Here is a 115,343-nt window from a genome sequence, read left to right as displayed (position 1 = left end):
GGACCCGGGCGGGCGAGGGGGCGTGGACCCGGGCGGGCGAGGGGGCGCGCGGGTGCGAGAGGATGGGCGGGCACCGCCACCTGGCCCGCCCGTGGGGAGACGTACCAGCCATGCGCACTGTCGCCGTCGTCGGCACCGGACTGATCGGCACCTCCGCCGCGCTCGCCCTCACCGGCCGCGGGCTCACCGTCCACCTGGAGGACGCCGACCCGGACGCCGCCCGCACCGCCGCCTCGCTGGGGGCCGGGACCACCGAGCCGGCGGACGGCCCGGTCGACCTGGCGATCATCGCGGTGCCGCCCGCACTGGTCGGCAAGGTCCTCGCCGACTGCCAGCGCCGCGGCCTGGCCCGCTGGTACACGGACGTCGCCAGCGTCAAGGACGGGCCGCGCGCCGAGGTGGCCGCGCTGGGGCTCGACACCGTCCACTACATCGGCAGCCATCCGATGGCCGGCCGCGAGCGCTCCGGCCCGCTGGCCGCCCGCGCCGACCTCTTCGAGGGCCGGCCCTGGGTGCTCACCCCGACCCCCGACACCGACACCGGGACGCTCAACGCGGTGCTGGAGGTGATCGCGCTCTGCGGCGCGATGCCGATCGTGATGGACGCCGCCGCGCACGACCGGGCCGTCGCCCTGGTCTCGCACGCCCCGCAGCTGCTGTCCTCGCTGGTCGCCGCCCGGTTGGAGCACGCCGACGAGACCGCCGTCCGGCTCTCCGGCCAGGGCGTCCGGGACGTCACCCGGATCGCCGCCTCCAGCCCCGCCCTCTGGGTCGACATCCTGTCCGCCAACGCCGGCATGGTCGCGGACGTCCTGGAGGACCTCGCCAGCGACCTCGGCGAGACCGTCACCGCGCTGCGGGCGATGCAGGCCGCCGACGAGGGCGAGCGGCTGGCCGGCGCGGCCGGTATCGAGGCGGTGATGCGGCGCGGCAACCACGGCCAGGCCCGGATCCCCGGCAAGCACGGGGCGCCGCCCACCCGCTACGAGACGGTCGCCGTCGTGCTGGGCGACCAGCCCGGCGAGCTGGGCCGGCTGTTCGGCGAGGTCGGCGCGGCCGGGGTCAACATCGAGGACGTGGTGATCGAGCACTCCACCGGGCAGCAGGTCGGCTTCGTCCAGCTCTCGGTGGCCCCGGGCGCGGTCAAGCCGCTGACGGCGGCGCTGCGCGAGCGCGGCTGGAGCGTCCGGGACTGACGGGCGTCCGGGACTGACGGGCGTACGGGACGGGCGGTCGTACGGGACGGGCGGTCGTACGGGACGGCGGGCGTCCGGGGTGAGGCGCCGGGGTCGGATGGGTGCAGCCGGCCTGATCGGGGTCGTTCCGGGGCCGGGTGCGGGCCGGGTGCGGGCCGGATGCGGCGGCCGGCGTGGACGGCGGACGGGGCGCGACCGGGGCGCGCGATCGCTTCCGGGCGCCCCGTCCGGAGCCCCTGGGACGCTGGGCCGGGCGGGTGACGGCCGCAGCGGGCGGGGGTACGGCGCCGGTCGTCTAACCTTGAGGGAGACATCCCCAGGTTTAGAGAGAGGTTCGCCCCGTGGACACTGCCGACCGAGCGCACGCCCCGGTCGTCGTCGCCATCGACGGACCCTCCGGCTCCGGCAAGTCGACCGTCTCCCGCGCGGTCGCCGCCCGGCTCGGACTGAGCTTCCTGGACACCGGCGCGATGTACCGCGCGATGACCTGGTGGATGCTGGCCAACGACGTGGACGTGGACGACGCCGAGGCCGTCGCGGTCGCCTGCGCCAAGCCGGTGATCGTCTCCGGTACCGACGCGGCCGGCCCGACCATCACCGTCGACGGCAAGGACGTCTCCGGCCCGATCCGCGGCCCGGAGGTCACCGCCCAGGTCAGCGCCGTCGCCGCCGTCCCGCAGGTGCGGGCGAGGCTGGTGGAGCTGCAGCAGGGCTGCGCCCGGGTCGCCGAGCGCGGCATCGTCGCCGAGGGCCGGGACATGGGCAGCGTGGTGTTCCCGGACGCCACCGTCAAGATCTTCCTCACCGCCTCCGAGGCGGCCCGCGCCGGGCGCCGGGCCGCCGAACTGCGGGCCAAGGGCGTCGACGAGGCCACCATCACCACGATGGCGGCCGACCTCGCCCGCCGGGACGCCGCCGACTCCTCCCGGGAGACGGCACCGCTCGCCCAGGCGGCCGACGCCGTCCTGGTCGACACCAGCGAGCTGACCCTCGACCAGGTGATCGCCACGATCGCCGCGCTGGTCGAGGAGCGGGCCGGCCTGTCGGCGGTCTGACCCCCGCCGGGACCACCCGCCCGCACCGGCGCGCCCGTCCGACCCGGACGGCCCCGCCGGCAGGACCCTGAACGCACCACCCCTGATTTTTCGCGCTGCCCCGCATCGAGGGCAGGTACGCACGGCACGTCCCTGGGAAGGGCTGTGCCGGGAAATGGAAAAACGAACATGACCGAAGACACCGCCACCGGCTCCGGTGAGCTGGACGCCGCCGACTACGCCGAGTTCATGGCCCTCGCGGCCGAGGAGGGCTTCGACGGCGAGGAGCTGGACGGCGAGGGCGCACACGCCCCGCTGCCGGTGCTGGCCGTCGTCGGCCGCCCGAACGTCGGCAAGTCGACCCTGGTGAACCGCATCATCGGCCGCCGCGAGGCCGTCGTCGAGGACAAGCCCGGCGTCACCCGCGACCGCGTCTCCTACGAGGCGACCTGGAACGGCCGCCGCTTCAAGCTGGTCGACACCGGCGGCTGGGAGCTGGACGTCCTCGGCATCGACGCCATGGTCGCGGCCCAGGCCGAGCTCGGCATCGAGAGCGCCGACGCGGTGCTCTTCGTGGTGGACGCCACCGTCGGCGCGACCGACACCGACGAGGCCCTGATCAAGCTCATCCGGCGGGCCGGCAAGCCCACCGTGCTCTGCGCCAACAAGGTGGACGGCCAGTCCACCGAGGCCGAGGCGGCGTACCTCTGGTCGCTCGGCCTCGGCGAGCCGTACCCCGTCTCCGCCCTGCACGGCCGCGGCTCCGGCGACCTGCTGGACGCCGTGATGGCCGCGCTGCCCGACGCCCCGCCGCAGACCTTCGGCGTCGCCCCCGGCGGCCCGCGCCGCGTCGCGCTGATCGGCCGCCCCAACGTCGGCAAGTCCAGCCTGCTGAACAAGGTCGCGGGCGAGGACCGGGTGGTCGTCAACGAGCTGGCCGGCACCACCCGCGACCCGGTCGACGAGCTGATCGAGCTCGGCGGCAAGACCTGGAAGTTCATCGACACCGCCGGCATCCGCCGCCGGGTCCACCTCACCGCCGGCGCCGACTTCTACGCCTCGCTGCGCACCTCGTCGGCGCTGGAGAAGGCCGAGGTCGCCGTCGTCCTGGTGGACGCCAGCGAGACCCTCGCCGAGCAGGACACCCGGATCATCTCGATGGCCGTCGAGGCCGGCCGCGCAGTCGTCATCGCCTACAACAAGTGGGACCAGATGGACGAGGAGCGCCGCTTCTACCTGGAGCGCGAGATCGAGAAGGATCTCGTCCAGGTGCAGTGGGCGCCCCGGGTCAACGTCTCGGCGCTGACCGGCCGCCACATGGAGAAGCTCGTCCCGGCGATCGAGACGGCGCTGGCCGGCTGGGAGACCCGGATCACCACCGCGCGTCTCAACGCCTTCCTCGGCGAGCTGGTCGCCGCCCACCCGCACCCGATCCGGGGCGGCAAGCAGCCGCGCATCCTGTTCGGTACGCAGGCCGGCATCCGCCCGCCGCGGTTCGTCCTCTTCGCCTCCGGGTTCCTGGAGGCGGGCTACCGCCGCTTCGTGGAGCGCCGCCTGCGCGAGGAGTTCGGCTTCGTCGGCACGCCGATCTCGATCTCCGTGCGGGTGCGCGAGAAGCGCCGCCGCAAGTGACACCCGGGTGAGCGGCGGGCGGTGCGTCCGCCCCCGCTCACCAGGCAGGAGGCCCTGGCACCTTCGGGTGCCAGGGCCTCCTGCCGTTCGGTGCCCGGTGCCGAGCGGGTGTTCCTCGCCCGGTGGGCCCGGCGCGGTGGTCTTCTCCCGGCGCCCGTTCCCCGGTGGCCGTTTCCGCCGTGCCCGTTCCCCGGTGCCCCTTCCCCGGCGCTCAGGACTCGCTGGCGCTCCGGCCCGGCGGCAGCGACAGCCGGTTGCGGTGCCGCCCGCCCGCCCCGGCGCCCGCGGCCTGCACCGGGCCGAGGTAGCCGGCGGCCACCCAGCCCTGCCCGTTGCCGAGCTGGCCGCCGTGCGAACCCGGCTGGGACCCGGCGCGCAGGCCGGTCGGCTGCCCGCTCCGGTCGTCCGTCCGGTCCTCCGGCTGCCCGCCGGTGGAACCGCCCGGCTGGCCGCTCTGCTGTCCGTGCTGGCCGTTCTGCTGGCCCGGCATGAACTGCGGCGCCCCGAGGGCCTGCCCCGCGTACGTCAGAAAGGTCTGCTGCTGCGCCGAGTACGACCGGGCCTCGGACCGGCTCGGGTACGGGTCCCGGACGGCGAAGCCGGCGAAGCGGAGGTCCTCCTCGCCCGAACGGTCCCCGGGCAGTGCCCGGAACAGCCGCCGGTACTCGGAGTACAGCTCGTCGTAGATCGGCGTCGTGGAGTGGGGGTGCTCCGCGTCGTACGACGGGCGCATGCCCGGGATCGGGCGGCTGGTGACGGTGGTGGGCTGACGGTGGGCTGCGGCGACGTCGTAGCTGTACACGTAGGAGCCAACGAGCGAGAACGGCAGGGGATGCGGGTCCGGACCGCTCGCCCCGGGCGGTCCGGCGGAGGGCTCCCCGCGGGCGCCGGGCGGGCGGGCTGACCTGCTCAGCCACCCCGCGGGCCCGGCCGGCTGCCGGCCGGGCCCGCGGGGTGTCCGCCCGGCCGGGCCGGCCCGCCGAGCGCGTCCTGCTGTTCGCCGGGCCCGCTCAGGTACCCGCCAGCGGGAGCGAGGCGGCCACCACCTGGCCCTGGGCGGCGGCCCGCTCCAGGGCCAGCCGCAGCAGGTCCTCGCGCGGCTGGCGGCCGACCGTACCGGCCGGCACCGCGTACATGGTGACCTCGGCCTGCTTGCCGGCCGCCACCCGCCAGGCGTCCGTGACCTGCAGCGGCTGGTGGGCCTGCCACCACCCGGTGCTGCCGCCGGCCGCCGCGGGCTGCAGGATCGCGTGCAGCTGCCCCATCACCATCAGCACCGACCAGCCGGACAGCTGGCCGGGCGTCACGTCCACGTCCGGCAGCGGCTGGAACCCGGCGTCCTGGAGCAGGCTGAGGAACTCGTCCGTCCCCGAGGTGTTGCCGGGGCGGCCGACCGGTCCGGTGGGCTCGACGACCAGGGCGGCGTGGCCGGTGCCGCCGTGCATCACCAGCCCGCAGGTGATGCCGAGCACGGCGGCCTGCCCGGCGGCGGCCGGGGCGGGGACCGGCGCCTCCTGGGCCGGGGCGGCCGCCTGGGGCACCGCCTGGGCCGGGACGGGGTAGGCGGCCCGCTGAGGCGCGGCGACGGCCTGCGCGGCCGCCGGCTCCTGGGCCTGGCTGATGCTCCGGACCGCGCCGAGCAGCTGCTCCTCGGACACCGGCACCACCTGCGACGGGATGCAGCGGGAGTGCGCGAAGGCGAGCACGGCCGTCTCGTCGCCGATGAAGAGCACGGTGCTGGTGGGCTCCATCAGGGTGTCGCCCGGTGTCCGGCAGGACGTGCATTCGTAGGTGTCGGGCGCGTGGGCCCCGCCGAGCAGGCGGTCGGCCTCGTCGTCGCCGATCTCGGATCGAACCTCGTCGCTGACATCGAGCATGTGCGGCACTAAGACTCCTCGGGTTGTTGCGGGGGTGACGGGGGCGCCCCCGGCCGCCATTACCAACGGACCCCTGTGTCAGGGGTCACGGGTGGGTTCGGGACCTGACGAGAATTGCCGCATATCCGATGACGGAGAGTGTTTCCGTGGTCGCAATATGTCGATCCCGAGTGCGAATCGGGTTCGTCCGACCTATGAGCTGAGTCACGGTCGGCCGAGGTTTGATCTAGGAAATAATGGCTAAAAGGTGCATTCGGGACATGAATCCGAGATCATTACCGCTGGTAACACTCCGCTGAGCTGGGAAGTCCTCGAACTGTTTGGTTTCCCGGGTTGCCGACTCGTAGCTTCATTCCCGGTGCAACGAGCACCACCCGGGTTCACCCCCCGCCGTACGGCCCGCCGGCTCACCCCGGCCCGGGACGTGCCCGCCGCAGCGACCGGCTCGAACAGGTCCGCGGTGCGACGGAGGGCTGCCGGGGCGGCGCGGCACGTCCCATACGTGCCCGGCCGCTCATCGAGTGAGGCGAGTGAGACACGGCCCGTCGAGGGTCTGGTTCCGCATGCCCGCCCGGGGCTGTCGAGAGGAACCTCATGACCTTCCGTAACGAGACCGCCGCTGCCACCACCACCTCCGCCAAGCGCAACCGCGTGCGGATGGTCGTCATGGCCGGCGCCGTCGCCGCCCTGCCGGTGGCCGGCCTCGTCACGGCCCACTCGGCCTCCGCCGCGTCGGTGGCCACCTGGGATGCCGTCGCCCAGTGCGAGAGCACCGGCAACTGGAGCATCAACACCGGTAACGGCTTCTACGGCGGCCTGCAGTTCACCTCCAGCACCTGGGCCGCCTTCGGTGGCACCGCCTACGCCCCGCAGGCCAACCTGGCGACCAAGGCGCAGCAGATCGCCATCGCCGAGAAGGTCCTCGCCGAGCAGGGCCCCGGCGCCTGGCCGGTCTGCTCGGTCAAGGCCGGCCTGACGAAGGGTGGCGCCCCCGCCGCCGTCGACACCGCCGCCCCGGCCGCCGCCAAGCCCGCCGCCCCGGCCCCCGCCGCCCCGGCGAAGCCCGCCGCCCCCGCCAAGCCGGCCACCTCCTCGGACGCGGTCGCCGCCCCGGCGAAGCCCGCCGCCCCGGCCCCGAAGGCGTCGGAGCCGGCCAAGTCCTGGAACTCCGACGCCGCGAAGTCGTGGAAGTCGGCCCCGGCCAAGAAGAGCACCGACGGCAACTACACCGTCAAGAGCGGCGACACCCTGAGCAGCATCGCCGCCGCCAAGGGCCTCGACTGGCACGCCCTGTACACCAACAACGCCCAGGTCATCGGCGGCAACGCCGACCTGATCTTCCCCGGCCAGACCCTCACCGTCTGATCCGGTCCGGGCAACCGGTCCGGTCCCGGTCCGGGCACCTGCTTCGCTGCCGGCCGTGGACACCCACTCGGGTTCCGGTCCGCTGCAGGGCAGAACCCGTCCGATCCTGCGGGGCCGACCGAGCATTTCCGGCGCGTACCGAACGGCCGCTTCCCTGCGGGGGAGCGGTCGTCCGGCATGTCCGGCGGGGCTTGGGCGGGGCGTGGGGGCGTTCGGTGGAGCGGTGCGCCCGGCGGGGGAGGGAGCGGTGCCGGGCGCTGCCGAGCGGGCGCCGCAGCGGCGCCCTCCGGGCCCCGCGGCCCCGTACCCCGGATGGCAGGCACCGGCGGCGTGTCACGGTCGGTGTCGGTGGTGGCCGCCTACGCTCGGCTGCTGTGCCTTCCTGGGACTAAGCGACAAGCATTCTTAATCGGCGCCGTGGCGCTGTGGCTGGCCGTTCCGGTGTCGGGCGCCGTGCTGCGCCCGGCCGCCGCGGCCCCGCTCCTCGACGGGCCCGGCCCGCGTGCCCCCGTCGCCCTGGCCGTCCCGTACCCGGCCGAACTCCCCGGTGCCCCGGCCGGTACGCCTGCCGGCGCGCCGACGCCGGGGGCGCAGGGCCCGCCCCCAAGGCCCGGACCGCCCGGCGACCCGCGCCCGGACCATGTCGCACGCCGGCACCCGGGCCGGCCCGGCGCCCCCGGTACGCAGCGACCGCCGGCCGGGCACCTGCCGCCGGGCCCTCAGCTGCCGCCGGACGCGCACCTGCCGTCCGTCGAGCCCAGGGTGCCCGGAACTCCCATGCGGCCGGCCGTCCACGACACGGTCTGGGACGAACTCGCCCAGTGCGAGAGCAGCGGGGACTGGCGGGCCAACACCGGCAACGGCTACTACGGCGGCCTGCAGATCTGGCTGCCCACCTGGGCGGAGGCCGGCGGCCCCGCCTTCGCCGACCGCCCGGACCACGCGTCCCGTCGTGAGCAGATCGTCGTCGCGGAGGAGATCCTCCGACTGCAGGGATGGGGGGCCTGGCCCGTCTGCTCCCGCGAGATCGGTGCCACGGACATCGAGCCGGGTCCGGGACCGGTGCCGGACCCCGACCCGGGTCCTGAGCCTGACTCTGATCCGGGCCCCGATCCGGGCCCCGATCCGGGCCCCGACGCCGGTCAGGAACCGGTCCAGGACCCAACTTCGGTCCCGGTCCCGGTCCCGGTCCCGGTTCCGGACCCGAGCCCGGGGCCGACTCCCGACCCGCCCTCGGGTACCGAACCTGCGCCCGAACCATGGAGCGAACCGGCGGGCGAAGCGGCTCCCGGCCCGGACCTGGGCCCCGCCCCGGGGTCCGACCCAGCCTCGGAGCCCGGCCACGAGCGGGCGCGCGGACAGGACCGTACGCGGGCGCACGGACGCGACCGCACGCCGCACCGGGACCGACTTCCCCCGGCAGGCGCGCCCGCGCCCGTACGGTCGGCGCCCTCCCCGTGACCGGACAGGGGCGGCGGCGGTCGCCTCCGCGCCCCGGGCCGAGGTCGCCGCGCTGCGGAACCGCCGGCGCCGAGCCGCGCCCACCGTCACCGCCACCCCGGGCGCGGGAATGTGCCGGACCGCAGGAGAATTCGACTGGACGAAGGCGGTAGCCGGGCGGGGACCTCCCCCGGGCCGTCCGGGAGAGGAAGCACACCCATGGGAACCCCCGTCGACCAACTGGTCGAACTGCTCGACCTGGAGCAGATCGAACTGAACATCTTCCGCGGCCGCAGCCCCGAGGAGGAGTTGCAACGCACCTTCGGCGGTCAGGTCGCCGGGCAGGCGCTGGTCGCGGCGGGGCGCACGGTGGAGGGCGACCGCCCCGTGCACTCCCTGCACGCCTACTTCCTGCGCCCCGGCGTTCCAGGAGTGCCCATCGTCTACCAGGTCGACCGGATCCGGGACGGCCGCTCCTTCACCACCCGCCGGGTGCTCGGCATCCAGCAGGGCCGCTCGATCTTCGCCCTCACCGCCGACTTCCACGTCCCCGAGCAGGGCGGGATCGAGCACCAGAACACGATGCCGGAGGTGCCCGCCCCCGAGGACCTGCCCAGCGCCCTGGAGGAGGTCGGCGCCAGACTCGGCGAGCTGCCGCCCTTCATCAGCCGCCGCCAGCCGTTCGACATCCGCTACGTCGACCGGCTGCGCTGGTCGAAGGAGGAACTGGCCGGGGTCGAGCCGCGCAGCGGTGTCTGGCTGCGCACCAACGGCGCCCTGCCGGACGCACCGCTGATCCACGTCTGCGCCCTCACGTACGCGAGCGACATGACCCTGCTGGACGCCGTCCGCGCGCCCGTCGAGCCCCTGTGGGGGCGGCGGCACTTCGACATGGCCTCGCTCGACCACGCGATGTGGTTCCACCGCCCCTTCCGCGCCGACGAGTGGCTGCTCTACCAGCAGGAGTCGCCCGTCGCACACGGCGCTCGGGGCCTCGCCCGCGGGCAGATCTACGACCGCAGCGGGCAACTGGTGGTCTCGGTGGTGCAGGAGGGACTCTTCCGGCCGCTGCCGGAGTAGCCGCCGCCGTCCACGGCGGGCCGCCGCCGCTCCAGGGGCCGGCCCGCCGCTGAGGGCGGGCTGACCTGCGGGGAATGTTCCGCCCCCGGAGCGAGCGTTGAGGCTGTTGAGACCGGTTGAGCCGGTGCCTGTCGGACTGGAGCGTTTCGATGACCGAGACTGCCGCAGAGGTGTGGAAGCACTGGAGTGACGGCCGAGCGGCAACGGTGAGTTCGCCGCACGGCCAGCTCGCGCTCACCGGGACGCACTGGCTGGAGCCGGATCCCGGCCAGGTGCCCGGCCTGCCCGGCCTCTGGTGGAGCGACAGCGAGGGCGTCCGGCTGCGCGCCACGGCCCAGGACGCCATCGTGCTCGACGGCCACGGCAGCCCGGACCTCCCCGTGGACGGCGAGGTGCTGCTCCGCCCCGACACCGACCCGGCAGCCGACACCGCCGCCTTCGGCGACCTGCGCCTCGTCCCGATCGAGCGCGAGGGCGAGATCGCCCTGCGGGTGTTCGACCCGGCCGCGCCGGCCCGCCTGGCGTTCGCGGGCATCGCCGCCTACCCGTACTCGCCGGAGTGGGCCGTCCCGGCGGTCTTCACCCCGTTCGAGGCCGAGCGCCCGCTGGTCGTGCCCAACGCCGACGGCCGGGAGCGGCCGCTGAACGTCACCGGCCAGATCACCTTCACCCTCGCCGGCGAGCAGCACACCCTGACGGTCAGCCGCTCGGGCGCCGGCCTCAGCGGGGTGATCGCCGACGCGACGAGCGGCAAGGACACCTACCGCTTCCGCTTCATCACGCTCCCCGCGCCGGACGCGGACGGCCGCACCGTACTCGACCTCAACCGGGCCCACCTGCCGCCCTGCGCCTTCGCGGACCACTTCATCTGCCCCTTCCCGCCGCCGGGCAACCGCTTCGCCCTCGCGGTCGAAGCGGGGGAGAAGCACGTCCTGACCCGGTAGCTGTCACCGTCCTCGCCCCCCCGCTCCGGGTGCGGTCCCTGGACCGCCGCCCGGTCCGGTCGCTGACCTCACCGTCCCGGTCCGGTCGGTCGCGGTCCGGCTGACGGGGCCGTCGACCGTCCGTTCGCACCGCCACCCACCCCGGTGGACGGCGGTTCGAACGGGCAGTCGACGATGTATTGCTGTGTCGACGAATCAATCTTCAGCGAGCGAGTCCCCGAGCCGATCTCCGCGATCCCCCAGCCGATCCCTGCCCGATGCCTTGGGCGAGGACCCGGCCCCCGACCACCCCGACCACCCCGCCACCGCCGGCTCCGCCCTTCCCGAGCCGGCCCACGCCGGTCTCGCCACCTCCGGGTCCGCCACCGCGACGTCCGCCGAAACCGCCGGCGCCGCGCCCTGGTACCGCCGCGCCGCGCGCGGCGCCTTCGCCGACCTGAGCCCGCTGCGGGAGAACGCCGACTACCGACGACTCTGGTTCGGGCAGGCCGTCTCCTCGATCGGCCAGCAGATGACGGCCGTCGCGGTGTCCGTCCAGGTCTACGACCTCACCGGATCCAGCTTCGCCACCGGCCTGGTCGGACTGTGCTCGCTGCTCCCCCTGGTCGCCTTCGGCCTGTACGGCGGGGCGATCGCCGACACCGTGGACCGCCGCCGCCTCGGCCTGATCGGCGCGGCCGGCCTGGCCCTGGTCTCCGCCGTCCTGGCCGGTCAGGCGCTCGCCGACCTCGGCCAGGTCCTGGTCCTGTACGCGGCGGTGGCCGTCCAGGCCGGATTCTTCGCGATCAGCTCACCCGCCCGCTCCGCGATGGTCCCCCGGCTGGTGCCGACCCATCAGCTGCCGGCGGCCAACGCCCTCAACACGGTGAGCATGAACCTCGGCCTCACCGTGGGCCCGATGATCGGCGGCGTCCTGATCGGCGCCTACGGCGCGCAGGCCGCCTACCTGGTCGACACCGTCGCCTTCGCCGCCACCCTCTACGCGATGTGGCGACTGCCCGCGATGCGCCCCCTCGGCGAACGCAAGGGCCGGGCCTCGGTCCTGGACGGGCTGCGCTTCCTGCGGGAGCAGCCCAACCTGCGCACCAGCTTCCTGGCCGACCTGGCCGCCATGATCTTCGGCATGCCGCGCGCCCTCTTCCCCGCCATCGCCGTCGGCTTCTACGGCGGCGACGCCCGTACGGTCGGACTACTGGTCTCCGCCCCGGCGGTCGGCGCCCTGATCGGCGCCCTGTTCTCAGGCTGGATCAGCCGGGTCCACCGCCAGGGCGCCGCCGTCCTGGCCGCCGTCGCCGCCTGGGGCCTGGCCATCGCGGCCTTCGGCCTGCTCCACAACCTGTGGCTCGGCCTCTTCATGCTGGCCCTGGCAGGCTGCGCCGACACCGTCAGCATGATCTTCCGCAACACGATGATGCAGGTCGCCGCCCCGGACGAGATGCGCGGCCGCCTCCAGGGCATCTTCATCGTGGTCGTCGCCGGCGGCCCACGCCTGGGCGACTTCGAGTCCGGCGCCGTCGCCTCCCTGACCTCACCCGCCGTCTCCGTCGTCACCGGCGGCCTCGCCTGCGTGGCCGCCATCCTCCTGCTCGCCGCCCGCCGCCCGGCCTTCCTCCGCTACGACGCCCGCCATCCCACCCCCTGACCTGCACCCCTGACCTGCACCGCCCCGCCACCCGCCCCCATCACGCCCCCGCTCCCACCAGCCACGCCGCCCCCGGAAACCTGGCAGCGAGCACCCCTCCACGTGCTGTATTGTTTTCCACGTCACCGGGTCACCGGGGACAAGGTCGAGAAACCGAAGAGCAGAGCCGCAAGGCCCTCCTCCGAGGATCCGAGACCACGGGACGTGGCGCAGCTTGGTAGCGCACTTGACTGGGGGTCAAGGGGTCGCAGGTTCAAATCCTGTCGTCCCGACTGGGGTTCTCCCCATTGTCGCAGGTCAGAGGCCGTTTTCTCGTTCGCGAGGAAGCGGCCTTTGGCGTTTTCTGAAGCCTGCCTCTCACATTCGCCTCACGGTTTTCACGGTTCGACGGCGGGGGCTTGGGATTACTCGGCGCCACGAGCCGTGGCTATATACGCTTCTTCTCCTTATGTCGGATTTGTCGATCGCCGCAATGGGCTGGATGGTTGCTCGCCGTGATTGACGATTCTGGCCAGAGGGTTCGCACTTGACGCATCTGCCGTCGATCAAGTGCGCGCTGACCGTGTCGAGCGTGAGGGAGCTGGGGCTTCTCCCAACCGATTCGTGTTCTCCGGGGGCAGGTCTGGAAGCCGCTGCCGAGATATCGGGGGATGATTCGAGTGGCGGTCAGATGCCGGCGGCGGTGCGGACGGCCCGTACGGTGCCGTCGGGGTCAGGGTCGGTGACGGCCAAGCGGGCGTACGGCGAGTAGCGCCACAGGTCGACGCAGACGGCGGGCCGGCGGGCCCGGACCCGCACGGCCGAAAAGTCCTCCCCCAGGGGATGCGGACGGACGCCGTAGGACAGGACGCCGGGAATCCAGGTGCCCCGTCCCCGCACGCCGCGCAGAGCACGCCACCAGTCGGGCTCGACGCTCACCTGACGGATCGCGGACACGGGCACGCGGACCTCACGGCGACGCGCCGCTGCCCTCTCCCACCACGACAGGTCGACGATCAGGTCATCGCCCTTCACCACGAGTCGCGCCATCGCTCGTCCGTACCGCCTTCCGGCATCACGCCGGTCGTCGGTCTCGGGACCGTCACCCGGCTGCGGGTCGACACCGATGCCGTCCCCGCCCTGGCGATCCGGTACGGTCCTCGCCCGCGCCAATCATCTCCTTCCCGACCTGGCTACCACCAGGCCCGTCGGCTGCGCCCACCTTCGCGTCGACCTGGCGGGCCGGTAGGACAGGGTGATCGATGCGGGGCACCCTCCGCCGCTGCTCCGGACTCCGGACGGCCGCTGTCGAGGTGGCCTGCGGGGCGGTGCTCAAACGCCGTCCCGCAGGCCCAGTACCGGGCCTCGGCGCTGCACTCGCCCACCACGGTGGCGAGCCGCTCGATGACGCGGCGACGTTCTGACTCGCTCGCGCCGAGTCGGCAAGCAACGGGCCGAAGTGGCGTGGTTGCTGGTCCGGTCGGTGCGGACCTGCACGGATCGCGGCGGGAGCCAGGCCCGCGACCCCTACCCGTCGGGCTGGAGAGTGCGACGACCGGTCGGAGTACGGTGGGGACACCGGGGTGGTTCGAATGCCCGGTGTCCGCCTGCGCCGTCCCCCCTGGTGAGTGGGCTCTTCCCGGGCCTGCAGATGGGTGGCGGGCCATGGCGGAGGACTGCGACACGTCGTTCCCGGCGTTCCTGCCGGACCGGTTCCGCGAGTCGGCAAGACGGGTTTCGGTTCTGCTGAGTCCGGAGACGACGCGGTCGCGCGCGGGGACGCTCGATGGCGCGTGGTGGCCTCGTTCCCGTGACGTCGATGCCGAGCCGCCCGGCCTGGTCCCTGAGCTGACCGACCAGCTGAGCACTGTCACGAGCATCGGCCTGGATGCGGACGCGTGGGACGACATCCCCGCCCCTCTGGTCGTCGACGGCCGGTCCGTGTACAGCAACTGGTACCCGTTCGATGACGACACGATGATCATCCCGCGGGTGATCGCGTCCATTCACGCTGCTTGTCGTCCCTCCGCGGGCAAGCCTCGACGCGGACCGTGCCGCCATGGTGCGGGCGGTCGAGGCCGGCGGCACCGACTCGGCGCAGCGGATCCCCGTCGCCACCGGCATCAGCTCCGGGCCTTCCGGCGAAATCGTTCTGACCGATGCGCCACCCGTCGTATGAGGTGTACGGGTGGCAGGAAGCACGGTGGAGACATGTCCGTCTACGTGAAACTCTCGGTCGAGGCCAGGTCACCGTCCGAGCCGTCCAAGGGGCCGTTGGACATGCAGTACCAGGACGTCCCCGGCGGGCTCACCTACGAGTACGACCTGCATCCGAGCGGAGCGCTGCGGATCCTGCGCGTCTTCGAAGACACACCGCACGCGGTCGAGGTTTGCTTCAGCCCTGGGGCGTGGCTTGAAGTCGCGGGCACCTATCTGCGAAGTGGTTCCGCATACTGATCCGCGGGTCCGGTCGGCGCACCCCCACCGAGGGCCACCCGGCGGTGCCGGGGTCTCAGCGGAGTCGGTTCGGCTGGACCCGTCGGGCTGTCGGCCGCACGGCCGGCGTCTGTCCCGGGCGGCTCGATCGGACCGACAGCTACGGTGGTGAACTGACGCGACGGTATTCGTTCACCCGGCGGGCCCGAATGCGCGCTTTACCGGAGTATCCTGGAAAGCAGCCGGAGAACTAATCGGCAGGACGATCGCGAGGAGGTGCATATGCAGATCAGAGAAGCAGGAGCCCTGATTCTGTGGCTCGTGATCGCGAAATCCCAACCCAGCCCTTCGGCTGGGAGATAGCGGGACCACTTGGGTGCCGGGGGCACAGGTACAAATCCTGTTGTTCAGATCAGCGTTTATGCAGGGCATGGGCCGTTTCCGCAGTGATGCGGGGCGGCCTTATTTGTTGGTTCCGCCAGGTGGCGGTCGCAATGTGATCCCGGCGCGCTGCCGTAAGCGCTCGGGCCGATTCTTGCCCCCGCGATCTAGCACTTGCCCCCGCGATCTAGCAGGTGTCCGAGCGGCTCGGGAATACCGTAGAAGTACGTCCGTTTCCTCGCCCGGTGACCGTCCGGCGCCGCAATCGCCGGGAGCCAGCTGATCGGGTGCGGATTTGTTGCAGGCGGCCCCGACGGCTCCGGCGGGCTACCTGCGGTGCGGCGCGCAATCGGCGTGCCGACGGGTCCGCTCCCTGTCCACGGGAGGAGACGTGATGAGTCCCGACGGGCAGCGTCCCGTAGCGGTCGGAGTCGATCCCGACCCTGCAGGTGTCAGCCCGGCTCGTCGACGGGGACCCGGCCGAGGTGCTGAGCAGGCAGGCCGAGCGGGCCGTGGTCTGGTCCTGGGCTCGCGACCGTTCTCCGGCGTTCGGGAGCTGTTCCACTCGGGTGCGGTGACTCCGCCGCTGATCGCGCACGCGAGCTGCCCGGTAGTGGTCGTCCGGGATCCGGAGCACATCACCCAGCAGCCGGCCTGCGTCGTCGTCGGCGTGGACGGCAGCCGAACGTCACAGGACGCCGTGGAGGACGCCGTGGACTACGCCCTTCGAAGCGGCGGCGAGCCGAAGCAGCACCTCGTCCCGGTGGGTTGCGTCGCGAAGGACAACGGTGTGGTCCGACCGCGGGACGGACCGGTGAACAGCCTGGCCATCGGGTCGTGTCCGACGGCGTCGAGGCGTTGTCCCACCAGTGCGCGGATCTCGGGGACGAGCGGAAAACGCTCCGGCGCTTGCCCTTGGTGTCCTCGTCCAGCAGGCCGCCGGGGCCCGGTGTGGTGTGCCGGCAGAGGTGCCACATCCAGGTCGGGCCGCATCCACCCCAGCGTTGCCCCGGGCCTACCCCGCTGGCCGGGGTGGGGCAGGCGGTGGACGACGTCCGCGGGAACCGGCGCTCCAGCACGGTCGGCGGGGTAGGCCCGGCCCCCACCGAGGGTCGGGGGATCGACGATCCCGGGTTCCGCGCCCGCCATGGGCCGGCCGTGAACCGCTTCCGGCTCGGCTGAACGGCAGGCGGGGCCGGCTGGTCCACGGGCCGTTGGTGACGCCCCGCCACTTCGCAGTGGTGGGGCGTCGGACGCTGGTCGGGCGGGAGGGGTCAGGCGCCCGCGATGAGCATGCTCAGGTCGAGGGCCGGGGCGCTGTGGGTGAGGGCGCCGATCGAGACGGCGTCGATGCCGGTCTCGGCGATGGCGCGGATGCGGTCGAGGGTGATGGTGCCGGAGGCTTCGAGGGTGATGTCCTGGCCGGCGGCGAGTTCGGCGCGGAGCCGGACCACGCTCCGGATCTCGTCGTTGGTCATGTTGTCGAGCATGATCCAGGACGCCCCCGCGCGCAGCGCCTCCTCGGCCTCGGCCACCGACTGGACCTCGACGTCGATCAGCACCTCGCGCCCTTCGGCCGCGCGGCCCGCCTGGACGGCGCGGACCGCCGCGGTGACCCCGCCGGCCGCCGCGACGTGGTTCTCCTTGAGCAGGACCATCGCCGCCAGGTCGAGCCGGTGGTTGGTGCCGCCGCCGGCGGTGACCGCGTACTTGTCGAGGGCGCGCAGACCGGGGGCGGTCTTGCGGGTGTCGAGCACCCGGACCGGCAGGTCCTGGACGGCGTCGGCGAAGTGGCTGGTGAAGGTCGCGATGCCGGACATCCGCTGGAGCAGGTTGAGCACCGTCCGCTCGCCGGTGATCAGGCTCCGGGCGGGGCCGGAGAGCTCCACCAGGACGTCGTTCGGCGCGAGCCGGGCGCCGTCCTCGACCACGGGCACGACCTTCACCTCCGGGTCGACCCGGGCGAAGACCTCGGCCACGATCGGTAGGCCGGCCGCCACGCCGGGCTGCCGGGTGATGATCACGGCCTCGGTGCGCAGTTCGGCCGGGACGCTCCACCGGGTGGTGATGTCGTCCCCGGCGGCGTCCTCGGCGAGGGCCAGTTCGGCGATGCGGCGGGCGGCCTCGATGGGAAATGTCATGATGCTGCGTCAACTCCTCGTTCGTGACGTGACTACGGCATTCTCCATCCGATCCGATCAGGTCAGGTCAGGTCAGGTCGTGGACCCGGGCCCGCCGGCCCCAGCGGACGGCCAGGGACCAGGCCAGTGCCAGCCAGCCGAGACCCACCGCGATCTCGGCGGCCACGGCGCCGGCGTACGGCTGACCGGCGAGGGAGAGCCGGAGGGCCTCGATGCCGTGGGTGAGGGGCAGCACCGTGCCGAGGTGCCCCAGGGCGCCGAGCCGGTCGGCGGGCACGACGGCGCCGCTCAGCACCAGGACCAGGTAGGAGGAGGCGTTGCCCAGCAGGAACTCCGACCTGCCCATGATCGCCAGGACTCCGACGGCGATCCCCAGGCAGGTGCTGGTCACCGCCATGAGCACGTACAGGCCGAGGTTCGCGAGCAGATCCACGCTGGTGCCGCCGATCCCCAGGACCGGCCCCGCGACCGCCAGCACCGCCAGCGAGACCAGCATGGCCTCACCGGTGTAGGGCAGGTACTTGAGGACGAAGAACCGGAACGGCGGCACGGCTCCGGTGAGCACCCGGTACAGCGTCCCCTCGTCGCGGTCGAGGGCCGGCGAGCTGGCCGCCGCAATGATCGACGACAGGCACATCAGGTACGCCGAGATCCCCACGAAGGCGCTCTGGCCGCTCTCCTGCTCCCCGCCGGTCACCCTGGCGAGCAGGACGTAGAAGACGGCCTGGAGCACCGCGCGCGGCACCTTGGAGAGGAAAAGGACCTGCGGCGGGTCCTCCACGAGGTAGAGCCGCCAGCCGAGGCGCAGCTGCTCCACCGCCCGGGCCACGGCGTCAGGAGAAGTCGAGGGTGCCGAGCGCGCGAGCACGGTTCACCACCTTCCGGAACAGGACGAGCCCGGCGAACAGGTAGACCAGCGTCAGCCCGCAGGCGACCAGGAGCGCCCGCCAGTCCTGGCTCCCGGCGGCGGCGGAGACGAGGTACTCCTTGGCCCAGCGCAGTGGGATCAGCCGGGAGATCCACCGCAGGGCCACCGGCAGCATCCGGTCGGGGATGAGCAGGCCGCCGAGGATGAACACCGGGTACAGCAGGGTGTTCCCGATGTGCAACCCGTGCCTGGACAGCACGAACAAGCAGCTCAGCAGCGACCCGAGGGCCACCGCCGAGGCCATCGTCACCAGCACCCCGAGCAGGAACCAGCCGGGTTGGACGAGGTGCGGGCGGACCCCCCGCAGCAGGCCGGCCAGCAGGCCGGTGACCAGCATGGCCCCCGAGGTGAACAGCACCGAGCCGGCGCACTTGCCGATCAGCACGACCCATGGGTTCCACACGCTCACCACGTTGCGGGACATCGTGCCCTGGACGATGTCCCGCCGGATGATCCCGCCCGCCATCCACACCAGGGACGCCCACAGGCTGGCGGCCAGGACGGAGATGAGTGTCCGGGTGGCCTCCAACTGCGAGCCGCCGGCGGACGGCAGCGCGATCACCAGCAGTACGGCGGGCTGGACCCCGCCGAGCAGGAGCACCATCGGGCCGCTGCGGACCATCACCATCTGGATGCGCGCGGACTCGTAGAGCACGGCCAGGCCCGAGGTGAACCGGCCGGTCACGGCTGCCGGCCCGCGTAGAGCCGACGGAAGGAGTCCTCCAGCCGGGCCGGTGTGACGTCGAAGGACTCCACGGCCCGGCCGTCCAGCAGGGCTCCGACCTCCTGCAGCGCGCCCGCGCTCCACTCCTTGATGCTGAGCGTCAGCCGCCACCGCCCCGCCTCCGGTTCGCCGGGGGTGGCGGAGACCGTGGGGCTGTTCACCGCGGTCGGTGGCTCTCCCCGGCCGGTGACGGTGATGGTGGCCGCGAACCCGGCGTGCCGGGCGAAGTCGGCCAGCGGCATGTCCTCGACCAGGCGCCCCTTGTCGAGCACCACCACGCGGTCCGCGAGCTCCTCCACGTCGAGCAGGTAGTGGCTGGTGAGCAGGATCGAGATGCCCCGCTCACGCATCGCCGAGATGTCGGACCGCAGCCGGGCCGCCTCGATGGGGTCGAGGCCGACGGTCGGCTCGTCCAGCAGCATCACCCGGGGGGAGGTGGAGAACCCGACGGCGAGGTGGAGCCGTTGCCGCATGCCTTTGGAGAACGTCTCCAGCCGGCGGCCGGCGACCTCGGCGAGACCGACGCTCTCCAGCGCGGACCGGACGGTCGCGTCGAGCCGCCTCGGGTCCGCGCCGTTGAGCATGGCGAAGAACCGGAGGTTGTCCCGGGCGCTCAGCCGGCTGTAGAAGCCCTTGTCGCCGCCGAAGACCACCGACTGCACCCGGCGGACCAGCTCGGGCTCCCGGGCCACGTCGTGGCCCATCACCCGCGCGGTGCCGGACGTGGGCAGCAGCAGCGTCGCCAGGATCTTCGTCAGGGTGGTCTTGCCGGCCCCGTTCTCGCCCAGCAGCGCGACGATCTCACCCTCGGCCACGCTGAACTCGATGTCGGACAGTGCCGTGGTCCGTCGGCCGGACCGGTCGAACTCGCGACTCAGCCCGGAGACCTCGATGGCGGGCGTCACCGCTTCCTCCTAGTTGCCATGAAAACTGATGACTCCCATGCCGTGGAGAGCCGCGAGGGCGCCCTCGAGGACCTCGACGGTCACGTCCGGATCGATGTCCCGGACGAATTCCGCGTGCAGCTGCGCGAGGTCGGCCCCGTTGCACCTGGACCAGAGCAGGGCCATCGCGTCGGTCAGCTCGTAGGCGATGTTGGGGCCCGCCAGGATGAAGCCGTCGGTGAACCGCATCAGCCCATGGAAGGGGTCGCGCAGGGGCGCGCCCGGCCGGGCGGGGGAGAAGAAGTCCGGCAGGGCGGGGCCGCCCGTGGTGCCGTCCCAGCCGGTGGTGGCCGCGAACGCGATCAGGCCGGCGGCCAGGAAGAGCCGCTCCGGGGCCAGCCGGGCGGCCGACGCCGCCAGCCCGTCCAGCGGCACCTGCCCGTACCGGAGCGCCCAGACGGACTCGAACATCGGTGCCAGCAGCGGTGATCGGGCGGCGCGGCGCAGCAGGAACTTGGGGCCGACGTACAGGGAGCGCTCCGCGGTCAGCACGGCCTCGATCCCGGCTTTGACGGCCTCGTCCGCCGCGGCCAGCGCGGTGTAGTGGTCGTCGACCGCCAGCGCGCCGTAAGCGTCCTCGGCGAAGGAGGAGGCCTGCTGGGAGTGGTGGTAGATCATCACCCGGGCCACGGTGTCGAGGTCCGGCCCGGCGAGCTCGGGGGTGCGGCCGATGCCGAGCCGGGTGGCCACGGCGTACCGCACCACCTTGATCATTTCCTTGTGGTCCAGATTGCCCTGGGTGCGGTCGCCGGTCGAGATCCGGTAGGAGCTCATGAGCTCCGTGCGCCGGGTCCACTCGGCCGTGCTGACGGTCAGCAGGTCGAACCGCCGCCCGTCGACCACGTGCTGCCGGGTTCGGTCCGCGGTGGCGTCGCCGCGCACGGCGACGATGTCCACGTCGGACTCCGCGTGGCCCAGCCCGACGGAGAGGCTGCCCACGATGAACGCGGCCTCGCAGTCGTCCGCCAGCACGTCCGTCACGACCCGGACCGCCTCGGCCCGCTCGGCGGCGGTCACCTGGCGGTCCGGAATCCTGTGTTCGAAATTGTCAGCCATCGACGAATGCTCCCGGGAGGAAGGGCGCGGCGGATGCCCGGGACTCTCATCCGGTGCCCCGGACATCCGCCGCGTCGTTCATGCGGACCTACCGGCCCTTGGTCAGGCCACGGCCTTCGAGTTGTTGGTCTTCTCGGACTTCTTGATGTCGAAGTTCATCCGGATTCACCTCCCGGTCGATGGGCGGGGGCGGGGCTCCCGCCCCCGAAGCTGCAGGCCGTGGGTCAGAGGGCCTTGGAGTTGTTGGTCTTCTCGGACTTCTTGATGTCGAAGTTCATCTGGATTCACCTCCCCGTCGGTGGGCGAGGGCGGCGTCTCCGCCCCCAAATCTGTGTGCCGTCACGGCAGTCGAGCGGTCAGCCGCGGCGTGAGGAGCCGGAACGTCTCGCGGACCCCGAGCGAGGTGTCCAGCAGGACCCCCTCGTTCGACTCCGCCAGCGCACGGAACGCGGCCACCCGGCGCACGTAGACCTCCGGGGGCAGCGCGTCGTCCGCCTCGGCCGGCCGGCTGCGCACCCGGGCCATCGCCTGGTCCGCCGTCACGTCGGTGAACACCGCCAGGTCGGGCCGGGGGAAGCAGCTGACCAGCGGCTCCACCACGGAGCGCTCCCGCGGGGTGAGGCCGTGCACCAGCAGCTCGCCCAGCGGGGTGAACAGGTACCGGTCGGCCACCACGGTGTGCCCGGCCCGCAGCAGCGGCAGGATGGTCCGGCGGACCGTCAGCAGCCGGTCGCCCAGCACCATGCTGCACATCGCCACCGGGTCGACGTCCCCGGTTCGGCCCGCCCCCAGCGGGTCCGCGTTGTACCGCACGAACCACGCCGTCCGCTTCAGCTCCCGCGAGGGCAGTTTGAAGCCGCGGACCACCGCCCCTCGGGAGCGCAGGAACGCCCTGGTCAGCCTGGTCGTGGTGGTCTTGCCGCTGCCGTCCACCCCGTCGAAGGCGATCAGGCGTCCCGGCAGCCCGTGCGGGGTCAGCGCCAACCGCCACTCCTGCCCGCTCACGGCCGTCGCTCCCGGTACTCGGCCGTGGTGCGGTGCAGCAGCCGGCGCTGACCGGCGGGCACCTGGTGACCGCGGTGCAGCAGCGAGGGGTTGTCCCACACCAGGACGTCGCCGACCTGCCACCGGTGCCTGTACTGCCACTGCGGTCGCAGGGTCCGCTCGTACAGCTCGGCGAGCAGCCGCCCGCTCTCGTCCGGTGCCAGGCCCTCGACGTGGTCCAGGCAGAGTTCGTTGAGGTACAGCGCCGGCTCTCCGGTCACCGGGTGCTCCCGGACCAGCGGATGGCGTACGGGCGGGAACCCGGCGCGCTCGCGGACGGCCCCCTCGGTGCTGACCCGGGCCGCCTTCTCGCGCAGCGCGGAGAACCGGCTGCCGAAGTCGTGCACCGCTGTGAGCCGTTCCACCCGGGCCCGCAGCGCCGCCGGCAGCCCGGCCAGGGCCGCCCTGGTGTCGGTGAACGCCGTCTGACCGCCCTGCTCGGGCACGGTGAGCGCGTGCAACACCGTGGCATCGGTGGGCAGTTCGAGGAACGATGCGTCGGAGTGCCAGTGCTCCGAGGGTCGGCGGTGGGCGCGCGGCGGCGACTCCTGGAAGACCTCGATCCGCGGGTCCGCCGGGTGCGCGTGGCTGGTGGTCCAGGGCGGGGCCACCCGTCCGAACAGTTCGGTGATCCGGAGCTGTTCGTCCGGCCCCGAGCACCCCCCGCGGAAGAGCAGTACCTGGTGCCGGTGCAGCGCGGCGCGCAGTTCGGCGGCCTGCCCGGCGACGGCGTCCGAACCCAGGTCGACGCCCAGGACTTCGGCGCCGAAGGTCGCGGCCAGCTGCTTCGTCCCGATCACGCCACCCGCTCCTTCGGCTCGGTCGCGGTCCGCGGCGCGTGGGACACGGCGGCCGCACAGTGCCGGGCCGCCTCGGCCGCGCCCCGCCGGGCGGCGGCCGCGAGGTCCAGCCCCGACAGGTGGGCGGCGAGGAGGCCGGCGTGGTAGGCGTCCCCGGCGCCCACCGTGGTGACGACCCCGCCCGTCGGGGTCACCGCGGGGGTGTGCGCCGGCAGGCCACGGCTCGGCGCCGTCCAGCTCCCGCCGGCTCCGGCGGTCACCGACACCAGGCGGGCCCCGGTGGTGGCCGCCAGGGCGCGGCAGGCCTCGGCGGGGGCGGACAGCCCGGTGCGGGCGCGGGCCCACTCGTCCGACACGACCAGCACGTCGGCGTACCGGACGAGCGCGTCCGCGCCCTGCGCGACGTCACCGCGCCCGATGTTGAGCGACACCGTCCGGTCGGCGGCGCGGGCCGCGGCGCACAGGCGCGCCGCGGCCTCGGGGAAGCGTCCGTTGACGTGGACGGCGCCGGCCCCCGCGACCAACTCGTCCAGCGCGCGCCGGTCCAGGACCAAGGCGTCCTCCAGCCCCTCGGGCAGGTGCCAGAGCAGGGTGCGGGCGGGCGACCGCACCCCGGCCGTCGGCGTCTCCAGGACCATGCAGGTGGGGCTGGAGGACCTGGCCACCGTGACGTACCGGGTGTCCACGCCGGCCTCGGCGAGTGCGTCCAGCAGGAAGCGCCCCAGCTGGTCGTCGCCCACGGCACCGGCCAGCGACACCTCGTGGCCGAGGCGCCGCAGGCCGGTCAGCACGTTCGCGGTGGCCCCGCCGACCCGCAGGTCCACCGAGCCGACCCGCGGGTCGGTCTCGGGGCCGGGCAGCTCGGAGCAGCGGACCAGCAGGTCGGCCATCACCAGGCCCAGACCCACGACCCGGCGGGAGGTCACTTGTCCACCTCGACGATCGGCAGGCCCCGGCGGGACAGCCCGAGGGACTGCCGGTCCTCGGGGGCCTCGTAGAAGAGCTTGCCGATGTTGTTGATCCGCCGGACCCCGGCGGCGGTGAGGCGCAGCAGCGTGCCGTCGCGCCGGATCAGGCCTTGGTCCAGCAGCTGCGCGAGCTCCGGGCCGAAGACGGTGTCGACCCCGACGCCGTACTGACGGCGGAACCGCTCGGTGTCGAACGGGTCCATCCGGAGCCCGAACATCATGGTGCGGCGCATCCGGGCCGCGACGTCGAGCACCGCTCCGGCCGCGGTCGCCGCCCCGGTGGCGTTCGCCTGCTTGATGTAGTCGCCGATGGAGTACGAGTTGATGGTGTGCCGGCCGTCCACGTACGTCACCGCGCTCGGGCCGAGCCCGACCCACTCGCCGTCCTCCCACTGGAGTTCGGTGTAGCGGCACCTCGGGGTGCCGCGCCGGACGAAGTCGAAGACGTTGTAGTGCTCGAAGCCGTGCTCCTCGAAGATCTCGCACGCGGCGGCGAACATCTCCTCCTCGACGGCCTCGGAGGGCAGTTCCAGCTCCCCGGCCTGCAGGCGCGACCAGAGCACGGTGGCCTCGCGGATCCACAGCGGGTACACGCTGACGTGGGCGGGGCCGCACGCGAGCGCCTGCCGGACGGACTCGCGGACGTCCTCCACCGTCTGCCCCGGAAGGCGGTAGATCAGATCGAGGTTGATGTTGTCGAAGCCCGCCTCCCGCGCGAGGCGCAGGGCCTCCCGCGCCTCGGCGGCGGTGTGGTCGCGGCCGATCTCCTTGAGGACGTCGTCGTTGAAGGACTGGACGCCGATGCTCAGCCGGTTGCCGCCCGCCGCCCGGAACATCGCCAGCTTCTCCGCGCTGAGCGACGCCGGGCTCCACTCCATGCTGAACTCGCAGTCCGCGGTCAGCTCGAAGGAGTCGTTGATCAGGTCGAGCAGCCGCTGCAGCTGACGGGGTTCGAGCAGCGACGGGGTGCCGCCGCCGATGAAGACCACGTCCAGCTTCCGGTCGGCGACCTGCGGCCGCCCCCGGACCGTCCCGATCTCGCGCTCCATGGCGTCGAGGAAGTCGTCCATCTCGTCGCGCAGGTCGTCGCCGACCCGCACCTTGTACTTGCAGAAGTGGCAGCGGTGGGCGCAGTACGGGATGTGCGCGTACAGCCCCATGGTCGGGCGCGACCAGGCCTGTTCGGCTCCCAGGGAGCCGATCCGGGCCGGGTACCAGCGGACGTAGTCGCGCTCGATCTCTTCAAGTTCGGTCTCGTTCATCGTGCCACGCCTGTTCCTCCGAGAGTTTCAACGGTCGCCGGTGTGCCGAACCGGGTGGTGCGGACCGACTCCAGCGGGAGCCCCGCCCGGCCCGCGGCGGTGGCGATCCGCTCCTGCAGGGCCCGGTCGTCGTGCCGGGTCCGGTCGTACAGCCCGTAGACCAGCGGGCCGGTCGAGCTCAGGCCGCCGCCGACCGCCCCGGCGGCGGTGAGGATGTCCACCAGCCGCCGCCAGGGCCGCAGTTCGGGCCGGTCCCAGTGCCGCCGCTTCCAGCCGACGTCCTGCAGGGCGGTCAGGGCGCTTCCGAACGCGGGGAGGTCCTGCTCCACCAGCGCGGGGAGCAGCCCCATCAGCACGGTGTGGCTGACCTCGTGCACCTCGGGGAGCGGCACCGGGGTGTTCGCGGCCATGAACTCCCGCTCCGCCGCGCCCTCCAGCCCCGACAGCCCCTTCGGCACGGCCAGCACGACGCCCCAGTGCTCCGGCGGGTGGCCGGCGTACAGCACCGGCGGGAGCGAGGCCCCCGTGGTGGCCGTCGCCTCGGCGAACCGGCTGGGTGCGAAGGCCGCCTTGTGCCGGCGCAGGTGCCCGCCGTCGACCAGCAGGCCGCCGTGCCGGAACGCGTGCACCCCGATGCCCGAGGTGCCGCCGCGCCCGGACAGTGCCACCAGCTCGGGGTGCGCGAGCACGCGTCCGTTCACGTGGGCCAGGCCCTCGAGCACGGCCAGCCTCAGCTGTGTGCCCGAGCCGAAGCCCTGGTGCGCCGGGATGCCGGAGAGCAGGTGCACGCGCACCGTGTCCTTCACCCCGAGCGCGACTGCCGCCCGGGTGACCTCGGCGGCCAGCGCGGCGTGCTCGGCGGCGGTGCCGCCGGTGCAGTCGAGCAGGTCGGCCCGGACGAGCCGCAGCCGCAGCCGCGGCTCGTCCAGCGCGAATCCCACGCTCCCGTCGAGGCGTTCACCGGAGCCGTTCATCTCGATCAGGGTGACGTGCACCCGGGCCGGGGCCGAGATCTCGACCGCTGCCGGATGCGCGTCCTCAGCCCAGGTCGAGGACATCCGCGTACCCCTGGAGGTCCAGGTAGCCGTGCCCGCTCAGGCAGATCGCGATGTTCTTCGGCCGGTCGCCCGCCGGGGTGTTGCGCACCTCCTTGATCGCGGCGAGGATCGCGTGCGAGCTCTCGGGAGCGGGCAGCACGCCCTCCGTCCGCAGGAAGAGCCGGCCGGCCTCGAAGACGTCCTGCTGGTCGAACGAGCGGGGCGTGACGAGTCCGTTCTTGACCAGGCTCGACAGGATCGGCGTCTTGCCGTGGTAGCGCAGGCCGCCCGAGTGGATCGGCGGCGGCACGAAGTCGCTGCCCAGGGTGTACATCGGGATGCGCGGGGTCTGGCGCTCGTAGTCGGCCCAGTCGTACCGGAACTCGCCCTTGGTGAGGGTGGGCACGGACGACGGCTCGGCGGCGATGCAGAGCGGGACGTCGTCGCCGGTGACGAACGGTGCCACGAAGCCGGTGAAGTTGCTGCCGCCGCCCACGCAGCCGACCAGCACGTCCGCGGAGACGCCCGCCTGCGCCAGCTGGGCCTGGGTCTCCAGGCCGATGACGGTCTGGTGCAGCGCCGCGTAGTACGACATGCAGCCCAGCGCCAGCCGGTGGGTCGGGTCGGTGCGGACCAGCTCGACCGCTTCGGCCATGCCGATGCCCAGGCTGCCGGGGCTGTTCGGGTCGCGTTCGAGGACGCCGCGCCCGGTGGACGTCATCGTGCTGGGCGAGGAGATCACCTCGGCGCCCAGCATCCGCATCAGGTTCCGCCGGTAGGGCTTCTCATCGAAGCTCTTGCGGACCATGAAGACCTTCAGCTTCAGCCCGAAGGTGGCGCAGGCGAGGGCCAGTGCCGTGCCCCACTGACCGGCCCCGGTGTCGGTGACCAGCGTCTCCACGCCGTCCTGTGCCGCGTAGTAGGCCTGCGCGAGCGCGGTGTTGAACTTGTGGCTGCCGCCCGGGTTGAGGTCCTCGCGCTTGTAGAAGATCCGGTGCGGGGTGTCGAGGTACTCCTCCAGGCCCCGGGCGCGGACCAGCGGCGAGGGACGGAACCGCGCGTAGGCCGCGAGCACCGGCTCCGGCACGTCGATCCACGAGTCGGTGGCGTAGTGCCCCTTGAGGAGCTCGATCTTCAGGCACTCGGTGGGCCACAGCCAGTCGAAGTCCGCCTCCTCGGCGACCCGGTCCTCCTTCGGGTGGAGGTGCGGCTCGATGTCGTAGGGCAGATCGACGGCCAGGTTGTACCAGCGCTTCGGCAGCTCCTCCTCGGAGAGGTAGTAACGGTGCTGCGTCAGCTTGTTGGTGGTGGTTGTCACCGGTGTTCCCCTCAAGTTCTCCGACCGGCGCCAGCGCGCAAGGTCGACGTGAAACCTGCTCGGATCGCGGCAGTGCACGTGCGGACGCCGCATGGGGGCACTGTCGGAGAGCGAGATGCTGCGGCAACGGCGCAGCTGTTCGGAGCGGACGAGCCCGACGGCCCCGGCGGTCGGCGTAGTTCGAGTCCTGGTGGCGTGCACCGGTCGGCCGGGGTTCCGTGTCAGGGCTAGGTTCTGATCTCCGCTGAGCTCATGGTCGAGAAGCCTGCCACCCGCACCGACCGCCCAACAATAGGACCTAGGTCCTGCCGGAACGGGGAACCCCGAGGGCGGTGAGCACCTCGTCGGTGCCTACGGCGCGGTACTGCGGCGGCTGGTCCCCGGGCCGAGCGGAGGGCGGTCACCAGGCAGTCCCGGCAGGTCCACCGGAGTCGCAGCCCTCGCCCCGGGCCGCCGGTCAACCGCACCCCGGGCGGCCGTCGGGGTGCTGGCGCGGCGGACCCGCTCGGCCCGTCCGAGCCCGGACAGTTGGGCCGAGCGGGCAAGTTCGCGTGGACCGGACGGGCAAGTTTCGCGCGGGCCGAGCGGTACGGCGGGGCGCGCGCCGTCCGGTCCACCCGCAGGTGACCACCAGGACGGGGGGCGCCCCCGCTCACCGCGTGCCCGTCCTCACCGGATGCGCCGGATGCCCTGGACGAACGCGCCGAGCTCCTCGACGCCGGCTTCGCCCGGGGTGTCGACGAAGCCGCGGACCAGGCGCACCGCGGCGTCGTACGCCTCGGTGCGGTCGTAGGGGGTGTCGTCGGCGAACTTCAGTGACCAGCGCCAGTACGCAGGGCCGGAAGACCTCGGGCGGCAGTTCGTAGTGCTCGCCGGTGGCGCGCCGGGCCTCCTCGAGGGCGGGGGCGGGGGCGAGGTCACCGTCACGTCCGGTGTACAGCGCCGCGTCGGCGGCATCGGGGGTCCGGGAGCTCAAGTCGGCCCTCCGCGCCGGCCCGGGCGGCGAGGACGAGACCGGCGAACTGACGGAGCGTCCGGACGCCGAAGACGTCCTCGTCCTCGAACTCGACCTCGTGGACGCGCCCGATCCTCCGGGTGTCCTCCACCACGGGGCTTTCCCAGCCGCCGCGGTGCTCGGCCCACCGCCGGTCCCGGTGGAATTCACTGGTGAGGGGCGGATCGTGGAGAACTCTTGACCCGGAGATTACCCGGAAGCCGAACGGTGTCAGGTGGACCGGCTCGGCCTCGCGCAGCCGTGCGTAGAACGGACAGGGGTCGCCGCGCATCCGGGGACCGCGCGAATTGCAGAATGCTCCTGACCTGTCGTCAGAAGATTTGTCACGCCCCGGTGTCCAGGGCCACCGTCCGTTTGCGGGTGCGGTCGGACCAGGTCACGACGGACGGCATCAGCAGTCCGACGAGGAGGAAGACGAGCCCCATGGCCAGCCAGCCGGGCCAGCCGAGGCCGATGCACACCATGCCGAGCAGCGGTGGTCCCACGGCGCTCGACAGGCCCTGGCCGATGCCGTACAGGCCGGAGTACTGCCCCTGGGCGTGTGCCGGGGCGAGACCGAAGGACAGCTCGAACGAGGCGGCGGTGTGCCAGAGTTCGCCGACCGTGTAGACGATCACGCCGGCCGCGATGACAGTCATCGCGACCCAGCGCGGCACCCCGCCGGAGGCCGCGAAGAGGGCGAGCGCGACCAGGAACGCCACTCCCGCCCGCCGCACCGTGCGGCCGGCCGCCATGTTGCCGTCGATGCCCCGGCTGGCCCGCACCTGGAGGCACACCACGAGGACGGTGTTGACGGCGACTCCGGCACCGACGAACCACCTCGGCGCCGTGGTGTGCCCGATGATCCACAGCGGCAGGGCGAAGATCAGCACCTGGGTCTGGATCGACATGATCCCGTCCAGCCCGGTCAGCAGCAGGTACGGCTTGTCCCTGAGGGCGATCCAAGGTCCGCTGCCCGTCGCCGTCTCGCCCGTCGCCGTCTCGCCCGTCGCCGTCTCGCCCGTCGCAGCCTCGCCCGGCGCCGCCTCGACCGGCGCCGCCTCGACCGGCGCCGCCTCGACCGGCGCCGCCTCGACCGGCGCCGCCTCGACCGGCGCCGCCTCGACCGGCGCCGCCTCGACCGGCGCCAGCGCGGGCAGGCGGGAGGCGAGAGCCGCGCAGATCAGGAACGAAGCGGCGTTGCCCAGGATCAGTGCCACGTACGCCGCCCGGGTGTCGAGCTGGACGACGACGCCGGCCGTGAGGGCTCCGATCCCCGCGGCGATGTTGTTGAGGGCGCGCAGGTACGAGCGGAAGTGGGTCGGGTTGGGGGCGCCGAGGGCGCGGGTGAGCGGCCCCCGGGCCGCCGTGCCCGCCGAGTTGGCGAGCTCCACCAGAGACATGCACACCACGAGCCACCGGAAGTCGTGGACGAGGAGCAGCGCCGCCAGTGCGAACGCCTGGACGACAAGCGCGATCCGGTAGACCCCGCGCGGGCCACGGCGGTCCGCCAGGTGGCCGACCGGAATGCCGGCGACCAGGCCGATCAGTGCGGCGATGCCAAGCCCGAGTCCGACCTGGGTGACCGGTATGCCCACCGAGCGGGTGAAGAAGAGCGCCGCCCCGGTCATGAACAGGCCCTTGCCGATCATGTTCACGAACGTCGCCGCCGCGAGGACGCGCTTGGGGCCCGCCACGGGTATCAGGCCTCTGGCCACCAGCCACCCGGGTGCCACCTCGGCCCGCTCCGCCGTGGCCCCGCCGGCCTGTTCCGTCTGTCCCCGGACGCTCACTGGATCCCCCTCCAACTACCGCATCACCAACGTCGCCTGACGATACGGCAACTCACTGCGGCTGCCGCCGCAGGAGCCGGGTCAGGCGACGAGGCCCACGCGCTGGGCGTGGAGGGCGGCCTGCGTGCGGTCGGTGGCGCCGAGCTTCAGGTAGATGCTGCTGAGGTGGTTCTTGACCGTCTTCTCGGAGATGGTGAGGTGACGCGCGATGAGCCGGTTGCTCAGCCCCTGGGCCAGCAGGCGCAGGATGTGCCGTTCGCGCTCGCTGAGCACCGGGGTGGCCGATCCGGCGGCGCGGCCGCCGGCCCGCTCGGTCTCCGGGGCGGCGCCGGGGGCCACCGGGGCTTCTTCGGTCAGGCCTTGGCGTTGGGCGTGGAGGGCGGCCTGGGTGCGGTCGGTGGCGCCGATCTTCAGGTAGATGCTGCTGAGGTGGTTCTTGACCGTCTTCTCGGAGATGTCGAGATTCCGGGCGATAAGCCGGTTGCTCAGTCCGAGCGTCAGCTGTCGCAATATGCAGTATTCGCGGGAAGTGAGTGCCGTGAATGACAATTCGGCCATGCCCTGCCTCTTTCCGTCCTCTTGTGAAGGCTGTGAGAAACAAGCATTCGGAAGATCATCGTGGGGGAAGAACGGTTCTTCGGCATGAGGCGGCTGCAGCGAGGGGGTCGGCGGGGCAGAAACGGCCCGGCGCGCGACGTATTGCAGCTGGAACCCCCATGGATCTGGACAGTACGTCCTTGACGCATGATCGTCAAATGGCATTTTCGCTGGTCGGCCGCACTTCCGTGCGTAGCCGACCCGAAGCGGAGAGTGATCGAGGGAGTGGGTGGCCGGCCGTACGAGTGCATATGACGCAGTTCTCCGGTGAATTCCTCGCGCCGTGAAGGGAAGCCGGCGACCGGTGGCGCCCCCCCGGTCGGTGGTGTCGACCGGCATCATGAAACGGAATCAAGTGCTCCGGTTCTCAATATGTGGGCACGGAGTTGGGCTGCGAACTGGAAGCTTACCTTCCGATTCGCCGGGGGTGGGACCTTGGTCCTATTCAGGCGGTGGCGGGCGGCTGTCAGGATGAGCAGCGAGCGACCGGGTAGGCCGGGCGGCCGCCGAGGCCCCGCGAGTGGCGAAGGACGGGATTCCTCATGTTGGGCAAGATCCTCTTCTTGAACCGCTGGCCCCGGCCCACCGACGGCCGACGCTGGGAGAACCGGCTCGCCGGCCCCGAGGACCTCTTCCGGGCGGAGCGGGACCACGTCACCTACGTCTGCGACGAGGGCGGCCGCAGCGGCGTGCCCGAAGGAGCCGAACGCGTCCACGTCGTACCGGACTTCGCGGATGTCGACGACTTCCTGGGCCGCCTGGACGAGGTGGTCCGTGCGGAGGGCCCGTTCGACCACGTCATCGGCTTCTCGGAGCTGCTGCTGGACCTTGCGGCCATGGTACGCGAGCGCTACGGCATACCGGGTGCCACTCGCGCGGAGACCGCGCGGTTCCGCGACAAGACCGTCATGAAGGACGTGGTGGCGCGCGCCGGGCTGCGGGTGCCGCGGTGGGCAACCTGCGAGTCCCCCGAGCAAGTGATCCGGAAGGCAGAGGAGTTCGGCTATCCGGTGATCGTCAAGCCGGTGAGCGGAGCGTCCAGTCAGGGCGTGCGCGAGATCGGCTCGGAGGGCGAGCTCCAGGCCTGGTGTGCCGACCGGGACCTGCGCGGTCATGAGATCGAGGAGTACGTGCAGGGCGAGATCCTGCACGTGGACGGCGTTTTGGACGAGCGGGGCGAACCGCTGTTCCGGTGCACCTCGCGCTACGTGGCCAGCTGCCTGGACTTCGAACTCCGGGGCACACCGCTCGGATCGGTGCTCCAGACCGACGCCGCGCTGCGCGAGCGCTGCGAGAGCTTCGCTCTGCAATGCCTGGCCGCCCTGGGCCTGAAGAGCTCGGCATTCCACCTCGAACTCTTCGACACCGGGGACGAGTTGGTGTTCCTCGAGGTCGGTGCACGGGTGGCGGGGGCCGATGTCCCGGACGTGATCCACGACGTCCACGGGGTGAACCTGTTCCGGTTGTGGGTCGACGTCCTGCTCGGCCGGCCGGTGGGCCGGCCCGTGGCCGAGACGGGCCTGAGCGGTGGTTGGCTGACCATCCAGGGGCCGAGGCCGATGCCCCAGAAGGTGCTCTCCGCCACCCCCTTGCTCGGCGAAGTCCCCTTCCTCTACCGCGAACTGGTGCCCCGGCCGGAGGAAGTGCTGGTCCTGCGGCCCGGGTCGTACGCCACGCTCCAGGGCGGGCGCTTCCTCTTCCGCGGCGGGACCCCGGCACAGATCGAAGAGGCCATGCAGCAGGTGCGCGCCCGGTACCGGCTGACGGCCGTGCCCGTCCATTGACGCACCCGTACCCCGAACCGTCGATTCTGTGGAGGAACCGTGGATCAGTTGAACCATGCGGAGCTGGTCAACCGGAAGTTCGTTCTGTTCGCCGAAGGCTGCTTCGGCCTCTTCTCCAGCAAGATCGCGGCCTCCCTGCTCCGCTACCGGGCCGACTCCTGCGTCGCCGTCATCGACGGCAGCCAGGCAGGCCGGACCGTGCAGGACGTCCTCGGCTACGGCGGATCGATTCCGGTCGTCGCCGGCCTCGACGAGGTGCTTCACCTGCGCCCCGAGGTCCTGATCATCGGCAAGGGGCTCCACTCCGCGGAGCTGCCCGCCGACTGGAAGCCGCACCTGCTCTCGGCCGTCCGGAACGGGCTGCACCTCGTCAACTCGATCCACTTCCGGCTGACCGGTGACCCGGACATCGCCCGGGCCGTCGCCGAGAAGGGCGTCACCGTCTGGGAGACCAAGGACGCCCCGGAGGTGCCGCTCAACAAGGCACGGGTGCTGGACCTGGACAGCTGGATCATCCACACCTGCGGCAGTGACTCCAACATCGGCAAGAAGACCGCGGCGCTGCAGATCTACCAGGAGGCCAACCGGCGCGGCATCCCGACCGGCTTCGCGGCCACCGGCCAGAGCGGCATGATGATCTCCGGGCACGGTGTCGCCGTCGACGGGGTGCCGGGCGACTTCATGGGCGGCAGCGTCGAGCAGGTGGTCCTGGAGGCCGCCGTCGGGAACGACTGGGTGGTCGTCGAGGGGCAGGGGTCGCTCAACCACATCGCGGCCAGCGGCGTCGCCCTCGCGATCCTGCACGGCGCGCTGCCGAACGCCCTGGTCTTCTGCCACCGACTGGGTGCCGAGCGCACCAAGGTCTGGGACACGCCCATCATCCCGATCCCCGAGCTCATCCGGATGAACGAGGAACTGACCGTCTTCGAGCGGCCTGCCAAGGTCGCCGCCGTCAGCGTTAACAGCGCGGGCTTCACCGAGGAGGAGTACCGGCGGGAGGCCGACAAGCTGGCGGCCGAGACGGGGCTGCCCGTCGTCGACCCCGTCCGTCCGGGCGGAGCGGCGCGGCTGGTGGACATCCTCCGTGACCACCAGCGGGCGAACGCGGACGTCGCGGCGATCCGGCGGCGAGGCTGAGCGCGGACCAGGTCCGCAGGGGGGAGGCGTACGGATGAAGAAGGCAGTTCTGCTCCTGATGCACCAGGGCAAGTCGTTCACCGAGGAGGCTGCCGCGGCGGCCGCCGGGCTCGGGCTCGACCTGATCGCGCTCAGCTCTCGGCCGGAGAAGCCGGAGGTGCTGGAGGCCACCCGCCGCCACCTCTCCGACCTCGTGGTGACCGAGGAACCGGAGCTGCGGTCCGGTGACGTGGACAAGGCCGTGCGCGAGTTCGCGGCCCGCGGCTACCAGGTCGAGGCGGCGCTGGCCACCTTCGAGGGCTACCGGCTCCTGATGGCCGAACTCAACGAGCAGCTGGGCGCCCGCGATTCCTCGGAGGCCGCCCTGCGGCTGTGCCTCGACAAGTACGAGCTGCGCCGGTTCCTCCGTGACCGTGGCCTGAGCGACGTCCGGGTCCGGCGGCTGACGCCCGGTGTGGTGCCCGAGCTCGACCCGGCCGCCCGGTGGTTCGTCAAACCGGTGCGCGGGGCCTCGTCCTTCGCGGCCTTCGTCCTGGAGGACGTCCGGGACCTGGCGGATCTCCCGCAGCTGCAGCAGCAGATGCGCAGTGACGCCAGGATGAAGGCGATCTTCATGGAGCGCTACGACTTCCTGGTCGAGGAGTACGTCGAGGGCCCGGAGTTCAGCTTCGAGACCGTCGTGGCCGACGGACGGGTGCACCACCTGTGCATCCACGAGAAGGCGCGGGTCGAACGGCTGGAGCGGACCACCCTGGAGGGGATGTCGGTCAGCCCGCCGGTCGGCATCGACCGTCAACTCGTGCTGGAGGGAGCCGAGTACGTCTCCAGCTGCTTCGCGGAGCTCGATGCGCGCGGGCTGACCGCAGGTGTCTTCCACGTCGAGGTCAAGTACTGGCCGGCGAAGCGGCGTTGGGAGATCATCGAGATCAACCCCCGGATGGGCGGCAGTCTGATCGACGCCAGTGTCCGGGCGGTGACCGGGTACTCCCTGCTCGACCTGTGGGCCGAGTCACTGGTGCTGCCGGCCGAGGAGCTGGCGGCGTTCCACGACCGCCTGGCCGCCGCGGCCCAGCTGGAGGCGCTCCGGGACGGCCGGCCGACCCGGGCGACGGTGTTCCTGAGCAAGTACGGGGAGAAGGGACGGACCGTCGAGTCGGTCCGGTTCGACCCGCCCGCCCGACCGCCCCGGATCCTGCGGCTGCACGTCACCGAGGGCACCCGGCTCGACGACTCCGACCGGGCGATCTGCCTCATGGACGCGCTGTGGGACGTGGCGGCCGACGACCTGGAAGCCGAGATCGACTTCCTCGACAAACACGCTACGGAGCACTTCCATGTCCGCTACCGCTGAGCCCGACGACCCGGTTCTCGACCTCCACCTCGGCGGCAAGCTGGAGGTCCGCGCGACCGTCCCGCTGCGCAACCGGGAGGACCTCGCCCGGGTCTACACCCCGGGGTTCACCCGGGTCGCCCGGGAGATCGCCCGCGACAGCGCCGCCGCCGACCGCTGGACCATCAGGCGCAACACGGTGGCCGTCGTCACCGACGGCAGCGCCGTGTCGGGCCTGGGCGACCTCGGCCCGCTGGCGGCGCTGCCGGTCATGGAGGGCAAGGCGCTGCTCTTCAAGGAGTTCGCCGGCATCGACGCCTTCCCGATCTGTCTCGCGACCAAGGACGTCGACGAGATCGTCCGGACGGTCACGCACCTGGAGCCCACCTTCGGCGGCATCATGCTGGAGGACATCTCCGCCCCGAGGTGCTTCGAGATCGAGGACCGGCTGCGCGAGCGGCTCTCGATCCCCGTCCTCCACGACGACCAGCACGCCACGGCGGTGGCGGCCGCCGCGGCGCTGGTCAACGCCGCCAAGCTGGTGGGCAAGCAGGTCGGCGAGCTCAAGGTCGTCGTGGCCGGGGTCGGTGCCGCCGGCACCTCGACGGCCCGGCTCTTCATGAGCGTCGGCGTCCGCCACATCGTCGTCTGCGACCGGCAGGGCGCCCTGCACCGGGGCCGGACGGGCCTCACCGGGGCCAAGGCGTGGTTTGCCGAGCACACCAACCCCGGCCAGGAGCGCGGGCCGCTGCGCGCCGTCCTGGCCGGCGCGGACGTCTTCGTCGGCTTCGCCGGCCGGGGCGTCCTCGATCCCGAGGACCTGCGCACCATGGCCGCGCGGCCGGTGGTCTTCGCCCTGTCCAACCCGTACCCCGAGTTCATGCCCGAGGAGGTCCGCGACATCGTCGCGGTGCTGGCCACGGGCCGCAGCGACCTGCCGAACCAGATCGACTGCGGGCTCTGCTACCCCGGGATCTTCCGGGGCGCCTTCGACGCGGGAGCCCGCAGCATCACCGAGGAGATGAAGGCCGCCGCGGCCCTGGCGATCGCGGGCCTCGTCGACGACGAGGCGCTCGACCGGGGCCGGATCGTCCCCGACATCTTCGACGGCGTGGCCCGGCACGTGGCCAAGGCGGTGGCCGAGGCCGCCACCGCGCCGGGCACCGCCCCCCGAGTCCTTTCACTGTGAGCCGCCCGCCCGAGGCGGATTCCGACACCCCAAGGAGAGCGCGATGAACCGTGTGCACAACACCGGTATCACCCACCCGAAGCCGTTCTTCACCGAGCAGCAGGGGCTGGAGAAGAAGGCCGAGCTCGACCGGTACATGGACAAGAAGATGGCTGAGTGGAAGGCCACCGTTCCGTTCGCCTCCCACATGAGCGACCCGGAGCTCCACCAGGCGTACTACCGTCGCACCCTGATCGAGCACGTGTGGCGCATCCGGCTCTCGCGGGTGAGCCAGTCCAAGGCCATCTACAAGATCGCCCAGATCTCGCCCAGGGCCGCCCAGGACTACGCCCACTACCAGGCCGACGAGATGCTGCACGACAAGCTCTACGTCAGCGACTGCGAGGCGGTGGGCGTCTCGCTGAAGGAGATCGAGGAGACCGAGCCCTACCTGTCGACCAAGCTGTTCGAGGGCTTCTTCTACTACGCCCTGGAGCACGAGTCGGCGATCGCCCCGGTCGTCTCGAACTACCTGGTCGAGTACACCCAGGCCAAGCTGCAGCCGACCATCGTCAAGTCGCTCCAGGAGAAGCTGGGCAAGGAGAAGGTCAAGGGCCAGGCCGCCCACCTCCACGTGGACACCACCGAGGACCACTCGATGGAGATGTGGAACGTCCTCGTCCAGCTGATCTTCAGCGAGGAGGACTTCCAGTCGGTGTTCAAGTACATCGACGACGTCCAGGAGATCCTCGCCATGTTCTTCCGCGAGATCTACGAGGACACCGTGGCCAAGCACACCCGGAACGCCGCGTGACCGGGGCGCCGACGCCGGGACCAGGGGGCGCGGACGACAGGTTGCTCAGAGCCGAACCCATCCGGAGCTTCGCGGGGACCTTCCGCATCCCCTCCTCGAAGCCCGAGACCCAGCGCGCGATCCTGGCGGGCACCCTGGCCCAGGGCCGCTCCCGCGTGGTCAACGACCTCCGCTGCGCCGAGACCGAGACCATGAAGCGCGCCTGCCGCGCCCTGGGTGCCGAGATCGTCGAGAGCGACGGCCACCTCGACATCACCGGTGTCGGCGGGACGCTGCGGGACCGCGGGCCGATGATGATCCAGTCCGACGGGTCGGGCCTGGTCTTCCGCACCATGACGGCGCTGAGCTCGGTGCTGCGGTCGCCGGTGCTGGTGACCGGCGACGCGACCCTGTGCCGACGGGTGATGTCTCCGCTGCTCGACGCGCTGCACGAGCTCGGCGCCGACATCGACTCCATCTGCGGGGAGGGCACCGCACCCGTCGTCAGCTGGTGCGAACGCCTCGCGGGCGGAGTCTGCCGGCTGCCCGGCGACGTCAGCTCGCAGTTCATCACCGCCATCCTGTTCGCCGCCCCGTTCGCCGAGCGTCCGGTGGAGATCGAGGTGGCCGGCCGGGTCCACTCCAAGTCGTACATCGACCAGACGCTGCACACCCTGCGGCAGGCGGGGATCGAGGTGACCGTCTCCGCCGACCACCGGCGCTTCCGGGTGGAGCCGGGGGCGTACTCGGCCCGGGACACCGCCGTCCACGAGGACTGGACCTCGGCCTCGTACCTGCTCGCGGCCGCCGCGCTCTACCCCGGCCGGACGGTCTTCACCGGGGTCCACGGCAGCACCACCCAGGGCGAGTCGGCGATGATCCCCATCCTGGAGCGCCTCGGGGTGCGGACCACGCTCGACCGCACCACCTCCCGGCTGACGGTCGACACGCCGGCGGACAGTCTGGGCGGCACCTTCGACATCGACGCCACCGACTGCCCCAACATCGTGCCCACGCTCGCGGCGATCGGCGCCTACGTCGACGGCGTGATGCGGGTCACGGGCGCCCGGGTCACGCACTTCCACAAGGCCTCGCGGGTCGAGGCGATGGTCAGCGAGCTGTCCAAGGCGGGCGTCGCGATCAAGCCGCTGTACGAGCGCGGGGTCTGCGACGGGTTCGAGGTCCGCGGCGCGTCGAGCTACCCCGGCGGGGTCACCTTCTCGCACTGGGGCGACCACCGGATCTTCATGTCGCTGTTCGTGGCCGGCCTGCGGATGGAATCGGCCAACCGGTACTCCGGTTCCGAGGAGGTCCGGCTCTCCTTCCCCGGGTTCTTCGAGGAGTTCGCCAAGGCGGGCGTGGTCACGGAGACCGTCGGCGCTGCCGCCGCGGTGCCGGCCGGCACCGCGGGCTGACCGGCGACGGGGTGCGCCGCCGCCCGGTGCGGCGCACCCCGTCGGACCAGGACCGGGCACCGTCCCACTCCACCCGGAAAGGAAACCCGACATGTCCGGACCCGACATGGCCAAGTTCGTGCAGGACTACCGCGAGAACGGTTTCGCGGTGGTGGAACGGCTCTTCGACCCGAGCGAGGTGGCCGAACTCACCGCCGCCGTCACGGAGGTCCTCGACGTCCCCGACCTCGGCTCGGTGGCCGAGGTGGAGCCCGGCAGCCCCGGCCTGGCCCGCCGGATCTGGTCGCCCACCAAGCAGCACGTTGCGTTCGAACGGGCGGCGGCCCACCCGCGTCTGCTCGACCACGTCGAGGCACTCATCGGCCCCGACGTCCTGTTCCACTACAGCAAGCTCCACCTCAAGGCCCCGAAGGTCGGCAGCGAGGTGGACTGGCACCAGGACTTCGCCTACTACCCGCACACCAACACCGACCTGGTGACGGCCCTGGTCTACTTCGACGACGCCTCCGTCGAGAACTCCTGCCTCCAGGCCGTCCCCGGCTCGCACCGGAACGGTCTGGTCAACCATTACGTCGACGGGTACTTCCGCGGCAAGGCGGCGGGTGACGGGGTGCCGGACCCGGCGCTCGCCGTGCCGATCGAGGCGCCCGCCGGGAGCGTGGTCTTCATCCACTGCCTGCTCCTGCACTACTCCTCCCCGAACCGGTCCGACCGGTTCCGCCGCACCTTCCTCCCGGCCTACCGGGCCGCCGACGCCTACCCCGTCCACTTCGGCGCGCACGCCGGCCACAACGAGCCCGGAGTGACCCTGCTGCGCGGTAAGGTCTCCGACACGGCGCGGGTGGAGGCGGGCAGTTGGCGGCTCCCCCTGGCGGAGCGGCCCTTCGGCTCGCTCTTCCAGCTGCAGGAGGGCGCGCACGTCACGGACACCGCCACGACCACCGGGTACGCGACCGTGGAGGAATCGAAGTGACCTCAGCCGCACGGCAGTCGAAGGCAGGGCTGTGGTGAGCACACCGTCCGTCACCCTCGTCGACGCCTGCCTGCGGGGCGACACGGGTGGCAGCCCCACGGCGATCGTCCTTCTCGACGAGCCGCTGTCGGACGAGCAGTGCCGCCGGGTGCCCGTGGAGTGGGGCACCTCCCACGCCGTCCTCCTCCGGTCGGCCCCCTCGGCATCCACCGAGGGGGCAGGCCTGCCGACGGTCGGCCTCCGTTTCTTCACGGCCGAGGAGGAACTCCCCGCCTGCGGCCACGGCACGGTGGCCGCGCTGGCCTTCCTCGCCGCCCGGGCCGGGGCCGGGAAGCCCTACCGGGCCGTACTGCGGACCTCGCAGCGGTCCTTCGACGGCTGGTGCGACCCGGACGGTGACCGGCTGGTCGCCTCCTTCGACCCGGGCCCGGTGGACCTGCGCGAACCGACCGCCGACGAGCGGGCCCTCGTGCTGCCCGCCCTCGGGCTCGGGCCGGACGGCGCGGGGCCGGACGTACGGATCGCCGGAGTGGGTCGGGAGCGGATTCTGGTGCCGGTCGCCGACCGCGCCGCGCTCGCCTCGCTCGCCCCGGATCTCGACCGGCTCCGCGAGGCCTGCGACCGCTTCGGTCTGCTCGGCGCCTACGTCTACTCCACCCCGTCCGCCGACGGCACCCTCGCCGCCCGGATGTTCGCGCCCTCGATCGGCGTGCCGGAGGACATCGCCAACGCCAACAGCACCGCCTGCCTGGCCGCCCACCTGGCCGGCCGCGGCGTCACCGAGATCGCCGTCGACATGGGCGACGCCCTGGGCAGCCCCGCCACCATCACCGCGTCGGCCGCCCCGGGCGGGCCGGGCGCCGTGATCCGCCTCGGCGGCGCCGCGAAGCTCGCGGTCGGCTGACCTGCCGCTCTGCGGCCGGCGACAGCGGCAGCGGGGGGCGCTCACTGTGCGCGCCCACCACCAGCAGGCCCAGGCCGTAGAGCGGCAGGTGGGACCACCCGCGACGTCCGGACCGCCCTCGACGAAGCCGTCGGACAACGCGGCCGGCCCGCCCGGATGCTCTGCGCCCGCTGTCCGGCCACCCTGGGCGACCGTGTACGCCGGGGCACCTACCAGGATGCAGACTCAGCGAGCAGTTGCTCCGTCAGCAGTAGCTCCTCAAAACGTCGATGCCGGGCGGGTGGGGTCCGACAGGGTTCGGAGCCGAACGAGACAGCGGGTTCGGTGTGTCAGCAGGCGGCCCTCCGCGATGAGTTCGACGTGTGGGGGACTACGATCTGATTCACGCAGTCGGCGGGTCTCAGGAACCCATCCCTGGCGATGGGCCCTCCGGTCCGGGGCGTTCGGTGCTGATCACATCAGGCGCCCGGGGTCGGGCCCCGTGCTTGCACGGGGTGGCGGAGGGATACAGCGGACCGCCCGGGAAGGGGCGGTGGAACGCTCAAGGTGAGGCTCGCCGACTGCGTCTCACAAGCGGGAACGAGGCGGCTCGGTGACGACGGCAGACGACTTCGCGGACTTGACCCCGGCGCAGTTTCTCAAGGCGGTGGTCAGCGGCGCGATCTACCCGTACATCGAGCATCGGATCCCCAAGCGCAGTGGTGGGCTGAGGGCCCTGCATGCCCCGGTTCCGAGGTTGTCCGGGATGCAGCAGGAGATCCTTGCCCGGCTGGAAACGCTTCCGGCCGAGTCCCAGCCGCACCCGGCGGCGTTCGCCTACCGAGGTGGTCGCTCGGTCGTGGACTGCGCTGCTGTTCACCTGCGCGCCCACACCGTGATTCGCCTGGACATTGCCGACTTCTTCGGGAGCATCCGGGAACGACACGTCCATGCCGCTCTGAAGGATGCCTGGACTCGTCCGACGGAGCGCGAATACCGGATCGATCTTGTGAGGGACAACGGCCGTCCGGAGATCGGTTTGCGGCGTACGGGCCGCACTCTGGGCACGTACACCATGGTCCGGCTGGTCACGGTGTCGCCACCTGCGCCGAGCGAGACCTGGACGAACCGTGGCACCGGGTATCGCAACGTGTATCTGGAGGCCACCGGACAGAGCTTCGATGTGCGTCGGCCAAGCCTGGTCCACAAGCACACCCGCGAGGGGTTCCTGCCGCAGGGTGCGCCGACAAGCGGGTACCTGTCGAACATCGTCATGCGGGGCGTCGACGCTGTCGTCACCCACCAGGCGGAGTCCTTGGGGCTGCGCTACACCCGCTACAGCGACGACCTGTACTTCTCCAGCCGTGCGCTCGTCCACCACGACGTCGTCGACCGTCTTGTGGCCGGAGTGAAGAAGGCTCTGGAACCGCTGGGCATGAGAATCAACACGAAGAAGACCTATGTCGCCCGCCCCGGCGCACGCCGCAGTGTGCTGGGCATCCTCGTCGACGGCCCTGTTCCCCGCCTGACGCGCGAGTACAAGCGCCGCATCACCAAGCATGTGCGAGGGGCGGCCTCGTTCGGTGTGGAGCAGCATCGCCGGCACCAGAACTTCAAGGATCTGGCGGCGTTGGACGCCCACGTGACCGGGCTGCTGTCGTTTGCGCACATGGTCGAACCTGGCTGGGCGGAAGGGCAACTCACAGACTGGAAGCGGTTGCGCGAGATTCCCCTCAAGGCCGAGGACCCGGAGATCGGGCAGCTCGGGCTCGATCTGCCGTGGGAGGAGGAGGTCGAAGCCTCCCAGGAGAACCTGGCCAAGGCCTCGATCGACGACCTCGTCCGTGGCGCCCAGCGCTATCGTTCGTCATCGGACTACCTGCGGATGCTCGAGTTCGTCGGCCGGTTCAAGCGGTATGCACCCTTCAACGCGATGGTGGTCCACATCCAGAAGCCGGGAGCGCGGTATGTTCTGTCCTCCTCGGAGTGGAAGTCGAAGTACCGGCGGGTGCTCAAGCCCGGCGCCCAGCCGCTGCTGATCTTCCAGCCCCGTGGGCCCTACATGCTCGTGTACGACGTCGGGGACACCGAGGCCCTGCCCGGGGCCCTGCCGCTGCCCAAGGCGATCACGGCCCCGGTGTCGGTGTCCTCCCGAGCCGAGGAGAAGGAGGTGGCCGAGGTCTGGCGTCACACCGAGACGAACCTCGCGCCCCTGGGGATCCGGCTCACCCTGGTCAACCACGGGGCCACCTCCTGCGGGCGTACGTACCGCAGCAGGCAGCACGGACTGGTCGAGCGTCCTGGCAGCAGGCCTGGAGACAGGCCGGAGGCATACCCGATGCTGTTCGAGATCGAGGTCAACCAGAACCTGCCACTGCTGGACCGGTACGCCACGCTTGCCCACGAGCTCGGCCACCTGTTCTGCGGACACCTCGGCGCCGGCCCTGGGGGAACCTGGTCCGACCGGTACGTGAAGCCTTCCTCGGACAAGGAGGCCGAGGAGCTACATGCACGCAACGAGGTCGAGGCCGAGTCCATCGCCTACATGGTTCTCAAGCGTCTGGATCCTGAGGTCCGGATGGGTGACTACATCACCGGACATCTCGGTCCCACCCGGCAGGTTCCTGAGACGGTCGCCCTCAATCTCACATTCAAGGCGGCTGGCCTGATCACCGACATGGGCAAAAAGCGTATCCCCGCCTCCAAGCTTCGGAGGTCAAAGGAGTGATCGGCGCGCCACGGCGTGCGCGTCGGGGCGGGGTAGAAACGTGCGCTCCTGCTGCTCCGCACCGGATCGCACTGACGGCCGCGGGCGTACGCCCCTTCCTCCGGAGTCCAGGGGTCCTCACGTTCGTTCCGAGGGTGGGAGGAACGGGCTGGGCTCCCCGCTCCATGTCACCCGAAGTGCTTCCCGTGCGCGGGTGCAGGCGACGAACAGCAGACAGCGTTCACGCAGCAGGTCGGACTGGTGCTGCAGCGGGTCGGCATCGGCAGGTGTGATTTCCCGGGAGAAAGGTACGGCATCAGCCGACGCGCCGAGAACGGCGACCGCCCGGAACTCCAGCCCCTTCATGAAGTGCATCGTCGCCAGCCGCACTCCGGGATTGCCGGTCATGACCTGTCCCTTGACGCGGGCGATCGGCACCCCAGCCGCTTTCAGCTTCTCCGCGGCCTTGTCCAGGGCCAGGTTGAAGCGGGCGCAGACGCCGATCTCGCCCGGTGCGATGCCGTCCGCGATCCACTGCTGGATCTGTTCGACGAGTGCCGTCACCTCCTGCTGCCGGTTCGGGTAACCGTGCGTCTCCGGCCGACGGCCGTGCAACAGCGAGCGGTAGCCGGCGAGGGAGTCGGTGCCGTCGCCTTCGAGGGAGTCGACCGCAACCGGGGCGAGCAGCCTCGCCGACCAGGCCAGAATCTCTTCGGTGGAACGGTAGTTGACGCGCAGTCGGAAGCTGCGGCCCGAGGTCTGGATGCCGAGGGAGCTGAGTGTGACGCGCGAATCGTAGATGCGCTGGTGCGGGTCGCCGGTGAGGAACAGGTCGTCGGGGCCGGTGGCGACGGCCGCGCGCAGCACCCGCCACTGGGCCGGGTGCAGGTCCTGGGCCTCGTCGACGACGACGTGCTGATGCGTCGGCCCCCGTTGGGAGAGCAGGTCGGCGGCCCGGGCGCAGATGCGCAGGTGGCTGGTCTCGCCGTGGTCGCGCAGGGTCTGTTCGAAGAGCTCGACGCCCTCCCACAGCAGCTTGCGCCGGCCCGGTCCCAACCCGGTCCCCCGCCCGTTGCGGGAGGCTGCGAGGTAGGAGTCGAGGTCGCGCAGGTTCTGGCCCAGTACCACGTGACGGTACTCCTGTGCGAGGAATCTCTCGGTGAACGGCAGGTCGAGCCGCTTGGCGACCCTGCCCCACAGCTGTTGTTGCTCCCGGTCGCCGAGCGGCACCGGTACGCGCGAGTCCTGGCTGCGTACGAATCCGTTGGCGTAGGCGTCGACGGTGGTGACGTCGACCCGTCCGAGCAGTGCCTCCTCGCCGTCGAGGAGCAGGTCGAGGTTGTCGCGCAGGCCGGCGGCGAGCGCGTTGGTGTACGTCGCGAGCAGGATCCGACTGTCGTCGGAGCGGCCCAGTAGATGCTTGACGCGGTGCAGAGCGGCGACCGTCTTGCCTGTGCCCGGACCGCCGGTCACCTGGACCGGGCCGCCGTAGGACGTGCGGAAGGCGACGCGCCGCTGGGACGGGTGCAAGAAGACGCGCCAGGCGGCGAACGGCTTCTCCAGAACCTCCTCCAGCTCCTCCGCCCCGGTGACGATCCGGATGCGTGCCGCGGTGTTCGCGATGACGGTGGCCAGGTCCTCGATCGGCTCGGACGGGGAGCCGGACGGACGGCGCACCGTGACGACGTCCCGGTAGACGTCGTCCGGGGTGAAGCCCTCCGCGAGGTACTGCAGCACTTCCAGCTGGTCCTCCGGGAGCAGCGTGGCGAACGCCTCCAACTGCGCCTTGTCCGAGATGGAGCGCACGGCGCGCAGGACCTGGGCGTCGATGCCGAGTTCGTGCAGCGCCCTGTCGGACACCTTCTCGAAGAGCAACTCGGGTGCTTTGCGGGCGACTTCCTCGTACATCGGGGTCAGCTGGTCGATGGCGACGGCGTTGCGGACCTCCAGGGCGCGGGTGGCGGTGTTCGCGCTGTAGAGCCGCTTGGCGGCCCAGGAGTACGCGTGGTCGTGCGGCAGGACGTTGACCAGCAGAAAGACGTCGCTGCCGTCGTCCGGGGCGAGGACGACACCGCGCCAGAAGCCGGTGATGCGGATGGTCCGCATGCGCGGATCACGGGAGTTCTCCACCGACTCCAGGTGAAGGCCCTTGTCGGCGTTGAGTTCGGCGGCGCTCAGGGCCTGGAACTTGGCCATGGCCTTCCGGACGCCGGCGCGGATCGGCTTCTCCAGGGTGTCGTAGCCGTCCCAGAAGCTGTTGGCGAAAGCGAGTCGGGGCATGATCCCTCTCGGGTCCGAGTGTTGGAGGTGGCGGCGTCGCGGGTCTGCCGTGCGCCGGTGGCCCGTTGTTCGGTGGTCGTCACCGCAGGCGGGTGGGGACTTCTGCCAGCCGGGCGGCGAGGTCGCGGAAGTCCGCGAGGAGCTCGTCCGGGCCGCGGTTCAGATCGAGGGCGTGTTGGTGCAGCCGCACGCCCTGGCCGTGCGGGCCGACGGACCCGCGCACCTCGTGGACGTGTCCGTCCGTCCGCCCTGCGGCGTACACGAGGTGCCCTTCGTCCAGCCCGAGGACAGTGCAGTAGGCGAGCATCTGGTACAGGTCGGCGCTCGGATAGCCTTTGGTCTTCTCCGTCTTGTACTTGGCGTCGACGACGCCGACCGGTGTGCGCCCGTCGGCCGCGTACACGACCAGGTCGGGGCGGATCCGGAGGCGCCCGACGGTGTCAAGGTGGTGCCGGTCCTGCAGACGGGCGGTGAGCCCGTACTCGCGGACGGCCTCGCGCAGCGCGGCGGTGACGAAGTCCTCGAAGAGCGTGTTCATGTCGAACAGGAAGCCGTCCAGCCGGAGTTCGCCGGGCCGGTGCTCCGGCGAGGTCCCGGTCAGGAGAGCCTCGGCCAGCCGGAGAGCCGGCTGGTAGCGGGTGTTGAGGCGCGAGGGCTGCCATGCCGGAAGGGCGTGCCCGCGTACCAGCGGCTCCGCGTCGACGAGGCGCACCCGGTGGTGCGCCAGGCGCCGGCGTACCGGACCCGGCACGCCGGGCAGCCGCAACAGCGTCTCGGCGGCGCCGCGGAGGATCCGGTTCTCCGGGATGTCCGCCGTGTACGCGTCGTAGGAGATCTCCACCGGCGGAGTACGGCCGAAGTGCCGTCGGATCTGCTCCGCCTCGCGGATTCGGCCGCGCAGGACCAGTGCGGACTCCTCCACCCGCCGGTATCCCTGCAGCACGCCCTGTCGCAGCGCCGTGTCGATCTGCCGCTCCACGGCGTGCGCGAGGGCCGGCAGTACGTCCTCGTACGCCCCCGCGTCCACCGTGCCGTCGCGGCCGCTCCGCCAGGCCTTCGCCGGGTCGAGGCTGAAGCCGAGGAGGAAGAACAGCCGGCGCACCGGTGTCTTGGGGGCTATCCGGACCGTGAGCGAGCACCGGGCCTCCGGCACACGGATCCGGACCGCGCCGACGAGACTCCCGGCCCGCAGCAGCCAGTGGCCGTCGCGGTGAGGGTCCGGTACGGCGCTCTCCAGGACACCCGAGGCGGCCAGCGCCCGTCCGGTGGCGGAGTCCAGCGGCACGGAACGGGCGCGGGAGTACTCACGCAGGGCGATGTCCGCGCCGAGAGCGCCCTCGGGGTTCACAGCAGGGACTTCCGCAGTGCTTCCAGCCCGTAGCGGGCCTCGATGTCCTCGCCCTCGCCGTAGTGGTGCTCCTCCATCAGCGGCAGGATCTTCGTCCGCCAGACGCGGCGCAGCCGGTCGTCGGCGTCGATGCCCGGCTTCATCAGGTAGGAGGGCCCTATGGCGAAGTCCGGGTCACCGATCCGTGCGTTGAGGGCATCGAGGAGTCGGGCCGGCTCCGAACCGATCTGCTCGCGCTCCAGCCAGCGGTGCAGCAGGCCGCGGGTGGGCTCGGTGCGCGGGGACAGCTCGACGAAGGCGAAGCGGCGGCGCATGGCAGCGTCGACGAGGGCGATGGAGCGGTCGGCGGTGTTCATGGTGCCGATGACGAAGAGGTTCGGCGGGAGGGCGAAGTCGTCGCCGGAGTAGGTGAGCCGGACGGACTTCCTGCGGTATTCGAGCAGGAAGTAGAGCTCGCCGAAGACCTTGGCGAGGTTGGCGCGGTTGATCTCGTCGATGATCAGGAAGTGCGGGACGTGCCGGTTGCCCTCGCGTGATGCGAGGTCGGCGAGCTCACGCAACGGACCCGCGGTGAGTCGGAAGGCGACGTCGTGGGTCTCCGGGTCCTCGACCGGGCGGAACCCTTCGAAGAAGTCCTCGTAGGCGTAGGACGGGTGGAACTGCACGAGCTTGACCTGCCCGGGCCCGCCGCCGAAGTGCTCGGCGAGCTTCATGGCCAGGTAGGTCTTGCCCGTGCCGGGCGGCCCGTAGAACACCAGTTGCCGTTCCTCCCAAAGGAGTTCGCGGACCTCCTCCAGCCAGCCGGTGCCATCGACGAGCAGTTCGCCGGCCAGGGCTTCGTCGACCGGAGGCAGCGAGAGCTCCTTCGCCTCCTCCGGCGGAAGGTCCACGGGCGCCGAGATCGCCACCGGGGTACGGAGCCGGGCGAGTACGTCCGCGACCGGGGTCAGGTCGACGACGTCGTGCTGGACCGAGAGCTTCTGCTGCACCTCCTCCGGCAGGTTCTCGTACGGAAGGCCCTCCGGCTGCCAGACGGCCTTCCGCCGCAGGTTGGACAGGCCGCCCGGGGAGTCGGTCTGCTCGGCCGGGCCGTCGATCTCCCCGAGGTGGAGCAGGCCGTCGGCGAGGGTGACGACGGTGTCGCCCGGCCGCATCTGGGTCAGGAACGCGTGGATCTCGTCGACCAGGCCGTGCTTCTGGCTGTACGTGGCGGAGCCCTCGTACCCCTCCTCGACGTAGCCGCGCAGGGCGCTCTTGGTCGGGTCCGACTCGTCGAGCGGCGGAAGGTGGGCGCCGGAGAGCGACACGATCCCGTCGGCGAGCCAGAGCCTGCGCACCAGGTTGTGGCCGGAGACGTTGGAGCCGCGCACCAGCCAAGCCTTGTGCGGCACGCGCCAGCTGCCGGGCAGGTAGTCGGAGAGCGGGTGGCCCTCGGCGGTCCGCCAGGTCTCGGGGCCGCCGGCGTTGTAACCGAGCACGACGGTGGCGGCGGCCGAGGGCGAGTTGCACTCGATGTCGCGGTTCGCCGCCCAATAGCCGGGGCGGTCGTCCACGAGTGACCAGTCGGACCGAAGTTCCGCGCGCAGCCGGCGGCCGTAGTCGCCCAGCTTGGGCCAGTCGGTCGCGGCCACCGACGACCCCTCCAGCAGCAGGAACTTGGGCGAGCCGTTGTTGCCGACCTCGTCGAGCAGCCGCCCTCGTGCGACGAGGTCCACGCCAGGCAGCTTGATGCGGAACTCGGGGTGATCCGGGTGGGACATGGCGAGCCTCTCCTGCGTCAGCCTCGTGGCGGGTCACAGCCTACGTGTTGACGGTGTCAATCAACGAGATTCCTGCGCGGGCGCGGTAGTCGATGCCCTGGATGTGAACCTCGACGCCCAGGTTCTGCAGTGCACGCGCGGTGTGCAGAAGGGAGATCTTGGAGACGGTGAAGAGCGAGTCGGGGGTGAGCTCGGCGCCGGTCTTCAGGGCGATGGCGAAGACCACCCGGCGCGGCTCGAAGCGCCCTTCGGGGAACGAGCGGAAGCGCTTCCTGACGGCCGCGACGGTCGCCCGGTTGGCGTCGCTCTCGGCGTGCAGCGCGTCGGCCGACACGTGGCCCTGGACGAAGAGGTGGCTGAGCGGGCCCGAGCTCCTGGCCTGCTTGACGTGCACGAGGGTGCCGTCGGGAGAGACCAGGTCCGCCGCCTCGAAGCCGCGCGGGTGAAGGTTGCAGGTGATCAGCTTCCGGTCGAGGCAGGCCCACCTGAGCTTCCGGGCGGCGAGCTCGTTGTATCCCTGCTCGTGGGCGTCTTTGAGTCCCCACGCCAGGGCTTCGGCCGCCGTCGGCCATGCGGGGAGGCCGTAGTGCGGTGACGCCGCGAACAGCTTGCGCACCTCGGCGTCGACGTACTCCAGGTGGTTCGCGCCGATCTCGTACCACTTGTTCTGATGGCGGACGAAGGTGCTGTTGCCCAGCGGGAACTCCGCCGAGATCCACTTCAGTGCGTCCGTGGCCGGGCCGACGGGCAGGCCGCCGTCCATGTCGGACATCAGCTGGATCCCGACCCTCTTCAGGGCCTCCAACCGCTCCTCGGCGGGACGGCCGTCCAGAAGGCTCTGGAGGCTGTCGAGCGTCACCTCAGGGGTGAGGAACGGCTTCCTGCCGTAGCGGGGGGACACGCGTGCCGACTGGCTCTCCGCCATGACGTCGAGCAGTGCGGACGGGGGTGCGAGAGCGACGCGCCCCGAGTCCGCGGAGCTGTGCAGCGCCTCGGCGAGCCGTCCGTCGAGGACCTTGATACGGGGATCGGTCCTGGCGAGATGGCGGACGTAGGAGATCCGCTCGAAGCCGGAGTCGGGCTCCCGGTCGAGCCGGGCGCCGATCGCCCGAAGGTCCGAGACGAGGTGCGGACCGTCGAGTGCGAGGTGCACGTTCAGGGAGTCGGAGCCGAGGACGCGCGGGCGGGCCTTCCTGATCCGGGGATTCCGCTCGGCGCTGAGGCCGATCTCCATGGCCCGGCCGACGACGCGGGTGCAGATCTCGCCGTATTCGTCGAGGTCGAAGGTCCGGATGTGCTGTCCGCGCGCGGTGGAGCTGCGGTCGGTGTACGCGCGGGAGTCCATCCGGGTGTGCGTCAGCTCGCTGACGGTGCTGGGGTCGACCGTGCGCAGCGCGAAGTCCAGCCCGAAGGACGGCGTGATGTACACGGACTCCAGCAGGAGGTGGCCGGACCCGAAGCAGACCGCGAAGACCCGGTCGTCCACGGGCAGGAGGACGGCGGCCGCCGCGAGGTGGTTCGTGAGGTCGACGGACTCGCTGACGAGCCGGATCAGGTCTTCCTGCCAGGGGGGCTTCCTTCCCACGCCGATGACGCCGTACGACGCGACGCCGGGGATGCCGGCGATGGTGATGCCCTTGACCTGGAACCCCTGCTGCTTCTCGTAGTCGGCACGGAGGGCCTTGCGCAGTTCGGTGGGCGACGAGCCGATGCCCTGGAGCAGGTAGACGGTCGTCGGCCGGGTCTCGGGGAGGGTGTCGAGGTCGAGGTCGAAGGTGAGCTGGGCGTGCACGGGAACCGCCGATCGCTGGTCGGGTGGCGAAGTGTTAATCAGAGTAGCAGTGAACTCTGTTGGCAATGTTAACAAGCCAACCGCGGCTCTGCTGTGAATTCCCCGTCTCCCCCAGTCGCCCTCGCGGCAGCAAGAAGCCCCTGCTCGATCGAGCAGGGGCTTCTTCGTTCAGGCCGTCAGACCTCGCCGAACTCGCCGGCCTGGACGGCGGCGACGAAGGCCGCGAACGAGGCGGCCGGGAAGACGAGGGCAGGGCCCTGCGGGTCCTTGGAGTCACGGACGGGGACGACGCCGGGGAAGTCGCCGGACACCTCGACGCACTGCCCCTGCTGGGCGCTGTAGCTGCTCTTGCGCCATGTGGCGCCGGTCAGGTCATCCACTGTCGAATCCTTTCCGCACCTCGCGAATGAAGTCGATCGAGGCTGCTCGGGGCAGCGCCTCGACTTGAAGTTGATCGTACTCACCGGCCCACTCGGCCAGCGTGTCTGGCTCGCGCTCCAGAAAGCCGCGCTTCTGTGTCTCGCCGTACCCCACCATGACTCCTCTGGGCAGGGTCAGCAACGTAATTGGGTGGGCGAAGGGGCGGTCCTCGCCGAGCGAGAACGGGCTGACCTGGAGGATGATCCGCGGCTGCGCGGCCATGCCTTCCAGATGGCGCAGCTGTTCCCTCATCACCTCTCGGCCGCCGACGACCCGGCGGAGACACCCCTCATCTATGACCATGTGAAGCCGAGGTGCTCTCGCGGCCATGTGCTCCTGCCGTCGAAGCAGCAGTGCCGTCCTCTCGTTGGCCTGCTGCTGGGTTGAGGCGCCACGCCGGACGAGCGCTTCCTGGTATGCGCGCGCATAGGCGGGGGTCTGGAGTAGCCCAGGAATGATATTGATCTCGAACAGGCGGAGCGCCACGGCGTCGGCCTCGCTGCGCAGGTACTCGGAGAACCCTTCGAACAGGGTGCTCGCCGTTGCCCTCCGCCACTCGCGCTCGAATCGCCCTGGGGACTCGAACACCTCGTCAAGTCTTCTCACGAAAGCTTGGGTTGGAGGCTTGCGGCCAGTTTCTACAGCTGAGACATGGACTGCGGAGTACTCGGTAAGGGTGGCCAGATGGGCTTGTGTCCAGCCTCTGGCGTCGCGTGACGTGCGCAACTTGGCACCGAAGTCCGCCAAGGGCGATGCCTCGGGATCAAGTTCCTTGCGATTCAAGGTGCGTTCACAACCCTTCCTTCCGGGCTGAAACGTTGAAGGTATCGCCGACTGTACGCCACAGTGAGTCGCCCCGGGTAGCGAACGGACTACAGAACAGAAGGGAGCGGCCGTCATGCCGAGAAGGAAGTCGACCCCCGCCTGCCGGCCCCGAATCGGTGAGATCGTCCGCGACTTGGCCAAGCGGGGGGCCAGCGGCGGGCCGGCCGAGGGCGTCTACATGGACTGCCTGGCCGGGCTCTACTACCTCCGCTCCGAGCGCGGTGGCTGCGAGTGGACCACCAGGCCCGAGAACGTTCAGCAGCTGGAGGTCCCCCGCTTCATCGCCGTGCAGCACCCGAGCCGACCGCGTTCGGCGGGATCGGTCGGAGAGGTCGCGTGAAGCCCCGACTCGGCGTCATGGCAACGCTGTTGTACGGCATGGTCGTGGCGCTCAGTACGCTCGCCGCCCTCGCGGTCGGCTGGCCGATCCGGAGCGGGCCCATCGGTCCGTGGCTGCTGGTCGTCGGCCTCGTCTTCGCGGCCAGAGTGATCGGCGCACCCCGGTCCCCGGCGGCGTGGCTCCGTCGCCGGGGCGGCGACGACGCCTGACTCCGTATTCCTCTCCGCAAGCTGCGCACCACTCAACCCTCTTGGAGACACCACGATGTTCTCGCTGCCCAGGATCCTGACCGACCCGCCGGGTCGCCGCCTCGGTCACCAGGCCCTCATCCTCAACCGGCACGGTGCCGTCCTCCTGATCGGCACCACCTACAAGGAAGGCCTGCTGCTCCCCGGCGGCAGCGCCGAACGCAACGAACTCCCGCACCTCGCCGCCCGGCGGCACGTCGAGACGAGACGGGCCTCGTCCTGCCGCTCGCCCGCGTCCTGGCCGTGGACTACGTGACCATGCAGCTCCTGCCCGAGGGCATGAACCTCGTCTACTGGGGCGGCAGACTCGTGCCGACCCAGGAGGAGATCGTCAGGCGCCACCGCCCACCGGCGGAGATCGTCGAACTCCGCTGGGTCCAGCGCGCCGCACTCGCCGACATTATGGAGGCCGACCAGCACCGCCGGGTGGAACAGGCGTTCGCGGCCCTCAGTCGGGGCGCCCACCTGCCCATGCTCCTCCGGGGCGTCCCGGCGGCATAGACGCGGAACTCACCTGCCCGCCTGGCGCACAGCGCCAGGCGGGCAGAGCCGACTACTCGCCGGCCGCAGGGTGGCGGGGTCCCTGCCCCGGCGGCGGGTTGAGCGTGGACCGATAGGTGCCGGACTCACCCTCGATCAGCGGGTTCTCCAGAGTCAGCCCGGCGGCGGCCATCCGGTCGTACTCGGCGAGGATGAGCTCCTTGGTGCGGTAGGTGCCGTGCGCCTTGAGGTCGTTGGTGCGGGTGACGTTGAAGGTATCCATGATGTACGCCGTGTCGTCGCGCGAGATGCCGTAGAGGTGGAAGAACAGCGCGTCGAGTTCGGCGCGGATCACCGCTCGACGTTCGGGGTCCCAGCGGAACGGCGTACCTGTGTCGCCGACGTCGATGGCGAAGGGCGCCATGTCGTATGCGGTGTAGGTGAGTTCGATGAACCTGGAAATGATGCTGTCCGCGTGGGGAAGTAGTTGGGCCGGCGTCGGGATCGGCATCTGTTCAACGTAGGTGTAGGTGAGGTGTGTGCCCCCGATCTTTTGGCGAACTGCGTAGTCACATGCCATCGAGGACAGGGCTGCTGCGAGGACCGGCGAGTTGCTCGGCGAGGCCGGAAGAGCGAGTGGGAACGGGTGCCCGAAGCCATGGGCCGGAGCAACGGCCGCGATCATCGTTCGCTCGTCGCTCGCTCGGCCGATGTCGCGCCAGCCGAGTAGCCAGCCGTGGTCCCAGCCCTTGGCGGTGAGACGGGAGGCCACGCCGGCCTCCTTGGCCTCCACGCCGTTTTTGTCGTAGCGACCAGTCGGAACATCCTGTTCAGGCACCCAGTAGCGCGGCATGGGAACTGCTGACGCATCCTGGTGCTTTTCCAGTGTGAAGCGTGGCAGGGTGCGTTCGTTGAGCTGCTTTACGGTGGCGTTTTCGTATGTCGAGAAGCGGTGGTCGTAGTGGTGGAGCATCTTCGCCTCGTACAGCGGGAGCAGCCGCTCCGTGCCGCGCACGAGGACGTTGCCGTCCAGGGCCCATCCGTCCTTGAGGAGGTCGTCGAACGTCTCCCCTGCTTCGGCGTTGGGTCGGAAAAGGCCTGAGTCGTTCGCCATGTCAAGCATGCGCATGAATGAGATCCCCCAGGGGTTCCCATCCTCTCGGCCTTCGTGGACGAGGACCGGGATGCGGCGGTAGATGCCGAGGGCGATCTCCGCGTCGCGGCGGCTGCTGAACGTGGGGCAGGTTCCCGTGTTGGGGTTCATCTGCAGGATGTCGCGAGAGGTCAGGGTGTAGGCGCGGCCGGGAATCTGGGCGGCTTGGCGGACCTTGAAGACCAAGGAGATGGGGGTGTCTGGTGACCCTTGGCCGCGAAGGGTGAGAAGGCAGAATCGAACGTAGTCCTTGACGGCGGCGAAGAGTTTCTCCTCGTTTCCGAACTCGTACAGACTGGCCAAGGATCCGTGGTCCAGAAGATCTCTGAAGAAGTACTGCGTCGTCGCGTCCGTCGCGATCCCGGTAGGGACGATCACGCCCGTCCGCCCCCGGGGTCCTGTCAATATGCGGTCGGTCTCCGTGAAGACCGCATAGGTGTTGATGTCGCCGCGGCCCGTGAGCGGGAAGCGGTTGCTGGCCCGCAGGAAGTGACTCTCACCTTCCGCCCGGCGCTTGGCGTCCTCGAATTCGGCGTAGAGGTGCGCACGGTCGGGGTCGTCGCGCAGGGCGGCGATCAGGCTCTTGCGGGCCGCCGCGTTCTTGGCGTTGGCGATCGCGGGGTCGCGCTGGGCGAAGAACTCCTGCTCCTGGAGCTTGACGCGCTCCCACGGCGGGTTACCGACCACCGCGTCGAAGCCGCCGACCCACCCCGTGCCGGGCTGGATACCGGTGCCCGACTCGGGGACGGAGAAGACCTCAGGGAACTCCAGGTGCCAGTGGAAGAAGCGGTACTGGTTGCGGAGGCGGATGATCGCGGCGTGGGTGGCGTCCGGGACCGCCGACTGGTTGCGGCTCCGGAGGGAACGGAAGAGTTGGTCGACGGGCGCCTCGGGCGCGCCGACGTGCTTGGGCCAGACGAACGCGGCGCACCAGGCATCGGCGGCGTGCAGGTCCTGGACGTACGACTCCGACTCGACGTACTCGTAGTAAGCGTGTTCCTGTGCTCGTACCTGTTCCAGGATGTCGGCCGGCGCGGCTGTGATCCCGGCGAGTATGGCGGCGTACCGGTCGTTGCCGGGTAGTGCGTCCGTGTCGAATAGGAGTTCGTCCGCTCCTCCGCGCTGGGCCTTGTTTCGCTTGACGAGGCCGGCCGCGTACTTCTTGTCGTCACCCTCGATCGCCTTGAACGCGTCCTCGGGGATGCCGCCGGCCAGCAGCTTGGGTGTTGCGCCGATCAGGCCGTTGCCGTGCTTCACGTGCGCGTCGAGGAAGCCGAGCGGCTTGCCGGGCTCCAGGGCCTCCAGCCACAGCGACACCTTGGTCAGTTCGACGGCCATCGGGTTGAGGTCGACGCCGTAGATGCAGCGCGCGATCACCTCGTGCAGCGCGTGCCGCATGGCGTCTGTTGTCGGTTCGGGGTTGCGTTCGCGGACCGCCGCGACCCGTTTGGCGATCCGCCGCGCCGCCGCGACGAGGAAGTGCCCGGAACCGCATGCGGGGTCGCAGACCGTCAGAGCCAGCAGTTCGGCGACGATGCTCTCAGCCGCGTCCGGCTGCTTCTCCGCCGCCGCGCGCTGCTCACCGCGCTTCACGGCGTCGTCTATCACCGGGTCGAGTGTGGTGTCGAGGAGGCACTCGATGAGGGATGAAGGGGTGTAGTAACTCCCGGTAGTTTTCCGGCTGTTGCCCGCCACCTCGACCAACTCGAAGCTGCGGTCGGCCGCCGAGTGCTTCGGCTCCAGCTCCAGCAGCGACTCGTAGACCGACCCCAGCTCCTCCGCGTCCAGGTGTCGGTAGTCCACTGCCCGCCACCGCCGGGCACCGGGGTCCCGTACCTGGGCGAGGTGGCGCACCGCCGTGAGCAAGGCCTCGTTGGAGAGCTTGAGCCCGTCGAGCGGTGCGTCGGCGTCCTTGTGGGAGAAGAGGCCGCCGAGCCCGGGCAGCCCGAGCTCGGGCCGACCGTCCGGCTCGCCGAGCGCGTCGAGGACGATCCGCAGCGCCTCGTACAGGTCGCCGTGCGCGGTGCCCTGACGCCGACGAGCCTGGGAGCGCAACCGTGCTGAGGAGAAGTACTTCTCGTACGTCCCGCGCTGCTGCTCGGTCGCATCAGGGTGGACCAGAGCGTCGCGGTCCTCGGCCACGAAGACGAACAGCAGCCGGTAGACGAGCCGGAGCAGGGCCGCCTGGAGCGCCTTTGGCTGGACGTCGTCGCGCAGCGCGCTGTTGGCGGGGTGGCGCAGGAAGCCGGTGCCCAACACAGTGAGCGCATTCTGCACGCCGAGGCGCAGCTGGTCGAGCGCACGAGCACCCGAACTGACCGCCTCGGCACGCCACTTCTCCAGCCAGCAGGCGGATGCCGGGGAGCCCTCCGCCACAGTGAACCGTGACGCGTGCAGCACGCAGTACAGCAGCACGAACTCGCTGAACAGCTCGCCGTCGAACAGCGCCTCCAGGTCGAACTCGACGTACGCAGCCGTGGCGAACGACGACGAGTCGCGCAGCAGCCGCAGCCGGCGGCCGTTGGTCAGCAGCGCCCACTGGTGGGCTTCGGTGCGGTTGAGGCAGTCCTGGAGCATCGACTGCGCCGGCATCTGCCCGGCCGCGGCCCGCTTGTCGAGTTCCTGGTTCCACGGGATCTGGTGGATCAGCGCCGGGCCGTGGCGGTGGCTGACCGGGAAGCGGTGACCGGGGTCGGCGTCGGCGGCGATTCCTGCCGCCCCGACCGGCGCCAGTGCCCCGAAGTCGAGCTTGCGGAACAGCTGCGCCAGCCAGTCCGTGCCCGCCCGTCCGGTCGGGTCGGCGGCCGGTGCGCCCGTGACCGGGTCGGACGGGAGGGCCGCGCGCAGCTCACGCCAGAGCGGCTTCAGGTACTCCCAGGCCCGTTCGGCCTCGTCCCGTACGGGCACGGAGGCCGGCAGTCCGTAGTCGGCGGGCTTGGTGCCCGGCAGGTTCCTGGCTTCCGCGATGCGCAGCAGCATGTCGGTGGGCAGCAGGCCGCCGACGGTGGTGACGGCGGTGAAGACCTGGGCGGTGCGGGTGGCAACGGACATCAGGCGACGGCTCCTGCGGACGGGACGGCGGCGGGCGCGGGGGTGGCGGGCAGGTAGACGTACGCGCCGAGGATGTCGGCGTCCTCCTGCGGGACGACCTTCAGGCCCAAGACGATCTCCTTGCCTGCCCTGCGGACCCGCCGGTGGGAGGCGTCGAGTTCGGCGGCGAGGCGTTTGCCGTACTCCTTCAGGTGATCCGTCAGTTCGTCCTTGCCGTCCAGGGTCCGGACGATCTGGTTGCGGGCCAGCTGCGGGTTGGTGTTGTCCGAGGCGCGTGCCGCCAGCAACTCGGCCGCGGCTTCGTCGTCGAGCCAGCGGGCCCGGGCCGGCATGCCCTCGAAGGCGAGCAGCCGTGCGTCCTCGGCGACCACCTGCTTCTCCCCGGTGCGCGACGGCAGGGTGAGGTGGAACCGGTACCGGACGAGCAGCAGCGTGGTGCGGACGGTCACCGCATCCGTGGTGAGCACGCCGCAGCGGCGGGCGGGCCGTGGACCGGGGGTGTTCGCGTCGAGGGCGGAGTCGAGGACGTAGGAGGCGAGCGCTCCGACGGCAGGGTCGGTGCGGACGAGAGCCGCCTCGCCCCGGGCGATCGCCGGGTCGGTGCGGAACGGGATCTGGCGGTCCTCCTCGACGATGCGCCCGCCGAGGGTGGCCGCGAGCGCGTCGCGCAGCCCCGCGGGGGTACCGCCGACCTGCGCGGTGAAGTCGCCGGTGCCGTCCCGGGGGTCGCGGACCAGGGCGTCCAGCCCGTGCAGTGCGGCGAGCGTGAAGTCGCGGACCTCCTCCGCCCCACCCAGGGCCGCCCGGACGGCGGCCACCTCGCGGGCGACCTCTTCGGGGTGGATGGACCGCTGGGCGTACTTGGAGCGGGAGGTCTTCTCGCGTTCGGCGGCCGAGTTCCACTCCCGTTCCGCCTTGTCGAAGGACTGCTGGGCGGCGGGCATGTCGAACAGGCTGTCCTGGACGCCCTGCCGGCCGTGGAGCAGCAGCCACTCGACGATGGCGTCGGTGACGCCGGACGCGGTCTCGTCGGGCACCGACACGGAGATGCCGAGGTCCTTCTGGATCTGCCGGTGCTTGGCGAACAGGACCTCCAGCACCTTGCCGTCGATGCCGTTGTCCTCGCCGAACATGGTGATGACACGGACCTGGTCGCGCTTCTGCCCGTACCGGTCGACGCGGCCTTCGCGCTGGTCGTGGCGGGTCGGGTTCCAGGCCAGGTCGTAGTGGACGACGGCGTCGAAGTGGTGCTGGAGGTTGACGCCCTCCGAGAGGCAGTCGGTGGCGATGAGCACGCGGCGGGCGGCCGTGTCGTCGGCGCCCTCGGCGGCGAGTTCCTCGATGCGCTCCAGCCGCTGCTGCGGGGAGATGGTGCCGGTGACGGCGGCGACCTTCGCCTTGCGGCCGAGGGCTCCGGTCAGTTCCTCGGCGAGGTATTCGGCGGTGGGGATGTAACGGCAGAAGACGATCGGGTGGTAGCCGTCAGCGAGGAGTGACTTGAGGTGCTTGACCAGCGCCTTCAGCTTCGCGTCGTGCTGCGTGCCCTCCAGGGCCTGCGCCCGCTCGGCCAGCTCCAGCAGCCGGGCGCCGGCGTCCTCGGTCTCGCCGGCGCCGGGGGCGACGTCCAGGCCTTCGAGGGTGTCGCTGTCCGCGGCGTCGGTGTTCAGCGGCGCGCCCAGCACGTCCGCCTCCTGGGCGGTCCGGGCCGTGGCGGAGGCCGAGCGGGTCCGCAGGGACTGGGCGGCGGCCCGCGGTGAGGAGACCATCGAGCGCAGCAGCGCGATCACCGACCACCAGGCGATCCGCGCCTCGCGCTTGCCCTCGTCGCCGGCGGCCCGGACGCGGTCGCCCGCGTAGGCGATCGCGTCGTCGAGCAGTGCCCGGTAGCCGGGGGCGAGCTTGTACGGCTCGTCCTTGGTCCAGCGGTCGGAGGGGAAGGCGGTGCGCTCGGCGAGCGAGTCGTCGGCGAGGCCGTCCTCCTTGGTGAGGTAGCTGCGGACGTCCGCGCGCTTGCGGGCGATGAAGTGCTCGGCGAGCCGGGCCCGGCCGGCCGGGTTGTCCAGGTCCAGCTCGGCCAGCTCGGGCTTGACCAGGCCGAGCAGGTTGCGGAACGCGGACTCCTTGCCGGAGTGCGGGGTCGCGGTGAGCAGCAGCAGGTGCCGCTCGGGGTCGGCGGCCACCCGCCGGAGCAGCTCGTAACGGAGCTGGTTGGCGCCGGACTTGGGGCCGGCGTGGGCGTCGTCGGCGGCGACGCATGTGTGTGCCTCGTCGACGATGACCAGGTCGGGGCAGTGGCGGACGAAGTCCTCGCGGTGGCGGGTGGACTTGATGAAGTCGGTCGAGATGATCGTGTAGGGGTGCTTCTTGAAGAGCGACTGGCCGAGCTCCAGATCGCGCTCCAGCCGGGAGACGGTGGAGGAGAGCACCAGTTCGGCGTCGATGCCGAACTTCTCCCGCAGCTCGCCCTGCCACTGCTCGGCCAGTGCCGGGGAGCACAGCACGGCCAGCCGGCTCGCCTCGCCCTGGGCCAGCAGTTCCTTGGCAATGAGGCCGGCCTCGATGGTCTTGCCGATGCCGACGTCGTCCGAGACCAGCAGCCGGACGGTGCGCTGGCGCAGCGCCATGAGCAGTGGCACCAGCTGGTAGGCGCGCGGCTCGACCGCGATGGAGGCGAGCGAGCGGAACGGCCCGGCGCCGGACCGGAAGCCGATGCGCAGCGCGGTGCGCAGCAGCCCGGCGGCGTACTGGTCGCCCAGGTCGTCCGGGCCGGGGTCGGCGAACACGGCCTGCTCGACGTCCTCGAAGGCCGGGAAGACGGCGGCGATGTCGTCGTCGCTGCCGCCCAGTGGGCGCAGGACGAGCAGATCGGCGGCGCTCTCGGGCAGTACCACCCATTCCCGGCCGCGGGCGGTCACCAGCGAGCCGGCCGTGTACGTGGGGCTCATGAAGTGTCTCGGTTCCTTAGGTGTCTTCGACCAGTGTCTTTGACGCCGGGGTCGCCGGCAGGGGGTCAGCGGGTGCGGAAGTAGCCGGCGTTCCTCTCGACGAGAGTGTCCCAGTCCGCCCCGGCGGGGAACCGCAGGACGTCCCAGCCGTTGTCCTCCAACCGGCCCACCGCGTCGGCGTCGCGGGTGGCGTCGTCGCTGTGGAAGGGCCCGTCGACGAACACTGCCACGTTGCCGCCGTCGACGCGGAAGATCAGGTCGGGGCGGGCCGCGGCCTCCGGGACGAAGACCGTCACCTCGTCCGGCAGTCGGTGTCCCTTGGCCTTGAGCCAGCCGAGGAGGTCACCGGCCGCGACCAGTTCGGCGAGGTCGGCCTCCATCGGCGTGACGGTCGCCGACGGCTCGGCGCCGCCGTCCGCACCGGCAGCCGACTGATCGGCCGCCAGGCGGTGGAACTGCTCGGTGCGCGACTCCCCGCGGGCCGCCCGCTCGGTCCGCGCCGTGGCGAGCCGCAGCAGCAGCGGGCCGGCCGCGTGGCGGCTGAGCTTCTGGTGGTGGGTCTGGTTCCCGTACGTCAGGAGACACTCGTAGCAGCCCCGCGCGCACTCCCGGTCCTCGTCCGGACCGCCCTGGTCGACCCCCCGCTCGTCGAAGTGGCAGATGTCCAGGGCGGTGCGGGCGGCCTTGGCGAGCGCATGCCGGTCGTGCTGGAGCCGGCGCAGCACGCCGGCACCGCCCTCCGCCGCCTCGGTGAAGAGGATCCGGCGGCGCGGGCCGTCGTCCGGGGGCAGGAGTTCGGCGGTCAGCTCGGCGTCCTCCAGCTCGAAGGCGGCCTCGATGCCCCGCTCCAGCGCGTACATGAACGACAGTGCGACCGGTTCCGGCTGCGGCTCGTCAAGGGTGACGACGAGGATGTTGCGTCGGTCCTGGACGTACGGCAGGACCCGCTTCTTGCGGCGCTTCTCGTTGCCGTCCTCGTCGGCGACCGGCATACCCGTGCCTTCGATGGCGTCCGCCGCGGCCTTGTCGTTGAGCCAGCGGCCGTCGCCGAGGTCGAGCCAGTAGCCGTCCGGCTCGTTCTCCTTGTCGCGGACCCGCCCCAGGTTGGTGATGCGGACGGTGGCGGAGTCGCCGTAGTCCAGGGCGAGCACCGGGGTGTCGCCGGCGTCGCTGACGTGCGAGGTGAGGCGGCCCTTGCGGATGCCGTGGTCCTGGAACGCGTAGGAGGTCTCCAGACGGAAGCCGGCCCGGCGCCGCTCCTCCTCGTCGGAGGAGATCCGCTCGCGGGGGGTGGTGTAGACGGTGTGCAGCTGCAGCAGGTTGCTGCGCTTGGTGGGCAGCGGTTCCTTGCACATCTCGCAGCGGTTGCTGCCCACCTGGACCTCGTGGTGGTAGCCGCAGTCGCCGCAGCGCCTGGACTCGGCCGTCGCCAGATCGCCGGAGGCGTCCGGCGGGAGCTGGATCCGGGTGACCTGGTACCGGGCACCCTCGTGGTAGATCAGCGCGCCGGGGCCGAACTCGCGGATCGCGAGGAAGCGGGGGCGCTGGAGGTAGTCGCCGTCGCTGTTGCGGCGGCTGCCGGAACGCGGGATGTAGGCGGCCAGCGGCAGGCGCGGGAAGCTGTAGCCGGGCAGGAAGCCCTCGGAGGCGAGGTAGCGGTACGGGTTGAAGTCGCTCATGACCGACTTGGCGTCGGTGGAGCGGTTCAGCAGCAGGTCGCGCTGCGTCTCGGCCTCGCGGCGGCGCGAACGGGCGCGCGACTGTTCGCCGTTGCTCAGGGTGGTGTCGACGACTCGCCGATTCTGCTCGTACTGGTCGAGCACGGCGGCGCGGAACAGCTCCCGCCACCGTTCGAATGCCTCGTCGAAGGTGGCGGGGGCCTTGGTGACCTGGTCCTCGATCCAGGTGTCGTACCACCAGGTGGTGTCCGCGAAGTCGGGGATCAGCGGCGACAGCACGGTGCGGGCGGCCGTGACGGCCCGGAGCCGGGCGCTCTCGTCGAGGGACTCGTCACGGATGTGGGAGCGCAGCGGCAGCGGCATCTCGGGGTCGGGACGTTCCTCCCCGTTCGGGTCGTAGGTGACGTCGATGACGTCCGGGACGGCGCGGCCCAGCCGCATGGCCGTTTCGGCCAGCCAGATGCCCTGCAGGTGGGAACGGACCAGGTCCTCGTTGGCCAGGTCCAGGCGTGGCGGGGCGACCTGCCCGGCGACCATGGCCTGTGAGTGGCGGAAGTAGTACTGGTCGTGGCTGTTGCCCGTCGCGCAGTAGGTGGTGACCAACGCGGGCTGCCCGGACCGGCCGGCCCGGCCGGAGCGCTGGGCGTAGTTGGCGGGTGTGGGCGGCACGTTGCGCATCATGACGGCGTTGAGTGAGGAGATGTCCACGCCCAGCTCCATCGTGGGGGAGCAGTACAGCAGCGGCAGGGCGGCGGTGCGGAAGTCCTTCTCGCGCTGCTCGCGCTCCTCCGGGGTGACCTGCGCGGTGTGTTCACGGGCGAACAGTCCGGCGAGGCCGGCGGCCGCGTCCTGGTAGAGGCGGCGGAAGAACGGGTTGACGCGCGGGCCCTCGCCACTGCTGTAGGTACGGGTCAGAGGGTCGACGGCTCCCGTTTCGCCTGTTCCCGCACGCCAGACCAGCACGGCGGCGGACACCCGGTAACCGGTGCGCTTCTCGGCGGTGCGTCGACGGAAGGCGGGGCCGGAAGTCTCGGGTACGACCTCCACCTCGCGTACGAGCTCCCTGTCGCACAGCACCTTCAGCAGGTCCTCGATGACCTTCTGAAGCCCGGTCACATCGAGGGCGCGGAAGGCCGGCGCCGTGCGCTTGAGGTACTTACCGAACTTGCCTCGTGCGGACAGGAACAGCGCGGTGCGCTCCATGCCCGGCTTGGACGCGGTCGGGTAGGCGGTGCCGATGCCGGGCTTGTCGCTCTCCGCCAGCACCCAGGGGCCGGTCAGCCGCTCCTCGCTGGCGCGCTGCAGGCTGTCGAAGTCGTCGCGGAAGTACTGGACGTCGATGGCGAGGGCCCGGCGCAAGTAGTCGAGCAGTGCGCGGGCCACCTCGCTGCGCAGGGCCGGCTCGGCCTCGCGCAGGGCTTCGTGAGCCGTGTTCCAGTCGTCCTGGTGCGCGGCGATCCAGTCCAGGTCCTCGTAGTCGATGCGGAGCAGGCCGGTCTGCTCCAGGTTGGGCATGGTGATGCGCCAGCCGCGTTCCAGGTCCCGGTAGAGGCGGTAGCCGACGACGTCGCGGAACGTCTTGGTGGCCCGCCGCTCCAGCCCGGGTGCCAGGGCCGAATTGCCGGTGTACTCGCGTGGGGCGAGCCCCATGACATCGGTGACCGCCTGTGCGAGGTCGTCGTGGCGCAGCCCCTCCTCCCCGGCCTGCACCGCGGCCCGGTACAGGGCCCCGCGCAGCTGCGTGACCTGGGCGAAGTCGTTGAAATGACCGGCCTGGAGGGAGGCGTCCTGCCGGTTGTCGACGAAGGTGAGGAGCTTGCGGGCCTCGGCGGACAGCACCTCCTCGGGCACGGCACGCAGCGACTTCACGATCGTCGCGGAGATCACGGACGTCGCCGAGGAGCGACCCTCCTGGTCGAGGGTCGCCAGCTTGGCGAAGTCCCGGCCACGGGTCTGCTCGTAGGAGATCTGGCAGTGCAGGCAGAACAGGAAGGGCGCGGGCACGAACGCGGCGACCAGCCCCTCACCCGATTCGCCGCCGCGCGGGTCGACGACGACGCGCTGCGGCACCCGCGGCCGGTAGGACTTCTTCACCACGGTGGCGCCGTTGGCGTCCGGCTCCAGCCACGACTCGGGGAGCCGCCGGTCGTCGACCGCGCGCTGCGGGTCGGCCGGCCACTCGTAGTCCTCGCCCGGCACGCCGATGTAGAGGTAGCCCTCGCCCGCGCGCCCGCCGGAGGCGGAGGTGTCGCGGCGGGGCTCGTAGCGGACCGTTCCGTCCTCGGTGGTGCGCCACACGGTGACGTACTCCTGGCCGCACTCGCGGCAGAACGCCAGCGGGAAGAGCGGCCGGCCGGCGCTGCCGGTGCCGGCGGCCAGCTCCAGCTGGTAGGTGCGGGTGAGCGGGCGGGCGAGCGGGTCTTCCAGTGTGGTGTAGACGGTGTCGCCCTTGGACAGGAACTGGTGCAGGCGGAACGCGAACAGCGGCCGCTCGGTCACCGGGTGCTTGGCCTGCGAGCCGGCCTCCAACGTCGCCCTGATCGCCTCCCGGACGGTCTCCTCGGGGATCCCGGACACCGCGGTGAGTTCGGCCGCCGCTTCCTCGATCTTGCCAGGGGGGCGGCGACGCAGGCGTCCGGTCCCGTCCTCGCGCTCCAGCCCGAACCTCGACTCGATCCAGCGGGCCAGCGGGTCCTTCGTCAGCGCCTCGTACCCGCGGGGCGCGGCGACGGCCCGCAGCCGTTCGGCCGGGACGGTCGCGAGCGGCTCCCCGGTGGCGCGGACGAGCGTCTCGCCGATCACGCGCCTCGGCAGCACGGTTGTGCCGAAGAGCCGGCCGGCGACCTTGGCGACCTCCCGCTGCTGCTCCTCCCAAGTGCCCTCCGTCGACATGGTCGCGGACGTGCCGATGCACTGGAGCGTGGCGGCGGCCCGGCAGGCCTCACGGACCCGGCGGATCAGCAGGGCGACATCGGCGCCCTGTCGGCCGCGGTAGGTGTGCAATTCGTCGAAGACCAGGAACTGCAGGCCCTCGGCCATGCGGATCAGGCTCTTCCGGTCGTCGGGCCGGGTGAGCATCAGCTCCAGCATCACGTAGTTGGTGAGCAGGATGTCCGGGGGGTTCTTGCGCAATTCCTCACGCTGCTCCTCGCTCTCCTGGCCGGTGTAGCGGGCGAAGGTGACCGGCTCGTTGCCCTTGCCGAATCCGTACCGCAGGTACTTCTTCAGTTCCTGGCGCTGGGAGTTGGCAAGTGCGTTCATCGGGTACACGACGATCGCGCGGACCCGCCGGGGAGCACCCGGCCGCTCCGTTGCGCGCTCCTTGAGCACCCGGTCGACGATAGGAACGATGTAGGAGAGCGACTTGCCGGAGCCGGTGCCCGTGGTGAGCACGTAGGAGTCGCCGGCCTGCGCGGCCTCGATCGCCTCGCGCTGGTGGCGGTGGAAGGTGAGCGGCCGGCCGTCGGGGCGCGGCGACGTCTTCTTCTTGCCCGCCTGGAAGATCTCGGCGCACTTCGGGTCGAGGACCTCGTCCCGGACCAGGTCGGTGACCTGGCCCCCGTCCGCGAAGAAGGGATTGAGGGAGAGCCACGGATTGGGCCACTGCGACTTGCCCGCCAGGTCGTCCTCGATGAAGCCGGCGATCCGGCCGTCCCGGACGATCGCGGCACCCTTGGTGAAGCGCTCGTACTCGTCGATCAGGGTCCGGTGGATGCCGAACACGTCCATCGCGTCCGGCACGCGGCGCGGCGGACGCGGAACCGGCACGGGGGCGGCCGGCGCGGGCTCGGGGAACTCGGCGCGCAGCCGTTCGACCGGATCCATCGCGGTCCAGTGCGGGGCGAGCAGGGTGGCGGTCTCGTCCGGGACCAGGGCGAGCGGGACCAGCGCCTCGCGGACCAGGGTGGCGTTCTCCGGCCGGTTGGCCTGGTCCTTCTCCAGCAGCCGGGAGACGAGCCGCACCAGCTCGGGCGGCAGGTCCGGGCGGACGACCGTGAGGGACGGCGGAGCGTCGTGCTGGTGCTGCTGGGAGAGGTCGTAGGGCGTTTTGGCGGCGAAGGGCGGCTTGCCGATCAGCAGCTCGTACAGGATGCAGCCCAGTGCGTAGAGGTCGGCGGGTGCTGTCACCTGTTCGGCCCGGAACTGCTCCGGGGCCATGTATCGGGCGGTGCCGACGCCCACCCCGGTGCTGGTGAGCCGGGTCCGGTCGGTGTCGTCGACGATCCGGCCCATGCCGAAGTCGAGGATCTTGACCGTGCCGTCCTGGGTCAGCATCACGTTGGCCGGCTTGAGGTCGCGGTGGACGATTCCGGCCGCGTGCGCCGAGGCCAGGCCCGCCGCAATCTGCGCGGCGATGGCGGCGGCCCAGGAGACCGGGAGCTGGGGTTCCTCGTCGATCAGGTCGCCGAGCGGGCTCCCGTCGAGCAGCTCCATCACCAGGTAAGGCAGGCCGCCGCCGGTGGCCGGAGTATCCACACCTCCGGCGATGAGCCGGGTCAGATTGGGATGCCGGGGCGAGAGGCGGCGCATGATGTCCACCTCGCGGCGGAACCGTTCGACATCCTTGCTGTCCTGGGACGCGTCGATCGCGAGGCCGGTCCGGCTGCGCAGGACGGTCTTCAGGGCGACCTCCCGGTCCGGCGAGCCCTCCGGGGCTTCGAGGTCGACCGCCCGGTGGACCTCTCCCATGTTGCCGCGACCAACGGGCCCCACAACGCTGAACCTGTTCGCGACCGTCCCCAGACCCACTGGCGCTCCCCTGCCTCATGTGTTTTGTCTCGTTGTGCGTCGTGTCTCGTGCGCGGCAGGCGGACATCCTGCTGCCCGCCAGCCTAGTGGACACTCTGTGCACAAAATCAAGAATGCGTTGACTATGTCAACCGACTTGCGCGTGGAAAGGGCTCCGCCTGTCTGCACACCACCTGTGCCGACGGAGGAACGGATCCATGTGTGAGTGATGTCAACACATCAGTGGCCCCCTGTGAATGTGGGCGGCTGCGTGTACGGTGGCGGCCATGGAAGACCCAGCTGCGCCCCGACCGGTCCCCGACGACGCACAACCAGCCACGCTGGTCACCAGTGCCGAGATCGCCCGCCTCGCAGGCGTCACCCGAGCCGCGGTCTCCAACTGGCGGCGGCGCTACGAGGACTTCCCGCCTGCCGCGGCCGGAAGCGCTTCGAGTCCGCTCTTCGACTGGCCCGCCGTGCAGGAATGGCTACGTCGACGAGACCGGCACCAGGACGTCTCCCTCGAGGTCCAGACCTGGCAGGCGCTGCGCGCTGCTTACGGCGACGCCACGGTCGCCGCCGTGGCCGCCGCAGCGAGGCACTTCGTGCGTCCAAGGTCCTCCGGAACCGCCACTGCGGACGCGGAACACCACATGCCCGCCGCGGTGCAGGCCCTGCTCGACCGGTTCGCCGAGGAGTCGGAGCCGAACGCCGCACTGCGCGCACTCACCGACCGGATGGCCGACTCCGCCCGTCGCGCCGGGTCCGACCAGGTCACCTCCCCACTGATCGTCCGGGCGGTCGGCCACTTCGCGCCGGAACCCCGGCCGGGCTGGACCGTGTTCGATCCGGCATGCGGCATCGGGGCCCTGCTCCTCGCGCCGGGATCCGGACCCGATCTCGTCCGAATCGGCCAGGACAGTGACGCCGACGCCGTGGACATCGTTCTCGCTCGCTCCTCGCTCGCCGACTACGGTGATGTCCGGATCGCCCATGGCGACTCCCTGCGGGCCGACCGCTACCCGGGGCTCGCCGCCGACCTGGTGCTCTGCGACCCACCGGTCGCCGCAGGGGACTGGGGCCGGGACGAGCTCCTGCTCGACCACCGATGGGAGTTCGGCACCCCGTCCCGCGCAGAGGGCGAACTCGCCTGGCTCCAACACGCGTATGCGCACACCGCGCCGGGCGGACATGTGCTCATGGTGATGCCCGCCTCCGTCGCCTACCGGAAAGCCGGTCGCCGGATCCGTGCCGAGCTCGTCCGCCGCGGCATCGTCCGCCAGATCGTAGCCCTGCCTGGCGGGGTCGCCTCCGGTCACGTCCTGCCGATCCACCTCTGGACCCTGCGGCGGCCGGAGGAGGGCGATCCGCGTCCCGACAGTGTCCACCTGATCGACCTGACCGAGAACAACCCCGGGGGCCCGCTGCAGCCCACCGACGCACAGGTCGTCGATGTTCCCCTGGTCGATCTCCTCGACGACGTCGTCGACCTCACCCCTGCCGCCCACTTGCCCACTGCCCGGCGCGACCTCGCCGACGAGTACGAACAGGCTCGTTCCGACCTCGCCGACGCCCTCGCCGGGCTGGGCGGCCGACTGCCCGACCTGCGCCGTGGCGACGGCGCTGACCTGTGGGACGGCGCCACCGTTACCGTCTCCGACCTCATCCGGGCCGGACTCGTCGAACTGCAGGCCGGCGAACCCCGGGTGGTCGGCGGCCAGGTCGACCCCGAGTACCTCGACGGGTTCCTACGCGCCGGCTCCAACGTCCGCCGCTCCACTTCCCAGAGCGGCTCATACCGCCTCGACGTCAAGGGCGCCCGCATTCCCCAACGCGAACTTCCCGTCCAGCGTCGTTACGGAACCGCGTTCCGGGCTCTGCTCGACATGGAGCGCGAGGCCGGACGTGTGGCCGAAGCCGCGCAGAGACTCGCCGACATTGCCCGTGAGGGGCTGGGCAGCGGAAACCTGGAGCCTGGCGGCGGGTGAGGACCGAGTCTCCGGGAGCGTAGGGAGGAGCGACGACCCCGGGCCGGATTTCGGTTCGCTTCCACCCACTTGATCGTGCTTCGATCGCTCGCCGCCCCTCCCCTCCTCACCGCCGGTCCCCGTGCCGACCACTGCTCGGCGGACGCCACCAAGCCGGCCATGACGCCTACGCGGGGTCGAGTGAACGTCGGAGTGTGTCCTGGATCCCGCGCCGGATTCGTCCGTCGCCTTCTCCGGGCGCGCCCCTGGGGTGACGAAGAACCGACGGCGGCGCGCCACTCGTGGCGACGCACGGCTGGCCAAGCCGACGACGCTGTGACAGCCACCTGGCCGACGTCGAAGCGCGCGTCGCGAAGGCCGAGGACGACGGCCTGACCGCGGTCGGGAGGTTCGAGGGTGGCAAGGCCTGGCTCGTCGGCTTCGACAACCCGCAACCGCTGCATGCCGCCAGGCGCGGCACCGCAGCCGAACTCGCCGACCGCGGAGCGCCGGCGGTCCACCCGACCGGCGGCTGGTGGAAGTTCCACGACAGATACGACCGTGTCGGTCAGCCGGCCTCCTACGCCCTCCCCTTATCCCGTGTACCGCTTGCTCATGTTGCTTTCGCCACTCGCTACCTGGAGTGCTTCCTTTGGGACCGATCCGTCCCGGTACCAGGCTGTCCGGATCAACGGGAGAACGTCGGGCGCGGAGCGTGGCGCGGCCGTCTCCCACGAGAGCGTGCGCCGGTGTGAACGCCTGAGCGGTCAACGCCTGAGCGCTTCGACGGGTTGGATTCGAGCGGCGCGCCAGGCGGGGTAGAGGCCCGCGAGCAGGCCGGTGAGCAGGCCGACGAGTGGGGCTGTGACGACGGTGACCGGCTCGACGACCGGGGTCCAGTCGCGAGCGAGGACCACGCCGAGAACCGTGAGTACTCCCAGCGAGGTGCCGATCAACCCGCCGAGCAGACCGAGGCAGGTCGACTCGGTGAGAAACTGTGCGGTGATGTGACGTCCACGCGCACCGAGTGCGCGCCGCAGGCCTATCTCGCCGGTGCGCTCAAGTACGGCGACCAGCGTGGTGTTGGCGATGCCGACCGAACCGATGACGAGGCATATCGCTGCCAGAAGCAGAAAAAGCTGGTTCAGGTCGGACGTCACGCCAGTTCGCAAGCTTCTGGGGTCCGGTGGGGGAACGGCCCTGAAGTTCTCGGGATGGACGGGGTCCAGGGCGAGGGCGGCCTCTCCGGCAATCTGTTGCGCTGCACCGATCTGGGTGGAGATGATCATTTTGGCGCGGTCGCCGATCGGGTTGCCCCAGAGCCTTGCGGCAGTTCCTCTCGGAACGGTGACGGACATCAGAAGGTCGGTCTTGCGCCGGACGTCGTCGACGATCCCGATGACGGTGAACGGCTGTCCGGCGATGAAGACGGCAGGTTGGACGTCAAGGGTGGTGATACCGAGCCGGGCGGCTGTTCCGGCCCCGATCACGACCACTGGTTGCGAGGTGGAGTCGTGCCAGGCGTCGAATGTTCGTCCCTGGGCGAGATGCGGTCCGGCAGCGGCCAGAGCGCCGGCCGAGGCGGCCACGATCTGGGCTCGCTCCCCGTCGGCCGCGTTGCCGATCGGGGCCGATCGCACGACGGAATCCTCAAGCCGAACATTCCAGAAGACCCCGGCAGCCTCGACCCCGTTGAGGCGTTGGATGCGGGCGTCCGCGTCGGCGGGAAATGACAGCGGTGTCAGCTCCGGGTGGCCACCGCCGACGTCCTCGATGGAAACCTCGGTGGCAGTCAGGAGATTGAAGCGCGAGTCGACCTGGGACGACGTGGTCGCGGTCAGGCCGAGAATGGCCACGAAGGTGCCTACGCCCAGGACCGTGCCCAGACTGGTCAGTATCGAACGCGCGGGGCGTTGCAGGATGCCCGCCAGCGACTCGCCGAGCAGGTCCGACCCCGACAGGCGGGACGGCTTGACCGTACGCGGAGTGCGTCCCCGGAACCATGCCGTCATCGGGTGACCAGCTCGGCCAGTGCTCCGTCGCGGATCGACAGGGTGCGCCGGGCACGGGCGGCGACCTCGGAGTCGTGAGTGATCAGGATGATCGTCATGCCGGCCGCGTGAAGTTCGTCGATGAGGGTGAGGACGGAGTCGGCTGTCGCGGTGTCGAGGTTGCCGGTGGGTTCGTCGCAGAGGAGCAATGACGGCCGGCAGACCAGGGCGCGGGCAATGGCCACGCGCTGGCGCTCACCGCCGGACAGCTTCGTGGGCAAGGCATCGAGGCGGTGTTCCAGGCCGACCCGGCCAAGCGCCTCGCGGGCCAGCTCACGCCGCTCCGCGCCACCCTGGTGGCCGTGAGCCCGGGTGTAGAGCATGGCCAGCGCGACGTTCTCGGTGGCGGAACGATGCGGCAGGAGATGGAAGGACTGAAACACGAAGCCGATTCGGCTGCCGCGCAGCGCTGCCCGGTCGCCGTCGGAAAGCGCCGCAGTGTCGATCCCGTCCAGTAGGTAGCTACCCGTCGTCGGAGTGTCGAGCAGACCCGCGATGTTCAGAAACGTGGACTTGCCGGAACCGGACGGGCCGGTCACGGTAACGTACTCCCCTTGCTGTATGGCCAGGTCGCACGGTCTGAACGCCTCGATGGGCGGGGTGCCACCGTAGGTCAGTCCCACCGCGCGGAACTCGACGACGTTGGTGCTCACCTCGCACCGGCCTTCGCGTCGCCGGCCGCACCCTTGACCCCGACGATCACTTGGTCACCTTCTCGTACCGAACCGTCGACCAGGGGCCGCACCTCGGCGCTGCCGGCGCCGACCGTGCCCGGAGTCACCTCCACGCGTCGCCGTTGCCCGCCGTCGTACATCGTGATCACCGTCCTGCCCTCGACGGTGGCGGAAATCGCGGAGAGCGGTACGGTCAGGACCGCACCGGCGGACGAGGCGGCCACGATCGTCAGTCGGACGTCCTGGTTGGCCAGCCTGGAGTCCAGGGGTGCATCGGGTTGGACAAGCAACTGGTACCCAGCACCAGTGCCTGCGGCTGCGGTTCCCGCACCCTTGTTCTGCCCCTGCTCGCCTTCCGCGGCCTGTGGAGAGCCACCGATGCTGTCGGAGACCGAAGCGACAGTGGCGGCAGCCTTCATGCCGGTCAGTTCGGAAACGATCTCCACCTTCTGTCCGGGCTGCACAAGCCCCCTGTCGGACGGGGACAGCCTGCCGTGAACCACCAGCGCACCCGCAGACAGAGTCAGCACCTTGCCGCTGACCGTACTGCCCACCTGACCGGCAACGGTGTCGACCCGCGCCGGAAATCCCGGCAGGAACACCAGTTCGGAGGCCGGCACCATCGGGCCGGACGCCGCGCTCACCTCAGCCAGTTTCACCTGGAGACCGTCCAGATCCTCGGAGGCCCGCGTCACCTGCTTGCGCGCAGCCGTCAGACCTGACTGGGTCGCGGCAGCCGGCTTGTCGGGAGTGGGCCGGCCCTCGGTTCCCGATTCGGACGCAGGCACCGACTTCGCACCGTCAGTAGCCTTCCGCACCGACTCAAGTGCCTCCTTGGCATCGGCCAGGGCTCGCTCGCCGCCCCGCACCGCGTCCTTGGCCGCGGCAACTCGCTGGGCCCCGTCCGGGGACGAGGGCAGGGGATCGTACCCCCGGGCGGTGTAGAAGCCCTTGACCGCAGCCTTCGTCCCCTCCCCGAACGTACCGGGTGCGTCCGCCCCGACCGGGAATCCGGCTGCGGTCAGGGCCTGCTGAAGCTGCTGCACATCAGCTCCCGCGGTGCCGGGTTTGAGATCTCGGTAGACCGGCAGTTCGCCCAGGAGCGCGAACACCGGGCGCCCGGCCACTTCGAGCACCGACGATGCCTCCTGCACCTGTTCCCCGGCCCTCAGCGGCAACTTGGTGACGACCGGAAGAGAGCCTCCGCCCGCCCCGGCCCCGACCGGCGCCACGTCGACGGACCGCCCGGCAGCCACCTGGCCTCGTGTCACCACCGTCGACGTCAGCACCTGCCGCTCCACTCTGCTCGTCAGTACGTCGGGCGGGGGAGGCCTCGTCTCGGCCGCAGCCTGGGCGGGCGACTTCATGACGGCCGAGGCCCCCACGCCTGCTGCGGTGAGCGTGACGGAGACCAACGCGGTGGAAATCAGTACAGATCGCCGACGGGAGTTGGCTGGCATTCGCTTCTCTCAAATTCAAGGCCGAACTTTTCGGCAGCGTCCGTGCAAAGGAATGAAAAGCAGCTAAAATGTGAAAATATTCGGACACATGCGACATGCTCGAAGCAGCCGATGCGCGTGCCGGTTTCGCGTGTACATGCGTCGTTTCGGAGCACTGCCGGAGCGCCCGGCAAGTACGAATCGTATGCAGAGCTGACGCCGGGCCAGCAACAGGATTAAGGAAATGTCTACTGTGTCGAGGATCACACTTGACACGTTCTTGGCCTACAACAACTATCGACTTCAGCCGCCGGGGGGTGGCCCCGTTCGCCTCGAATCGAGGCGAATGGGGTGATTTTTCTTGATGTAGAACGGCTTTCCACTCCTCTGGCTCCGGTGTTCTCTTCCCGTGCTGCCGGCAATCGGCCGGACGCGGCCATTCGAAGGAGTGACATGAAGTTCAGAATTGCCGCTGTACTCACCACGGCCGCGGCTGCGCTCATGTCCGTCGCATCGACGGTCCCTGCTCAGGCCATCGAATACGTGTCGGACACCTGCAACTACACCGACAAATCCTACTGTTTCGGGATTTTCTACAACTCCACACAGGTGGGGGGAGTCTCGACGAGTCCGTGCTACCTGTCTAGCCAGCAGATCGAGGACCATTGGGGTGTCAGTTCACCCAACGGCAACATCATCGCCCTCTATCAGTTCGGCTACTCCAACCAGGATGTCCGGAGCAATCTCGGTGGATCGCACTGCGAGTGGGCCACGGGGAGCGGGCAGGGTCTCAAGAACAACGCGGCCTCCGTGGTGAACGGCGACGCCTGGGCAAGCTACACCGTGTACTACAACTCGTATTTCAACGGCACGGCCCAGACATTTGATCCGAACTCGAACGGCAACCTCATTGCCAGGCTCCACAACAACAACGCGTCCCACCGGCGCAACGGATGACGGAATCACCGGTGCGGCCGGGGAGGCGCGTCGGCCGCCGCACCCTGGGCGTCCTGGCGCTCGCCGCACTCGCGCTCGGTGCGGCAGGTTGTCAGGATTCACCGACATCCTCGGCCGGTGCGGCCGATGCTGCGCCGCCGGCAGCCGAGGGTGTGCGGGCACCGAGCGCGGTGGTGGACGCCGGACTGGCGAAGGGGATGGTTCTTCCTCTCCAGGCATACATGACCAGCTATCCCAGCCGGGTGGCGATACAGCAGGCGAAGATTCGGATCCAGCAGGACTGCATGAAACACCTCGGTTTCGCATACGACCCGCCGACGCCGGGGAAGTATCCGCCACCCAATTTTGACGGTGCCAACATGGCTCGCCGCTACGGGGTCAGCGTTCCCGAGGAAGCAGAGAAATACGGCTACCACCTGGCGCACGAAAGCGGTGATCCGCCTCTGGTCGAGCCGGACCCCGCAGCCGGGACGGCACTCAAGGGGAGTGGTCCGAAGGGTGAGAAGCCGGCCGACTCGCGAATTCCGGAAGGGGGCTGCCTGGGTGAATCCGACCGAAAGGTCGGCCGCCTCGACGAAGCTCTGGTCAATCAGCTCAACGGAGACAGCTTCGAGCGATCCCAGTCGGACCCGGCGGTCGTGGACGCCATCGCCCGATGGAGCACATGCATGAAGGGCAAGGGGTATACAGCCACCAGCCCGTTGACCGTCACTGATCAACTCCCGTCCCGCGGGTCCGGCACGGTCACGCCGCAGGAGATCGCCACGGCGACGGCAGACATCTCCTGCAAGACGGAATCGGGCCTCGTGAAAATCTGGTTCGACTTCGAGGTGGCGATCCAGAACGAGTTGATAGCGCAGAACCAGCTCGCGCTGGCGGAGGCGCGCGACAACAACACAGCCACGCTCAAACAGGCTTCGAGCGTCGGGTGAGGGAAGGCAGGGGGCCGATCTCTCGGCCCCCTGCCCTCCCAGGACGGAGTAGTCGGGGCGCGGTCGGGCGGGGTTGTATTCACGTGCCACCAGAAATGCTGGCGCCGGGGGAGATCAGGATTCGGCGAACGGGCGGCACAGGGCCCGCATGATCCCGGAACGGGAGACGCGGGACAGGCCGGCCGCCACGAAGAACGGCATCCTCGCACTTCTGCCCGTATCCCGCTCCGACGTGCCCGGACCCACGGACAACCAATGGACGGGAATCAACTGATGGGTAAACCGCACCGAGCCCGAACACGGCTCATCTCGATCCTGATATCCGGCGTGGTGGCAGGACTGCTACCCGCCGGCTTCTCACCTGCCAACGCCGTCCCGGCCGCTCCGGCGCCGGCCGCCCCGGTGGCACCCGCACCGTCGGAGGTGCCACCGGCAGAGCGCGGAGCGACGCTCGGCCCGGACTGGGCGAGTTCCGCCGACAGAGCCTGGACGACGTCGTCGGACGCCGAAGGCTTCCACCTCCTGGTGGCCGACGAACGCGACGGGTACGCGTGGCGCACCGCCGCGACACTCTCGGAGCCGGCCTTCGAGGCCGACCAGTGGATCGGCAACGCCTGCGTCACGGCCTCGGGGGAGCGGGCCGTCGTCGTCTACGCGCCGCGTACCTTCACCAACAAGTCGGACCTCATGGCCCGTGGAGCGTTCGCGGCCGTCGTGGACCTCGCCACCGGCAAGGTCGACAAACTGCCCGTCACCACCACACTCGCGTACTTCAATCCCGGCTGCGGGGCGGACGAGACGGCCGTTCTGACGCAGAGCCAGGGGGACGACCGCAATGCCACCCGGCTGATCCGGCTCGACACCGTCACCAAGGCGCTCTCCCCGGCCTTGGAGGTGGCCGGCCAGATCACCTCCGCGGTACCGCTGAAGAACGGTGGGATCGCCGCCGCCGACAGCAACCGCGTCGTCAGGTATGCCACGGACGGCAGTCGCAGCACCCTCGCCGTGACCGACTCCGTCCCCTACTACCTGACGCCGGGCGGCGACGGCGGACTGTCCTTCCTCGACCCGGCGGGAGCAGAGGGAGCCCGGGCCAAGGTGCTGACGGGCGCGGCCGTGAGCCGGCAGGGCGACGGTCCCCCGGCCAAGGCGCTGGAGGTCGCCGAGGGGAAGCGCACCGAGCTGGGCCTCAGCCGGGGCGGGGGGAAGGTGTTTGTGGTCGGCCGAGCGAAGGAGCTGGTGCGTACCTTGCCCCAGGGCATCGCGGTGGTCCAGGACGTCCCCAACAACGCCGAGGTCTCCACGGCGGGCCGGTCGGTGGTCGAGCGGACCGTCTGGGCGGACGGCAACGACTCCCGCCCGGTGAACGACGAGGCCGTCGCGAGCACCCGTCCCGCCGCCGTCGACCTGAAGGTGCTCGGCACCGGTAGGGATGTCCGGTTCACCGTTGACCCGGCTGCGCGCGTGAGTGAACTGGCGGCCGGGGGAGCCACACTCTCGCCTGCCCTGACAGCACCGCCGACCGGGACGGTGGGGGGTACGGGCGCGAAGGCGTCCGGTGCGGCCTCCCGCTCCGAGACCCTGGTGGCGGCCGCCGCGGGTGATCCGAACGCCCCTGTCGAGCAGGAGCGTACCTGCTCGGTGCCACGGAACGACCCGCGCAACCAAGCCCTTCAGCCCAAGCCCCGACAGGTCGAGTGGGCTGTCGACCAGGCCATCATGGGCACGTTGAACCAGAACGTCCAGCGTCCGGCGAACTGGAAGAACCTCGGTATGCCGGCCTACAGCCCACAGAGCCTGGTCTCCGCCCAGCCGCTGATGGGTGGCGGCCGGGTGCCGGCGCAGATCCTGCTGGGCGTGACCGCCCAGGAGTCGAACATGTGGCAGGCCTCCCGCGTGGTGACACCGGGTGAGACCGGCAACCCGCTGATCGGCAACTTCTACGGCGTGCAGCTGTACGACGCGGACCCGTCCAACGACTGGGCGATCAACTGGGCCGACGCCGACTGTGGTTACGGCGTCACACAGGTCACCGACCACATGCGGATGGCAGGACGCGAGAACGGCCAGGGCGGGACAGCCTACGACTACAACATCCAGCGGGCGATCGCCCTGGACTACACCGCCAACATCGCCGTGGGACTGACCATCCTGCAGGGGAAGTGGAACGAGACGCGGGCCGCCGGGCTGATCGTGAACAACGGCGACGCGTCGAAGATCGAGAACTGGTTCACGGCCCTCTGGGCCTACAACAGCGGGCTCCACGCCGATACCCACGACGGAGAGCCATGGGGCCTCGGTTGGAACAACAACCCGGCCAATCCGCTCTGGGACGCCGGCCGCGGTTCCTTCCTCGACGGCTCACCCTCCGACGCCGCCCACCCGCAGGACTGGCCGTACCCTGAGAAGGTGCTCGGGTTCGCCGCCCACGGTTTCTCCGCACTGGAGTCCCCCGGGACCATGGTCGGATCCTTCCGGACCGCATGGTGGAACGGCACCACGGACGCGTCCCACCCGTACGCCACCGGCACGGCGCTCGCGAACCGGCGAGCGGTCAAGCCACCGGAGGACCTGTTCTGCGCGGTGCTGGAGAACGTCTGCAATCCCGTCCGGATCGCCGACAGCAGCAGCAACGACACCGCGAGCACCGGCCCCTGCGGCCGGGTCGACTTCCACTGCTGGTGGCACCAACCGGTGACCTGGAAGGCGGACTGCTCGTACACCTGCGGCAACGAGCTGGTCCGATTCAACTCGACGTACGTCGAGGAACCCGACGGAACGGCCTACCCGCCGAACTGTTCGCTGACGGCATCAGCGAACGGCAACGCCCTGCCGGCCAACGCGCTCGTCATTGACGACGTCCCGGACTCCACGCCCAGCATCAGGCCGGGCTGCGGCCATCCGTGGACCAACTCCGGCACCTTCACCATGGACTTCGAGGCCGACACCTCCGGGCTGTACCCGTCGAAGATGGACCTCCACCAGCTCGGCGCCGGCTTCGGAGGACACTTCTACTTCTCGCACAGCCGGACCCTGGGGGCTCGGAACGGCATCCACGAGATCAGCGGTACCTGGACGCTGAACCAGCCCCAGAACAACTGGTCGCGCGTGCTGGTCCACCTGCCCGACAACGGCGCCGAGTCGCAGCAGGCCCACTACGAGATCGACACCGGCAACGGTTCCTTCAGCCATGCGCGGTACATCAACCAGAAGCGGCTCGCGAACAGGTGGGTCTCGCTGGGTGTGTTCCAGCTGGAGGGAGTGCCCCGGGTCCGTCTCAGCAGCGTCACCGAGGACGGCACCGGCGACGAAGACATCGCGTGGGACGCCGTCGCCTTCTCCCCGCTGCCCGGAAAGCCCAAGGACTTCGTTGTGCAGATGGGCGACTCGTACTCCTCCGGGGAGGGCGCGAAGCCGTACGAGGGCGGCACCGACGTCGGGCCCTACGCGAGCATCTCCACGCAGGGCTCCACCGGCCGGTCCTGGAACGCCTGCCGGCGAAGCCAGAACTCGCTGGTCCGCAAGACCGTCCTGCCAGGGCGGAGCACAAGCATCGGGGCCATGTCCGACGGATACGACGCCGGACTGGACTTCCAGAACACCTCCTGCTCGGGTGCCTACACGTACTCGATGAACTCCACTCCCGCCGTATGGGGCGCGCTGGGTCAGCACCACGAGATGTCACAGCTGAGGGCCGGGTTCCTGGACGAGAACACCACGCTCGTCACTCTCAGCATCGGCGGCAACGACGCGAAGTTCGGACCGACCGTGGGAGCCTGCGGCGACCCCACCGTCGGCTGCCCGACCGACGCGAAGGTGCGGGGCGACATCACGGCCATGGTGCCGAAGATGACGGAGGTGCTCGACGAGATCGCCGCCCGGGCCCCGAACGCCAAGATCGTGGTCCTGGGTTACCCCCAGTTCTTCAACACCACGCAGGCGAACGTCGCCTGTACGGTCATGGGAAATTCGGCGCAGGCGAACATCAACTCCTGGGCCGTCTTCATGAAGGACGAACAGACCCGCGCCGTCTCCGAGTCCTACGCCTCACCCCGGATCACCTTCCGCTGGGGCAACGACGAGTTCGCGGGGCACCGCATCTGCGACAGTGACCCGGGCCTCAACGACCTGGTGTCCGCCCCGACCGGGCCAGGTGACTTCTCCTGCCCGGGTGCCGTCATCTGCCCCAGTATGGAGAGCTACCATCCCAACAACCCGGGCACCGGAAGGTACGCACTCGCCCTCCAGAACGCCCTCCAGGCAGCCCAGTACTGATCCGCGGCCGGCCTGACGGGTCCGGAGCGGGAGCCCCGGCGGCTCCCGCTCCGGACCCACCCACCGTGTGTCACACCCAACGGCACCGATCACCACCAGGGAAGAGAACATGAAGGCATCCCAGGTCGTCCTGACCCTCGGCGGGTTGGCAGTCGTCGGTGCGGCGCTCGCAATCTGGCTCCCCTACCACCGCTCCGCGACGGAGGCGGAGCAGCACAGGGTGGACGTCCACCGGAATCTCCTGGAGAACGGCCGCAGCTTCGCCGCCAAACTGCCCCCGGCATTCGGCACCGGCCCGCAGAGCAAGGAGAGCCTCGAACTCCTGGGCCGTGGGCTGATCACCTATCTGACCGCCACCACCCAAACCCCTTCGGTGACCGTGTACTTCGAAAACGCCGCCCCGGTCGGCGGACCGCTGGCGTTCGCGCCCGACCAGGAGCAGGTCTGCTTCCGGGACGAGCTGCGCAAGGGCCCCAGCGGCATCACCGGCGACCTGCACGAGATCCCGTGCGCCGAAATGCCGCAGGTCGTCCTGCGGCCCGGTGCGGTGCTGACGGTCGGCGCTTCCTGACGCGCTGGGCGACGGCGGCCCGCTGTCGTGGCTGTCGTCGACCGTCGCCACCTGGCGATGGGTGACCCGTGCCGGTGGAGGCCGAACGGACTTCCGGTTGGCGTAGCACGCGGTCTGCGGCGTCGACGTGGTGCGGGGCGAAGATCGAGGGCCGGGGGCATGCGTCCTGGGCCCTTTCGGAATCCACGGGCGACATCAACCCGGCTGCTCGGCGCCCCGCCGGCAGCCGGATCCGTGTCCACCGGCCGCTGACCTGAGCAGGCATCCGCAACTCGTCAGCGTTCGGCCGTCAGCGGTGGGCGGGCGCGCGAGCGCTCCGGACCGGAACTCGCCCAACTCGGCGGCACCGGCGGGCAGTCGAGTCAGTGGACCACGCTGGTGGGGTTACAGCCCGGGCGGCCGGGGCATGTCCGGTCGTCGTCGACCGCGAGTCCGATGAGGAACACCAGCCACAGCACGGTCACCACGCCTAAGATCACGTTGAACGGATCCATGCCGAACCACTTCTTCTTCATCTCGTCCCCCTCGTCCGCGATGCGTCCGGTACTTCCTGTCCCAAGGTACGCGGGGCGGGTGACAACGAGTCAGGCTTTTTGCGGGCCGCCGGCGCCGGTGCCTGCTCGCCCGATGCCCGGCCTTCCCGCCGGCGCCCCGGCGGCCGGCCGGCTGTCCGTGGGCTGGGCTACGCTCGCAGCATGTCGGACACCGAGGTCGCCTCCCGTCGCGCCGCCGTCGATCGCCTGTTGGCCGCTCCGTTCGCCGAGCGTGAGGACCGGGACGGTGCGGAGTGGAGCGGCCCGGGTTTCCGGCTGGCCGATTTGATGGAGTCCCGGGACTTCTGGGAGGTCCACGACCCGGATGTGGTCGACGCGGAGGAGTGCAGGATGGAGGCGGCCTTCGACGTCCTTGCGGCCGACCTCACCGCTGCCTGGGGTGCCCCGGCCACCGTCGAGCTGTGGCTCCATGTCGAGACCGATCTGCCGGACCCCGCCGCGCCGGGCCCGTTGGGGTTCCTGGCCGGTGTGGCCTCCGAGCTGCGGGTGTGGCAGCCGTCCGCCGACCGGTGGCTGGGTCTGACCGTGGGCCAGGCCGCCCCCGAGCTGCCGTTCCGGCTGCTGGCGCTGGTCGGCTCCGGCGCGTTCCCGGAGCCGTCGACCACCTGACCTGAGGGCCTGGCCCCGCGGAGGTCACCGCGGAGGTCACCGCACCCCTTCGGCGCGCCGCCGCCCCCATCTGTTCACAGCTGATCGGCAGCCCTCAAATGATCACGGAAGGGTAACCGGTCTGAACCTAAGTTCGGGAGTTGTTCATACAGCCGTGCCTTGAGTGAGGCCGGGACATCGCTGGGCGGCTCCAAGCTCTTCAGCGGCGGCCGAGGGGAGCGAGCTTCATCCCCGGCTGCCGGTCCTGCACCTCCCTCCGCCTCCCCCCGGGAGTTCCTGTGCGCATGTCCCGTCCCGTTCGGGCCGTCCTCGCCACCGCCACGCTCACCGCGGCGCTGCTGCCGCTCACCGGTGTCCAGGCCTCGGCCGCCACCGGTCCGTACAAGGGCCTGCCGAACGGCACCAAGACGGCCAAGACGCTGGTGATCGGTGTCGACGGCACCCGCTACGACAAGCTGCTGACCGCCGACGCCCCGAACATCAAGGGGCTGATGGCCTCGGGCCTGACGGCCACCAGCAACCTCTACGCCAACCCGCTGGCCCCGACGCTCTCCGGCCCAGGGTGGTCGACCATCGCCACCGGCGTCTGGCCCGACAAGCACGGCGTGAAGGACAACACCTTCGCCGGCTCGCAGTTCACCCTCTACCCGGACTTCGCCACCCGGCTGGAGACGGCTGCGCCGAGCGCCTCCACCCTGGTCGCCGCCTCCTGGAACCCGATCTCCGACACCGTCTTCCACGGCACGCCGGACCTGCGGATCGACGAGAGTGAGGACGACGTCAAGACCGCCTCGGACGCCGTCGACTACCTCACCAACGGCAACCCCGACACGACCATGCTGCACTTCGACGAGGTCGACGAGGCCGGCCACAGCTACGGCGGCACCAGCAGCCAGTACGCCGCCGCGATCCACTCGGTGGACGCGCTGGTCGGGCAGGTCGTCCAGGCGGTGCACAACCGCCCGACCTACGCCTCCGAGGACTGGCTGATCATCGTCACCACCGACCACGGCCACACCGACGCGGGCGGCCACGGCGGGAACAGCGCGGTGGAGCGGCAGACCTTCCAGGTCGTCAACGGGGCCGGTTACACGGCCGGTTCGACCCGCTACGACGTCAAGCCGGTGGACATCGCGCCCACCGTGCTCAAGCACGAGGGCGTCACCGTCCAGCCGGCCTGGCAGCTCGACGGCAAGCCGATCGACGAGATCGTCCCGGACGCCTTCGACGCGCTCCGCCCGAGCCTGCAGACCCGGGTGGACGAGACCGGCATCCCCGCCGCCACCAAGGGCTTCACCCACACCCCGCCGGCCGGCTGGACGATCGACAACTCCCGGATGCCGAGCGGCGGCGTCACCGAGTGGCGCGGCTGGGCCTTCGCCACGGACGAGTTCTGGACGGCCGCCCAGCTCGGCCAGTCCCGGGAGACCAACGTCCGTGCCCGCAACGTCTTCGCGGTCGCCGACTCCGACGAGTGGGACGACAAGTCGCACGGCACCGGGCAGTTCGACTCCACGCTGGTCAGCCCGAGCTTCCCGGTCAGCGGCACCCAGGCCACCGTGTCCTTCGCCAACAACTACAAGGTGGACGGCCCGCAGACCGGTGACCTGTACATCGTCTTCGGGACCGGCACCCCGCAGCTGGTGAAGTCCTACCGCAGCGACCTCAACTCCTTCGAGAAGCTCACGGTCACCGTCCCGGCCGGCGCCACCTCCGCGCAGCTGCAGTTCCGCTACACCGGCACCAACAGCGCGTTCTGGACGGTGGACCAGGTCTCCGTCACCTCCTGACGGACCCCGGGTCGGCCCGTACCACCGGGCCGGCCCGGACCGTCCGGTCCGAACGGCGGGGCGGTCGCCGCCGGTCAGCCCTGCGGTACGGGCGCGGTCCGGGGCGCGCCCGGGCCGGTCCGGTCCGCCGCGGCGCAGACCCGGCGCAGCAGGGCGTTCAGCTGGGCCCGTTCGCCCCTGGTGAGCGGGCGGAGCAGGTCGTCCTGGGCGGCGGCGGCCTCGGCGTGCAGCAGCTCCAGCGCCTCCCGGCCGGCGGCGTTCACCATCACCACCTCGTGACGGCGGTCGATGTGCACGGGGAAGACCTCGACGAGCCGGGCGGCCAGCAGGTTCTGCACGACCGGCAGCGCGTCGGTGAGGGCCAGCCCGGTCCGGGCGGCGAGATCGGGTTTGGCGTGCGGCCCGTGCTCGGCGAGTGCGGCGAGCACGGCCAGGTGCGAGCGGGTCATGCCGCGCTCCGCCAGCCGCTGCGCCAGTCGCAGTTCGGCGGCCTCGCCGGCCAGCGGCAACAGGTGGATGGCCTGCTGGAGCGGGCTCGAGGATCCCTTGCGGCCGTCGTACATCTGCGCTCCATCCGCACCGGGGGCTGCCCTGAGGTTCGCCTCGCCAGGGTGCGGCCGGACCGCCGTGCCGTCCGTCCCGCCGCCGTGGTCAAGGTGCGCCGTGCGCCCGTCGGGCGGTAGGGCTGCGCGGGGGCACAGCTGTGCGCACCGTCTACCGAAGTGTAGACGAGCGTGGCGGCGGTGGGCAGGGCCGGGCGGACCCCGTGCGGTGGTCCGGGGCGGCGGAGGGCGCACCGCGGCGCAGCCCGGGGTGGCCCTGCGGCCCGGTGGCCCCGCGGCCCGGTTTCCCGCTCCGCGGGACCGAGGGGCGGGCGCCAGGCCGGGGCTACGGGCGGACGAACTCCTCCACATGCTCGATGTACTCGTGCAGGCCGTAGGCGGAGCCGGCGCTCAAGGTGAGCGAGAGGGCGACGACGGCGAGCAGGGCGGCCGCCGTCGTCCGCAGGGCCCGTCCGCGCGGGGGCGCGGGCGGGGCGCCGAGCAGGGCGCCGACCCGGCGGGGGACGGGGCCGGTGCCGATGGCCGGCAGCAGGCTGGGGTGCCGGTCGGAGGCGGCGGACGCCAGGGCGGCCCGGGCGACGGCCGCGGCGGCCAGCCGCCGGTTCCCCACCGCGGCGGCGGCCTCCTCGTCCGCCCAGCGCTCCAGCTGGAAGGCGGTCGCGGCGGCCAGGCCGCGGACGGCCGGGTGCGCGGCCGAGGCGAGCTGGACGGTCCGGGCGAGCAGGTGGTGGCGTCCGGTGAGGTGGGCCCGCTCATGGGCGAGGAGCACGTCGCGCCCGTCGACGTCGAGGGTGCGCAGCATCTCCGCGGTCACCACGATCCGGCCCGGCCGGCCGCGGTGGCCGGGCAGCGCGAAGGCGTCCGCGAACTCGCCCGGGACGACCACGAGTTCGCCGGCGTCCGGCTGCCCGTCGATGCTCTGCCAGGTCCGCGTGAGCAGTCGGCGCTGCCGGTGCCACAGGCGCGCGGCCAGGCCGGCGACCAGCAGCAGGGCGGCGCCGCCGGCCATCGCGAGCGGGGCGGCGGCGGACGGGCCGGAGTCGGCCCACGAGCCGGTGGGGGCGCCGCCTTCCGCGAGCAGCATCAGGTGGAGCAGTCCGCCGGCGACCAGCCCGCCCAGGGCCCACACCGTGCTGCCGGCCAGCGCCACGGCCGAGCCGACCAGGGTGAGGGCGGCGGCTTTCGGCGGCAGCAGGTCGGCGAGCCGCCGCGCCGCGGGGACGGCCGCCCAGGGCCAGGCCAGGGCCAGGGCCAGCAGCACGGCCACCAGGACGCTCACTAGCTGCCCTCCTCGGCGGTGCGCAGGAGGCGGCGCAGCACGTCCTCGTCGTCGGGGGAGAGGGCGGAGACGAAACGTTCCAGCACGAGGTCCCGGTGCGGGTCGCTGTGCAGTTCGCGGTGCATCCGGCTGGCCGTCAGGCCGGGTGCGTCGTGCACGGGGGAGTAGGCGAAGCCGCGTCCGCCGCGCTCGCGCTTCAGCGTCCCCTTCTCGTGCAGGCGGGTGAGGATCGTCGTCACGGTGGTCCTGGCGAGCCGCGCGCCGAGGGCGTCCCTGACCTGACCGGGTGTGAGTGGCCCCGATGCGGCCCAGAGCACCGCGAGCACGTCGGCCACGAGTTCGCCGTGCGGCCGCCTGGGGTCGCTCGCGTCGGACATGTACGCCGCTCCGTTCGTGATGGCCCGTCGTGTCCTGCCGTGGTCGTCCCGATGGTGACGACTACGACGGCGTAGACGTTCGGGTCCTCTTTCATTAAGGTACGCCTAAGCTAACTGTACGGGTCTGCCCGGCGGTGGCTCGATCCTGCCCTCCGCCGCTTGGAGCCCCGATGCTGTCCCGCCGTACGTCCGCCGCCGCCCCGCTGGACGCCGAGAACTCGCAGCCGGACGGCACGCCCACCTCGACCGCCGTGGAGCCGGGTGGCCAGGCCCCGCTCAGTCGTCGTGCGGTGATCGGTTGGGCCGGTGCCGGGGTGGCGATCGGTGCGGCGGGTGTGGGTTCGGTGGCGGCGGCCACGATGGACGGGAAGGGTGCTCCGGCGTCGGCTCCGGTCGTGGGTGCGGAGGTCCCTTTCTACGGTGAGCATCAGTCGGGTATCGCGACGCCGGTGCAGGACCGGTTGCATTTTGCGGCGTTCGACGTGTCGGCGACGGCGACCCGTGAGTCGTTGGTGCGGGTGTTGAAGGAGTGGACGAAGGCCGCGGCGGCGATGACGGGTGGTCGTGAGGTGGGGTCGGGTGCGGCGAGTGGTCTGCCGCAGGCGCCGCCGGACGACACGGGTGAGGCGTTGGGTCTGCCGGCGTCGCGGTTGACGTTGACGATCGGGTTCGGTCCGTCGTTGTTCGAGAAGGACGGGGTGGACCGGTTCGGTCTGCGGGCGCGGCGTCCGGAGGCGTTGATCGACCTGCCGAAGTTCCCGCACGACAACCTGGACCCGGCGCGCAGTGGTGGTGATCTGTGTGTGCAGGCGTGTGCGGACGATCCGCAGGTGGCGGTGCACGCGATCCGTAACCTGGCCCGGATCGGGATGGGTGTGGTGAACGTCCGTTGGTCGCAGTTGGGGTTCGGGAAGACGTCGTCGACGACGCCGGAGGCGCAGACGCCGCGGAACCTGATGGGGTTCAAGGACGGGACGCACAACATTGCGGGGACGGACGCGGCGGCGTTGGCGGATCATGTGTGGGCGGGGCCGGGTGAGGGGCCGGAGTGGATGACCGGTGGGTCGTACCTGGTGGCGCGGCGGATCCGGATGCACATCGAGACGTGGGACCGTACTCCGTTGAAGGAGCAGGAGGACATCTTCGGTCGGAGCAAGGGTGAGGGTGCGCCGTTCGGGAAGCTGAGGGAGCGGGACGCGCCGGATCTGAAGGCGATGCCGGAGGATTCGCATGTGCGGTTGGCGCATCCGGACAGCAACGACGGGTTGATGATCCTGCGTCGGGGGTTCTCGTTCACGGACGGTACGGACGGTCTGGGTCGGTTGGAGGCGGGGTTGTTCTTCCTGGCCTACCAGCGGGACACCCGTAAGGCGTTCGTGCCGTTGCAGCAGCGGTTGGCGGGCAGTGACGCGTTGAACGAGTACATCCAGCATGTGGGTTCCGCCCATTTCGCCTGCCCGGCGGGCGTCCGCAAGCCCGGTGAGTGGTGGGGCCAGGCCCTCTTCGGCTGAGGCCCACCGCGTCGATGACACGGCACCCCATCGCACCGCCCCGCCCGGCAGCCGCCGGACGGGGCGGTGTCGCGTTTCCCGCCGCCGTCCTGCGCGGGCGCCGCGGAGGCCGGGTCTCATCGGGTGCGGGCGGCCGGCGTCTGCTCGACCAGGACGGCCGTGGCGCGCTCCAGCAGGGCGCAGAGTGCGGCGTGCTCGTCCGGTGCGAACGCGGCGGTGAGGGCGCGTTCAAGGACGTTCACCTCCTGGTAGGCGAGGTCGATGACCGCCCGGCCGTCCTCGGTGGGCGTGGCGATCTGCACCTTGGCGTGCACGGGGGACGGGTCGCGCCGGATGAGTGCCTTGCTCTCCATGGTGGTGAGAACGCTGGCCATGCTCTGCTGGGTCACCCCGCAGGCGCGGGCCACCTGGGCGGCGGACATGCCGCCCTCGCGGGTGAGGGTCAGCAGCACGGTGTATTGCGTCATGGTCAGTCCGTGGCCGCGCAGGACGGCTTCGTGGTGAGCCATCAGCGCCTGTTCCGCGCGCCTGATCCGGGTGCAGAGGTACTCCTCGACCGGGATGTCCGTCACGTCCTCACTCCAATGCACAGCTTCATGTGTTGACTCAGGTACCTGTGATGTCTAACGTTCCTTGCTGACACAGGATACTGAGTCAGCACAGGAGGCTGCATTGATGCGCGCGATCATTCTCGACGTCGACGACACCTACCGGGTCACCGAACTGGACGAGCCCGCCCCCGGGCCCGGCGAGGTCGCGATCCGGGTGGCCTACGCCGGCGTCCAGTGGGGCGACACGATGGTCAAGGACGGTAAGTTCCCCGTGCCGCGCCCGTTCGTCCCGGGCTTCGAGGCCTCCGGGCACATCGCCGCGGTCGGCGAGGGCGTGGACGCGGGCCGGATCGGCGAGCCCGTCGCCGCACTCGCCTTCGGCGGGGCCTTCGCCGAAGTGGTCGTGGTGCCCGCCGTCCTCGCCCTGCCCGCCGGCGACGTCCCGCTGCCCGTGGCGGCCGGCTTCGGCTGGGGCACGCCGACCGCCTACGACCTGATCAACACGGCCGCCCGGGTGGCGGAGGGCGAGAGCGTGCTGATCCACGCCGCCGCCGGCGCCGTCGGTACGCTCGCGGCCCAGTTCGCCAGGCTGGCCGGGGCCGGCCGGGTCGTCGGGGTGGCCGGCAGCCCCGACCGGGCCGGGTACGCGGCCGCCTTCGGCTTCGACCGGGTCCTGCTGCGCGGGGAGTTCCCGGCCGGGCTCGGCGCCGAGCAGTTCGACGTGGTCCTCGACCCGGTCGGCGGGCGGACCCGGCAGGAGAGCCTGCGGGCGCTCGCGCCGCACGGGCGACTGGTGGCGTACGGGAGCATCGGCGTCGGCGAACCCGTCCTCGCCGACGCCGACGAGCTGCTCATGAGCGGCCGGTCGCTGCTCACCTGGAACAGCAACCTGCTGAGCCGGACCCACCCCGACCGCCTGGCCGACTCCGCCCGCCGCGCGCTCCAGCTCCTCGCGCAGGGGCGGATCCGCGTCGACGTCACCGCCGAGTACGACCCGGCCGACCTCGGCCTCGCGGTCGGTCGGCTGCGCGAGGGGGCCACCCACGGCAAGAGCGTCCTCCGGGTCGCCGGCCGCTTCGGGTCCCGCCCGTAGCCGGCGCGGCACGGGGGAGCGGACGACCGTACCGCCGGCGGGGCGATGCGGGCGGGCGGCGGCCCGTCCGAGGTGCAGGGAGCCGTAGGTGCAGGGAACCGTACGGCCAGCCCCGCTTGAGGAACAGACCTGGTCGTACGGGTCCCCGACCACATGCGCGGATCCACTGCGGATTCTCGACCTCGTGGGGGCGCGACCCGATTCAAGCAGCCGCGCGACCCTGCGGCCGAGTGGTGCCGCGTACCAGTCCGGCGCCCCGCGGCTGGATGATCGGACAGGACGGCGCACCGCCCGGGGCCGCGATCCTGGAACCTCGTCCCGTCCGGGCGGGCGCGGTCGGTGCCGCGCCGGCGTCACCGGCCGCAGCCGCACGAGGCCCGGACGGCCAGCTCCACCGGGAACGTCCGCAGCTGCGGGACGTCGTCGTCCGGCTCCGCGTCCTTGCGGTCGAGGACCAGCTCCACGGCCGCCCGGGCCATCCCCCGCTGGTCCGACGCCACGGTGGTGAGCGGCGGAAAGGTGATCGCGGTCTCCGGGATCCCGTCGAAACCGATGACCGCCAGATCCTGCGGCACGCGCAGACCGAGTTCCGTCGCGGCGCGCAGCAACCCGATCGCCTGGTCGTCGGTGACGCAGAAGACCGCCGTCGGGCGGTCCGGCCCGGACAGCAGACGGCGGGCGACGGCATGGGCGCGGACCCGGTCGAAGGGCGCGTGCGTCAGCTGTCCGCGGGTGTCGAGGCCGGCCCGCGCCATCGCCCCGGCCCAGCCCGCGACCCGGCCGGCGACCGGGTCCTGCGGGCCGAGGTGATGGGCCGCGCCGAAACAGTGCACCCGGCGGTGGCCGTGCGCCAGCAGGTGGTCGACGGCCAGCGCGGCGCCGCCGCGGTCGTCGGTGACGACCGCCGCGCCGTGGTCGGGGCTGACCTGGTGATGGAGCATCACCATCGGGGTCCGGCCGTCGGCCTCGAAGCTGGACAGGGTGAGGGTGGAGGCGTTCTGGCTGACCAGGATCAGGCCGTCCACCTGCATGCCGAGGAAGGCGCGGACGTAGTGCTGCTCACGGCTGTCGGCGTAGTCGGAGTTCCCGATGAGCAGCAGCCTGCCCCGCTCGGTCACCACCTGTTCGACGGCGTGGGCGAGGGCCCCGAAGAACGGCTGGCGGGTGTCGGGGACGACCATGCCGATCAGGTCGGTGCGCTTGCGGGCCATCGCCTGGGCGACGCGGTCCGGTCGGTAGCCCAGTTCGGCGATCGCGGCGAGGACCTTCTCGCGCGTCGCCCGCGCCACCGGGCGCGGACCGTCGTTGATGACGTAGCTGACGACCGCGGTGGAGGTTCCGGCGAGCCTGGCCACGTCGTCGCGCGTCACTTTGGGCATCCCCGGAGCCTACACGCGGTCGCCCGCCGGACCGGTGGGGCGACCGGCCCGTGGTCGGTTCCCGCCCACCACGCCGGGCGGCCGGGCCCGCCGCCCGCCGGGCGGGCGGCGGCGGCGGCCGGTGTTCCTCACAGCCGCGCCCGGGGGCGGTGAAGGCCGTGTAACGGCGGTGACGCGATCTTCGCCGTCCGGCGCAACACGTGCTGCCTACGTTGGGTCTCCGGCGGGGCGTCCGGCGGTTCACCGGCGGACGCGCGACGGACAGGGCCCTGGTCCTGCGAGGGCAGAGGGGGAACCGTGACGGGGACGGACGGCGGTCAGGCACGGACGGTCTGCTCGTACTGCGGTGTCGGCTGCGGCATCGTGCTGGACCTGAAGCGCGGTGCGGACGGCCGTCGGAGCGTCGCCAAGGTGTCGGGGGACAAGGCCCACCCGGCGAACCGCGGGCGGCTCTGCACCAAGGGCGCCACCACCGCGGACATGCTGGCCGCGCCCGGCCGGCTGGGGACGGCACTGGTGCGCACCACCCGGGACGAACCCGCCGTGCCCACCGACGTGGACGCGGCCGTGACCGCGGTCGCGCGGCGGTTGCGGGCGGTCCTGGAGGAGCACGGGCCGGACGGGTTGTCGTTCTACGTGTCCGGGCAGATGTCGATCGAGGCGCAGTACCTGGCGAACAAGTTGGCGAAGGGGTTCGTGCGGACGAACCAGATCGAGTCGAACTCGCGGTTGTGCATGGCGTCGGCCGGTACGGGTTACAAGCTGTCGTTGGGGGCGGACGGGCCGCCGGGGTCGTACCAGGACTTCGAGCGCGCGGACGTGTTCTTCGTGATCGGCGCGAACATGGCCGACTGCCATCCGATCCTGTTCCTGCGGATGACGGAGCGGGTGAGGTCGGCGGGGGCGAAGCTGATCGTGGTGGACCCGCGGCGCACCGCCACTGCGGACAAGGCGGACCTGTTCCTGCAGATCAGGCCCGGTACCGATCTGGCGTTGCTGAACGGGCTGCTGCACCTGCTGGTGGCGGACGGGCACATCGACCGGGAGTTCATCTCGGCCTTCACGCAGGGCTGGGAGGTGATGCCGGGCTTCCTGGCGGACTACGGGCCGGCGCGGGTCGCGGAGATCACCGGGATACCGGAGGCCGACATCCGGCTGGCCGCGCGCTGGATCGGCGAGGCCGGCGAGTGGACGAGCTGCTGGACGATGGGCCTCAACCAGTCCACCCACGGCACCTGGAACACCAACGCGCTGGTGAACCTGCACCTGGCCACCGGCGCGATCTGCCGCCCGGGCTCCGGTCCGCTGTCGCTGACCGGGCAGCCCAACGCGATGGGCGGCCGCGAGATGGGCTACATGGGCCCGGGCCTGCCCGGGCAGCGCTCGGTCCTGGTCGACGCCGACCGGGCCTTCACCGAGGACCTCTGGGGCCTGCCCCCGGACACCCTGCGCACCGACGTCGGCCGCGGCACCGTCGAGATGTTCGAGCGGATGGCCGCCGGGGACATCAAGGCCTGCTGGATCATCTGCACCAACCCGGTCGCCTCGGTCGCCAACCGCCGCACCGTCATCGCCGGCCTGGAGGCCGCCGAACTCGTCATCACCCAGGACGTCTTCACCGACACCGAGACCAACGCCTACGCCGACATCGTCCTGCCGGCCGCGATGTGGGCCGAGTCCGAGGGCGTGATGATCAACTCCGAGCGGAACCTCACCCTGCTGCCCGGCGTGATCGACCCGCCCGGCCAGGCCACCCCCGACTGGCAGTTGATCGCCCGGGTGGCCTGCGAGATGGGTTTCGCCGAGGCCTTCTCCTACACCTGCGCCGAGGAGGTGTTCGACGAGCTCCGCCGGGCCTGGAACCCCGAGACCGGCTGGGACCTGCGCGGGGTGACGTACGAGCGGCTGCGTGGGACGCCGGTGCAGTGGCCGGCCGCGCCCGGCGGCCCGGACCGCAACCCGATCCGCTACCTCGACGACGGCGCCGGCCGGAGCGCCGCCGAGAACCCGGACGGCACCCGCCCCCGGCTGCACTTCCCCACCGCGAGCGGCAAGGCGCAGTTCTTCGCCCGCCCGCACCTGCCCGCCGCCGAACTCCCCGACGACGACTACCCGTTCGTCCTGAACACCGGCCGCCTGCAGCACCAGTGGCACACCCTCACCAAGACCGGCAAGGTCGCCAAACTCAACAAACTCAACCCCGGCCCCTTCGTCGAACTGCACCCCGAGGACGCCCGACGGCTCGGCATCGCCGACCGCGACCACGTCGAGATCGCCTCCCGCCGCGGCCGCGCCGTCCTGCCCGCCGTCGTCACCGACCGGGTCCGCCCCGGCAACTGCTTCGCGCCCTTCCACTGGAACGACCTCTTCGGCGAGTACCTCTCCGTCAACGCCGTCACCAACGACGCCGTCGACCCCCTCTCCTTCCAACCCGAGTTCAAGGCCTGCGCGGTGACCCTCGCCAGGACCACCGCCCCGGTGCCCGTGCTCCGCCCCGACGCCGAACCCGCCGCCGACCCGGCCACGCCCACCGCCGTGCCCCAGGCCGTCGCCGCAGCGCCCGTCCACCAGCAGGGAACCGCCATGACCCCCGCACCCGCCCAGGCCGGTCCGGCCATGACCGCGCTGGCCGCGCTGCTCGGCCTGGCCGACCTCACGCCGCCCCCGCTCGCCGAGCACGAGCGCCACTACCTCTCCGGCTACCTCTCCGGCGTCACGCTGGCCCCGCCCGCCGCGGGCGTCCCGGCTCTGCCGCCCGCCGCCCCGTTCGACCCGGGGACGGCCCTGTGGGTGGACGGCGTCCTCGCCGGCATGTTCTCCCGGACCGCCGCGCCCGCCACCGCGTCGGTGATCGCCGGCCAACTCGTCCCGGCCGCCCCCGCCGCCGCAGCGCCGACCCGCCGCCTGCTGGTGCTCTGGGCCTCGCAGACCGGCACCGCGGAGGAGTACGCCGAGGCCCTCACCTCCCGCCTCACCGAGGCCGGCCGCACACCCGTCCTGCTCGCCATGGCGGACGCGAACCTGGCCCAGCTCACCGCCGACACCGACCTGCTGCTCGTCACCAGCACCTTCGGCGACGGCGAGGCGCCGGACAACGGCGCGGAGTTCTGGCAGGCGCTCAGCATGGCCGACGAGGACCGGCTGGAGGGTCTGCGGTACTCCGTGCTGGCGTTCGGGGACTCCAGCTACGACGACTTCTGCGGTCACGGGCGGCGGCTGGACGACCGGTTGGCGGAGCTGGGCGCCACCCGGTTGCACCCGCGGACCGACTGCGAACCGGACTTCGAGGAGAGCGCGGACGCCTGGTCGGGGGCCGTCCTCGGCTCCCTCGACACCCCCGCCGCTGGCGGCCAGGACAGTTCCCCCGCACGGGAGTTGATCGTGCTGTGGGCGTCCCAGACCGGCACCGCCGAGGATTTCGCCGCCACCGTCGGTGCCCGGCTGGCCGAGGCCGGCCGCACCCCGTCCGTCCGCAGCATGGCCGACTGCCCGCTGGCGAGCCTGCCCGCCGAGGCCGACCTGCTCGTCGTCTCCAGCACCTTCGGGGACGGTGAGGCGCCGGACAACGGCGCGGAGTTCTGGCAGGGGCTGAGCGCGGGCGACGCGGGCCGGCTGGAGGGTCTGCGGTACTCCGTGCTGGCGTTCGGGGACTCCAGCTACGACGACTTCTGCGGTCACGGGCGGCGGCTGGACGACCGGTTGGCGGAGCTGGGCGCCACCCGGCTGCACCCGCGGACCGACTGCGAACCGGACTTCGAGGAGAGCGCGGACGCCTGGCTGGGGGCCGTCCTCGGCTCCCTCGACACCCCCGTGGCAGCATCCGCCGCAGCACCTGCCGGCGCGGCGCCGGCATCTCCCGGCGGCCGGCCGGCCCCGGCCGCCGCCCGCCCGACCAAGAACGACCCCTACCCGGCGGCCCTCTCCGGCAACCAGCTGCTCAGCCTGCCGGGCGCGGGCAAGGAAGTCCGCCGGTTCACCTTCGACATCGGCGACGGCGTCGAGTACGAGGCCGGCGACGCCCTCGGTGTCCGCGCCACCAACTGTCCCGAGCTGGTGGCCGAATGGCTGGCCGTCACCGGCGCCGACCCGGCCGCCGAGGTCGTCCTCGCCGGCACCCGCACCACCACCTTCGCCGAGGCGCTCACCCAGCACCTCGACATCACCCGCGTCACCCCCGATCTGCTGCGGCTGGCCGTCGAGCACACCGGCGACCGCGAGCTGAAGCAGATGCTCCGCCCGGACAACCGGGACGGCCTGGCGCGGTGGAACTGGGGCCGCCAGGCGGTGGACGTGCTGGCCGAGTACCCCGTCCGGCTCGGCCCCCAGGAGTGGACCGACACCCTCAAGCGGCTCCAGCCGCGGCTGTACTCCATCTCCTCCAGCCCGCTCGCCACCCCCGGCAAGGTCAGTCTCACCGTCTCGGTGCTGCGCTACGAGGGCCCGCGCGGCCAGCGGCGCAAGGGCGTCGCCTCGGCCTTCCTCGCCGACGCCGAACCCGGCACCCCGGTCCCGCTGTTCGTGCAGCGCTCCGCGCACTTCCGGCCGCCCGCCGACCCCGCCACCCCCGCCATCATGATCGGCCCGGGCACCGGCGTCGCGCCCTTCATGGGCTTCCTCGACCAGCGCCGGGCGCTCGGCCACCAGGCCGACAACTGGCTCTTCTTCGGCGAGCAGCGCCGGGCCACCGACTTCTACTACCAGGACGAGCTGGCGGAACTGCACCGCCACGGCACCCTCTCCCGGCTCGACCTCGCCTTCTCCCGGGACCAGCGCAACAAGGTCTACGTCCAGGACAAGATGCGCGAGCACGGCGCCCAGCTGTGGTCCTGGCTCCATGACGGCGCCCACTTCTACGTCTGCGGCGACGCCAGCCGGATGGCCAAGGACGTCGACCAGGCCCTGCGCGACATCGCCGTCACCCACGGCGGCCTCGACGAGGACGACGCCGCCGCCTACGTCAAGCAGATGTCCACCGACAAGCGCTACGCCCGCGACGTCTACTGACGGCGCCACGACCGGCGGCCCCCGCCCGGGAGGCCGCCGGGTGACGAGGGGCGGTCCGGACCGCTCGAGGAGTGCCGACGGGGGCGCTGCTAGCCTGTTCGCCATGATCGGTAAGGACGCCGAGCCACGGAGGTCCGGCGCGCCGGCGCCGAGCGGTCCGCAGCGCGCTCTCATCGCCGCGAGCTTCGTCAGCCGGGTGGGCAACGGACTGTTCAACACCGCCGCGGTGCTCTACTTCACGCTGGTCGTGCACCTGCCCGCGGCCCAGGTCGGTCTCGGCCTCACGATCGCCGGGCTGACCGGGCTGCTGGCGGGAATCCCAGCCGGGAACCTGGCCGACCGGTACGGCCCGCGCACGGTCTGGCTGTCCACCCTCGCGCTGCAGGCCGTGACGATGGCCGCCTTCGTCCTCATCCACAGCTGGGCCACGTTCACGCTCGTCGCCACCCTGGACCGGCTGGCCGCAACGGCGAGCGGCGCCGCCGGCGGAGCCCTCGTCGCCCGTGCCGGCGGCGAACGCCCGGCCGCGTTCAGGGCCAAACTCCGCACGTTCGTCAACCTCGGCGTGGTCCTGGGCACCCTCGGCGCGGCCTTCGCCGTCTCGGCCGGCACCCGCACGGCCTACACCGCGCTCATCCTCGCCAACGCCGCCAGCTTCGTCTGCGCCTGCCTGATCGGCCTGGTCGGCCTCCCCGGCTACCGGCCGCTGCCCCGGCCCGAGCAGCACCACCGCTGGGCCGTCCTGTCCGACCGGCCGTTCGTGTCCTTCGCCGCGCTCTACGGTGCGATGGGCCTGCAGTACCAGACCGTCTCCCTGCTGCTGCCGGTCTGGCTGTCCGCCCACACCGACGCGCCCCGCTGGACGGTGGCGGCGGTCTACGCGGTCAACAGCGGGGTGTGCGTGCTGCTCCAGAGCAGGATCGGTTCCCGGGTGGAAACGCCGCGTCAGGGCGGCCGGGCGTTCCGCCTCGCCGGGCTGCTCTTCCTGGTCAGCTGCCCCTTGATGGCCCTGACCGCCGCCGTTCCGTCCTGGACCGCCCCGGCGCTCGCCGTCCTCGCCGTCTGCGTGCACAGTCTCGGGGAGGTGTGGGAGTCCTCGGCCGGATTCGCGCTCGGCTTCGGTCTCGCCCCCGAGCACGCCCAGGGGCAGTACCAGGGCTTCTTCGGCATCTGCTTCGACGCCGGACAGGCCCTGGCCCCGGTGCTCCTCACGACGGTGGTCCTCGGACTCGGATCCGCGGGCTGGCTGCTGCTCGGCACGTTCTTCGCGGCCCTGGGGGCGGCGGGCCCGTCGGTGGCCGGATGGGCCGAGCGGACCCGCCGCACCCGCCAGGACCCGGACCGCACGGCGGCCGGCCGGCCCGACGAGGCCCCGCTGCTCGACACCGCCCGGTCGCCGCACGGCCCCGGCGGCTGAAGCCCCGCGGTGGTGGGATCCGGCGCTGCGGCCGGCCGCAGGGGACGCCGCTGCGGGTGTCCGGGCCTCAGCCGGTCAGCGGGACCAGCGGGACGGCGCCGCCCGGCGTCCAGTGCGGCGGGACCGCCGCGAGCGCGTCGGCGAGGGCCGCACCGTGCAGGAAGGCGGAGCCGTGCCCCTCGACGAGGCGGACGCCACCGCCCTCCCACACCACCGGGACCAGCCGGGTGCGGCCCGGTGCGGGGCGGACGCCACCGTCGAGCGGAGCCCGCCGCAGCGCCGGCAGCGGCCGGCCCGTCAGACCGGCGATCAGCGGCGCCAGCAGGGTGTGCGCGGCCACCAGCGCGGCGAACGGGTTGCCCGGCAGGCCGACCGGATGGCGCCCGTCGCCGAGCCGGGCCGGCAGCTGCGGGGTGCCCGGGACGGCAGGCGACGTGGTCGACCGCCAACACGGCGCCGGACGCCCGCAGTGCCTCGCGCAGCTGGTCGGTGGGGCCGACCGAGGTCGAGCCGGTGACCACCACGACGTCGGCCGGGCCGGGTTCGTCGAGAGCCTGCGCGAGCCGGCCGTGCGGCCGGTCGGGGACGTGCCGTACGCCGGCCGGCTCCCCGCCCGGCCGGGAGATCTGCGCGGGCAGCAGCGGGCCGAGCGCGTCCCGGACCCGGCCCGCGGCCGGCAGGCCGCGACCGCGGGCGGGGCTGCCGCGGGTCCGGCCCGGCCGGTCGTGGCGAGGGTTTCAGACGGCGGCGGGATCGTGGTGGGCGGCGAGGTAGACCCAGGCCGTGGTGCCGGAGGCGAGCCGCACCTCGTGGCGGGCGTAGTCGTCCACCTCGTAGTCGTCCGCAGCGGCCAGCTCCTCGGCGGTGACCTCGAAGAGGCTGCCTTCGACGAGGTCGCCGGGCTCGTCCGAGGGCAGTACCAGCGGGTGCCGGTCGGTGCCGCTGGCCGCGATCACCTCCGGGTCCGTGATCTCGACCATGGTCACCCGGAAGCCGGGCAGGGCGTCCGGCCGCCCGTCCAGCAGCCGGCCGAAACGGCTGCGCTGCACCTGCTCCGACTGCAGGGTGCCGTAGGAGAAGAGGCGGTGCGAGGCTGGTCCAGGCATCGTCGAAACCTTTCAGGTCCGGGGGCGGGGGGTGGGGGCGCCTCGCATCCTGGCCGGCCGGACGGGCCTGCCGCCGTGTCCCCCTCGGGCCGTCGCGAAGCGGCCTTCCGGCAGGTCGAGTTGACGATCCATCAAATATGTTTTCCGGCAGGCTGGTTCGAAGCGGCGGCTCACATCGAGCCGCGCTCCGTCGTGATCTCCGAGCCGTCGGTGACGACGAGTTCGCCGACGGCCTCGGCGAGGGCGGCACGCTCCGCCGGCGGCAGTCCGGCGTCGGTGATGAAGTGGTCGAGTTCGTGCAGCCGGGCGAAGCTGCTCAGGCCGGTGATGCCCCACTTGGTGTGGTCGGCGACCACGGCGACCCGGTGGGCGCACTTGATCAGGGCCTGGTTGGTCTGCGCCTCGGCCAGGTTGGGGGTGGTCAGGCCGGCCTGGGCGGAGGCGCCGTGCGTCCCGAGGATCAGCAGGTCCACGTGGAGCGAGCCGATCACCGTGTCGGCGAGCGGGCCGACCAGCACCTTGGAGGGGGTCGGCGCGCCGCCGGTGAGCAGGACCGACGGCGAGGTCGGGCTCTTGACGCCCTCGGACTCCAGCAGTTGGGCGATCGGCAGGGAGTTGGTCACCACGGTCAGCCCGGGGACGTTCACCAGCCGGGTCGCGACGGCGTGCACCGTGGTGCCGCCGCCCAGCGCGACCACGCTGCCGGGCGTCACCAGCAGCGCCGCGGCCTCCGCGATGGCCTGCTTGGCGGCCTGCTGGAGCCCACTCTTGGTGTCGAAGCCGACCTCGTTGCCGCCGTGGCCGACGAGTCCGACGGCGCCGCCGTGCACCTTCTCCACGTCGCCGCTGCGGGCGAGGGCGTCCAGATCGCGTCGGACGGTCATGTCGGAGACGCCGAGCTGCTCCACCAGCTCCGAGACGCGGACGGCACCGTCGCGCCGGATTGCCTCCATGATCAGCGCACGGCGCTGATGCGCGAGAAGTCCTTGATCAGCCACCAGGTCCCCAGAGCCGCAGTCGAGAGAGTCGTCCGTCGGCATGAATGTACTGCAGTGAACTGCCCAGCGTACCGGGGGTTCCGCGGTCGTGGCCCGACGCCGGCGAGTTGGGAGCCCGGTGCGGCGGCCGTCGTCCCGGATGCCCGGTCCGGCCGGGGTGCACGGATCCGCCCGGGTGGTGGACCGTGCGGATCCGCTCCCGGGTGGTGACGGAGCGGGGGCAACTATGTAAGGTAAACCTTGCCTAAATGGTCCTGGGGGGATAGCCTCCGCCGTCCGATTCGCTCCGGGACGGGTGCGGCCAGGGCTGCGGCGCAGGTGCTGCGCCGTTGTTCGGACATCCTGAACTCAGGGGGAGCAGTGAGCAGTTGGATGGCCGGGCAGTCGGGCCGGGGGCGGCGTGCCGAGAGCCGGCGGGCGGCGGGCCTGCTGGAGGCGCTGCCGTGGCTGGAGCGCTTCCGCGGCAGCACCGTGGTGATCAAGTTCGGCGGGAACGCCATGGTGGACGCCGAGCTCAAGGCGGCCTTCGCCCAGGACGTGGTCTTCCTGCGATACGCCGGGCTGCATCCGGTCGTGGTGCACGGCGGCGGCCCGCAGATCAACGCGCAGCTGGACCGGCTGGGCCTGGAGTCCTCCTTCACCAACGGCCTGCGGGTCACCACCCCCGAGATCATGGAGGTGGTGCGGATGGTGCTGGCCGGTCAGGTCCAGCGCGAACTGGTCGGCCTGGTCAACGAGCACGGCCCGTTCGCGGTCGGGTTGACCGGTGAGGACGCCCACACCATGACCGCCGTCAAGCGGTTCGCCCTGGTGGACGGCGAGCAGGTGGACATCGGCCAGGTGGGGGACGTCGCGGCGATCGATCCCTCGCTGGTCAGGGCGCTGCTGGCGGACGGCCGGGTCCCGGTGGTGTCCTCGATCGCCCGGGGCGCCGACGGACAGGTCTACAACGTGAACGCGGACACCGCGGCGGCGGCGCTCGCGGGCGCGCTGGGGGCGGAGATGCTGATGATGCTCACCGACGTGGAGGGGCTGTACCGGGAGTGGCCGACCTCGGACGAGGTGATCCGGCGGCTGACGGTCGGTGAACTGGCCGAGCTGATCCCGGGTCTGGCCAGTGGCATGCTGCCGAAGATGGAGGGCTGCCTGCGCGCGGTGCGCTCCGGTGTGCGCAGTGCCCGGGTGCTGGACGGCCGGGTCCGGCACGGTCTGCTGCGGGCGTTCGCGGGCCCGGGGGTGGGTACGGAGGTCGTCCCGGACGCCCTGGCGGAGCCGTCCGCCGGGCGGTGCGGGCCGGTGTCGGCGGGGCGGTCCGGCCCGGTGCGCGATGCGGGCCGGGTGCTGGTGACGGCGGGCGTGACCTGATCCCGCACGGTGCGTGGCCGGCCCGCCGGCCGGGATTCCGGGGGATCTCGCAGGCCCCGGGTATCGGTGTGGATGCGGAGTGAATTTGACTCCCCCTGCCTAATGGGAGAACTTAGGCAAGCCTTACCTTGGTCTCGGGTGAAAGTGCCGGACCGCGGAAGCCGGCGGGGGGACACCCCGGGACGAGCAAGCAAGCAGTCAACGGAAGGACGAGCATGTCGCGCGAGAACGGCGCAATCGACCGAGGCGACGATGCCGACGACCTGGTCGGCATAGGCTTCGGTCCCGCCAATCTGGCCCTGGCCATCGCGATCGACGACCACAACCGGCGCGACCCGGAACAGGCTCTCCAGGTCCGCTTCCTGGAGCGGCAGGAGCGCTTCGGCTGGCACCGCGGCATGCTGCTCGACGGCGCCACCATGCAGGTGTCCTTCCTCAAGGACCTCGTCACCATGCGCGACCCGCGCAGCCGCTTCACCTTCCTCACGTACCTCCAGGAGTGCGGCCGGCTGGCCGACTTCATCAACCTGAAGTCCTTCTACCCGACCCGCCAGGAGTTCCACGGCTACTTCGAGTGGTGCGCCGCCGAGTTCGGCGGCTGGACCGGCTACGGCCGCCAGGTCACCGAAGTCCGGCCGGTCCGCACGGACGGCCGGATCGAACTGGTCGAGATCGTCTCCCGGTCGGTGACCGACCCGGCCGACCGCGAGGTCCGGCTCGCCCGCAACATCGCCGTCGGCACCGGCCTGACGCCGCGCCTGCCCGAGGGCGTCACCGCCGGCGAGCGCGTCTGGCACACCAGAGACCTGCTCTTCCGGGCCCCCGAGCTGGCCGCGCACCAGGACGGGCTGCGCCACCGCCGCTTCACCGTGGTCGGCGCCGGGCAGTCTGCCGCCGAGGCCGTCGAGTACCTGCACCGCACCTTCCCGGACGCCGAGATCTGCGCCGTGCTGACCCGCTACGGCTACAGCCCCGCCGACGACAGCCCCTTCGCCAACCGGATCTTCGACCCGTCGGCCGTGGACGAGTTCTACGCGGCCTCCGACGAGGCGAAGCGCGCGCTGCTCGGCCAGCACGCCAACACCAACTACTCCGTGGTCGACGGCGACCTGATCGAGCAGCTCTACCGCACCGTCTACCAGGAGAAGGTCGCCGGCCGCGAGCGGCTGCGGATCCTCAACGCCAGCCGGCTGACCGGCGTCGAGCACACCGCCGACGGCGCCCGTGCCGCCGTCCGCTCGCTCACCACCGGGGAGGAGCTGCTGCTGGAGTCCGACGCGGTGGTCCTCGCCACCGGCTACACCCACGTGGACCCGCGCGAGCTGCTCGGCGAGTTCTTCGACGCCTGCCGCACCGAAGAGCAGGGCCGGCTGAAGGTCGACCGCGACCACCGGGTGCTGACGGACGACCACGTCGACGTCGGGGTCTACCTCCAGGGCGGCACCGAGCACACCCACGGCATCACCTCCTCGCTGCTGTCGACCCTGGCGGTCCGCTCCGGCGAGATCTGCGACTCGCTGCTGCTCCGCCACACCGGGCGCCAGCTGCGCGCCGAGGACGGCCGGCTCGGCGTGCTGTGACAGGCGGGCGGCGCGGGCCTCCCGTCCGGCGCCGCACACCCCGGCGAGCCCCGTCCCGGCCCGCCCGGACCGCCCCGCCGTGCCCCGTCCCGCCGCGCCCCGGCGCTCCGATCCCCGGAACCGAACGGATCACCACCATGACCGACAGCACCACGACCACCGGCGGCCCGCTCGGCCTGGACCTGGAGAGCGTCCGCGCCGACCTCGCCGACATCCTCGGCGAGCGGCCCGAGGACATCGGTGACGACGACGACCTGCGCGACCTCGGCCTCGACTCCATGCGGCTGATGCACCTGGTCGAGATCTGGCGGGCCCGCGGCGCCAGGGCGGAGTTCGCCGAGCTGGCCGACCTCGGCGCCGCCCCCACCGTCCGGACCTGGTCCGCCCACCTCGCCGGGCACTGACCCCGGGGAGCCCCCGCTCCCGCCCGGCCCCCACCACCTGCCCCGGCTCCCGCCGCCGCGAGCCGTCGTGCGAAACCCTGTGCCACCTCCAAGGAGAACCATGAACACCCGTGTCCTGACGTCCCGCAGCCTGAGAGTCGCCGCCGTCGCGGCCACCGCCGCGCTCACCCTCGCGGCCTGCGGCTCGAACGGCGACGGCAAGGACGCCGCCGGCGCCTCCCCGTCCGGCGCGGCCACGGCGGCGGGCCCCGTGGTCGTCGAGGCCACCAACGGCAGGATCACCGTCCCCGCGGGCGTCAAGCGGATCGTCAGCATCTCGTACGCCACCGGCGCGCTGCTCGACCTGGGCGTGCAGCCGGTCGGCACCAGCACCATCGACGAGAACAACCCGATGGAGCTGCTGCCCTCGCAGACCGAGGCCGCCAAGAAGATCGAGCCGATCGGCTCCGGCATCGAGATCAACATCGAGAAGGTCGCCTCGCTCAAGCCCGACCTGATCGTGGTCGAGGGCGCCACCGCGTTCGACTGGGGTGTCAAGAAGCTCGAAGGCATCGCCCCCACCCTGTACTTCGGCATCGACAAGCCGGTCGACCTGCTGACCGCGCAGGAGAAGATCGCCACCGCCGTCGGCAAGGACGCCGAGTTCAAGAAGCTCAAGGCGGACTACGACAGCAAGGCCGCGAAGATCAAGACCGACTACGCGGCCAAGCTCAACACCGTCAAGTGGACCATCGCCTCCTCGTACGGCGGCGGCGAGTTCCTCGTCGACACCAGCAGCTCCTGGGTCGGGCGGGTCCTGAAGGACGCCGGCGCCACGTTCTCTCAGGCCTCGGCCGATCCGGCCGAGCACGAGGTGACCTACTCCACCGAGAAGCTCGACGTGCTCGCCGACGCCGACATCATCCTGATCCCGAGGACGGCCGCCACCGGCGAGGTCCCGCAGGACACCAAGGACCTCGACAAGCAGCCGTCGTGGAAGAACCTCAAGGCCGTCCAGGCCGGCAAGGTCCTCCCGGTCACCTACGCCACTACCGACCGGTACGGCACCTCGATCGACGTCCTGAACCAGGTCGAGACCATCCTCAAGGGCCTCTAGCCCGCCTCGCCCCGGGCGGCCGCCGCAACGCCGGCCGCCCGGGGCGGACACCAACCACCGCACGCGACGGACCACTTCGCACGACGAACCACCTCGCGTGACGGACCACTTCGCACGACAGCGCACGAGCGCCCGGGCTGGCACGGTCGGCGGGGCCGCAGAACCGGGAAGGGCCGACCATGCCAGACGCGGACACCACCATGACGCAGGCCGAGCGGAACGCTCCCCAGGAGCTGACCGCGGCTCAGGCGGGCGTCCTCGCCGCGCAACGGATCGACCCCGACAACCCGGCGTACAACGTCGGCCAGTACGTCGAGATCGACGGCCCGTTCGACCCGGAGCTGCTGGAGGCGGCGCTGCGCCGCACCCTGGCCGAGGCCGAGGGGCTGCACGTACGGCTCGCCGAGCAGGACGGGCGGACGGTGCAGGTCCCCACCGGCTTCGACCCGGACGGCTGGCAGCTGCCCCGCCTCGACACCCGGGGCGCGGCCGACCCGGTCGCCGCCGCCACCGAGCTGGTCCGCGGCCAGCTGGCCGTCCCGACCGTCCTGGACGGCGACGCGGCGGGCCCGCTCACCGGCGCGCTGCTGGTCCGCACCGGCGAGCGCAGTCACCTCTGGTTCCAGTGGTTCCACCACCTGGTGATCGACGGCTACGGCGTCGCGCTGTTCGGCCGCCGGGTGGCCGAGGTCTACTCCGCCCTCGCCGCCGGCGCCGAGCCGCCCGCGAGCCCGCTGCGCCCGGTCTCCGTGCTGGTCGAGGCCGAGCGTGCCTACCTGGCCTCCGAGCGGGCCGCCGCCGACCGCGCCCACTGGCGGGAGCGCTTCGCCGACCGCCCGGCCGTGGTCGGCCTCACCGAGCGGACCGCGCAGGCCGGCCCCACCGGGCTGCGCCACCGCGTCGAGCTGACCGCCGCCGACTCCGCCGCGGTGCTCGCCGCCGCCCGCCTCGCCCGGGCGACCTGGGGCGAGGCCGCCACCGCCGGCCTGGCCGCCTACCTGCACCGGATGACCGGCACCGGCGACGCCGTGCTCGGCATGCACTTCATGGCCCGGCACGCCCCCGGCACCCTGCGGGTCCCCGGAATGGCCGTGAACATCCTGCCGGTGCGGGTCCCGGTGACCGGCGCCGACACCTTCGACGGCCTGCTGCGCCGGGCCGTCGGCGAGCTCAAAGCCACCCGCCGCCACCAGCTGCACCGCGGCGAGGAGATCCGCCGTGAGCTGGGCCTGGTCGGCAGCGACGACCGGCTGCACGGCCCGCTGCTCAACCTCAAGCCCTTCGACCTCGACCTGGACTTCGCCGGCAGCCCCGGCCGCACCGTCAACCTGGCGTCCGGCCCGGTCGAGGACTTCTCCCTCTCCGTCACCAAGACCCCGGACGACCGGCTGGTGCTGGAGTTCGACGCCAACCCGGCGCTGTACACCGAGGCCGAGCTGGCCGGGCACGCCGAGCGCTGCGCGGGCCTGCTGGCCCGCCTCGCCGCCCACCCCGAGCGGCCGCTGGCCGAACTCCAGCTGCTCGCCGACGCCGAACTCGACGCCGTGCTGCACGGCTGGAACGACACCGGCCGCGAGGTTCGCGAGGGCACCCTGGTCAGCCGGATCGCCGAGCGCGCCGCCGCCACCCCGGACGCCACCGCCGTGGTCGCCGACGGCCGTACCCTGACCTACCGCGGGCTCGCCGAGCGCTCCGACGCGCTGGCCCGCACCCTGCGCGCCGCCGGCGCCGGCCCGGACCGCGTGGTCGGCGTCGCCGTGCCGCGCTCCGCCGAGCTGATGATCGCCCTGCTGGGCGTCCTCAAGTCCGGCGCCGCCTACCTCCCGCTGGACGCCGACTACCCGGTCGACCGCCTCGCCCAGATGGTCGAGGACGCCGCGCCCGTCCGCGTGGTCACCGTGCCCGAGCTGCTGGAGCGGCTGCCCGAGGCGGCCCGCGCGGTCGCCGTCGCCGTCGACGACCGCGCCCACCCCGCCGCCGCACCGGGCACCGAACCGCCCGCCGTCGAGCCCGACCACGCCGCATACGTCATCTACACCTCCGGCTCCACCGGTCGCCCCAAGGGCGTGGTCGTCACCCACCGCGCCATCGTCAACCGGCTGGCCTGGATGCAGCACGCCTACCGGCTCCGCGCCGACGACCGGGTGCTGCAGAAGACCCCGGCCAGCTTCGACGTCTCGGTCTGGGAGTTCTTCTGGGCCCTGTGCGAGGGCGCCACCGTCGTCCTGGCCCGCCCCGAGGGCCACAAGGACCCGGCCTACCTCGGCGCCCTGATCGCCGAGGAGCGCGTCACCACCCTGCACTTCGTGCCCTCGATGCTGCGCGCCTTCCTGGAGGAGGGCTCCGTCGCCGAGCGCTGCGCCGGCCTGCGCCGGGCCTTCTGCTCCGGCGAGGCCCTGCCCGGCGATGTCGTCGACCGCTGGTACGCCACCCTGCCGGCGGTACCGCTGCACAACCTCTACGGGCCCACCGAGGCCGCCGTGGACGTCACCCACCACCGCACCGAGCCCGCCGCCGGCGTGGTGCCGATCGGCCGCCCGGTCTGGAACACCCGGCTGTACGTGCTGGACGCCGCGCTGCGCCCCGTGCCCGTCGGCGTGCCCGGTGAGCTCTATCTCGCCGGCGTGCAGCTGGCGCGCGGCTACCTCGGTCGCCCCGGTCTGACCGCCGGGCGCTTCGTCGCCGACCCGTTCGCGACCGACGGCTCCCGGCTGTACCGCACCGGCGACCTGGTCCGGTGGGCCGCCGACGGCACCGTCGAGTACCTCGGCCGCACCGACGACCAGGTCAAGGTCCGCGGCTTCCGGATCGAACTCGGCGAGATCGAGGCCGCGCTGGAGACCCTGCCGGAGGTCCTCCAGGCGGCCGTGACCGCCCGTGAGCTCACCCCGGGCGGCGCCCGTCAGCTGGTCGGCCACGTCGTCCCCGCGCCCGCCGACCCGGAGGCGCTGCGCACCGCGCTGGCCCGCACCCTGCCCGATCACATGGTGCCCGCCGTGCTGGTCGGCCTGGACGCCCTGCCGCTCAGCCTCAACGGCAAGCTCGACCGCAAGGCGCTGCCCGCCCCGACCCCGGCCGGTGACGGCGGCCGCGCCCCCCGCACCGAGGCGGAGCGGGTGCTCGCCGACCTGGTCGCCGAGGTGCTCGGCCTGCCCGAGGTCGGCGTCGACGACAACTTCTTCTCCCTCGGCGGCGACAGCATCTCCGCCATCCAGCTGGGCAGCCGCGCCCGCCGGGCCGGGTTCGAGATCACCCCCCGGGTGGTCTTCGAGCGGCGCACCGTCGCCCGGATCGCCGCCGTCGCCGAGGGCCGGCGCTCCGCCGCCCGGCCCGCCGCGCCCGCGGTGTCGGCCGTCGGCGCCCTGCCCGCCACCCCGATCAGCGCCTGGCTGCGGTCGCGCGGCGGCCCGGTCGCCCGGTTCAGCCAGCACACCGTCCTCACCGTGCCCGCCGGCCTCGACCAGGCCCGGCTGACCGCCGCCCTGGACACCCTGACCGACCACCACGACGCCCTGCGGCTGCGGCTGCACGTCGCCGCGGACGGCGGCTGGACCCAGGAGGTCCGCCCGGCCGGCAGCGCGCCCGCCGCCGCCCGGCTGCGCCGGATCGCCGTCGCCGCCGGGCAGCTGCACACCGTCGCCGCCGAGCAGCGCGAGGCCGCCGCCGACCGGCTCGACCCCGAGCAGGGCGTCGTCCTGCAGGCCGTCCACCTGGACGCCGGACCGGACACCCCGGGCCTGCTCGTGCTCGCCGCGCACCACCTCGCCGTCGACGGCGTCTCCTGGCGCATCCTGCTGCCCGACCTGCGGGCCGCCTACGAGGGCCGCGCTCCCGACCCGGTCACCACCCCGCTGCGGGCCTGGGCGCTGGGCCTCGCGGAGGCCGCCGTCAGCGACGCCGTCCGCGCCGAACTCCCCCTCTGGCAGGCCGTGCTGGCCGACGGCGCCGGCCCGCTGCTGGGCGACCGCCCGCTCGACCCGGCCCGGGACACCGCCGCGACCACCCGCCGGCTGCGGCTGACCCTGCCCGCCGGCCGCACCGCGCCGCTGCTCGGCGCCGTCCCCGCCGCCCACCGCGCCGGTGTCGACCACGTCCTGCTGACCGGCCTGGCGCTCGCCCTGGTCGGCCGCCGCCGCGCCCGCTCGGGCGCCGGCGCCCGGGCCGACCTGCTGCTGCGCCTGGAGGGTCACGGCCGCGAGGACCAGCTGATGCCCGGCGCCGACACCACCCGCACCGCCGGCTGGCTGACCAGCGAGTTCCCGGCCCGGCTCGACCTCTCCGGGGTCGACCTGGCCGACGCGCTGGCCGGCGGGCCCGCCGCCGGCCGCGCCCTCGCACTGGTCAAGGAGCAGCTCCGGGCGCTGCCGAACGCCGGCGCCGGCTACGGTCTGCTGCGCCACCTGGACCCGGTGTCCGGGCCCGTGCTCGCCGACGCCGACGCCCCCCAGCTGCTCTTCAACTACCTCGGCCGTTTCACCACCACCGGCGCCGACTGGACCGCCGCCCACGAGGCCGGTGACGCCATCGCCGCCGGGGCCGACGACGCCCTGCCCGCCGCCCACGCGCTGGAGGTCGGCGCCTTTGTCCACGACGGCCCGGACGGCGCCGAACTGACCGTCAACCTGTCCTGGCCGCAGGGCGTGTTCGGCGAGGACGCCGTCCGCGCCGTCGCCGACCGCTGGTTCGACGCCCTCGACGCGCTGGCCCGTTACGCCGCCGCCCCCGGCGCCGGCGGCCTCACCCCCTCGGACGTGCCGCTGGCCGCCGTCACCCAGCCAGAGCTGGACCGCCTGGCCGCCGAGCACCCCGGCACCGGGGACGTGCTGCCGCTCTCCCCGCTCCAGGACGGCCTGCTGTTCCACGCCCTGTACCAGCGCGAGGACGGCGCCGACGACCTCTACACCTCGCTCACCTCGCTCGACCTGCGCGGCCCGCTGGAGCGCGCCGCGCTGGCCGGGGCCGTCGACGCGGTGGTCAACCGGCACACCGCGCTGCGCGCCGGTTTCGTCAGCGCCGGGCTCCGGCGGCCGCTCCAGCTGGTCGCCGACCGGGTCACGGTGCCGTGGACGGAGCACGACCTGACCGCCGTGCCGGCCGCCGGCCGGGCCGCCGAGATCGCCCGGATCGAGGACGACGAGGCGTCCCGGCGCTTCGACCTGACCCGGCCGCCGCTGGTGCGCTGCGCGCTGGTCACCCTCGGCGCCGAGCACCACCGGCTGGTGCTGACCCGCCACCACATCGTGATGGACGGCTGGTCCACGCCCGTCCTGCTGCGCGAGCTGATCGCCGCGTACGGGGCCGGCGGAGCCGCCGTGCTGCCCGCCGCCGCGCTGCCCCCTGCCGTGCTGCCCGCCGCCGCGCTGCCCCCCGCCGCACCGTACGCCGACCACCTGGCCTGGCTGGCCGGGCGGGACGGCGCGGCCGACGCCGCCGCCTGGCGGCAGGCGCTGGCCGGCCTGGAGGGGCCCACCCTGCTCGCCGACAGCCTCGGCACGCCCGCCGCGGGGCCGGCCGCCGCCGGCCGCGAACTCGACCTGCCGATCCCGGCCGAGCTGGCCGCCGCGCTCACCGCCACCGCCCGCGAGCTGGGCCTCACCCTCAACACCCTGGTGCAGGGCGCCTGGGCGATCCTGCTGGGCCGCCTCACCGGCCGCACCGACGTGGTGTTCGGCGCCACCGTCTCCGGCCGCCCGGGCGACCTGCCGGGCGTGGAGTCGATGGTCGGCCTGTTCAGCAACACCGTCCCGGTCCGCTTCGAGCCCTCCGACGACGAGCCGGTCGCCGAGGCGCTGGCCCGCCTCCAGGCCCAGCAGTCCGCCCTGCTCGACCACCAGTACCTGGGCCTCGCCGACATCCAGGCCCTGGCCGGGCACGGCACCCTCTTCGACACCCTGCTGGTCTTCGAGAACTACCCGGTGGACCCGGACCAGTTGACCGCGCGAGGCCTGCGGGTCGCCGGCGTCGGCAACCGGGGCGCCACCCACTACCCGCTGACCGTCCTCACCCTGCCCGGCGAGGCCCCGCAGCTGACCGTCGAGTACCGCCCCGACGTGTTCACCGCCGAGCAGGCCGCCGCCGTCGGCACCCGCCTGCTGCGGCTGCTCACCGCCGTCGCCACCGACCCCGCCACCCCGGTCGGCGCCCTGGAGGTGCTCTCCGCCGAGGAGCGCGCCACCGTGCTCCGGACCTGGAACGACACCGCCCGCCCGGTGCCCGCCGGCACCGTGGTCGACGCCTTCGCGGCCCGCGTGGCCGCCACCCCGGGCGACACCGCCGTGGTCTTCGGCGAGCAGCGGCTCGACTACGCCGAGCTGGCCGCCCGGGTCGACCGGACGGCCCGCCACCTCGCCGCCCTCGGCGCCGGCCCCGGCCGGACCGTCGCACTGGCGCTGCCGCGCTCCGCCGACCTGGTCGCCGCCCTGCTGGGCGTCCTCGCGTCGGGCGCCGCCTACCTGCCGATCGACCTCGACCACCCGGACGAGCGGATCGCGCTGATGCTGGAGGACTCCGACCCGCTGCTCACCCTGAGCACGGCCGAGGTGGCCGGGCGCCACCCGGTGCTCGCCGGGCACGGCCTGGGCGTGGTCACCCTCGCCGAGCTGGGCTCGCTCGACGCCGAGCCGGTCCGCCCGCACGCCGACGACCTGGCGTACGTCATCCACACCTCCGGCTCCACCGGCCGCCCCAAGGGCGTCCAGGTGCCGCACCGGGGCCTGGCCAACATGCTGGAGCACCACGGCGGCACCGTCTTCGCCCGGGCCGAGGCGGCCGCCGGCGGGCGCCGGCTGCGCGCCGCGCACACCGCCTCCTTCTCCTTCGACTCCTCCTGGGAGCAGCTGCTCTGGCTGATCCTCGGCCACGAGCTGCACATCTACGGCGAGGACCTGCGCCGTGACCCGCAGGCCCTGGTGGCCCGGCTGCTCGCGGACCGGATCGACACCCTGGACGTCACGCCGTCGTTCGGCCAGCAGCTCGTCGAGTGGGGCCTGCTGGACTCCGCCGAGCACCGCCCGCTGCTCTTCCTGGTCGGCGGCGAGGCCGTCGGCGAGGCGCTGTGGACCCGCATCCGGGAGACCGAGGGCGTGCTCGGGCACAACTTCTACGGCCCCACCGAGTACACCGTCGACACCCTGGGCGCCGACCTGGACGAGAGCCCGGCCCCGTTCGTCGGCCGGCCGATCGGCAACACCCGGGTGTACGTGCTGGACGCCCGGCTGCGGCCCGTCCCGGCCGGTGTGCCCGGTGAGCTGTACATCGCCGGCCCGGGCCTGGCCCGCGGTTACGGCAACCGGCCCGCGCTCACCGCGAGCCGCTTCGTCGCCGACCCGTTCGCCGGCGACGGCATGGGCGGCGGGGGGAGGATGTACCGCACCGGCGACCTGGTGCGCCACCGCGCCGACGGCAGCCTGGACTACCTCGGCCGCGACGACGACCAGGTGAAGATCCGCGGCTTCCGGGTCGAGCCCGGCGAGGTGGAGGCGGCGCTCGCCGCCCTGCCCGGCGTCGCCCGGGCCGCCGTACTGGCCCGCCCGGCCACCACCGGCGTCAAGCGGCTGATCGGCTGGGTCGTCCCCGCGCCCGGCGCCGTCGTGGACCCGGCGCTGCTGCGCAAGGCACTCGCCGACGCGCTGCCCGAGTACATGGTCCCGGCCGCGATCGTGCCGCTGGACGCGCTGCCGCTGAACGTCAACGGCAAGCTCGACCGGCAGGCGCTGCCCGAGCCGGAGGCCGCCGCCTTCGCCGCCCCCGCCGGGCGCGCCCCGCGCGACGAGCGGGAGGCCGTGCTCTGCGGCGTCTACGCCGACGTGCTGGGCCTGCCTCTGGTCGGCGTCGACGACGACTTCTTCGCGCTCGGTGGGCACTCGCTGCTCGCCACCCGGGTGATCGGCCGGGTCCGCGCGGCGCTGGGGGTCGACGCGGCCGTCCGCGACCTCTTCGAGACCCGCACCCCCGCCGCCTTCGCGGCCCGGCTCGCCGGCGCCGCGGCCCGCCGCCCCGGCCCCACCGCCCGCCCACGCCCCGAGCTGGTGCCGCTGTCCGCCGCGCAGGCCCGCCTCTGGTTCCTGTACCGGCTGGAGGGTCCGAGCACCGCGTACACCATCCCGTGCGCGCTGCGGATCGACGGCGCGCTCGACCAGGACGCGCTGCGCGCCGCCTTCGGCGACGTACTGGCCCGGCACGAGGCGCTGCGCACGGTCTTCCCCGACCACGAGGGCCGCCCCCACCAGCGGATCCTCGACCCGGAGCGGGCCGGCGTGCCGTTCACCGTCGAGGAGGTGACCGTCCAGCGGCTGGACACCGCGGCCGCCGCCGCCGGCGCCCACGCCTTCGAGCTGGCCGAGGAGATCCCCGTCCGGGCGACCCTGCTGACGGCCGGTCCGACCCGGCACATCCTCAGCCTGGCGCTGCACCACATCGCCGGCGACGAGTGGTCGGAGGGCGTGCTGCTGCGCGACCTCGACCACGCCTACGCCGCCCGGCTGGCCGGCGCCGCGCCGGTGTTCGCCCCGCTGCCGCTGCAGTACGCCGACCACGCGCTGTGGCAGGGCGAGCTGCTCGCCGAGCAGGACGGCCCGGCCGCCGGCCAGAGCGCGTACTGGACGCGGCGACTGGCCGCGCTGCCCGCCGAGCTGACCCTGCCCACCGACCGGGCCCGGCCCGCGGAGGCGAGCGGCCGCGGCGGCCAGGTGCGGCTGCGGCTGCCGGACGAGCTGCACCAGGAGCTGCGCGGCTACGCGCAGCGCACCGGCGCCACCCCGTTCATGGTGACCCAGGCCGCGGCCGCGCTGCTGCTCGGCGGGCTGGCCGGCACCACCGACGTGGCGCTGGGCACCCCGGTCGCGGGCCGCGCCGACGAGGTGCTGGAGTCGGTGGTCGGCTTCTTCGTCAACACCCTGGTGCTGCGGCACGACCTGGCCGCCGAAGGGAACGCCGGCGAAGGGAACGCCGGCGACCTGAGCTCCGGCGACCTGAGCTTCGACGACCTGGTCGCCCGATCCCGGGAGACCGTCCTCGGCGCCCTCGCCCACCAGGACCTGCCGTTCGACCGGCTGGTCGAGATCGTCAACCCGGAGCGCTCGCTCGGCCGCCACCCGCTGTTCCAGGTGATGGTCCAGCACCGCCGGGAGGCCGGCGGCCTGGACGGCCTGCTCGGCGCCCGCACCGCGCTGCTCCCCGACCCGGTGCACGCGGCCCGCTTCGACCTGGCCCTCACCTTCGTGGAGTCCGCCGACGGCGGCCGCACCGACCTCACCGTCATCTACGCCGAGGACCTGTACGAGCGCGCCACCGCGCGGCTGTTCGGCGCCCGCCTGGTGCGGGTCCTGGAGCAGGCGCTGGCCGCCCCGGACCGCCCGGTCGGGCGGATCGAGCTGACGGCCGCCCAGGAGCGGCGGGGCCTGGCGGGCGAGTGGAACGCCACCGCGCTGGAGGTCCGCGAGGGCACCCTGCTCACCCGGATCGAGGAGCGCACCGCCGCCACCCCCGACGCCGTCGCGGTGGTCTTCGAGGGCGCCGAGCTGACCTACCGCGAGCTGGACGAGTGGGCCGGCCGCCTCGCCCGGGTGCTGGCCGCCGCCGGCGCCGCGCCGGACCGCCTGGTCGCCGTCGCGGTGCCCCGCTCGGCGGAGCTGACGGTGGCGCTGCTCGCCGTCCTCAAGTCCGGCGCCGGGTACCTGCCGCTGGACACCGAGTACCCGGCGGAGCGGCTGACGGCCATGCTGGAGGACGCCGCCCCGGTGTGCGTGCTGAGCACCGCCGAGGCGGCCGACGGTCTGCCCCGGGTGCCCGGGGTGCCGGTCCTCACCGTGGACGCCGACGGCCCGCAGGCCGAGCCGGCCGCCCCCGGCCCCGACCACGCCGCGTACGTCATCTTCACCTCGGGCTCCACCGGCCGCCCCAAGGGCGTCCTGGTCACCCACCGGGCGATCGTCAACCGGCTCGACTGGATGCGCGAGGTCTACGGCATCACCGCGCAGGACCGCGTCCTGCAGAAGACCCCGGCCAGCTTCGACGTCTCGGTCTGGGAGTTCTTCCTGCCGCTGGTGACCGGCGCCGCGGTGGTGCTGGCCCGCCCCGGCGGGCACCGCGAGCCCGAGTACCTGGCCGCGCTCGCCGACCGGGGCTCCGTCACCACCTGCCACTTCGTGCCGTCCATGCTCACCGCCTTCACCGGCGCGGCCGAGCAGGACGACGCGATCCGCCGGGCCTTCGCCGGGGTGCGCCGGGTGTTCTGCTCCGGCGAGGCGCTGCCCGCCGCCGCCGTGGACCGGTTCGCCGCGCTGTGGCCGCAGATCGAGCTGCACAACCTGTACGGGCCGACCGAGGCCGCGGTCGACGTCACCTACCACCGCGCGTGGGCCGGATCCGGCGTGGTGCCGATCGGCCGCCCGGTCTGGAACACCCGGCTGTACGTGCTGGACGCCCGGCTGCGGCAGGTGCCCGTCGGCGTGCCCGGCGAGCTGTACCTGGCCGGCGTCCAGCTGGCCCGCGGCTACCTCGGCCGCCCCGGACTGACCGCCGGACGCTTCGTCGCGGACCCTTTCGCGACCGACGGCACGGGGGCACCCCCGGCCGAAGGCGGGGGGAGGCTGTACCGCACCGGCGACCTGGTGCGCCGCCGGGTCGACGGCGAGATCGAGTACCTCGGCCGCACCGACGACCAGGTGAAGGTCCGCGGGTTCCGGATCGAGCTCGGCGAGGTGGAGTCGGCGCTCGCCGCCGTGCCCGGCGTCGGCCAGGCCGCCGCGCTGGCCCGCGCGCTGACCGAGGGCGGCGCCCGCCAGCTGCTCGGCTACGTCGTCCCGCAGGCCGGTGCCTCGGTCGGCGGCGAGGCCGTGCGCGCCGCGGTGGCCGCGGTGCTGCCCGAGCACATGGTGCCCGCCGTGGTCACCGTCCTGGACGCGCTGCCGCTGAGCGTCAACGGCAAGCTCGACCGCAAGGCGCTGCCGGCCCCCGGCCGCCGGGCCGAGCCGGCCGCAGGACCGGCCGGGCACTCCGCGGGCCGCGCGCTGGCCAGGGTCTTCGCCGAGGTGCTCGGGCTGCCCGAGGTCGGCGAGGAGGAGAACTTCTTCGCCCTGGGCGGCGACAGCATCGTCTCCATCCAGCTGGTCGGCCGGGCCCGCAGGGCGGGCTTCGACGTGGCGGCGAAGGACATCTTCCAGTACCCCACGCCGGCCGCGCTGGCCGCCGCCAAGGGCGCGCCCTCCCCGGCCGCCGCCGCCCCGGCGGTCGGCACCGCCGCCGCGCCCGTCCCGGTGGACGGCGAACTGCCCGCGCTGCCGGTGGTGCACTGGCTGCGCGAGCGCGGCGGGCCGGTCGACCGGTTCAACCAGTCCGTGCTGGTGACCGTCCCCGGCGACCTGCGCGAGCAGCCGCTGCGCGAGGCGCTGGCCGCGCTGGCCCGCAACCACCCGGCACTGCGGCTGCGGCTGGAGCGCACCGACGGCCTGTGGACCCAGGAGATCCTGCCCGCCCGCCGGGCGCCCGCCGTCACCGACCCGGCCACCCTGCGCCGGGTCGACACCGCCGGAGCCGACCTCACCGCCCTGCTCACCCGGGAGGCCGACGCGGCCGCCGCCGCGCTGGACCCGGCGAGCGGCCGGGTGCTGCGCGCCGTCTGGTTCGACGCCGGCCCCGGGCAGGACGGCCGGCTGCTGCTGACCGTCCACCACCTCGCGGTGGACGGCGTCTCCTGGCGGACCCTGCTGCCCGGCCTCGCCACCGCGTACTCCGCGCTGGCCCGGGGCGCCCGCCCGGTGCTCGAACCGGAGGCGCACACCCTGCGCGCCTGGTCCGAGCGGCTGCTGGCGCACGCCCAGGAGCGCTCCCGGGTCGCTGAGACGGCCTACTGGCGGGCCGCCCTGGCAGGCCCGGCCGGGCCGCTCGCCGCCCTGGCCGCCGACCCGGCCCGGGACACCGTCGCCACCGTCCGCACGCTGCGCCGCACCCTGCCCGCCGACCGGACGGCGCCGCTGCTGGCGGACGTCCCGAAGGCCTTCGGCGCCGGCGTCGACGACGTACTGCTGGCCGCCCTCGCCCTCGGCGTCGCCACCGCCCGCCCGGGCGCCGCGCCCGCCGTCCAGGTCGACCTGGAGGGCCACGGCCGCGGCGGCGCCGACACCGGCGGCCTCACCCCCGACCTCGCCCGCACGGTGGGCTGGTTCACCACCGTGCACCCCGTCCGGCTCGACCTCGCGGGCCTCGACCCGGCGGCCGCGCTGGCCGGCGGCGAGGCCGCCGGCCAGGTGCTCAAGCAGGTCAAGGAGCAGCTGCGGGCCGCCCCCGACCGGGGCCTCGGCCACGGCCTGCTGCGGCACCTCAACCCGCAGACCGCGGCGGCGCTGGCCGGCGCGCCCCGCTCGCCGGTGCTCTTCAACTACCGGGGGCGCACCGACGGGCCGGCCGGCCCTCCGGGCGGCTGGCCGCTCGCCCCGCAGGCCGAGCGCGACGCCGTCGCGGCGGGCGCCGGCCCGGACCCGGCGATGGCCGCCGGCTACCCGTTGGAGATCGACGCGGTGGTCCGGGCCGGCGCCGACGGGCGGCCCGAGCTCGCCGTCGAGTGGAGCTGGCCGCAGGCGCTGCTCGCCGAGGCGGAGGTCGCGGTGCTCGCCGACGCCTGGTTCGCCGCGCTGGACGCGCTGGCCCGGCACACCGCGGGTGGGGACGCCGGCGGGGTCACCCCGTCCGACCTGAGCCTCGTCCGGCTGAAGCAGGCCCAGATCGACCGGCTGGAGTCCCGGCTGCGCGGGCGCCGCCGCCGATGACCGCCGCCGGACACCTCCCCGACCCGACCGACCACCTCCCCACCACCCCCAGGACCGAGAAGACCGTGATGAACGACTCCACCGCCCCGATCGACGACTCCCAGCCCGAGGGTCCGGCCGCGTCGGCCCTGGAGGACGTCTACCCGCTCTCCTCGCTCCAGGAGGGGCTGCTCTTCCACGCCCTGTACGACCAGGAGGCCCGCGACGTCTACGTCGTCCAGTCGCACCTGGACCTGGCCGGCCCGATCGAGACGGCCCGGCTGGCCGCCGCCGTGGACGCGCTGCTCGCCCGGCACGCCAACCTGCGGGCCGGCTTCTGGTACGAGGACCCGGAGGCGGTCGTCCAGTTCGTCCAGCGCACGGTGGAGACCCCGCTGCGCGAGGTCGACCTGACCGCGTCGACCGGCCCGGCCCAGGACACGGCGGTCGCCGCCGCCATGGACGAGGACCGGCACCACCGCTTCGACCTGGACACCCCGCCGCTGCTGCGCCTCGCCCTGCTGCGGCTGGACGCCGAACGCTCCCGGCTCGTCGTCACCTGCCACCACCTGCTGCTGGACGGCTGGTCGATGCCGATCGTCGTCCGCGAGCTGCTGGCGCTGTACGGCTCCGCGGGCGACCCGTCGGTGCTGCCCGCCGTCCGCCCGTACAAGGACCACCTGGCGCTGCTCGCCACCCGCGACACCGCCGCCGCCGAGGCCGCCTGGAGCGCCGCCCTGGCCGGCTTCGAGGAGGCCCACCCGGTGGCGCCCGGCGCGGCCGCCGCCACCGCCGTGGAGCCCGGCCTGATCACCCGCTTCGCCGACGCGGAGCTGTCGGCCGCGATCGCCGCGGCCGCCCGCGGGCGCGGCCTGACCCTCGGCAACGTCGCCAACACCCTCTGGGGCGTCCTGGTCGGCTCGCTCACCGGCACCTCCGACGTGGTCTTCGGCACCACCGTCTCGGGCCGCCCGGACGACCTGCCGGGCGCCGACTCGATGGTCGGCCTGTTCATCAACACCGTGCCGGTCCGGGTGCGGCTGCGGCCCGGCGCCACCCTGGCCGGCGCCGCCGCCGACGTGCAGCGCGAGCAGGCCGAGCTGCTCGCCCACCAGCACCTGGGCCTGGGCGCGATCCAGCGCCGCAGCGAGGTCGGCGGCAGCCTCTTCGACACCCTGCTGGTGGTGGAGAACTACCAGGGCGGGGG

Annotated in this window: 77 protein-coding genes, 1 tRNA gene and 4 pseudogenes (1 of these 82 only partly in view); 42 read left to right on the top strand and 40 right to left on the bottom strand. The window is 72.2% G+C overall.

All coding sequences use genetic code 11. The features are described 5' to 3' along the window. Positions 1–110: 110 nt before the first annotated feature. The 3 genes from OG689_RS12565 to der all read left to right on the top strand — a co-directional run bounded on the left by OG689_RS12565 (position 111) and on the right by der (position 3,862). Positions 111–1,196 carry a prephenate dehydrogenase gene (locus OG689_RS12565; protein ID WP_266320190.1) on the top strand — a complete coding sequence of 362 codons (1,086 nt, stop codon included), beginning with the start codon at positions 111–113 and terminating at the stop codon, positions 1,194–1,196. A gap of 341 nt (positions 1,197–1,537) precedes the next feature. After that, positions 1,538–2,251, top strand: coding sequence for a (d)CMP kinase (gene cmk / locus OG689_RS12560; RefSeq protein WP_266320188.1), 714 nt, complete (start codon positions 1,538–1,540; stop codon positions 2,249–2,251). A 168-nt stretch (positions 2,252–2,419) separates the two neighbouring features. After that, positions 2,420–3,862 (top strand): ribosome biogenesis GTPase Der, encoded by a 1,443-nt coding sequence (gene der, locus OG689_RS12555; protein WP_266320187.1) that lies wholly within the window; start codon positions 2,420–2,422, stop codon positions 3,860–3,862. 211 nt (positions 3,863–4,073) lie between these two features. Here der and OG689_RS12550 read toward each other — a convergent pair whose 3' ends face one another. Both OG689_RS12550 and OG689_RS12545 read right to left on the bottom strand, forming a co-directional pair. Next, positions 4,074–4,664 carry a hypothetical protein gene (locus OG689_RS12550; protein ID WP_266327783.1) on the bottom strand — a complete coding sequence of 197 codons (591 nt, stop codon included), beginning with the start codon at positions 4,662–4,664 and terminating at the stop codon, positions 4,074–4,076. Between the two features lie 208 nt (positions 4,665–4,872). Continuing rightward, the gene (locus OG689_RS12545) at positions 4,873–5,748 is read right to left on the bottom strand and encodes a hypothetical protein (RefSeq protein ID WP_266320185.1); all 876 of its coding nucleotides are present in this window, start codon (positions 5,746–5,748) and stop codon (positions 4,873–4,875) included. Between the two features lie 585 nt (positions 5,749–6,333). Here OG689_RS12545 and OG689_RS12540 point away from each other — a divergent pair. The 6 genes from OG689_RS12540 to OG689_RS12515 all read left to right on the top strand — a co-directional run bounded on the left by OG689_RS12540 (position 6,334) and on the right by OG689_RS12515 (position 12,482). Beyond that, positions 6,334–7,104 carry a transglycosylase family protein gene (locus OG689_RS12540; RefSeq protein WP_323189278.1) on the top strand — a complete coding sequence of 257 codons (771 nt, stop codon included), beginning with the start codon at positions 6,334–6,336 and terminating at the stop codon, positions 7,102–7,104. A gap of 177 nt (positions 7,105–7,281) precedes the next feature. After that, positions 7,282–8,565: a transglycosylase family protein gene (locus OG689_RS44795; protein ID WP_323189277.1), complete on the top strand. Its 1,284-nt coding sequence runs from the start codon at positions 7,282–7,284 to the stop codon at positions 8,563–8,565. 198 nt (positions 8,566–8,763) lie between these two features. Then, positions 8,764–9,624: an acyl-CoA thioesterase II gene (locus OG689_RS12530; protein ID WP_266320183.1), complete on the top strand. Its 861-nt coding sequence runs from the start codon at positions 8,764–8,766 to the stop codon at positions 9,622–9,624. 149 nt (positions 9,625–9,773) lie between these two features. Further along, positions 9,774–10,568 (top strand): DUF1684 domain-containing protein, encoded by a 795-nt coding sequence (locus OG689_RS12525; protein WP_266320182.1) that lies wholly within the window; start codon positions 9,774–9,776, stop codon positions 10,566–10,568. Between the two features lie 436 nt (positions 10,569–11,004). Continuing rightward, the gene (locus OG689_RS12520; RefSeq protein WP_266327044.1) at positions 11,005–12,210 is read left to right on the top strand and encodes an MFS transporter; all 1,206 of its coding nucleotides are present in this window, start codon (positions 11,005–11,007) and stop codon (positions 12,208–12,210) included. Between the two features lie 198 nt (positions 12,211–12,408). Next, positions 12,409–12,482 (top strand) — tRNA-Pro (locus OG689_RS12515). Between the two features lie 394 nt (positions 12,483–12,876). Here OG689_RS12515 and OG689_RS12510 read toward each other — a convergent pair. Then, complete coding sequence (locus tag OG689_RS12510; RefSeq protein ID WP_266320180.1) at positions 12,877–13,239, bottom strand: hypothetical protein; 363 nt, start codon at positions 13,237–13,239, stop codon at positions 12,877–12,879. Positions 13,240–13,593: 354 nt separating this feature from the next. Between OG689_RS12510 and OG689_RS45035 the strand changes: the two are divergent. After that, a pseudogene (locus tag OG689_RS45035) lies at positions 13,594–14,163 on the top strand (DUF5994 family protein); the annotation flags it as partial. Positions 14,164–14,400: 237 nt separating this feature from the next. After that, complete coding sequence (locus OG689_RS12505) at positions 14,401–14,646, top strand: hypothetical protein (RefSeq protein ID WP_266320179.1); 246 nt, start codon at positions 14,401–14,403, stop codon at positions 14,644–14,646. 1,634 nt (positions 14,647–16,280) lie between these two features. Here the strand turns inward: OG689_RS12505 and nadC are convergent. The 12 genes from nadC to OG689_RS12445 all read right to left on the bottom strand — a co-directional run bounded on the left by nadC (position 16,281) and on the right by OG689_RS12445 (position 28,155). After that, positions 16,281–17,147, bottom strand: coding sequence for a carboxylating nicotinate-nucleotide diphosphorylase (gene nadC / locus OG689_RS12500; protein ID WP_266320177.1), 867 nt, complete (start codon positions 17,145–17,147; stop codon positions 16,281–16,283). Positions 17,148–17,214: 67 nt separating this feature from the next. Continuing rightward, positions 17,215–18,015 carry an ABC transporter permease gene (locus OG689_RS12495; RefSeq protein ID WP_266320176.1) on the bottom strand — a complete coding sequence of 267 codons (801 nt, stop codon included), beginning with the start codon at positions 18,013–18,015 and terminating at the stop codon, positions 17,215–17,217. After that, complete coding sequence (locus OG689_RS12490) at positions 17,981–18,760, bottom strand: ABC transporter permease (protein WP_266320174.1); 780 nt, start codon at positions 18,758–18,760, stop codon at positions 17,981–17,983. The genes OG689_RS12495 and OG689_RS12490 overlap by 35 nt, the downstream gene beginning before the upstream one ends. Beyond that, positions 18,757–19,704, bottom strand: a complete 948-nt coding sequence (locus tag OG689_RS12485) for an ABC transporter ATP-binding protein (RefSeq protein WP_266320173.1) — start codon at positions 19,702–19,704, stop codon at positions 18,757–18,759. Before OG689_RS12485 ends, OG689_RS12490 begins: the two co-directional genes overlap by 4 nt. Before the next feature lie 9 nt (positions 19,705–19,713). Beyond that, positions 19,714–20,799 (bottom strand): hypothetical protein, encoded by a 1,086-nt coding sequence (locus OG689_RS12480; protein WP_266320171.1) that lies wholly within the window; start codon positions 20,797–20,799, stop codon positions 19,714–19,716. Between the two features lie 339 nt (positions 20,800–21,138). Continuing rightward, a complete protein-coding gene (locus tag OG689_RS12475) occupies positions 21,139–21,804 on the bottom strand; it encodes a hypothetical protein (RefSeq protein WP_266320170.1) in 666 nt (221 codons plus the stop codon). Further along, on the bottom strand, positions 21,801–22,643 hold the full coding sequence (locus OG689_RS12470; protein ID WP_266320169.1) for a TauD/TfdA family dioxygenase: 843 nt from the start codon (positions 22,641–22,643) through the stop codon (positions 21,801–21,803). Before OG689_RS12470 ends, OG689_RS12475 begins: the two co-directional genes overlap by 4 nt. After that, a complete protein-coding gene (locus OG689_RS12465; protein WP_266320167.1) occupies positions 22,640–23,569 on the bottom strand; it encodes a PfkB family carbohydrate kinase in 930 nt (309 codons plus the stop codon). Before OG689_RS12465 ends, OG689_RS12470 begins: the two co-directional genes overlap by 4 nt. Further along, positions 23,566–24,873: a radical SAM family heme chaperone HemW gene (gene hemW, locus OG689_RS12460; RefSeq protein ID WP_266320165.1), complete on the bottom strand. Its 1,308-nt coding sequence runs from the start codon at positions 24,871–24,873 to the stop codon at positions 23,566–23,568. Before hemW ends, OG689_RS12465 begins: the two co-directional genes overlap by 4 nt. Then, positions 24,870–25,931: a beta-ribofuranosylaminobenzene 5'-phosphate synthase family protein gene (locus OG689_RS12455; protein WP_266320163.1), complete on the bottom strand. Its 1,062-nt coding sequence runs from the start codon at positions 25,929–25,931 to the stop codon at positions 24,870–24,872. The genes hemW and OG689_RS12455 overlap by 4 nt, the downstream gene beginning before the upstream one ends. Then, positions 25,912–27,228, bottom strand: coding sequence for a TrpB-like pyridoxal phosphate-dependent enzyme (locus OG689_RS12450; RefSeq protein ID WP_266320161.1), 1,317 nt, complete (start codon positions 27,226–27,228; stop codon positions 25,912–25,914). Before OG689_RS12450 ends, OG689_RS12455 begins: the two co-directional genes overlap by 20 nt. A 669-nt stretch (positions 27,229–27,897) precedes the next feature. Next, the gene (locus tag OG689_RS12445; protein WP_266320160.1) at positions 27,898–28,155 is read right to left on the bottom strand and encodes a hypothetical protein; all 258 of its coding nucleotides are present in this window, start codon (positions 28,153–28,155) and stop codon (positions 27,898–27,900) included. Positions 28,156–28,160: 5 nt separating this feature from the next. Here OG689_RS12445 and OG689_RS12440 point away from each other — a divergent pair, with 5 nt between their 5' ends. Continuing rightward, a complete protein-coding gene (locus OG689_RS12440) occupies positions 28,161–28,424 on the top strand; it encodes a hypothetical protein (protein WP_266320158.1) in 264 nt (87 codons plus the stop codon). Positions 28,425–28,566: 142 nt separating this feature from the next. On the opposite strand, the gene OG689_RS12435 is transcribed toward OG689_RS12440, so the two are convergent. The 3 genes and pseudogenes from OG689_RS12435 to OG689_RS12425 form a co-directional block, all read right to left on the bottom strand. Next, positions 28,567–30,015, bottom strand: coding sequence for an MFS transporter (locus OG689_RS12435; RefSeq protein ID WP_266320156.1), 1,449 nt, complete (start codon positions 30,013–30,015; stop codon positions 28,567–28,569). 81 nt (positions 30,016–30,096) lie between these two features. Further along, positions 30,097–30,285: pseudogene (locus OG689_RS12430) on the bottom strand (response regulator transcription factor); the annotation flags it as partial. A 111-nt stretch (positions 30,286–30,396) separates the two neighbouring features. Beyond that, a pseudogene (locus tag OG689_RS12425) lies at positions 30,397–30,573 on the bottom strand (response regulator transcription factor); the annotation flags it as partial. A gap of 581 nt (positions 30,574–31,154) precedes the next feature. Between OG689_RS12425 and OG689_RS12420 the strand changes: the two are divergent. The 9 genes from OG689_RS12420 to OG689_RS12380 all read left to right on the top strand — a co-directional run bounded on the left by OG689_RS12420 (position 31,155) and on the right by OG689_RS12380 (position 42,823). After that, the gene (locus OG689_RS12420; RefSeq protein ID WP_266320154.1) at positions 31,155–32,396 is read left to right on the top strand and encodes an ATP-grasp domain-containing protein; all 1,242 of its coding nucleotides are present in this window, start codon (positions 31,155–31,157) and stop codon (positions 32,394–32,396) included. A 39-nt stretch (positions 32,397–32,435) separates the two neighbouring features. Then, a complete protein-coding gene (locus tag OG689_RS12415; protein WP_266320153.1) occupies positions 32,436–33,533 on the top strand; it encodes a DUF1611 domain-containing protein in 1,098 nt (365 codons plus the stop codon). A 34-nt stretch (positions 33,534–33,567) separates the two neighbouring features. After that, positions 33,568–34,884 (top strand): ATP-grasp domain-containing protein, encoded by a 1,317-nt coding sequence (locus OG689_RS12410; protein ID WP_266320152.1) that lies wholly within the window; start codon positions 33,568–33,570, stop codon positions 34,882–34,884. Beyond that, positions 34,868–36,052, top strand: coding sequence for a malic enzyme-like NAD(P)-binding protein (locus OG689_RS12405; protein WP_266320151.1), 1,185 nt, complete (start codon positions 34,868–34,870; stop codon positions 36,050–36,052). The genes OG689_RS12410 and OG689_RS12405 overlap by 17 nt, the downstream gene beginning before the upstream one ends. A 43-nt stretch (positions 36,053–36,095) precedes the next feature. Further along, a complete protein-coding gene (locus tag OG689_RS12400; RefSeq protein WP_266320149.1) occupies positions 36,096–36,845 on the top strand; it encodes a hypothetical protein in 750 nt (249 codons plus the stop codon). Between the two features lie 41 nt (positions 36,846–36,886). After that, positions 36,887–38,239 carry a 3-phosphoshikimate 1-carboxyvinyltransferase gene (gene aroA, locus OG689_RS12395; protein WP_266320147.1) on the top strand — a complete coding sequence of 451 codons (1,353 nt, stop codon included), beginning with the start codon at positions 36,887–36,889 and terminating at the stop codon, positions 38,237–38,239. A gap of 91 nt (positions 38,240–38,330) precedes the next feature. After that, entirely contained in the window at positions 38,331–39,212 is an 882-nt protein-coding gene (locus OG689_RS12390; protein WP_266320146.1) for a phytanoyl-CoA dioxygenase family protein, read from the top strand. 34 nt (positions 39,213–39,246) lie between these two features. After that, positions 39,247–40,116, top strand: a complete 870-nt coding sequence (locus OG689_RS12385) for a PhzF family phenazine biosynthesis isomerase (RefSeq protein ID WP_266320144.1) — start codon at positions 39,247–39,249, stop codon at positions 40,114–40,116. Positions 40,117–40,708: 592 nt separating this feature from the next. Then, complete coding sequence (locus OG689_RS12380; RefSeq protein WP_266320143.1) at positions 40,709–42,823, top strand: RNA-directed DNA polymerase; 2,115 nt, start codon at positions 40,709–40,711, stop codon at positions 42,821–42,823. Between the two features lie 117 nt (positions 42,824–42,940). On the opposite strand, the gene OG689_RS12375 is transcribed toward OG689_RS12380, so the two are convergent. The 6 genes from OG689_RS12375 to OG689_RS12350 form a co-directional block, all read right to left on the bottom strand. Continuing rightward, entirely contained in the window at positions 42,941–45,082 is a 2,142-nt protein-coding gene (locus tag OG689_RS12375; RefSeq protein ID WP_266320141.1) for a UvrD-helicase domain-containing protein, read from the bottom strand. Between the two features lie 79 nt (positions 45,083–45,161). Continuing rightward, a complete protein-coding gene (locus OG689_RS12370; RefSeq protein ID WP_266320140.1) occupies positions 45,162–46,430 on the bottom strand; it encodes a restriction endonuclease in 1,269 nt (422 codons plus the stop codon). Then, positions 46,427–48,190 carry a DUF4357 domain-containing protein gene (locus OG689_RS12365; protein WP_266320139.1) on the bottom strand — a complete coding sequence of 588 codons (1,764 nt, stop codon included), beginning with the start codon at positions 48,188–48,190 and terminating at the stop codon, positions 46,427–46,429. The genes OG689_RS12370 and OG689_RS12365 overlap by 4 nt, the downstream gene beginning before the upstream one ends. A gap of 40 nt (positions 48,191–48,230) precedes the next feature. Then, a complete protein-coding gene (locus tag OG689_RS12360; RefSeq protein WP_266320137.1) occupies positions 48,231–49,982 on the bottom strand; it encodes a DUF6119 family protein in 1,752 nt (583 codons plus the stop codon). 176 nt (positions 49,983–50,158) lie between these two features. Next, complete coding sequence (locus OG689_RS12355; protein ID WP_266320136.1) at positions 50,159–50,362, bottom strand: DUF397 domain-containing protein; 204 nt, start codon at positions 50,360–50,362, stop codon at positions 50,159–50,161. Then, positions 50,355–51,185, bottom strand: coding sequence for a helix-turn-helix transcriptional regulator (locus tag OG689_RS12350; protein WP_266320135.1), 831 nt, complete (start codon positions 51,183–51,185; stop codon positions 50,355–50,357). Before OG689_RS12350 ends, OG689_RS12355 begins: the two co-directional genes overlap by 8 nt. Before the next feature lie 115 nt (positions 51,186–51,300). On the opposite strand from OG689_RS12350, the gene OG689_RS12345 reads away from it, so the two are divergent. From OG689_RS12345 to OG689_RS12330, 4 genes are read left to right on the top strand one after another with little or no spacing between them, the layout of a single operon-like run. Beyond that, positions 51,301–51,567 (top strand): hypothetical protein, encoded by a 267-nt coding sequence (locus OG689_RS12345; protein ID WP_266320133.1) that lies wholly within the window; start codon positions 51,301–51,303, stop codon positions 51,565–51,567. A 17-nt stretch (positions 51,568–51,584) separates the two neighbouring features. Then, positions 51,585–51,776, top strand: coding sequence for a hypothetical protein (locus OG689_RS12340; protein ID WP_266320132.1), 192 nt, complete (start codon positions 51,585–51,587; stop codon positions 51,774–51,776). 55 nt (positions 51,777–51,831) lie between these two features. Beyond that, positions 51,832–52,071, top strand: a complete 240-nt coding sequence (locus OG689_RS12335; protein ID WP_266320130.1) for a hypothetical protein — start codon at positions 51,832–51,834, stop codon at positions 52,069–52,071. Further along, positions 52,059–52,316 (top strand): hypothetical protein, encoded by a 258-nt coding sequence (locus OG689_RS12330; RefSeq protein ID WP_266320129.1) that lies wholly within the window; start codon positions 52,059–52,061, stop codon positions 52,314–52,316. Before OG689_RS12335 ends, OG689_RS12330 begins: the two co-directional genes overlap by 13 nt. A 52-nt stretch (positions 52,317–52,368) precedes the next feature. On the opposite strand, the gene OG689_RS12325 is transcribed toward OG689_RS12330, so the two are convergent. The 3 genes from OG689_RS12325 to OG689_RS12315 all read right to left on the bottom strand — a co-directional run bounded on the left by OG689_RS12325 (position 52,369) and on the right by OG689_RS12315 (position 65,872). Next, positions 52,369–56,499, bottom strand: coding sequence for a DNA methyltransferase (locus OG689_RS12325; protein ID WP_266320127.1), 4,131 nt, complete (start codon positions 56,497–56,499; stop codon positions 52,369–52,371). Next, complete coding sequence (locus OG689_RS12320) at positions 56,499–59,444, bottom strand: DEAD/DEAH box helicase (protein ID WP_266320125.1); 2,946 nt, start codon at positions 59,442–59,444, stop codon at positions 56,499–56,501. Before OG689_RS12320 ends, OG689_RS12325 begins: the two co-directional genes overlap by 1 nt. Before the next feature lie 65 nt (positions 59,445–59,509). Then, the gene (locus OG689_RS12315) at positions 59,510–65,872 is read right to left on the bottom strand and encodes a protein kinase (RefSeq protein ID WP_266320124.1); all 6,363 of its coding nucleotides are present in this window, start codon (positions 65,870–65,872) and stop codon (positions 59,510–59,512) included. A 266-nt stretch (positions 65,873–66,138) separates the two neighbouring features. On the opposite strand from OG689_RS12315, the gene OG689_RS12310 reads away from it, so the two are divergent. Then, entirely contained in the window at positions 66,139–67,839 is a 1,701-nt protein-coding gene (locus OG689_RS12310) for an N-6 DNA methylase (RefSeq protein ID WP_266320123.1), read from the top strand. 746 nt (positions 67,840–68,585) lie between these two features. Here OG689_RS12310 and OG689_RS12305 read toward each other — a convergent pair. From OG689_RS12305 to OG689_RS12295, 3 genes are read right to left on the bottom strand one after another with little or no spacing between them, the layout of a single operon-like run. Beyond that, positions 68,586–69,830 carry an ABC transporter permease gene (locus OG689_RS12305; protein ID WP_266320122.1) on the bottom strand — a complete coding sequence of 415 codons (1,245 nt, stop codon included), beginning with the start codon at positions 69,828–69,830 and terminating at the stop codon, positions 68,586–68,588. Then, positions 69,827–70,522 carry an ABC transporter ATP-binding protein gene (locus OG689_RS12300; RefSeq protein ID WP_266320121.1) on the bottom strand — a complete coding sequence of 232 codons (696 nt, stop codon included), beginning with the start codon at positions 70,520–70,522 and terminating at the stop codon, positions 69,827–69,829. Before OG689_RS12300 ends, OG689_RS12305 begins: the two co-directional genes overlap by 4 nt. Beyond that, the gene (locus OG689_RS12295; protein ID WP_266320119.1) at positions 70,519–71,832 is read right to left on the bottom strand and encodes a peptidoglycan-binding protein; all 1,314 of its coding nucleotides are present in this window, start codon (positions 71,830–71,832) and stop codon (positions 70,519–70,521) included. Before OG689_RS12295 ends, OG689_RS12300 begins: the two co-directional genes overlap by 4 nt. A gap of 603 nt (positions 71,833–72,435) precedes the next feature. Here OG689_RS12295 and OG689_RS12290 point away from each other — a divergent pair. The 4 genes from OG689_RS12290 to OG689_RS12275 all read left to right on the top strand — a co-directional run bounded on the left by OG689_RS12290 (position 72,436) and on the right by OG689_RS12275 (position 78,717). Continuing rightward, positions 72,436–72,939, top strand: coding sequence for a hypothetical protein (locus OG689_RS12290; protein ID WP_266320118.1), 504 nt, complete (start codon positions 72,436–72,438; stop codon positions 72,937–72,939). After that, entirely contained in the window at positions 72,936–73,871 is a 936-nt protein-coding gene (locus OG689_RS12285) for a hypothetical protein (protein ID WP_266320116.1), read from the top strand. Before OG689_RS12290 ends, OG689_RS12285 begins: the two co-directional genes overlap by 4 nt. A 327-nt stretch (positions 73,872–74,198) precedes the next feature. Beyond that, complete coding sequence (locus OG689_RS12280; RefSeq protein WP_266320115.1) at positions 74,199–78,146, top strand: GDSL-type esterase/lipase family protein; 3,948 nt, start codon at positions 74,199–74,201, stop codon at positions 78,144–78,146. Between the two features lie 109 nt (positions 78,147–78,255). Continuing rightward, positions 78,256–78,717 carry a hypothetical protein gene (locus tag OG689_RS12275; RefSeq protein WP_266320113.1) on the top strand — a complete coding sequence of 154 codons (462 nt, stop codon included), beginning with the start codon at positions 78,256–78,258 and terminating at the stop codon, positions 78,715–78,717. A 362-nt stretch (positions 78,718–79,079) separates the two neighbouring features. Here the strand turns inward: OG689_RS12275 and OG689_RS12270 are convergent, their stop codons facing one another. Next, positions 79,080–79,232, bottom strand: a complete 153-nt coding sequence (locus OG689_RS12270) for a hypothetical protein (RefSeq protein ID WP_266320112.1) — start codon at positions 79,230–79,232, stop codon at positions 79,080–79,082. 180 nt (positions 79,233–79,412) lie between these two features. Between OG689_RS12270 and OG689_RS12265 the strand changes: the two genes are divergently transcribed. Together OG689_RS12265 and OG689_RS12260 are read left to right on the top strand one after the other, a co-directional pair. Next, the gene (locus tag OG689_RS12265; RefSeq protein ID WP_266320110.1) at positions 79,413–79,880 is read left to right on the top strand and encodes a hypothetical protein; all 468 of its coding nucleotides are present in this window, start codon (positions 79,413–79,415) and stop codon (positions 79,878–79,880) included. Between the two features lie 284 nt (positions 79,881–80,164). Then, the gene (locus OG689_RS12260; RefSeq protein ID WP_266320108.1) at positions 80,165–81,670 is read left to right on the top strand and encodes an alkaline phosphatase family protein; all 1,506 of its coding nucleotides are present in this window, start codon (positions 80,165–80,167) and stop codon (positions 81,668–81,670) included. Between the two features lie 74 nt (positions 81,671–81,744). Here OG689_RS12260 and OG689_RS12255 read toward each other — a convergent pair whose 3' ends face one another. The 3 genes from OG689_RS12255 to OG689_RS12245 form a co-directional block, all read right to left on the bottom strand. Further along, positions 81,745–82,233: a MarR family winged helix-turn-helix transcriptional regulator gene (locus OG689_RS12255; RefSeq protein WP_266320107.1), complete on the bottom strand. Its 489-nt coding sequence runs from the start codon at positions 82,231–82,233 to the stop codon at positions 81,745–81,747. 325 nt (positions 82,234–82,558) lie between these two features. Further along, positions 82,559–83,512: a M48 family metalloprotease gene (locus OG689_RS12250; protein ID WP_266320106.1), complete on the bottom strand. Its 954-nt coding sequence runs from the start codon at positions 83,510–83,512 to the stop codon at positions 82,559–82,561. Beyond that, positions 83,512–83,889, bottom strand: a complete 378-nt coding sequence (locus tag OG689_RS12245; protein ID WP_266320104.1) for a BlaI/MecI/CopY family transcriptional regulator — start codon at positions 83,887–83,889, stop codon at positions 83,512–83,514. The genes OG689_RS12250 and OG689_RS12245 overlap by 1 nt, the downstream gene beginning before the upstream one ends. 170 nt (positions 83,890–84,059) lie before the next feature. Here OG689_RS12245 and efeB point away from each other — a divergent pair, with 170 nt between their 5' ends. Further along, a complete protein-coding gene (gene efeB, locus OG689_RS12240) occupies positions 84,060–85,400 on the top strand; it encodes an iron uptake transporter deferrochelatase/peroxidase subunit (RefSeq protein WP_266320103.1) in 1,341 nt (446 codons plus the stop codon). A 116-nt stretch (positions 85,401–85,516) separates the two neighbouring features. On the opposite strand, the gene OG689_RS12235 is transcribed toward efeB, so the two are convergent. Further along, positions 85,517–85,972 (bottom strand): MarR family transcriptional regulator, encoded by a 456-nt coding sequence (locus tag OG689_RS12235; RefSeq protein ID WP_266320102.1) that lies wholly within the window; start codon positions 85,970–85,972, stop codon positions 85,517–85,519. A 103-nt stretch (positions 85,973–86,075) separates the two neighbouring features. Between OG689_RS12235 and OG689_RS12230 the strand changes: the two genes are divergently transcribed. Further along, the gene (locus tag OG689_RS12230; RefSeq protein WP_266320100.1) at positions 86,076–87,044 is read left to right on the top strand and encodes a zinc-binding alcohol dehydrogenase family protein; all 969 of its coding nucleotides are present in this window, start codon (positions 86,076–86,078) and stop codon (positions 87,042–87,044) included. Between the two features lie 353 nt (positions 87,045–87,397). Here OG689_RS12230 and OG689_RS12225 read toward each other — a convergent pair whose 3' ends face one another. Further along, entirely contained in the window at positions 87,398–88,423 is a 1,026-nt protein-coding gene (locus OG689_RS12225; RefSeq protein WP_266320098.1) for a LacI family DNA-binding transcriptional regulator, read from the bottom strand. A 297-nt stretch (positions 88,424–88,720) separates the two neighbouring features. Between OG689_RS12225 and OG689_RS12220 the strand changes: the two genes are divergently transcribed. Next, positions 88,721–93,427 carry a flavodoxin domain-containing protein gene (locus tag OG689_RS12220; protein WP_266320096.1) on the top strand — a complete coding sequence of 1,569 codons (4,707 nt, stop codon included), beginning with the start codon at positions 88,721–88,723 and terminating at the stop codon, positions 93,425–93,427. A gap of 103 nt (positions 93,428–93,530) precedes the next feature. Next, positions 93,531–94,844: an MFS transporter gene (locus tag OG689_RS12215; protein WP_266320095.1), complete on the top strand. Its 1,314-nt coding sequence runs from the start codon at positions 93,531–93,533 to the stop codon at positions 94,842–94,844. 67 nt (positions 94,845–94,911) lie between these two features. Here OG689_RS12215 and OG689_RS12210 read toward each other — a convergent pair whose 3' ends face one another. The 4 genes and pseudogenes from OG689_RS12210 to OG689_RS12200 all read right to left on the bottom strand — a co-directional run bounded on the left by OG689_RS12210 (position 94,912) and on the right by OG689_RS12200 (position 96,990). Continuing rightward, a complete protein-coding gene (locus OG689_RS12210) occupies positions 94,912–95,184 on the bottom strand; it encodes a hypothetical protein (protein ID WP_266320093.1) in 273 nt (90 codons plus the stop codon). Between the two features lie 64 nt (positions 95,185–95,248). Beyond that, positions 95,249–95,524: pseudogene (locus OG689_RS45030) on the bottom strand (molybdopterin-binding protein); the annotation flags it as partial. A gap of 57 nt (positions 95,525–95,581) precedes the next feature. Further along, positions 95,582–95,950 (bottom strand): gamma-glutamylcyclotransferase family protein, encoded by a 369-nt coding sequence (locus OG689_RS12205; RefSeq protein ID WP_266320092.1) that lies wholly within the window; start codon positions 95,948–95,950, stop codon positions 95,582–95,584. Between the two features lie 170 nt (positions 95,951–96,120). Then, entirely contained in the window at positions 96,121–96,990 is an 870-nt protein-coding gene (locus OG689_RS12200) for a DeoR/GlpR family DNA-binding transcription regulator (protein WP_266320090.1), read from the bottom strand. Positions 96,991–97,320: 330 nt separating this feature from the next. On the opposite strand from OG689_RS12200, the gene argB reads away from it, so the two are divergent. From argB to OG689_RS12170, 6 genes are all read left to right on the top strand, one after another. Further along, the gene (gene argB, locus OG689_RS12195) at positions 97,321–98,313 is read left to right on the top strand and encodes an acetylglutamate kinase (RefSeq protein ID WP_266327042.1); all 993 of its coding nucleotides are present in this window, start codon (positions 97,321–97,323) and stop codon (positions 98,311–98,313) included. Positions 98,314–98,528: 215 nt separating this feature from the next. After that, positions 98,529–99,893 (top strand): lysine N(6)-hydroxylase/L-ornithine N(5)-oxygenase family protein, encoded by a 1,365-nt coding sequence (locus tag OG689_RS12190; RefSeq protein WP_266320088.1) that lies wholly within the window; start codon positions 98,529–98,531, stop codon positions 99,891–99,893. Positions 99,894–100,030: 137 nt separating this feature from the next. Beyond that, positions 100,031–100,297, top strand: a complete 267-nt coding sequence (locus OG689_RS12185; protein WP_266320086.1) for a phosphopantetheine-binding protein — start codon at positions 100,031–100,033, stop codon at positions 100,295–100,297. A 100-nt stretch (positions 100,298–100,397) separates the two neighbouring features. Continuing rightward, the gene (locus OG689_RS12180; protein ID WP_266320084.1) at positions 100,398–101,393 is read left to right on the top strand and encodes an ABC transporter substrate-binding protein; all 996 of its coding nucleotides are present in this window, start codon (positions 100,398–100,400) and stop codon (positions 101,391–101,393) included. Between the two features lie 179 nt (positions 101,394–101,572). Then, on the top strand, positions 101,573–114,157 hold the full coding sequence (locus tag OG689_RS12175) for a non-ribosomal peptide synthetase (RefSeq protein ID WP_266320083.1): 12,585 nt from the start codon (positions 101,573–101,575) through the stop codon (positions 114,155–114,157). Next, positions 114,154–115,343, top strand: the start of a protein-coding gene (locus OG689_RS12170) for a non-ribosomal peptide synthetase (protein WP_266320081.1). The gene runs 8,530 nt beyond the window's last position; only the first 1,190 of its 9,720 coding nucleotides appear in the window; its start codon is at positions 114,154–114,156; its stop codon lies beyond the right edge, outside the window. The genes OG689_RS12175 and OG689_RS12170 overlap by 4 nt, the downstream gene beginning before the upstream one ends.

Origin of the sequence: Kitasatospora sp. NBC_00240 (assembly GCF_026342405.1) — a bacterium.
Lineage (GTDB): Bacteria > Actinomycetota > Actinomycetes > Streptomycetales > Streptomycetaceae > Kitasatospora.
Note: the sequence above shows the minus strand (reverse complement) of the source record. Positions and strands in the feature narration are given on the sequence as shown.

Coding starts and splice junctions, on each gene's coding strand:
- hemW (WP_266320165.1), bottom strand. CDS start 24,873: ATGAACGAGACCGAACTTGAAGAGATCGAGCGCGACTACGTCCGCTGG.
- OG689_RS12565 (WP_266320190.1), top strand. CDS start 111: ATGCGCACTGTCGCCGTCGTCGGCACCGGACTGATCGGCACCTCCGCC.
- OG689_RS12365 (WP_266320139.1), bottom strand. CDS start 48,190: ATGTCCCACCCGGATCACCCCGAGTTCCGCATCAAGCTGCCTGGCGTG.
- OG689_RS44795 (WP_323189277.1), top strand. CDS start 7,282: ATGTCCGGCGGGGCTTGGGCGGGGCGTGGGGGCGTTCGGTGGAGCGGT.
- OG689_RS12525 (WP_266320182.1), top strand. CDS start 9,774: ATGACCGAGACTGCCGCAGAGGTGTGGAAGCACTGGAGTGACGGCCGA.
- OG689_RS12320 (WP_266320125.1), bottom strand. CDS start 59,444: ATGAGCCCCACGTACACGGCCGGCTCGCTGGTGACCGCCCGCGGCCGG.
- OG689_RS12310 (WP_266320123.1), top strand. CDS start 66,139: ATGGAAGACCCAGCTGCGCCCCGACCGGTCCCCGACGACGCACAACCA.
- OG689_RS12230 (WP_266320100.1), top strand. CDS start 86,076: ATGCGCGCGATCATTCTCGACGTCGACGACACCTACCGGGTCACCGAA.
- OG689_RS12390 (WP_266320146.1), top strand. CDS start 38,331: ATGTCCGGACCCGACATGGCCAAGTTCGTGCAGGACTACCGCGAGAAC.
- OG689_RS12270 (WP_266320112.1), bottom strand. CDS start 79,232: ATGAAGAAGAAGTGGTTCGGCATGGATCCGTTCAACGTGATCTTAGGC.
- OG689_RS12255 (WP_266320107.1), bottom strand. CDS start 82,233: ATGTACGACGGCCGCAAGGGATCCTCGAGCCCGCTCCAGCAGGCCATC.
- efeB (WP_266320103.1), top strand. CDS start 84,060: ATGCTGTCCCGCCGTACGTCCGCCGCCGCCCCGCTGGACGCCGAGAAC.
- OG689_RS12305 (WP_266320122.1), bottom strand. CDS start 69,830: ATGACGGCATGGTTCCGGGGACGCACTCCGCGTACGGTCAAGCCGTCC.
- OG689_RS12275 (WP_266320113.1), top strand. CDS start 78,256: ATGAAGGCATCCCAGGTCGTCCTGACCCTCGGCGGGTTGGCAGTCGTC.
- OG689_RS12190 (WP_266320088.1), top strand. CDS start 98,529: ATGTCGCGCGAGAACGGCGCAATCGACCGAGGCGACGATGCCGACGAC.
- nadC (WP_266320177.1), bottom strand. CDS start 17,147: ATGACATTTCCCATCGAGGCCGCCCGCCGCATCGCCGAACTGGCCCTC.
- OG689_RS12200 (WP_266320090.1), bottom strand. CDS start 96,990: ATGCCGACGGACGACTCTCTCGACTGCGGCTCTGGGGACCTGGTGGCT.
- OG689_RS12480 (WP_266320171.1), bottom strand. CDS start 20,799: ATGGCTGACAATTTCGAACACAGGATTCCGGACCGCCAGGTGACCGCC.
- der (WP_266320187.1), top strand. CDS start 2,420: ATGACCGAAGACACCGCCACCGGCTCCGGTGAGCTGGACGCCGCCGAC.
- OG689_RS12410 (WP_266320152.1), top strand. CDS start 33,568: ATGAAGAAGGCAGTTCTGCTCCTGATGCACCAGGGCAAGTCGTTCACC.
- OG689_RS12405 (WP_266320151.1), top strand. CDS start 34,868: ATGTCCGCTACCGCTGAGCCCGACGACCCGGTTCTCGACCTCCACCTC.
- OG689_RS12335 (WP_266320130.1), top strand. CDS start 51,832: ATGTTCTCGCTGCCCAGGATCCTGACCGACCCGCCGGGTCGCCGCCTC.
- OG689_RS12420 (WP_266320154.1), top strand. CDS start 31,155: ATGTTGGGCAAGATCCTCTTCTTGAACCGCTGGCCCCGGCCCACCGAC.
- OG689_RS12265 (WP_266320110.1), top strand. CDS start 79,413: ATGTCGGACACCGAGGTCGCCTCCCGTCGCGCCGCCGTCGATCGCCTG.
- OG689_RS12260 (WP_266320108.1), top strand. CDS start 80,165: ATGTCCCGTCCCGTTCGGGCCGTCCTCGCCACCGCCACGCTCACCGCG.
- OG689_RS12225 (WP_266320098.1), bottom strand. CDS start 88,423: ATGCCCAAAGTGACGCGCGACGACGTGGCCAGGCTCGCCGGAACCTCC.
- OG689_RS12400 (WP_266320149.1), top strand. CDS start 36,096: ATGAACCGTGTGCACAACACCGGTATCACCCACCCGAAGCCGTTCTTC.
- OG689_RS12530 (WP_266320183.1), top strand. CDS start 8,764: ATGGGAACCCCCGTCGACCAACTGGTCGAACTGCTCGACCTGGAGCAG.
- OG689_RS12340 (WP_266320132.1), top strand. CDS start 51,585: ATGGCAACGCTGTTGTACGGCATGGTCGTGGCGCTCAGTACGCTCGCC.
- OG689_RS12455 (WP_266320163.1), bottom strand. CDS start 25,931: ATGTCCTCGACCTGGGCTGAGGACGCGCATCCGGCAGCGGTCGAGATC.
- OG689_RS12185 (WP_266320086.1), top strand. CDS start 100,031: ATGACCGACAGCACCACGACCACCGGCGGCCCGCTCGGCCTGGACCTG.
- OG689_RS12325 (WP_266320127.1), bottom strand. CDS start 56,499: ATGTCCGTTGCCACCCGCACCGCCCAGGTCTTCACCGCCGTCACCACC.
- argB (WP_266327042.1), top strand. CDS start 97,321: ATGGCCGGGCAGTCGGGCCGGGGGCGGCGTGCCGAGAGCCGGCGGGCG.
- OG689_RS12540 (WP_323189278.1), top strand. CDS start 6,334: ATGACCTTCCGTAACGAGACCGCCGCTGCCACCACCACCTCCGCCAAG.
- OG689_RS12215 (WP_266320095.1), top strand. CDS start 93,531: ATGATCGGTAAGGACGCCGAGCCACGGAGGTCCGGCGCGCCGGCGCCG.
- OG689_RS12345 (WP_266320133.1), top strand. CDS start 51,301: ATGCCGAGAAGGAAGTCGACCCCCGCCTGCCGGCCCCGAATCGGTGAG.
- OG689_RS12285 (WP_266320116.1), top strand. CDS start 72,936: ATGACGGAATCACCGGTGCGGCCGGGGAGGCGCGTCGGCCGCCGCACC.
- OG689_RS12375 (WP_266320141.1), bottom strand. CDS start 45,082: ATGCCCCGACTCGCTTTCGCCAACAGCTTCTGGGACGGCTACGACACC.
- OG689_RS12205 (WP_266320092.1), bottom strand. CDS start 95,950: ATGCCTGGACCAGCCTCGCACCGCCTCTTCTCCTACGGCACCCTGCAG.
- OG689_RS12505 (WP_266320179.1), top strand. CDS start 14,401: ATGTCCGTCTACGTGAAACTCTCGGTCGAGGCCAGGTCACCGTCCGAG.
- OG689_RS12510 (WP_266320180.1), bottom strand. CDS start 13,239: ATGGCGCGACTCGTGGTGAAGGGCGATGACCTGATCGTCGACCTGTCG.
- OG689_RS12290 (WP_266320118.1), top strand. CDS start 72,436: ATGAAGTTCAGAATTGCCGCTGTACTCACCACGGCCGCGGCTGCGCTC.
- OG689_RS12175 (WP_266320083.1), top strand. CDS start 101,573: ATGCCAGACGCGGACACCACCATGACGCAGGCCGAGCGGAACGCTCCC.
- OG689_RS12180 (WP_266320084.1), top strand. CDS start 100,398: ATGAACACCCGTGTCCTGACGTCCCGCAGCCTGAGAGTCGCCGCCGTC.
- OG689_RS12245 (WP_266320104.1), bottom strand. CDS start 83,889: ATGTCCGACGCGAGCGACCCCAGGCGGCCGCACGGCGAACTCGTGGCC.